The following is a 115343-nucleotide window of genomic DNA, read 5'->3' on the forward strand; positions in this document are numbered from 1 at the left end:
GGAAGAGAGGCCGCAGGCATTGTACGTCCGTTTAATGTCACCATATTATAATCTGGACCAAAACCACGCACCGTCACTTTAGAACCTTCACCATTGCTGCGGTCAATTGAAACACCGGTAATGCGTTGCAGCGATTCAGCTAAATTAGTGTCTGGAAATTTACCAATGTCTTCTGCAGAAATGGCATCAACAACCCCAGAAGAGTAACGCTTAAGCTGAGTTGATTCTTTGATACTGCCTTTAAAACCGGTGACTTGAATCACTTCTAATTCACTTTGTTGTTCAACCTCGGCGGCAAACGTAGACATAGTGGTTGCGGCACCTAAAATCAAAGATAAGCTGGTGGCTAACTTTGTTTTCATTAAAATATGCTTGGACATTAGACTTCCCTCGTACTGTTATCATTATTATTTACTCGCCACAAAAATGCGGCGGTATCACTGTGTGTGGAAGCGCTTCCATAGCGGCTTGTATTAATTTCTGTGGAAGCGCTTCCAGAAAGGCTAGTGTAATTTTTATGTTGCGTCAACAACTGTGTTTAATTTATTGCAGCTAAAATGTATTAAATTTGTTTATTTGGATGTGGTGTTTATTGTTTTATATATAATTATCGGTCAATTATTTTTTATTTTCATCTTTGTAACTTTATTAGGTAAATGAGTGTTCGCATGGTTTTTATGCCCATAAATATGAAAACAACTGAACTTAAACGGGAGGCTAATTGAATGATGGAGTAGCAATTAGCATAAGTAAAAAGTACCTTATTGTTATTATCTAATTGCGGTTGGTATATTTATAACGTATTGTTTGTTATCAATTAACATGGAATATATCGTACTTCCCGAGATTAAGTAAGAGTCGTTATGTTGTTAACTCACGTCAGAAATACCCACATAAAAGAAATCATGTCATGGTTTTTAAATGAAGAAGAAGTTCATGCATGGGCTGGGCCTAATTTTAGATACCCGTACGATTTTAATTCTTTCAAAAAGGGTTTGAAACTTGATGAAATAAACTCATTTGTATTGCTTGCTGATGATAATACGCTAATGGCTTTTGGTCAGTTTTATTTACGTATTGGTCGTTGTCATCTAGGTAGGTTAGTGGTTAACCCTGAGTATCGTGGTGGTGGCATTGTAGCAACACTAATTACGCAGCTCAGTGAACTAGGTCAATTAACTTTAGCTACGCAAACATGTTCTTTATTTGTATTAGCTCATAACAAAAGTGCGATTAAAGCGTATAAAAAACTTGGCTTTGTGCTTGCTGATTACCCAGAGCCAATACCACTTGCTAATTGTTTGTATATGACAAAGACACCAGGCTAAGTTTAATCAGTGGTTATACTCAGTGGACTCAGTGCTTAAAAAATTACAATTCAGTTCGGTTACATAACACCGTTGGCAACATGGTCGGTTTGTTGATCACTAATAACCACTTGGTCTCGGCCTTTTGCTTTAGCGATATATAAGCGTTTATCGGCTTGATCTAACAGTGTTTTAATTGAAGCATTGGCATCATAACTACTGCTAATTCCCACACTTACTGATAAATTAATAGTGTTTCCTTTAAAACGTAAGCTATGCCCTCTAATTGCATCACAGAGTTTTTGAGCAGTTACCTGAGCTTGATTAAGAGATTGATCAGGGAGTAATAAAGCAAACTCTTCACCACCAATTCGCGCAGCAATATCGTTATCATTTAGCTGTGCCATGATATGTTGCGCGATCCATTTAATAGCGGTATCACCTGTGCTGTGACCATATTTATCATTAACACTTTTGAAGTAATCAATATCGATCATAACTATCGAAAATGATTGCTGATATGCAACGCCTTGTTTGAGGAGTTTTTCACCTTGCATAAAAAAACCACGTCGATTTAAGAGGCGGGTGAGCACATCGTGATTGACTAGTCGCTGAAGGTTTTCTTCAATATTTACAAATAATAAAAACGGCAATACCAAAGCTGTAGCAGTCGCTAGAATGACATGGCTTACTAAAATTATTTGTAGCCAAAGACTATAATCAGTTGCAGAATTACTATCCAAAGGAGCTAATAACATAAATGCTTGTATATACATGATCAAACAATGGCTAATAAAACAGCCGGACAAGATTTTTTGTTGCATTGGTGCTACGCATTTCATCTTATGAACTAAACATGCGCCGTAAATAAAGAGTGTTGCAATAACAATACTTGTCACCAATTGGCCTGCTGTAATAGCATAGATTGGTAGTAACACAATTGCACTGACAATCACTAAGGTTAAAAAGTGCCGGTTAGTATTTTTAGTGAGGTTAGTTACTTTCTGCAAACCAATAAGAGCGAGTATAGGACTAATTATGATGCACATATCAGCCAGATAGTGCGTAATAAAAGGGTTATCGAGCACTATTCGCAGGCATGCTAAAATTTGCGCGGCCACAAATACCATACACGACCCGCCTAAGTATAAATAACAGGGTTGTTTTTTATAATTATAAACGGTAAAAAAAAGCCGCCGATCAGGACATTCAAAAGTAATGATGTGCTCATCACAGTAGGTAAATGTAGCATTATGAATCTGCCTTGTTTAATCGAGCTGCTTTAGCCACTGTTGTTATAATTATTATGTATTAGTATTTAAATAGCAAGGTAGTATTAAATTGCTGCATTTATTGTAATAGGTTTGTAAGTGCACTGTCTAATTTTTTATAACGAAAGCAATAGTTGCTATCAAGTGCTTTAGTTGGTTGTACATATTGTCCGTAAAGCAGCAAATCTGCCATTTCACCCATTACTAATTTTAGTACCCATGCAGGCATAGTTATTTTTGCTGGTCGTTTTAATACCTTACCTAAACTTTGACTAAATTCGCTATTTGATACAGGTGTTGGAGCGGTCATATTAATTGCGCCGCTGAGTTGCACGTTATTGATAATATGTATAATTAAATTAATCATATCCTCGATATGTATCCATGACATGCCTTGCTGGCCATCAGCAATAGGACCACCTAGTGCTAATTTAAATGGTGGTAACATTTTGGCTAATGCACCACCATTGTTAGCTAAAACGATACCGGTACGTAATAAACATACTCGAGTATTGACTGATTCTGCTTGCAGGGCGGCTTGTTCCCAATCATGGCATAGTTGATGACTAAATTCAGGGGTCACATCAACAAAGCTTTCGTCAATTACGGTGGTTGATTGGCGACCGTAAAATCCGACCGCACTGCCTGATATAAAAGTATGCGGCGGTGTATCGCATTGGTTAATTGCAGCGCTAATTTGTTGAGTGAGCGAAATACGGCTGTCTCGCAGTATTTGTTTTTGTTTGTCGCTCCAGCGTTTATTTACGATGGGTTCACCGGCTAAATTAATAATGCAATCGAGATTATTAAAATCAACCTCTTCAAGGGAGTCAGTCGCATGAATATTCTCACCTAACAGTTTTGTCGCATTTGCAGGATTGCGGGTGAGTACTGTCAATTGATGTTCTTTGTTCAGCTCAGGGCACAAATGACGACCGATCAGGCCTGTTGCGCCAGTTATTAAGATATGCATAGCAGTATAAAACTCTTTTAGTAATTATTTATTGGTTATACGTAGGGTAGGCTGCTTTGATCACTTTGCAAATATTTCATTCTACAGACTTTTCACATACACTAGCTGCAGTTTATATTTTAAAGGATTGTAGTTTGGCTAGTTTAACTGGGGTAAACAAAAGTTTAGTTATCTTTGCAGCGTTGGTGGTTGCTTTAGCCGGTATTAAAGCGGCAAGTGTAATTGTCATTCCGTTTGTACTTGCAGCATTTATTGCCATTATTTGTAGTCCTTTATTAAGTTTTTTTGGTCGTTACAAAATACCTAAAGGCATCGCGATTATGTTAGTGATGTTGATGGTGGTTGGCTTAGGGGTTAGCCTTGCCAGCTTAGTCGGGCAATCATTGACTGACTTTTCACAGCATTTACCTGAATATAAAAGTAAGTTACAGGATGAGTTTATTTGGTTGGTTGATGTTGCTGCCAAGTACAATATTTTGCTCAATAAAGAGCAAGTCATATCAATGTTCGACCCGGGAAAAATGATTGATGTTGCCACCGGTATGCTGACTGGCTTAGGTGGTGTGATGGCAAATTTGTTCTTAATTATTTTAACTGTGGTATTTATGCTTTTTGAAGGGCCTATGCTTAGTCATAAAATTCATATGGCATTAGACGATCCTGATATGAAAATGCAGCAAATAGACCGTTTTTTAAATTCTATTAATTCTTATTTAGCGATCAAAACAGTGGTGAGTGTTGGTACTGGTGTATTAGCCGGGCTACTACTGTGGATCTTAAATGTTGACTACTTCGTGTTATGGGGAGTAATGGCATTTATGTTTAATTACATCCCTAATATTGGCTCTATTATTGCCGCTATCCCAGCTGTTTTATTAGCTTTGATCACACAAGGCCCATTGGTCGCAGGGATCGTAGGTGCAGGTTATTTAACTATTAATACCGTGATGGGTAATATAGTCGAACCAAAGTACATGGGCAAAGGTTTAGGGTTGTCGACCTTAGTGGTATTTTTATCATTGATCTTTTGGGGCTGGCTGATTGGCACTGTAGGTATGTTGTTATCGGTGCCACTGACGATGATTGTTAAAATTGCCCTAGAAACCAGTGATGAAGGACGTTGGTTAGCGACTCTTTTGGGTAATGGTGAAGAAATCGAGTCACCGTCTAAATAGCCACAGTAGTGGTTAGATAGGTTGTTTTAATAAAGTGATGTGCTGCTCTAACATACGCAATTCACAGCGTTTATATACAATAGCAGCTTGGGTGGCGTTAGGTACTTTGTGTAAATAACGCCATTTACAGCTGTCTTCCACGTATTTATCATGACTAATAATGCTACGTTTAAAGATTGGTAGCAACTGAGTATTACCGCTATCTTCTTGGATCTTATTTAAATCTAAAGTGATTTTATTTATCCAGGTTTGTTGAATGCGGGTTAAGCTTTCTATTTGTTTATCTAAACATTGAATATATTTTTTAGCTTCATCAGGTGTTGCTTGCTCAACGACAGTACATTGCTCTTCTGCTGCAAACGTTGTTGTACTCAGTGCTAAAAGTAGTGCTGAGATTGTTGTTAACCGACTATTTTTTATCATTATAGTTAAACTCTAAAATAAATTTCGCGCCGCCTAAGGTATCAGCATCTAAAATAGTCAGGGTACCGTGATACGACTTTACTAAATCTGACACAATCGCCATACCGACACCATGCCCGCTTTCGTAGGTGTCCAAGCGGGTACCTCGAGTAAGTAAGGATTCGCGTTTATCAATCGGCACACCGGGCCCATCATCACTAATAGCGATGGTGAGATTGCGTTTTTGAATGACTTGGATATCGACTTGTGAACGACAAGCTTTACAGGCGTTATCAATTAAGTTACCGAGTAGTTCGAGTAAATCAGTTTTGTCACCTAAAAAGTAATCTTTGTCTTTAACCGCATGGGTAAAAATAATATCTTTATCGCGGTAAACTTTACTCATTGCATTGAGGATTGAATCGAGCACCGGCTTAATGGCTGTTTGTTTTTTCCAAGTATCAGATGCACCTGTTGCAGCACGTTTTAATTGGTGTTCGATCATCACATTTATACGGTCAAGCTGCTCTTGGGCATCGGCATCGTTGGCAAGCGGGCTCGATTTTAATACTGCCAGTGGCGTTTTAAGCGCGTGAGCTAAGTCGCTTAAAGACGCACGATAGCGCTCTTTTTGGCGTTGCTGAGTTTCGAGTAGTAAATTTAAATCGGCTTTTATAGTTTGCAGCTCAACAGGATAAAGTCCTTTAATTTCTTGAATATCACCCGACTCAATGGCTTTTATTTCTTTATCCAAGCGTTGCAATGGCCGCGCGCTCCAGACAAAGCCCACAGCCATTAATGCTGCAATGGCTACACCCATGACGTACATCCAGTTTACAAGGGTTTGTTTAAAACCATCCATTAACCGCAGTAGAGCATCGTTGCGTTTTAATAAAATAAAGCGGGCATGCTCTGACTGGTCAATGTTATTTAAAATGACGGTGAGACTAAGTTGCCAATACACGGTATTTTTATATTCCACACGACGAAAATCGGCAGCGCCTGCTTTGGTTTCTAGTTCGTCAGGCACAAAGTTAACATTTACCGCCGACTCAGAGTGCCATACAGGCTGCTCTTCACGATAGATCATCGCATAAGTATCAGAATTTAAACGATTGAAATCAAGAGCTAAAATAGTGCCGGGCATGATAATGCCGCGCTCAGTAAAATCGACTTCTGAAATTAAAGAATATAAATGGGCTTCGAGGGTTTTTTCGGTGGCTTCGACTAATGAAGCGTAGTACACCTTACCAATAGAGAAGAATAGGATAGGTAAAGCGACTAATAAAACAAAGACAAGGATAAATCCTTGCCTTATTTTTAACGGTATTTGCGATGCTACCACTGACTTTTAAGCCTGTAACCGCGTCCGCGTAGTGTTTCTACTGGATTTAAAGTACCATCAGGGTCAAGCTTTTTACGTAAGCGCAGTACGAATACTTCGATTACATTTGAATCTAAATCAAAGTCTTGATCATATATGTGCTCTGTAAGCTCAGATTTAGAAATCACTTTTTGTGGATTAACCATTAAATACTCAAGCACTTTGTATTCGTATGCGGTGAGACTTAGTTCTCGGTCATCAACCCACACTTGTTGTGAGCGGGTATGAATTTTAATAGGCCCAGCAGTCATTTCAGGATTTGCTTTACCTGCGCTACGACGAATTAACGCATTACACCGCGCTATTAACTCTTCAACATGAAATGGTTTAGTTAAATAGTCATCAGCACCAGCATCAAGTCCTTCAACTTTATCTTGCCAACGGTCACGTGCTGTTAAAATCAGGATTGGAATGGTGACCCCTTGTGCACGGGCTTTATTGATCAGTTCAATACCATCGATTTTTGGTAAGCCTAAATCAACTACCGCCATATCAAGAGGATATTCTGTGATGTGAAATAAACCAGCTTCGCCATCATGACAGAGATCGACACTATAACGTTCTTTTTCTAATGCATTACGCAGATTGTCTGCTAAGTGTAAATCATCTTCAATTACTAAAATTCGCATTTCTTAATCCTTCTTCACTTCGCCGGTCTTTTTATTGACATGAACGTCGACGACATGGCCGTCCGATTTTAATATTCTTACAGTATAAATATCGTTAAGTACGGTAATTTTAAGAGTTTTACCATCTTCGACTTTTTTAGCAAGCTCAACAGCTTGTTTTTTATTGATCTCAGCTTTATTGACTTGAGATGCAGCTTGGCTACTAGTCGAAAAAACACTCGAAAATAGCACAGTGATGGCGACGCTGAGAGCTAACACAGTACGCATGATGAGAAACTCCTAAACCAGACCTGAATAGTTTAATGAACCAAGTAGCTATAATTCAAGTGAAAAATCACTAAATCTGATGATTCAATGCAACAGAGTTTAATTAACATCCGGTGAACAAACACTGAATTGTGGTGATTTGGCTCTAAGTCTTATAGCCATTGCATTAAATTCTGGTTCATTTAAACAGTGTAATCCAGTTTGGTTGTTGGTTTTACTTAGCCAGGAAAAACTTTCTTAAACGGTTTAACTTGTGAGTTTTCATATACGCCACCGTTTACGTAAGGATCTGCTGCAGCCCATTCGCGAGCCGCTTCTAATGAGCTAAATTCTGCAATCACTAAAGAGCCAGTAAAACCAGCGTCAGCTGGCTCGGCGCTATCAATGGCAGGTAATGGACCTGCTGTCAGTAATCGGCCTTGCTCCTCTAATTCATGCAAGCGTGCTAAATGAGCAGGGCGTGCGGCTTTTCTTAATTCTAAGCTATTTTCAACATCAGTTGAGTAAATCATATACAACATGGTGTGTTCTCTGGATTTCAATATTATTGGAATTATGCTGATATTAGCACAGCAAAATTAATAGGCGAATAAATTGCGATTAGTTTAGAGTCTTACTAAAGCGCGAAAGCTTTACGCAGTTTTTAGTTAACTTTCGAGGCTATAAACTGATGCTGCGATTTAATCACTGTTAGCTTGAACAAATTTTAATCTTAAAAGAACAACAACCTCTAAGGTTTACAGTATCATTATATTTTTAAGTGGAATCTGCTTGAAAAGCCCAGCACAACACTGGTAGAGTCGCTTGAATGGTACAAAATAATAATAAGGTTTTTAAATGAGCGATACTCGTGAGCATTTTAGCTCCCGCCTCGGATTTATATTAGCAGCTGCTGGCTCTGCGGTCGGTATTGGTAACTTGGTTGGTTTTCCAGTCTCAGCAACAAAAAATGGTGGTGGTGCATTTTTGCTCGTTTACGCGCTATTTGTTGTGTTTATTTGTTTGCCGGTAATGATGGCAGAGATGGCAATGGGACGCCAAGCACAAAAAGATCCACTAGGCTCTTACAAGTTATTATCAGGTAATGATGCTAAGTGGAGTTTTGCTGGCTTTTTAGCAGTATTAACCCCGTTTATGATTGCAGTGTTTTACATGGTTATTACAGTCTGGATTTTTGGTTACTTAAGCCAAGTTGCGGTTGGGAACTTAGATGTGTTGGCTGATCCAAAAAGCTTTGGGGTGTTTATTAATAGTTCCAGCGTGTTTGCGTATATGGCAGCCGTGGCATTAATTGTTAATTTGATTTTAGTCGGTGGTGTTAAGCAAGGGATTGAAAAAGCAGCTAAGTTTTTAATGCCCGCATTGTTCGTATTGCTAATCGCATTAGTGGCGTATGTATTGACGCTAGACAATGCTATGGCTGGCGTTAAGTACTATATTATCCCTGATTTTTCTAAGATGAATGCCAGTGTCTTGAATGGTGCATTAGCGCAAGCGTTTTTCTCATTGTCGTTGGGTATGGGTATATTGATGACTTACGCTTCATATATCTCGAAAAAGGATGACATTGTTGGCAGTGCTAAAATGGTTGCACTGACTGATTCACTGGTGGCGTTTATTGCCGGTCTTATGGTGCTACCAGCTATCTTTAGTTTTAACCCAGATACTGATCCTACTAAATTGTCTGACTCATCTGTGTCGATGATTTTTGAGTTTTTACCAAAGATTTTACTCGCGCTACAAACTGATATTGGCTATGTTGGTGCATCAATTGTTGCGTTTGTGTTTTTCTTGCTGGTATTTTTTGCTGCAATTACCTCGTTGGTATCCATCGTTGAGGTGCCAACAGCTACGCTAAGTGACCGTAAAGGCATAAGTCGTAAAATGGCGTTACTGATATTAACTGGTAGCATCGGTGTACTGACAGTGTTATGTACTATGTCGTTTGGTATGGTTGAAGGGTTAACTTCATTTACTAACTATGGTGGAGCGTCTAAAAGCTTATTTGATATTGTGTATGATGTATTTTACGACACTATCTTGCCATTGAATGGTTTAATGGTATGTTTATTCGTGATGTATCGCTGGAAAAAAGTACGTTTAAGTGAAGAGCTAAGCCAAGGTTGTCCAGGCTATGCAGGTAGCTTTACTGAAAAATACGTTAATTTTTCGCTATCAACCTTTATTCCGGTAATTTTAGTAGTTATATTTATTAATACCGTAGCGACTAAGTTTTTTGCTATGAGCATTTTCGGTTTTTAATTAATACAACTAATTGAGCTTCCCATAATTAAGCCGTGTTAAGTATCATTAGCACGGCTTTTTCAGTTAAGAGATTGTTGCCGAATCTAAGTACTGACCTATTCCTAATGTAAACATCCACAGTCCCCATAAGCTGTGTTCGATAACGCAGACAAACGTGGAGCGGCTTTGAGCATAGGTAAATGCAAATAATAACCCGCCTATAAATGCCAGTAGTACTGCCACCCAATTAGCATAAACAATATGCGCTAAAGCAAATACTGTGGCGCTAACAATTATGCGCACCGTTTTTTTTGGCATGATGCGTTTATAACGATGAAAAAAATAAGTTCGAAATATCAACTCTTGCGGCATGACTGACAATAATGGATAGAACGCGAGTAACATTAACCAGTCATTAAATGAGTTTCGAGGCAGCATAAACCAATTACCTTGATTAATGATCCCGTAAAAAACCCCTGAAAACAGTGCGCCGATAAAAAAGAAACTAAACAGTCGGCGTTTCACTGCGGAAAATTGACCAAGGCTGGTAAGTCTAAAGCGTTTAAAGTGGGGATCGCCTAGCAGCAGCATACCGCAGACACTCATTAACACGATTAACGCGGGGATCAGCCAATTAGCAAGGTAGGCACGAAGGTAAAAACCCAGCAAAGGAAGGCATACAAATATAAGGGTAAATTCAAACCAGCGGTATTGATTGGCGTTCAAGGTCGTCTCAGCGTGATTTTGTATATTAGGCTAACAAGCTAAGACGACATATTTATGACATTAAGAGCGCTTTTTATCGTCTACTTTTGGCTCATCTTCATCGGGTAAATATTTATACAACATGATGATAGTGGCAAAAAGACTGACAAACGTGATCCCCATTAAGCCAAACACTTTAAAGTTAACCCAAAAATCGAGAGAAAAGTTATAAGCGATATAAATATTTAACGCTGATATTCCCGCTGTGATCGCTATCCACAATATGTTGAGTTTATCCCAAAGCGACTCAGGTACGGTAATTTCTTGCTCAGAGTCTGATGCATTATTTAAAATGGCACTGAGTGCTTGTTTAACTAAATTTTTACCAAGAAAGTAGCGACTGCTCAATAAGCTTAATGAGAGCACAGCGTAGATGATAGTGGCTTTCCACTTTACAAATTGTTCATCATGAAACACCAGTGTAAGAGTGCCTAAAATCACGGCAATGGCAAAAAACAACCACTGGCGTGTAGGTACTTTGCCTATTTTAAAATAAGAATAAGCGACCTGCAGAAAAGTGGTGCCCATTAATAATGCCGTTGCCCAGTAAATATCAACTAACTTGAATACCGCAAAAAATAAAATTAGCGGAATAAACTCGATTATTGCATGCATAGAATGCCCAAAAAAATAAAACCAAAGAATAGTTGCAGAGGTTGTATCAACTTATTGTGTTGTTTACAAGGTTGACTTAGTAGTTACTAACCCTTAGCCTGCGTGCCTTTGTATTCAATCATTACCAAAATCTGCTGAACAGTGACTGAGTAAGCGGTATTTTTAGGAGCATTTTATGAATAAAGCACAACTGATTAGTGCAATGTCTGCACACAGTGAATTAACTAAAAAAGATTCTCAAGCGGCTTTATCAAGCATGCTTGCAGCCATCACTAAATCATTATCAGAAGGTGATCAAGTGCAAGTAAATGGCTTTGGCACGTTTGCGTTAAGTTATTATCCCGCACGTACAGGACGCAACCCACAAACGGGAGAGGCAATAGACATTGAAGGCGCTAACAAGCCTGTATTTAAAGCAGCAAAAGCGTTGAAAGAGAGTCTTTAACGCGTTTGATTACCAGAAAAGGGCCGCAACAGGCCCTTTTCTTATTTTCGAAGTATGAATTTACAGCGCAGTTGCAGCTTTCATGCTCGCTACGAACTCTTGTAAACCACTGAGCATAGCTTGAGGGGTATCGAGATTCGCTTCAATAATTTTCACTACCGCCGAGCCAGATATAGCACCCGCTGCACCGGCATTAAGTGCTGCTTTTACATCATCAGGGGTTGAAATCCCAAAACCTAATAACGCAGGGGCGCTGTGGTATTCTTTTAGTTTAGTGACAATTGATGTCGCCGGCATTTGTGCTTTAGTTTCTGTGCCTGTTACACCCGCACGAGATAGTAAATAAGTATAACCACGGCCATAAGAGGCACATTCGCGTAAAGTGTCATCAGGTGCGTTAGGCGTGGCTATAAAAATGGGGTCAATGCCATTACTCATTGCCGCTTTGCGAAACATTTTAGATTCATGAAGCGGCACATCTGCAACTAGAATTGAGTCAACGCCAACTGCTTTGGCATCTTGGTAAAAAGCCTCTAAACCGCGTTTAAACACTAAGTTCGAATACAACAATAAACCAATTGGGATATCAGCATTGTACTGGCGTACTTGCTTGATGATATCAAAGCAATCTTGGGTATTTATATTTACTTTAAGAGCGCGAATATTGGCAGCTTGAATAACTGGGCCATCTGCTATTGGGTCTGAAAATGGAATACCCAGCTCTAAGCCATCAGCGCCGCCATCAATTAAGCTTTTGATTATTTCAACACTCAGTTCTTTATTTGGATCGCCAATTGTAACAAACGGCACAAATGCACCTTGATTTAGCTCGCTTAAACGGGCGAACATTTTACCGTAGCGGTCTGTTTTTTGAATTGCTGTCTGGCTCATAACTGATCCCCTTTAGAAAGTACATCCATAACGTGTGATAAGTCTTTGTCGCCGCGACCACTTAGATTCACTACTAAAATTGACTCTTCAGTTTGCTGCTCTGCATACTTCAGTGCGTAAGCTAGTGCATGACTTGATTCGAGCGCAGGAATAATCCCTTCGTTTTTAGCCAGTAATTGGAATGCTTCTAATGCTTCGGTATCTGTAATACCCACATATTGCGCACGGCCAGTTTCATGTAAAAACGCATGTTGTGGGCCAACAGCTGGGTAATCAAGACCCGCTGAGACAGAATATGATTCCTCAATCTGGCCATCATCATTTTGCATTATATAGGTATAAGTACCGTGCAAAATACCTTTGGTTCCTTTACAGATTGTTGCACCGTGCTCGTGGGTATCAAGCCCTTTGCCAGCGGGCTCTACGCCAATGAGTTTTACACTTGGCTCGTCAATAAAATCTGTAAACATACCAATGGCGTTAGAGCCACCGCCTACACAAGCAAGCACCGCATCAGGGAGGCGACCTTCAGCTTTTAATACTTGTTGTTTCGCTTCTTCACCAATCACTTTTTGGAACTCACGAACGATGGTAGGGAATGGGTGAGGACCTGCAGCAGTACCAAGTAAGTAATGCGCTTCTTTATAATTTGCTGACCAATCACGAAGCGCTTCGTTTACGGCATCTTTTAATGTGCCAGAGCCTGCAGTAACCGGGATCACTTCAGCGCCCATTAGTTTCATTCTAAATACGTTTGGTTGTTGGCGTGCCACGTCTTTAGCGCCCATATAAATACGGCATTTTAAACCAAGTAATGCACACGCAAGCGCCGTTGCAACGCCGTGTTGGCCTGCGCCTGTTTCAGCAATAACTTGTTTTTTACCCATGCGTTGAGTTAATAGTGCTTGGCCTAACACCTGATTCGTTTTGTGCGCGCCACCGTGCAGTAAATCTTCACGCTTTAAGTATAATTTTACTTTTGGGTTTTTAATTAAGTTACGCGTTAATGTCAGCGGCGTAGGACGGCCAGCATATTCATTAAGTAACTTTTCCAGTTCAGCTTGAAAAGCCGGATCTGTTTGCGATTTATTAAATTCGTTTTCGAGTTGTTTAAGTGCTGGTACTAGCAATTCTGGGACAAACATGCCGCCAAATTCGCCGAAATAAGCTGGATTATTCATATTGACCTCAATATTTACGGATGCTAATAAATGCATCATTTAATTTGTTTGGGCATTTTTTACCGGCGCTTTGCTCAACCCCTGAATTTAGGTCGAGTCCATGCGCACCTTGATATAATGCACCTTGAATATTTTCTGGGTTTAAGCCACCAGCAAGCATAAATGGCTGCTTAGTCTCTTTGAGTATTGCCCAATCAAAGGTCTTACCGGTACCGCCAGCTTGTGTATCGCTGTGAGTATCGTATAAGTGGCGATCAACGCCATTGACAGGTGCTGGCAAGCTATCCTTCACAGCTTGCGCCTTCCAAATCTGGCAATTACTTGGTAGCAAAGGACGCAGTTCGTTTATATAGACTGCGTCTTCTTGGCCATGTAATTGCACTGCTGCAAGCTTTAAGCTCTGAGCATGATTGACAACGTCTGCGATTGTTGCGTTTACAAATACGCCTACATAGGCAAGCGGGGCACTTTGCATAACTTGTTTTGCACAATCTAAATCAACAAATCGAGGGGATTTAGGTGCAAAAATTAGCCCCCCATAAACGGCACCACTTTCATAAGCGGCAATGGCATCTTGGCTACGGGTTAAGCCACAAACTTTGTTTTCACCTAAAATTACGCTTCGACAAGCGCGCTCTAAATCACGCTCAGCCATCAGTGAACTACCGATTAAAAAGCCATTACACAACGGGGCCAAGCGTTTTACATCTTGGTGTGTGTAAATACCTGATTCTGAAATAACCACTTTGTTATCAGGAATAAGCTTTCTTAGTGCCTCTGTGGTAGCTAAGTTTGTGCTCAAATCACGTAAATCACGGTTATTAATACCAATAATTTGCGCATTGAGTGCAAGAGCTCTATGTACTTCAGCTTCGTTACTCACTTCGGTGAGGATTGCCATGTTTAGGCTTTTTGCAACTTTTTCAAGCGATTGATATTGCGTATCATCGAGTACTGACAACATTAATAAAATAGCATCGCCGCCATAAATACGGGCCAAATAAATTTGGTATTCATCAATAAAGAAATCTTTACAGATCAATGGTTGCTCTACTTGACTGCGCACAAATTCGAGATAATCAAAACTACCCTGAAAATATTTTTCATCGGTTAACACACTGATGCAGCTAGCGTAGTTTTTATAAACACGGGTGATCTCGGCTAAATCAAACGGCTCTCGAATAAGGCCTTTTGATGGCGAGGCCTTTTTGCATTCCAAAATAAACTGAGTGCCAGGCGCTGAAAGGGCTTTATAAAAATCACGATTTGTGGGTATTGCTTGATGCTTAAAGCTCTCAAGAGGGCGCTTGGATTTGCGTTCGATGAGCTCTATTTTTTTATCTGTAACTATTTTGTCTAATACATTAGCCATTACTAACCTCGGAGTTTGCGTATTCTTTATTACTGCTTATGACAATGGCATTTAAGGTATTCAATGCACGGCCGCTTTGTAAAATCTCTTTAACTTGCATCGCGGCACTTTTAAAATCGTCGGCTTTATTGGTTAAATAAAGCAACGCAGCAACGTTAACAATAATGGCCGCATTGTGCGCGTCGGTGCCGTTACCAGCTAAAATAGCCATGCTAGCCTTGGCGTTATATTCTGGCCCTTCACCGGCAAGTTGTTCAAGTGAATAGTTTGCAAGACCAAAATCAGCAGGGGTAAGTGTGTACTGGCTGATTTTTCCGTTGTTAAGCTCTGCGACGGTCGTTTCACCGTGCAAGGCTATTTCATCGGTACCCGAGCCATGAACGACCATTGCGCGCGGTGTACCTAACGTTTTTAAGGTGTGTGCCATCGCTAAGCATAAACTTTCATCATATACCCCCAATAATTGCACATCCGGTGCTGCTGGATTTGCCAATGGCCCTAAAATATTAAAAATAGTACGGGTTTTTAAGGTCGTTCGCACACCCATAGCATGGCGTACGCCGCTGTGATAATGCGGAGCAAACAAAAACGTAAAGCCGGTTTGCTCTAAACACTGCGCCGCGTGTGCTGGTTTCATGTCTATATTGATGCCCAATGCTTTGAGTAAATCAGCGGAGCCGGAGTTGCTCGAAACACTGCGATTACCGTGTTTGACCATATTTATACCGCAAGCTGCAGCAACGATGGCGGCGGTGGTGCTAATATTAATAGTGTTTGAGCCATCGCCGCCAGTGCCACAACTATCGACAAGGTTTGTTAAGTGAGTAATAAAAGGTATCGCATTAGCACGCATCGATGCGGCAGCTCCTGCGATTTCGTCGCTTACTTCACCTTTTATTTTCAGTGCCACTAAGATGGCTGCTAGTTCGATGTCATTTACTTTGCCTTGCATAATGGCATCAAATAACTGTTGGCTTTGACTAAAGCTTAATGATGTTTGCGTTAATAACACATCAATCATTGAGCCAATGCTCGCCTCACTGGCTGATTGTTGGTTTACTGACATACTATCCTCTACTGCTGTGCACTGGCTAAAAATTGCATACTTTGTTGAAGTAGCGCGGCGCCATTGGGCGTCAAAATAGACTCAGGATGAAATTGATAGCCAAGGGCTTTATCGTCACGATGATAAATTGCCATCGGTATTGACTCATAGTGGGCTATCACTGCAACACTGTCGGGTACTTTCGTGGCCATCAGTGAATGATAACGTGCCACAGGCATACGTTCACCCATACCTGCAAATACTGGGTGCTCACCAAGCTCTATGATTGATGATTTACCATGTACGGTTTCTCCAGCATGGCCAATAATACCGCCATAACTTTGTGTTAGTGCTTGTTGACCAAGGCAAATCCCCAACATTGGAAAACGGCCTTTGCATAGTTCAATCAATGCCATTAAACAGCCCGCCGCAGTGGGGGTGCCTGGGCCCGGCGACAGTACTAAAATCACTGGTTTAGTTTCCGCACACATTTTGTCATAAATCACCTGCGCGTCTATGTTGTTACGATATACCACTAAATCGCTGCCTAACATAGAAAGTTCATCGACTAAGTTATAACTAAATGAATCAAAATTATCTAAAAAGTAGATTTTTAAGTCCGTTAAGTTGTTGATGTTTTCACTCATTTTAGTGTCCTTGGTACGTCGATTGAATGGCTGTAATAACCGCTTGTGCTTTAGCACGAGTCTCATTAGCTTCAGATTGAGGGTCTGAGTCAAACACAACTCCGGCACCGGCTTGTACATACGCGGTATTATTTTTAACAAAAGCCGAGCGAATAACAATGCAACTGTCCATGGCGCCGTCACCGGTTAAATAACCTACCGCACCACCGTAACTACCACGGCGCTTACCTTCAGTTTGCCTTACCAACTCTGCCGCGCTGACTTTAGGCGCACCAACTAAAGTGCCCATGTTCATACAGGCTTGGTAAGCGTGTAGGGCATCCAGCTGAGGTTTTAATGTGCCAACAACGCGTGACACTAAATGCATTACTTGCGAATAACGGTCGACCTTTAATAGCTCTTTTGCGTGGCGAGTTCCCGGGACACTGATACGAGCTACGTCATTTCGTGCTAAATCAACCAACATTAAATGCTCAGCACGCTCTTTTTGGTCGTTGCGCAGTTCCAGTTCAATACGACTGTCTAAATCTGGATTAATTTGGCCATTAGCAAACTTTCCTCGCGGGCGAGTTCCTGCAATTGGATATACTTCAACTTGTTGTGATGTAGCGCAAAACTTTAAAGCTGACTCAGGAGAGGCACCAAATAACGCAAATTCACTGTCGCGCATATAAAACATGTACGGGCTTGGATTTTGTTTTTTTAGTTGGCTGTAGGCATGTAGTGGGTTGGCGCAAGCTAACGAGAAGGTACGCGATGGCACAACTTGAAAAATATCGCCATCGACAATGTGTTTTTTCAAACTATTGACCTGTTGGCAATAGAGCTCGTCACTAATATCAACACTGACGTCACTGATGCCAGCACTTTGCTGCGCACTATAGCTATCGGCTTGGTCGCATAAGGTATTTAAACGTTCGAGCTTTTTACCCACTTCAAAACAGTTTGCATGCACATCAGGGCCATTAAAAACGTTACCAATCAGCTCAGTGGTTTTAGCTTGGTGATCAATTACCACTAAGGTTTCAGCTAAATAAAATACGTAATCAGGACAGCTATTTTCTCCATCTGGTACATCACTCAGTTGTTCAAAGTTGGCTACCATGTCGTAAGCAAACACACCGCCTAAAAATAACGAAAATGGATTGTTTGTGGTGCTGCTGATACTATTTATACAACAGCGCAAGGCACTAAAAGCATTATCGGCAATCAGCTTTGAGGCTTCATCAATATTATGATCGATACCTTGATATTCGATGCTGAGAGTTTGCTTGTTTAATTGAGTATGGCAGTTTTCTAATTTAGTTTGTAAATAAGGCAGTAATTGCTGACCATTATTAGATTGCGCCGTTACTGTGACTGTTTTACCTGTGCAGATTATTTTTAGTGCACAATCTACCAAAATTAAACTTTTGACACTGTCTTTAGAATCAATTTCTGCTGACTCTAACAGTAATGAATTATCTTTATCAAGCAATCCATATAGTGCCAATGGGCTATGTATATATTCTCGCACTTCGGTGATGCTAGTAACTTCACCTGGCGTTGTTGTTATATGACTAAAAATCAAACCTCATTCCCTCAAAAAAATAAAACCCCGCAAGCTAAGCTATGCGGGGTTTGAATAACGATACCTATGTTTCAGATAGACCATTACCGTCCCGCTATACCAGGCGCCACCACCAATGATGTGTAAGAGTTGCTACGTTATTCATGTTTGTTACCCTAAAATTTAAATATAAAAAAACCCGCAATAAGCGGGTTTAGAATGTGTTAGACACGACAATTCGTCACCCGATAATTTACGAGTGCCACCACCAGATAGTGTTTTGGATTGAATTGATCATTGTTGTAGTTCTATTTGTGTCTCAAGTGACTACAGTAAACCGTATCAACGGCGTTAGTGTCAAGTATTTATTTAAAACAATTTATTAAAAAATTTTGTTATACTTAATAACAACTTTCGCACATTTAATAAGAGCAGTCTTCTCTTTTGATAAAATACGATTTACACAGTCATACCACACATTCTGACGGGCAATTAACTGTTGAGCAATTATTATTGCGTGCAGTTGAAAAAAAGATAGATGTGTTTGCGATCACTGATCACGACACCACTGCTGCGGTTAAACCTGCACAAGCATATATAGAAAGCGAATCTCTACCATTAACCTTGATATCAGGGGTTGAAATTTCCACTAAGTGGGAAAGTTTTGAGATCCACATCGTGGCATTAAACGTAGATATCAACGAGTCAACACTGACCAGCTTATTGACTATCCAACAGCAAAAACGTGCTGATAGAGCTGTCGAGATTGGTCGCCGTTTAGAGAAAAATGGCTTTGATGGCATTTATCAACAAGCGCAAGAGCTTGCCGCAGATGCACAAATTACCCGTGCACATTATGCAAGAGCACTTATTGCTCGTGGCGTTGCAACCACAATTCCTGGGGTGTTTAAAAAATACCTTGGCCGCGCTAAAACGGGTTACGTACCAAGCGATTGGTGTGATATGCAAACCGCCATTGCCGCCATTCATGCCGCAGGTGGCGTTGCTGTGATTGCCCACCCTGGGCGTTATCAAATGTCAAATAAATGGCTGCGCAAATTATTGAGTCAGTTTAAAGATGCCGGTGGCGATGCAATGGAAGTTGCACAACCACAACAAGCACCAACTGAGCGACAGTTTTTAGGCGAATTGAGCCGTGAATACGATTTACTGTGTTCGCAAGGATCTGATTTTCATTTTCCTACTAGTTGGCTAGAATTAGGAAAAAACTTATATTTGCCAAAAGATTGCCAAGGCGTTTGGCAAACTTGGGAAGGGCAAACAGGAGAACTAAATGAGTGATTTTTTTCATATTCATCCAGATAATCCACAACCACGCTTAATTAATCAAGCGGTCGACATTATCAAACAAGGTGGTGTGGTGGTATACCCAACCGATTCAGGCTATGCAATAGGCTGTAATTTAGGTAACAAACAAGCAAAAGAGCGTATTGAGCGCATCCGTGGTATTGAAAAACACCATAACTTTACCTTAGTATGTCGTGATCTATCTGAGCTTTCTACTTATGCACGAGTAGATAACCAACTGTTTAGATTAATTAAAAACAATACACCCGGGCCTTATACGTTTATCTTTAAAGGCACTAAAGAAGTACCAAAACGTTTGTTAAACGACAAGAAAAAAACCATTGGTATTCGTGTAATAGAACATCCAATTACCTGCGCATTGTTAGCCGAGTTAGGTGAGCCATTGATGTCGTGTTCATTAATTTTACCCGGTGAGCAGTTTACTGAGTCTGATCCGGACGAGATACGTGATCGCATAGGTAATCAAGTTGATTTAATTATTCATGGCGGCTATTTAGCTGAGCAAGCAACCACAGTGATCGACCTGTCAGAAGATACTGTTGAGGTGCTGCGTGTAGGCTGTGGCGATACAGCTCCATTTGAATAACTACGCCGATAAACCATGAACGAACTACATACTGATGATGTAGCTCAAATACGAGAGCCGGCGCAACAAAAGTTGCCGCTGGCTTTTTTGCATGGCAAAGAAGTAATGAATACCCCGGAAGATTTGTATATTCCGCCAGACGCTCTAGAAGTAATTTTAGAAACCTTTGAAGGGCCACTTGATTTATTACTATATTTAATAAAAAAACATAAGTTAGATATTCTGGAATTGTCGATTTTTAGCATTACTGAACAATACGTCCGTTATGTTGAAATGATGACCGAGTTTCAATTGGAGCTTGCTGGTGAATATTTGGTGATGGCGGCATTACTTGCACAAATAAAATCACGACTATTACTGCCAAAACATGAAGAGCTTGAGGAAGAAGAAGATCCACGGGCTGAATTAGTTCGTCGTTTACAAGAGTATGAACAATTTAAGCTAGCTGCGCAGAACCTTGATGATATTCCACGTGTTGGCCGTGATATTTTTATTGCCCACGCATTAGTGCCTGAGCAGAGCGAGCATGCTCAATTGTTACCGGATGTTGATTTAAAAGATTTACTATTTGCGCTCAGTGATGTGATGGCGCGAGCTAAAACTTTTGAGCATCATCAAATAACCGCTGAAGCTTTATCAACTCGCGAAAGAATGAGTTTAATTTTGCAAAAGTTATCGACAGTCGGCACGCAACTTCCTTTCACTGACTTATTCACTCTTGACGAAGGCCGCAGTGGTGTAGTGGTTAGCTTTATTGCTATGCTAGAGCTCATCAAAGAAAACCTTATCACTTGCTTGCAAGTCGATCCTACAACACAAATTTATATCGGTTTGGTTGAAAATAATTAAACAATTATTAGGGTGATGATGTTTATCATTGATTAACTTGCTAACTTGCTAACTTGCTAACTTTCTAACTTGCTAAATTTAATCTTACTTGTGCATATACGCACATAACTTGTTTGTTATTAGCTATTTTCTTCTATCTAGGTACGCGCTATTCTGATGTCATTCGATAATGGAATTAATAACACATGCTTAAAAATACAAAATCTTCGTACGGTGTGGTTGCCATTTTATTACATTGGTTAATGGCGGTAATGGTGATTGGCTTATTTGGCCTTGGCTTGTACATGGTTGAACTTACTTATTACGATAGTTGGTATAAAGGTTCTTTGGATTTACATAAAAGCGTAGGGATCACCTTAGTTGCTTTATTAATTTTTAGATTTGCTTGGCGTGCATTGGGCACGCAGCCTGAGCCAGTAGCGGGCAGCAGTAAAGCGTTAAATAATGTAGCGCATACAGTACATATATTTTTATATCTACTGCTTAGCGTCATTGTGATTTCAGGGTATTTGATTTCTACTGCGGATGGTCGTGCAATTGAGGTGTTTACCTTATTTAGTATTCCCGCAATTGATTTTTCAGTAGCTAATCAAGCAGATATTGCAGGTAAAGTTCACTACTATGTGGCGTGTAGCCTCATAGGATTAGTGGTTTTACATGCTCTTGGGGCGTTAAAACATCACTTTATCGATAAAGATAAAACCTTAGTTAGAATGATAAAACCACAAAAGGATGATTAATAAATGAAAAAAATATTACTTTCAGCTGCAGTAGCAGCAACATTGTTTGGTGCTAATACTGCACACGCTGCAGATTATGTTATTGACACTCAAGGTGCCCATGCATTTGTAAACTTTAAAATTAAGCATTTAGGTTATAGCTGGTTACACGGTCGTTTTAATACTTTTGACGGCGGCTTTAGCTACGATGCAGCTAACCCAGACGCATCACAGATCATGGTTAATATTGATACTAAAAGTATCGATTCGAACCATGCTGAACGTGATAAGCATTTACGTGGTAAAGAGTTTTTAAATGTTGATAAGTTTCCAACAGCGACCTTCAAAAGTACGTCAATTAAGTTTGATGAAGAGGGTGATGAAGCTGATGTAACAGGTGAGTTTACCCTTCATGGTGTAACAAAAACGATTACCTTTGAAATCGATAAAATTGGTGAAGGTAAAGATCCATGGGGTGGTTACCGAGTTGGCTTTGAAGGTGAAACCAGTTTAAAGCTTGCTGATTTTGGTATTGATTACAACCTAGGTCCTGCATCTACACATGTTGATATTGGTTTGTATATTGAAGGTGTGCGTAAGTAAAACCTAACCTGAATTCAGGTTAAATAAATATGCTAATATTGATAAACGCCTCACTCAGTTGGGGCGTTTTTGTTTGCTTGTAACGTTGCTCTAGTAACGGTTTTAAATTATCTGGTAACCAACGTAATAACACTTCGTGGTAGGCTGGTTGTTGTTTTATTTCTTTCAGTGCTGCATTAAGCACTTCAACTTGCGCGATACCTTGCTCGGTATTAGTACAGCCAATATAGCCATAACTCAGATCGGGAGCTTCAGTCAGAGGCAATTGCATTAACTGATCTTCAAACCCCATCGATTTTGCTAAATAGTAATGCTCGCTTGGGTAGCCCAATAAAATATCAATGCGCTTTTTCTTTAACATGTAAGTCAAACTGGCAAGGGTATCGCGACCAGGTCGAATAATTATGGATGCGTCGGCACTATTATTAATTACTGCATCAATAGCATTACCGTATGATCGGCTCATAGAAATCCCCAGTGCAAGTTGGTATTGATTGAGTAGGTTTTTCAATGATACAGGTGTACTTGTTTCAAGCTTGAGATGTTGCACAAGCTCTTGGTGAATGGCAATAGAAGGCGATAAGCCAACCGTCGAAGTCTGTTCACTAAAGCTGATGTGTTGTTTGCGGTGCGGGCTTTGGTATAGCGAGAGCATGCAGTAAGTATGATTTGGGTTAGACAGCTCCTGTATTGTGCGACTTGATGGAAAAATAGTACGGTTGAATGTATAGCTAGGAAGCTGTTGTTCTAATAAGGCGATAACACCTTCATCGCGGCCTGTTCCTGCGTATTGATCGTTAAAAATATAATAAGGGGCAAAGTCAGTGACTATCCAATCAATTGTTTTAGCATGCAAAGGAGTGCTAATTAACAATGATAAAAAAGCATAACGAAAGGCATAATGCATTAATTCAACCACAGATAAATTATTAATATACTAAGTGTAGCAGCTGTTAAATAGTTAGCTTAAAAAAAGCAAAACGCCAGCATTAGCTGGCGTCATTTAAATTGCGAGGAAGCAAATCAGTATCGATTAATTGGCTTTTAACCATTTAACAAATTGACGTGCGTCACTTGCTTTTGTAAATAAGGTATTTTTTAAACCTTGTGTATCAGAAAAAATAACACGTTGTTTATTTACTGAAATTGATTGCACTGGATGTGCGATTTGGATCATAGATCCGTTGTAACTATAAGACATAATAAAACTCACTTTTTTCTTGTTATCTTTAATGTGCGCTAATTTCTTTATTAGCTTTCAAAGCACAATTAGATAGACCGTGTTGTGTTTAGCTTCATTACAGTGTTGACGATCTTTATGACATTTATGCGACTATTTAAAAATATGCCGTAGTCTGAATTGGGGTTCTCGCCGTACAATAACTTAGCTCTATAATATACGTTTTGCGGGGATTACTGGATCAGGGTAAAGAGGTTAACCGCGAGGCTTTTTTAGGACCAAGAGGACAATTTACCCCAGTAATTTTATTTACGCAAGCATTATTTTAACTTTATTCTAGCCATTGTATTTTAACTGCTGTATTTTAATTAGCTAATCTGAAAAAGGCGTTTAGCGGTATTTTAACTGTTGTGCGGTAATTTAACTGTAAATAATAAGATTTGGCTATGGAATACATTATCGTTAGTGATATTTTTGGTAAAACCGCTCATTTGAGTCACTTTGCACGGCAATTTAACGCTAAAAGCATAATTGTCGATCCGTTCGATGGGCAATTGCAGCCAGTGATTGATGAGCAATTACAGTATGATTTATTTATCACTGAGTGTGGTCACGATAACTATTTCAACAAGCTTAATACCATTCTTAGTAGAGTAACTAAACCAACTACGGTAATCGGTTTTAGTGCTGGTGGAACCGCTGCGTGGCGAAGCCTAGCAACTGTGAAAAATTCACAGATAAAAAGATTAGTGGCATTTTATCCAAATCAAGTTCGTCATTATTTAGATTTGTCTGCCAGCGTGGCCTGCGAGTTTATTTTTGCGAAGCAAGAAGTGCACTTTGATATTCTTCCTGTGCTCGCTTGTTTAGAGCAGCAAATCAAAGTGCAATGCCAGCGTGCAGACTACGGTCATGGGTTTATGAATCCCTTGTCAAAAGGCTTCGATAGCTTTGGTTATCAACAATATAGCCAATACTTGCTCACTGAAAATAATTAACTGAAATTACTACCTTGTAAAAAATCTTGGCTATACTTATTTTTTTATCCAATAAAATAATTATAAATCATGACCGTACAACTACCTCCTTATAGTCACTTTTTATCAAACCCTGTTGCAAAGCCACCATGTCGAATGACTAATGCAAATATGTATGGTTTTTTTGCAAAAATAGATCAGGATAAAGTTCAACAGTATATCGATACAACGCTTAATATTGTTGCAACGGATGAGTTATATTTTAAAGGCATAGGCGAATATGCATTATTAACTTTTACCGACATAGAAAAAATTGCCTCATTAACGCCGCCTTTTAGTGAGCACGGTTGGATGCAAGAGACTGATATTATTATTTGGTTACCAGTTGCAAAGGTAGAAAAGCAAGGCAATGATGAAGATATTACTCATCTTTATTGGTATCCGGCGTTTATTTGCGTAAATAATGTTTATGCATTAATAAACGGCAGAGAAACATGGGGTTACAATAAATATTTATGTGATTACCAGATGCCCAGTTCGGTAAGTGATATAACCGACTTTTCAGTTTCATTGGATTGTTTTAAGCATTTTTCGCCAACGTCAAAATTACAATCACAGCATTTATTTTCAGTCACCAAAAACGTCAAGACGCAAAGCGATGGCTTATTATCTGTATTAGAGGACTTTGGCGAGCATGTCGCCAATTTGTTTGATGGGGATCATATTGGTATTGATTTTTCGCTATTAAAGCAGCTGTTACAGGGTTTTGTGAATCCACAGATGGATCAAATACTATTTAAGCAATTACCTGACGGGCAAGGCGATAAGGCTGTTTTTCAAGCGGTTATGCACTCTCCTTCAGAAATAAAGAAAATCCATCAATTTAAGCTACTCAGTGGTGCTTATCAGCTACATTTACAGCAACTAGATAGTTTTCCTTTAGCGCAAATGTTTGGTTTACAGCTAGGAGCGCAAGCTGTGTATTTGCCGTTTTATATCAAGATGGATTTTGACCAACTTCAAGCTACACAAATACTCCCTAAGTAAGGATCCATTATGGAGCAAGAAAAAATAGTTATTATAGGGGGTGGTGTTGCCGCAATGACGGCTGCTTTATACCTGACTGAACAACCTAATTGGCAGCAAAAAAGACATATTACAGTGTACCAACAAGGTTGGCGTTTAGGAGGAAAAGGAGCCAGTGGCCGTAATGCTGTTATGGGGCAGCGCATAGAAGAGCATGGTTTACATGTCTGGTTTGGTGCCTATGTTAATAGTTTTAAAACCATTGAAACTGTATACGACAAGCTACAGCGTCCGCCAACGAGTGCACTGAGTACCTGGCAACAAGCACTTAAACCGCATAGTTTTATTGCCCTTGAGGAGCACATTGATGAACAGTGGCAAACGTGGCCTATAGAGTTTCCTGTTTTACCTGGCAATCCAGCGAATGGGAGTTTAGATATTACCGTGTGGGACTTTGTAAAAATGACCCTTGCATGGCTAAAAAAATGGATACCACAATTTGAACTGGCCGCCAGAGTCCAAGCTAAGAGCACACAATTAACGACAAAAAAACCACGAGATAGATACCTACTACGCCATTTTCATCAACAAATTCAGACCTTGGTTTCTGATGGCAGTGATGCATGGCAAACCTTTACCAACGATATACAAAATCTCAATCAAGAAATCACTTCAACACCTAGCTTACTTGTTGATAAATTAAATAGCTTTGTGCAAAGTAACAACACACTGCAGCCACAAATTTCTGAGAAGAAAGATAGTTTAGTGATTTGGTATATTGTCAGAAAACTAAAACGCTGGATTAACCAAGAGTTAACCGAGTTACTGGATGACAATGCAGAGTTGAGGCGTATTTATATTTGTGCCGATTTAGCGATAGCGATGCTGGTTGGATTGATTAAAGATAAAGTTTATCGCGATGGTTTTGGGGTCATTAACAAGTATGATTTTCGTCAATGGTTATTAAAAAATGGTGCGAATAAACAATACAGTGTCGATTCTGCGCCCGTGCGTGGTTTTTATGATTTAGTGTTTGCCTACCCACAAGGTGATTTTAAAAAACCAAATGTAGAAGCTGGAGTTGCTGCAATTGCCATGCTTAGAATCGCATTGTGTTATCGCGGTGGGGTAATGTGGAAAATGCAGGCGGGAATGGGCGATGTTATTTTTGCGCCATTGTATGAACTATTAAAACAAAGAGGCGTTAACTTTGAATTCTTCCATCAACTACAGCAACTTACACCTGGGATTGATGAAAGTGGCCAAAACTGTGTTGCTTCTGTGTTATTACAACAGCAAGTGAGTTTAAATAACTCATCAGAGTATCAGCCATTAATTGATGTGAAAAACTTAGCTTGCTGGCCAAGTGAGCCTCTTTATCAGCAGATAAACCACGAGCAGGCCCTGTTACTAAAGCAGAATAATATTAATTTAGAATCATTTTGGAGTGATTGGCCCAGCTGTTACCAAGCACATTTTGGCGCACAACTACCAACTAAAACACTGCAGTTTAAAGATGATTTTGACCGGCTGATCCTTGGGGTCTCAGTTGCTTCATTAGAGCATGTTTGCCCACAATTATTAGCAATAGACGACAACTTTGCTGCTCAGGCTAAAAATGTTCTTTCGGTAGCTACACAAGCCAGTCAGATTTGGTTAAATAAAACAGATCAACAGTTAGGTTGGCAGTATATGCCGCCAAGTGAAGAAGGGCCTATTTTGAGTGGTTTTAGCGAACCGTTTGATACTTGGGCTGCAATGCAAAACTTAATTGATAAAGAGCAGTGGCCTGCAAGCAATAGTCCGCAGAATATTGCCTATTTTTGTAGTGCATTTCCTTGTCAAGAGTATCCACCACAGAGTGATCATGGTTTCCCTGCACGGGCAAAAGCACAAGTAAAAACTAACTTAACACAACTATTAACAACTAATATGCAGCCATTATGGCCGTTAGCTTATAACGATAATGACTTTGATTGGTCCATTTTATATACACAGCATGACGTGCCAGAATCAGCGCGCTTAGATCAACAGTACTGGCGAGTGAATGTTGATCCAAGTGAGCGTTATGTGCTGTCGGTTTCAGGTTCCAGTCAATATCGTTTAGCAACTGATGGCACGCAATTTAGTAATTTATTTATTACCGGCGATTGGATCAAAACAGGTGTTAATGCAGGTTGTGTTGAAGCTGCGGTTATGGCTGGAATGCAAACAGCACGAGCACTGTGTGGGTATCCGCAGCAGATCAGTGGTGAAAATGCCTTTGAAGCGCAGTAAAACTAGCTAATTAATGGATAACTTGGCGACTTTAATCAATAAATTAGTCTATAATCGTAAATAATTACAATATCTTTACATTGTCGGTATTAAGGTTCACCATCTAATGAAAAGCCAACGTTATCCTTTTTCAAATCATATATTGCTGCTGTGCTCGTCGAGCCTCGTTTTTGCTGTGGCTGCACAGGCAAAAAATGACGATTCGAGTGGCTCTAGCCAAAGCCTCGAAGTCATTGAGGTGTTCGCCCAAAAACGCGCGCAGGCAATTGAAGATGTTAGTATTGCCATTAGTCAGGTCAAAGGTGATAGCCTTAAAAATCAACATTATAAAGATTCAACAGAGTTATCGGTATTCGCGCCTAATTTAAAAATCAGCCAAAATGCGGCTGAAGGTACGCCACCGGCGGTAAATATCCGGGGGGTTGGTTTAGTTGACTACAATACGGCGAACACCTCGCCTGTGGCTATTTATGTAGACGACATTGCCGTAGGATCTGCAAGTAATCAGATCGTTAACTTCTTTGATATTGAGCAAGTGGATATTTTGCGTGGTCCGCAGGGGACTTTATTTGGCCGCAATTCAACTGGCGGAGCAATTTTAATTCGCACTAAACGCCCTGAATTTAACGAGTCGGGGTATTTAACAGCGGGTATAGCAAATAATAACGCGTTTAGTATTGATGCTATGTATAACAATCAATTAAGTGATAACAGCGCGTTTCGTGTTGCTTTAAATCATCAAGACTATGACTATTCAACCAGCAATACTTTTGCACAATCACCTACCGCTGGAATGCAACAAACCAATGCACGGCTATCACTATTAAGTGAGTTTGATACTGTACAGGTATTGTTACAAGCGCACCTCGAAGATTGGCAGGGTATTGTGCAGCCTGTCGGTAATATCGGTGTAGTGGCGGATCCATTAACAGGTCAGTTATGTAGTCCTAGCGAAGCTGGTTCGACAAATTGCTATGATAACTTTGGCTTCAATGATGCCAGTGATGACTTTTACACGGTTAAAGTTAATAACGATTCTCCGCATAAAACGGATGGTAAAGGGTTTAGTGCACATATTAATTGGCAATTAAATGAGTTTAACGAAATTATTTCGATTAGTAGTTATAACCAATTAGAGCGCGATCATGCATTTAATTGTGATGGCTCACCAGCGCGATTATGCGAAGGAAATCTAGGTTTAGATACTCACTTATTTAGCCAAGAGTTACGCTTGCAAACGCAATGGAACAAACATACTTTAACCAGTGGTTTATATTACGCAGATGAATCAATCAAACAAGATAATATTAACGATATTTTAAGAGATTATCGCGGTATATTAGCCACCGACTTAACCGCAACCTTCTTCTATGATAACCAAATTGACACGCAAAATATTGCCGCTTTCAGCCAGTTAGACTATCAACTTAATTCAGATTGGTTGCTAAGTGTTGGACTACGTTATTCCTATGAGTCACTTGATTATGACTCAGTGGCACAATTAAATATGGTAGTTGATCCGAGTGATTTAGCAGGGGTTTTAGTGCCATTTTATCATGTGCAAGGCGAGCAATCCGATAATGGTTTTTCTGGCCAGTTTGCTGTGAACTACCTTATTAACGATACAACCCATGGCTATTACCGTTTTGCAAATGGGATTAAAAGTGGGGGTTATAATGGCGGGTTTTTATCTTCCCCAGAGCAAGCCGAATTAGCTGACTATGGCAAAGAGCGTCTCAATGCGCATGAAATTGGTACTAAATCATGGTGGCCTGAGCAAGGTGTGCGGTTTAATTGGGCTGCTTTTTATTATGATTACAATGATCAGCAAGTGTTTATGAACCAACCATCAGACTCACCACAAAAGCCACCCGTGCAATTATTAGAAAACGTTGGTGATTCAGTGATCTATGGCCTTGAAGCTGAACTCGATTATCAAGCGACTAAAGCACTTTCAATGCGTTTTGCGATGGGTTACATTCCCCATGCGGAATTTGAAGAATTTGTTGATCCTTTGGGTAACAGTTTGACTCATAATCGGCTGCCATTTACATCAAAGTGGAATGTGAGTGCAGGCGTAGAATATCGTTTAGAGCTTGCTGGTAATCCCTTAACAACACAATTACTAGTGGATTATCAATCAGACTATTATTTTGATCAAAACCAAAATCCGTATGCTATGCAAGATGGTTACAGTTTAGTCAATGGTAATATTCGTTATCAATTAGATAACCTAGGTTTTGTACTGTGGGGGAAAAATTTATTTGCCAGTGAGTACAGTAATTTGAAGTTTGATTTGAGCTCTTTCCTTGGCATGTTGGAAGATTTTAAAGGGGAAGGTCGCCGCTATGGTTTGGATATCAGTTATCAGTTCTAATCTTTTTGTCATTAAACTGAGGCGTATTGTATGCTGTTAAAAGCAATACAAGGTTTTTGCTATGTAGTCTTTTTAGGCTTGCTAACAATATATGTCTGCGAAGTGCGAGCAACACAGTCAGCGGATGTGTTTGTTTATACAGAGCAACAACAAGATATAAATTTGTTTCAAGTTGGTACCTTATTAGCGGCAAGTTATGAAGGGTTTCCTGATAACAGCACTCAGGTTGCGACGTGGCTTGACAATAAAAAACCACAAACAAGTACCACATATTATGGCGGAAGTTATTGGTTAGTTGTCGAACTTGAAAATCAGACTCAGCTAGCTGAATTAGTGTTGTTCCCTTACAACACCTTAGTATCGCGTATTGAAACACGTGTATATGATATGGCCGATCCCACATCTGAGGCCGCGCGTTACGTAACAGGGGGGATTGAAAAAAACGAATTTGCTTTTCATTACGGCAATAAAATAGCCCTTACACCAGGCAAGCGTTACTTTTTGATCACCAAGTATGAAAGTGACTACTTTTACACTCCTCCTAAACTGGTATTAAAACCCTATGCAGACTTCTTTACCCAGGTCACCATCGAAAATATGGTGATGATGTTGTGCTTCGGAGTAGGCATTGCGCTGGGTTTGTATAACTTATTAATATATTTTGGCGCACGGGATGTAACCCACCTTTATTACGCCTTATTTACAGCATGCTGGGTATTTGCCTGGAGCCAGTTTTTCCATATTCCAGATCAACTATTTGGTTTTTATAATGCCCATTTTCATTGGCTAGGGTTTGTTTTAATACCATTAACTAACATATTATTTTTCAATAATTTGCTTAAGCTAAAAGACAGTTTTCCACAATTAGCCAAAGCATCAATTATATTAGCTGTGGTGGCAACCGCAGGTTTGCCTTTCGCTGCTATGTGGCCAGGTTTTGGGTTTATTTGGGCAACAATAGTAACGGGGTGCACCTTATGCTTAGGCATGTACATAGGGGTTCGCAGTTGGATGAGTGGTTTTAAACCCGCGCGATACTTTGTCTTTGCTTACCTAGCGATGGCAATTCCTAATATGGTGGGAAATTTAACTAATTTAGGTGTACTGACGCCGATTGCAATCGATTTGTACCTATTAGGTTTGATTGGCACCGCCTTAGATGCGATGTTACTCGCGTTTGCAGTGGCAAATAAATTTAGTATTTTACATGATGAGAATGTTGAGCTTACTAAAAACCTCGAGCAAAAAGTGCAATTGCGTACGCAGGAGTTACAACAATTGGCGTCAGAACTCACTGATGCCAGTGAAGCTAAGAGCCGTTTTTTAGCAAATATGAGTCATGAAATACGTACGCCAATGACCTCTATTATAGGCTACGCAGATGGTATTATTTTAGGCGATATTAAGCCTCACGAACGAAATCATGGTATTCGGGTTATTTTACAAAACAGCCGCCATGTTTTAGGACTCATAAACGACATACTTGATATGTCAAAAATAGAGGCCAATCGCCTTGAAATTGATTTAGTCGAGACTGACTTATTTGCAACCATTGCGCATATAGAATCGCTATTAGGCAAACAAATTCGTGATAAAGGTCTTAAATTTAAAGTTGATTACCAATTCCCACTGCCTGATTGGATTATTTCTGATCCAACCCGATTACGACAAATATTGTTAAACTTAACAGCTAATGCATTAAAATTTACCACGGTAGGGCATATTCAATTAGTGGTGAGTTGCACTAAAGAGCAGCTTATCATTAAAGTTAAAGACACCGGCATTGGGATGACAGAGGCTGAGCAACAAGACTTGTTCACGCCGTTTTATCAGGCTGACTCATCGATCTCACGTAAATATGGCGGTACAGGACTCGGTTTAAATATTTCAAAAAGTTTAGCCGAAAAGTTAGATGGTAATATCACCGCTCATTCCCATGTTGGCAGTGGCAGTGAGTTTAGCCTCAATATCGCGCTATATATGCCTGAACGAGTGCGTTGGATCAATAGTTTTGATGAGATCTCTATAAGCAAAGAAAAAGAGCTGCCAAGTCAAGATCAGCGAAATCTCGTGGGTGAAGTGCTGGTAGCGGAAGATCATCCTGAAAACCGTGAACTGATCAAACGTATTTTAGAGCGAATGGGGTTAACGGTTACTGCGGTAGAAAATGGCAAAGATGCAGTGCAAGCTACGCTAGATCATCAATTTGATTTGATTTTATTAGATATTCAAATGCCAGTAATGGATGGTGAACAAGCGATTCATATTATGCAGGCAACAGGATTAACGACACCCATTGTTGCCCTTACAGCAAATACTATGAAGCATGAAGTTGATCGCTATCTAAAACAAGGGTTTATTGATCATATAGGCAAACCAATTGACCGCAGTGAATTTAGTCATAAAATTGCTAGTTATTTAGATATCGAAATGCTTGAAGATGTAAAATTGCCAGAGCATGAATTTGAGGTGCTTAAACAGGTGTACATAGAAGGGCTTAAAAAGCAGCGAGAAACAATAACCAAGCAATATACAGATGGCGATATGACAGGGTTTGCACAAAGTGTTCATATGCTAAAAGGAACTGCTGGAATGTTTGAGTGCGAAACATTGTACCAACATGCAATCAAGTTAGACAAAGCCCTTAAAGCCGATAGCGTGATGTTAGATAGCCATTTAGTTTATCAAGTGTTTGATGAAATTGATGATATTTTATGTCACTCACCTCAGTAAAATAAGCTGCTCACGGGTAATGTCCGGAAAATCAGTACGCTGTGTATAACGGGCATATAAGGTTGAAAAAATGGCGCTGCGTGAAAGCTGATCAAATGTTGTGATCAGTTTTTTTGCTGTTGTTTTTGAGCTATAACAACACTCGCGATAGCGTTTTATTAATTGTGTCAAGCTTTGTCCTTGTTGCTGTAAAGCCAGCTCTGCTTCAATAAAAAATGCGCTACCACTCCAATAAACTCTTTGTTGTGCACCTTGTTGCCACATATCGTCGGCAAGTTCACTTAATGGCTGTTGCTTTGTTCGAGTTTGCTGACGTCCGCGTTCAAGCCCTGCAGATAGTCGTTGTATAAATTGCTTCCTAGTGATCACTTTACTATCACGCATTATTATATTTTGCATATAGGTTGCAAATCCTTCACTTAACCAGAAGCCCGAATAGGGTAGTAACGGTAAGTAAAGGTGTGCCATTTCATGGTAGAGGGTCCAGTCATCGCGTAATTGTGTAAAACTGGCAAAGCGATCAAAATGTAACTCTATGCCATCTGGATCACCACGGCGCACACTTCCCCAAGGCACGGGTTCAAATGCAATATACCGAGGGTGTAAATAAATGGGTAAATTAGAGTATGGCAGTGGGCCTAAAGTTGCCTGAGTTTGCTCAAGACTAAAATTCAGCCATTGCAGTATTATCTGCTGCTTGCTTTTTGACAGCTCGGTTAATCCTTGAGGATCAAGCTGGGCTGCGAAAACAGATGTACTCGCTAAACAAGTAACGAATAAAATTCGATTAAACAGTTTCATATCTGGTACTTAATGGTTTTTAATTGCTCACAAAAGACCGAGTAAAGGATAAAATCCGTTCACTATTTTATTGTTGAATGATAAGTATAGATGCTAAAACCACGACACTCACTGCCAACCATGGTTTAATGTTTATATGATATTTTATAATAAAAATATGGCAGGTTATGGGTTATCAACACATTGAAATCCCACCTCAGGGTGAACAAATTAGCATTGATAATAAAGGCGTGTGGCATATTCCGTCGCAGCCGATCATTGCTTATATTGATGGTGATGGAGTAGGGCAGGATATCTCCCCTTGTATGCGTGACATTGTGAACCATGCTGTGCAGTTATGTTATCAAGGAGTGCGAAAAATTCACTGGATGGAAGTCTTTAACGGTGAAAAAGCTGCGCAGCTATATGATGGGGATTGGTTTCCGCAAGAGACGATTCATGCGGTTCGGCAATTTAAAATAGCGATTAAAGGGCCTTTAACCACGCCGATTGGCGGAGGTTTTCGTTCACTCAATGTTGCTCTTCGTCATGAAATGGATTTATTTGTAAATATGCGGCCGATTAAAGGCTATTGCGCATTACCGTCACCGTTAAAAAAACCTGAAAATACCAATATTGTTGTGATCCGCGATAGCTCTGAAGATGTGTACTCTGGAATTGAATGGCAAGCTGGCAGTGTCGAAGCCGAAAAAATGCTGGATTTTTTATGCCAAGAAATGGGCGTAACCCGTCTGCGCTTTGATCAACAATGTGGTATTGGCATTAAAAATATTTCTAAAGAAGGGTCAGAGCGGCTAGTGCGCTATGCAATAGCGTATGCGCTTGAACAAAATAGTGACTCGGTAACGGTTGTGCATAAAGGCAATGTACTTAAATTTACTGATGGTGCGTTTAAGCGTTGGGGGTTTGCCGTAGCGCAAACTGAGTTCTCAGCAATACCACACAGTAATGGCCGTTGGCTAGAAATACCGCGTGAGGGCTTGGCACCGTTAGTTATTAAAGAAGTGATTGCAGATAACATGCTCCAGCAAGCGTTAATGAATCCTGAGCAATTTGATGTAGTGGTAACAACCAACCAAAATGGCGATTATCTAGCAGATATGTTGACTGCACAAGTGGGTGGTATTGGTATTATGCCCGCAGCAAATTTAAATAATGAAGTGGCTTTTTTTGAACCAACTCATGGTACGTTTGAGCGTATTGCTGGACAAAATAGTGCAAATCCTACCAGTAGTATTTTAAGTGCGGTGATGATGCTACAGTTTATGAATTGGCACGAAGCGGCCAACAGTATAGAGCTGGCTTTGCAACAGACATTTATAGCCGGTGAAGTGACCTTTGATTTACAGGCAGAGCAGCAAAACTCGACCATCCTCAGTTGCAGTGATTTTACACAAAGGATAATCGAGCGTTTAAAAGTTTCATGAACTACGCTGCATTGGCGTTGTAGAGCTTTGCACGATACATGCAAGGGCGATTAGTCAGTGTTGCAGCACGTTGATAAATTGCTTTTGCATTGTGTTCATCGCTTGGTGTACCGCTTAATGTATCCATTAAAGCAACAACAATAATAGCTGGCACCTGACAGCAATATTCATCTAATACCGCAGTTGTTGTTTGTGCATCAACATGACAATGCGGGTGATTATGCTCAACTTGATACGCATGCAATAACGTTTGTACATCTAAACTGTCATTGTCAAAATGTTTGTTTTTACGACATTGACAGCCAAATTCATCAACCAGAGTCGCCAATGCTTGGTAAACATCATTACACTCAAGGGTGGTTTGCTTACAAAGTTGTTGTTCGATGAACGCATGTAAATGGCCGTCGATAAATAATCCGTCTTGTTGGGTGAAGCTTGCTGTAGTTTGCATCATAATGTTGTCTCTCAGTGTTAGTGGTTAACTCATTTGGTATGACTTCACTGTAGCCCTAAGCACACTATTTATGAAATTGTTGTTTTCAATAACTGATATTGATTTAATCAATAATAACGAGAGAGCTCCATTTTAATTAGAGCTTTCTAGCGATCAGCAATCGTATTAGCAAACGCTTGCAGTTCGCGGCGTAACCATTGGTGTGGGCTGGCATGATGCAGTAATGGGCTCCACAGCATTTTTACTTCAATTGGGACAATTTGAAACGGCACAGGACTAATCACTAACTCGGTATGTTTAGTTAGCAGCATTGCTTGTCGTCTTGGTAGAGTGGCGATCAGTTGTGGCGATTGGCATAGCAAACTTGCCACCATGTAATGACGAGTAAACACCCGAATATGACGGGTTTGTTCAAGCTGCCAAAGAGCTTCGTCTACCCATCCCAGCTTTTGGCTACCTGATTTATTCGTGACGGCAGCTTCAGCCCCCCAGCCTGCACGATTTACCCAAATATGCTCTGACGCTAAGTATTGCTCTAGATCAGGCTGTTTTAAGTATGGGTTAGCTGGATGCATTAAACAGCAATAGTTATCGCGCCAGACACTGGCCTGATGAAAAGACCGTGGTAGGCCGTTGAAGCGATTGATGGCTAAGTCAATGCTGCCCTTTTCCATATCTTGCAGGCTAACATCGCTGGGGCTAAGCACATCAAAATTAAGTCCTGGATGTTTATTTAGTTGCTGGGTAATAAAAGGCGCGACTAGCGTTGATTCTAAATAATCATTCGCCATAATTCTAAAGGTGAGTTCGCCAGTGGTTGGATCAAACATATCACTGGGTTGGGTTATTGCCTCAGCCATTTTTAACAGCGCTTCTATTTCAGGTTTTAAACTCAGCGCTTTTGCAGTAGGAGTCATAGAGCCTGCGGCTCGTACTAGGAGCGGATCGTCAAATAAATCACGTAAACGTTTTAGTGCATTACTCATTGCTGGTTGGGTTAATGCTAATTTATTTGCCGCTTTCGAGACATTTCGCTCATCTATCAGTACATTTAAGTACACAAGCAAGTTGAGATCGATATTTCTTATATTCATTTGATCAATCTTATTCATTCGCTGTATTAATTATCTAAATTAAAGCGTGCTTGCTAAGGTGTGTAAACCACTAAATAGACATAGTCATCATAAGTGATAGAAATATGCTAGAGCTAAAAACAGCAAATACGTTATCGACTCAAACTAGCAACGCAATTGAGCAAGTCATTGCGACCAAATTAGCGCGTGCCGTATTCGCAGGCTTTGAAGCGATGTTTGCTGAGTTTTTAAATATTACCTTAGGTGCACAAAGTCGTTTTGAGCAACGGCAATGGCAAAATGTACAATCGGCAATGCGTGAGCGTTTACAAGTATATGAAAGGCAAGTTAAAAATGTTAGTGAAGCGGTGCGAGTCATTGCATTTAAAGAGCTCAACGATCCGCGACTGTGGCAGCAGGCAAAGCATATTTATGGCCAAATGGTGCAAGATCATGAAAACCAACCGATTGCGCATACATTTTTTAATTCAACTTTTGGCTCGATTTGGGATGATAAAAAAATACGCACCGTGCATTTATTTGTTTTAAAAGCCAAATACCGCGCTAAATCTCGGCCATTTGATAATTTAGTAAGTCGTATTTCATTGCAAAATGGCTTTAGCCAGGCGGTGGAGCAACTTATTTATCGACAAGCTTTTCGGGTTGGATTTACAGATTTAGCTCATGATGTTGATATTTTGCAGCGTACTTTGGCGTTAGGTGCGCAGCAGCAATGTCGTCAAGTGTATGAGCTGATGAATTTAAACGATGGCTATATTGAATACGCTAATTCACTGTTTTTTAGAAATAAAGCCTGCTACTTAATAGGTCGTTGCATTGCTAAAAATGGCGATAACATGCCCTTTGCTGTCGCTATTTTACATACCCAAAGCGGTTTAAAGCTTGATGCGGTGATGATGGGCGCAGATCAACTGAGTTTATTATTCGGCTTTGCTCGCACCTACTTTATGGTTGATACCGACCAACCCGCGCGCTATGTAGATTACTTATCAGTGCTAATGCCACATAAGCAACGATTTGAATTATTCAATGCCATTGGCTTTATTAAACATGCCAAAACAGAGTTTTATCGCTATAAGGTCGACACCACCAACAATAGTCCCATAGATGATAAGTACATTATTGCCCCCGGCACGCCAGGCATGGTGATGCTAGTATTTACCACTGCTGGCTCAGATTATGTTTATAAGGTAATAAAAGATAAATTTAGCGCGCCTAAAACATCAACCAAAGCACAGGTGATGGCAAAATACGACTTTGTAAAACAAGCGGATAGAGTCGGCCGTTTAGTCGACACCCATGAATTTCGCTATTTAGCATTTGATTTAAATCGTTTTAGCGATGAATTGCTTACCCATATGCGAGCGAGTATCGGCTCAAGTATGGCTATTGCAAATAAAGCCTTAGTGCTTAAGCATGTATACGTTGAGCGCAAAATGACACCACTTAATTTATACATCAATCAATGTGACGATAAACAATTGAATAATGTAATGCTTGATTACGGCAAGGCGATTAAAGAGTTAGCTGGGGCTAATATTTTCCCCGGTGATATGTTGATGAAAAACTTTGGTGTGACCCGTTGGGGGCGCGTGGTATTTTATGATTATGATGAAATTTGCCCATTAACGGATTGTAACTTTAGAAACTTACCGAGCAGTGAAAATAGTTTTGATGAACTAAGCAGCGAAAGCTATTTTGATGTTGCCGAAAATGATGTATTCCCGAGTCAGTTTAAAGTGTTTTTTAGTGCTGATCAGCAAGCATTTAGTCATTTTTGCCAGCAACATCAAGACTTATTTAGTCCTGATTTTTGGCTGCAGTGCCAAGCTGATATCAATGCTGGGCAATTGGCTGATGTGTATCCATACAAACAAAGTTGGCGATTTTAGCCGGGGGTTATTACCCATAAGTCTGATTAATTTTGGGCGTGTAAAAAGGTAAAGTTTCATAAAACAAAATCCAAGGAAAATCATGAAATCTCTATTATTAGCAAGTTTACTCATCACCTCACCACTGGTTTTAGCTAACCCGCTATTAGGTAGTTGGGAGTTTGTGGAAGGGAAATATGCAGTTGAACAAGGTTATGTGACTGCCAAAGCACCAGAGTTAACCTCAGTTAAACTAATAACCGCCACTCATTTTAATTACATCACCCAAAAAAATGGCCAGTTTCATTATGCAGGTGGCGGGCAGTACACCTTAAAAAACCAACAATTTGTAGAGACTTTTGTTTACGGTAACATTGAATCGTTGCTTGGCAAAACCATGGCTTTTGATTACAAAATTGAAGGAGATTTGTGGCATCATTCTTTAATAGAAAATGGTAAGTTAGTTGAAGCCGAAGTGTGGCGTAAAATCGATTAACTCATCAATTCAGGAGCTGCAATGCAATTTATTTCTCATCAAGATCAGCATTTAACATTAAGCGACACCGCTAAACCGCAATTAAAAACTAATGAAGTGTTAATTAAAGTTGCTGCTATCGGCGTGAACCGCGCTGATTGTATGCAACGTCAAGGTAAGTATCCAGCGCCACAGGGCGATAGCCCCATTCTAGGGCTTGAATGCGCAGGCACTGTGATTGAGCTTGGCACCGAGGTTGATCAAAGCTGGCTTAATAAAGCGGTATTTACTTTGTGTGCAGGCGGCGCATATAGCGAATATGTAGCGGTCGATGCAGCACAATTAATGGCTTTACCAAGTGATTTAACTATGGCGCAAGGTGCAGCGATCAGCGAAGTATACTTAACCGCGTTTGGTGCGTTATTTCAACTTGGTAAGTTACAAGCAGGGCAAACAGCACTGATCCATGCAGGCGCAAGTGGCGTGGGTGGGGCAGCTATACAAATGGCTAAACGTATTGGGGCAACGGTTGTTATTACCGCAGGTAGCGATGAAAAGTGCGAACATGCCAAAGCGCTTGGTGCCGATCATGTAATCAACTACAAAACCGACGATTTTGTTGCTTACATGCAAAACCATGGTTTAACGGCGAACGTGATTGTTGATCCGGTATCTGGGCGCTATTTAAGTAAAAATGCAGCAATCGCTGCAATGGATTGCCAAATAATTATGCTGGCATTTTTAGATGGTCGCTTCGCAGAAGTAGATTTTGCACTCTTGTTACAAAAGCGTATTTCGTTTCATGGCTCAACACTGCGCAATCGCAGTCAAGCGTTTAAACGCCAACTACGCGATGAGTTTGTAGCAAAATTTTATGACGATATAGCAAATCAACAGTTTGATTTTAATATTTATAAAACGTTGCCTTGGCAAGACGCTGGTGAGGCACACGCGATTCTTGAACGAAACGAAAATGCCGGAAAAGTTGTATTATTAGTTCAGTAGTTTAAAAACCAATATTTGCCCATATAACTATGGGCAACTATAAAGCGATTTAAGGCAAAAACATGAACCCAATTATAGCAACATTAAAAGAGCACAATGTTAGCGATGAAAAAGTACACGAACTTTTTCAAGCATTTACTCAAAACCCAATGATGGCAATGGCACTTGTGCAGCAACTCGGTATTCCACCAGAGAAGTTACAAGCACTAATGGGCTTGGTAATGACTCAGCCTCATTTAATCAAAGAAGCCGCTGATTCACTTGGTATTGGTGAAGGTGAGCTTGAAAAAGCTAAGCAGCAGTTGAAAAACCAATAACGAGCTATCAATGAGAGTACATTTAGTTACTCTCATTTGTTAAGCATGCAATTATTAAGCAATGTCTATCGTGTAAGCGGCCAATAAGTTTTGCATTTTTTGTTGTTCATGTGCGGCAAACTCGATGCCCACACTTAAACGATCTCCCTGCATTTGATTGTTGCGCACATGCGCACTGATCACCACGGCACTGTTGTCGATAGGCGATAGAACATGCACAAACACGGGGCGTTTTTTAAGCGCTAAAAACCCTGAATTAACATGCACAGTAAAGCGACAACCAGTCGGTGAAATATCGATGATCAAACCTTGCAATAGATTTTCACTGTCATAAGTATGCGATTTATTAATGCTAATCTTTGCTGGTATATGGGTTTGTAAACGGCTGACTTCACGCAGTTGCCTACTCTCAATATTCTTAGGGTAAGCAAGGTAAAGTAATTTTTCTGGTCGAAAAGAAATAGCTAATATAGTGGTCGAAAAAGCGACGCACTCCCCACGTTCACCTTCGACTATATAGCGTACAATTGCGCCATTGCCTTCTTTTAACACATCAGCATATTGGCTTTTTTTTGCTTGGACAGGGTACTTTAAAATTAAATACTTACCAGCTTCATAGCCAACTAAAGAGAGTTTAAATCTGACACTTAATGGGTTGGTGAACTGAATGTCGATTAATTTACCTGGCAGTAAGTCTAAGCAAAACTTAGCTTTGCTAGCTTGCGCTGGTCTGTCTTGTGTAATTTCCATATATACGTAGTTATTATTATTTGTTTCCAAATAGTATCCATCAAAAGAACTAAAAAATCACTACGAAAAACGACTGGTATTAGTTTATAAGCCTTAATTAATAAAAGTAATACACGCCTTGTTACAAAGTTGATTGAACTGATAAATATCTGCTTTGTCTATTAAATAACATACTAACTTATGGAACAAAACTGTGAAATACCTTTATAAAATATGGAAAAATAACCGCTCGTTAATCGTATTTATCTCGCTGATGTGTGTTTTTAGAAGTGCAGTGGCTGACTGGTACGAAGTACCCACAGGTTCAATGCAGCCAACCATTGTTGAGGGCGACCGTATATTGACAGATAAAATGGCGTATGACCTACGAGTGCCTTTTACTAAAATTTCGCTGGTTAAACTAGCCGAGCCACAGGCCGGTGATATTATTGTATTTGATTCTGTTGCGGCACAAAATCGCCTAATAAAAAGAGTAATAGGTGTACCGGGCGACACTGTTGCTTTAGTTAATAATCAACTTGTTATTAATGGTGAAAAGCTTAATTACGAAACTGTAGCTGAAACCGCCATAAACCGAGTGGAAATAGAGAATTTGCATGGCATAAAACATACCGTAAAACTCGCTAAGCAGCGCTCTTATATGCAAAATTTTGATCCTCTTATCATCCCTACAGATATGTATTTAGCAATGGGGGATAACCGTGATAACAGTGCTGATTCACGAGTAATAGGCTTAGTACCAAGAGCTGAATTGCTCGGAAGGGCAAAGCGGGTGATAGTTTCACTGGATTACGATGACTATTATTTACCACGTAAAAACAGGCTTCTAAAAGAATTACAGTAATAGTAAGCGCTGTTATAGTCTGGTAAAGGATAGCACTGATAAAAGATAGTAGTGCAAAAAATAACAGCGCTAAAACTTAAAATAGCTTAGCGATTAAATTTAGCGTTGTTGACTCTCACCTAACAATAAACTGTATATAAAAATAGTGTTTATGATTTTGTCAGATATTACTGATCTCTAGCATTTTTGTATATTGCTGCATTTGTAAAAAATGAGGTGAAGTTAACTAGTTGTTTACAGGTATCTGTTTGATAGCTAAGATAAATGCATTATAATATATGGATATTTTTCTGTTTGTAAAAAGATAAATGTCGTAGATAAAATTGTTATACCTTCAAGGAAGCTCAGTGAAACTTTTAGTTTTGTTATTTTTATTTACTTCAATATCAACTTTTTCTTGTGATAAAAAAAGCGAAATAAAGAAAGTAGCGGCGTTTATAACTCAAGATAATTTCGCTGATTTATCAGAAATAACGGTTTATTACCCTGTTAATTATGGTGTTGCTGAGGCTGTAAGAGCTGTAATCTCTCTAGGTGAAATTGATAGGGTAACCTTGTATGTTCCTACAATTATTTCTGAACCACATGCTTTTGAAAGCAATCATGAGCTAGCTGATTATAAAGTATCAACCTTTACAATTAAGACTGATACGATAAATGAGGCTTATATTACTGTGAATTACCGAGCTCCGAAGAAAAATGATGGCTTAATCACTTTTTGTATGGGACCTTTTCGAGTCTATAAAATAAGTGAATTACCGATAAAGAAGGTATAATAAACGCATCAGAAATGACTTCAAACGCTTGGCTGGCGCTCATTCTTCGCTAATTATAGCCAAGCATTTTCCGCAATTTATGCGCGTGTTAACTTAACTAAACATGGTGCCCATATTGAGAGTTTCTGAAAGGCTGAAATATGCAGTCATCTTATCTTTCGCCAGTTGGCCACTATTCATTTGGCTGGGCACAGATCTCGTCGGTAGCTTTTGCGCACTTTCAGGGTTTATAGTTGGCTATTACTTTGCTCCAATAACTCACAGACAAACCAAAAAGTACCAAGTACAGCTTTTAGGTTTGGGCATGGGCTTTCTAGCTCTGTATTTATCGAGCTTTTTAAGAAGTATATTTGAGTTAATTTCAGGTGAGCCTTTTAAAGGTGTAGGTTACTACTTAATATCAGCACTAACAGGGCCTTATTTTGGTCTAATGTTTTTCGGTATGCCACTTATAATTTTTTCTTTTACCAATTATATGATTTGGCTATGGTCATCCAAACTTTAAGTTAACCGGGTAGCCGCAGGTCGCTAACTTCAGCACCTACAATTTTATGTGCTGGAAAAACAATTTGTTGTGGCAATTAAAAAAGCCGTTGTTTAAAACAACGGCTTTTTAGTGTTAACTAGTTAAAGTCGAATTACATTACACGCATACCTGGCTCTGAGCCGTCGTCTGGGTTTAAAATATAGATTTCTTTACCGCCAGGGCCTGCTGCTAGTACCATGCCTTCTGACATGCCAAAGCGCATCTTACGTGGCTTCAGGTTGGCAACCATAACCGTTAGTTTGCCTTCAATATCTTCTGGCGCATAAGCTGATTTAATACCAGCAAATACTTGGCGTGTTTCGCCGCCTAAGTCGAGCGTTAGTTTAAGTAGCTTATCAGCGCCTTCAACGTGCTCTGCTTTGGCTATTTTAGCTACACGTAAATCTACTTTGGCAAAATCGTCAAATTCGATTTCAGCTGCAATAGGCTCTTTTGCCAAAGGGCTGTTTGGATCGATTTTGTCTTTTGCAGCGAGTAAGCTTTCTTTTGATTCTTCGACCATTTTATTTACTTTATCCATTTCTACACGTTGCATTAACGGTTTAAATTTATTGATCGGGTGGCTAACAAGCGCAGTTTGCGCGCCTTGCCAAGATAGATCATCATTTAAGAAGTCTTCTACGTTTGCCGCCATACCCGGTAATACTGGTTTTAAGTAAGTCATTAGCACGCGGAATAAGTTAAGCCCAAGCGAACACACTTGGTGAGCTTGTTCTTGTTTCGTTTCGTCTTTGATTAATACCCATGGTGCTGAGGTATCAATAAATTGGTTTGCTTTATCAGCAAGCGCCATTATTTCACGAATAGCACGGCTATAATCACGGTTTTCATAGTGCTGAGCAACGGTATCGGTAGCTGCTTGGAATTCAGCTAATAATTGCGGCTCCATGACAGTGTCACTTAATTTACCGTCAAACTTTTTAGTAATAAAACCGGCGCAACGGCTGGCAATGTTAACCACTTTACCAACTAAGTCTGAATTTACACGTAGTGCAAAGTCTTCTAAGTTTAAGTCAAGATCGGTGATGCCGCTGTTAAGTTTAGCAGCGTAGTAATAACGTAAAAACTCAGGGTCGAGGTTGTCTAAATATGTACGCGCTTTAATAAACGTGCCTTTCGATTTAGACATTTTAGCGCCATTAACCGTTACAAAACCATGCGCGAATACATTGGTTGGCTTTCTGAATTTTGCGCCTTCAAGCATTGCTGGCCAAAATAAGCTGTGAAAGTAGATAATATCTTTACCGATAAAGTGGTAAAGCTCAGCGTCAGAGCCTTCTTGCCAAAATGCATCAAAGTCGATGCCTTGTTTGTCGCATAAGTTTTTAAAGCTGGCCATGTAACCAATTGGCGCATCAAGCCAGACATAAAAATATTTACCAGGCGCACCAGGGATTTCAAAGCCAAAGTAGGGCGCATCGCGGCTGATATCCCACTGTTGCAGGCCATCGGCAAACCATTCGTCTAGTTTGTTAGCCATTTCTTGCTGAATAGTGCCGGAGTGAAGCCACTCTTTTAACATGCCTTCAAATGCTGGCAGGTCAAAAAAGTAATGCTCAGAGTCTTTAAGTACTGGCTCAGCACCTGACATCACAGAGCGCGGGTTGATAAGCTCTGTTGGGCTATATGTTGCGCCACATGCGTCACAGCTGTCGCCATTTTGGTCTTCAGACTTACAAGTTGGGCACGTACCAGTTACAAAGCGATCGGGTAAGAAAATGCCTTTTTCAGGGTCAAATAACTGTGAAATAGTATGCTTTTTGATATGACCGGCATCGTTTAAGCGATTATAAATAAGCTCGCTGAATTCTTTGTTTTCTTGGCTGTGGGTGCTGTGGTAGTTATCAAATTTAATATTGAAGTCTGCAAAGTCACGTTGACGTTCAATGCTGACATTTTTTACCATTTCTTCCGGCGTGATCCCTTGCTTTTGTGCATTGAGCATAATTGGCGTGCCATGGGCATCGTCGGCGCAAACATAATAAGCTTCGTGGCCTTGTAGTTTTTGAAAACGTGACCAGATATCAGTCTGAATATATTCCAATAAATGGCCTAAATGTGTTGGGCCGTTGGCATAAGGTAATGCACTGGTAATGAGGATCTTTCGCTGTGCCATAATCATTCCGAATTGACGGTTCCTGTTAAGGAACGGATGAAAATCATAATATTATCAGCAAACCTAAAGGAAACACCTTCGTGGTTGGCCGATTTTCATTAATTGACTGGTGTTAATGCCCTGAATGTTACATAATTCCGAGGCAATTTTCATCAAAGAAACACTATTTTATTGTTATGTTTGGATTGTCGAAACTATTCTCCTCTAAATCGGTGCAAAAACAACCGATTCTTACTGCCTTAGCAGGGTATCGCAGTGCCGCTTTTGCTGTCGGCATTGATGAAAAATTCATTAAAAGCATTGAATCAAAAAATGATAAATCAATATTGCTTCATTTAACGCTGCCATTTGCTGCGTTATCTGAAATGCCAAAGGTAGCAGCGTTTGTAAGCCAACAACTTAATCAAGCAGTGACAATTAACGCAAGCATTGAGCTGACTGAAGCATGTAAGTTCAAAGCGATAAAACATATTGTGTTGATTGCATCAGGCAAAGGTGGTGTGGGTAAATCAACCACCGCGGTAAATTTAGCGGGCGCACTCAAAGCTGAAGGCGCGAAAGTGGGGATTTTAGATGCGGATATTTATGGCCCGTCTATTCCAATGTTGCTAGGCCTTGAAGGAGCAACACCCACGGCTAAAAATGACAAGCAATTGCTACCATTTGACGCTAATGGCATCAAAGCACAATCAATTGGCTTTTTAGTGCCTAGTGATGATGCCACAGTTTGGCGCGGACCGATGGCGTCGGGCGCATTAACGCAACTGTTAAATGAAACTGCATGGGGTGAGCTTGATTACCTGATTGTAGATATGCCACCAGGAACTGGGGATATTCAACTTACTATGAGTCAGAAAGTACCTGCCAGTGGCACGGTGATTGTGACGACTCCGCAAGATTTAGCACTTGCTGATGCGCAAAAAGGCATTGCCATGTTTAATAAAGTGAATGTGCCAGTATTGGGCTTGATTGAAAATATGAGTCATTTTTTGTGCTCACACTGCGGCGAACCAAACCATGTATTTGGAAAGGATGGCGCAATAAAATTAGCTCAGCGTCATGGTGTGCCAGTGTTGTCGCAAATTCCTTTGGCGATTGATATTCGCGAATACTCAGAGCAAGGCAAATTAATCGCCATGGATAATCAGGCTGCGGTGAGTGAAACTTATGCTGACGCTGCGCGGCTGATTGCCAGTATGCTTTACTATCAACAACCCCATCATAATTCAGTCGAAATTGTGATTACGGATGATTAACTAATGAGATTATCAGATACCCATATTAAAGAATATATTGCCCAACAGCGTATTATTATTGAGCCAAGTCCGACCGATGAAATGATTTCTGGGGTAACGGCAGATTTACGTTTAGGTAATAAGTTTCGTGTATTTCAAGATCATACAGCAGCTTATGTTGATTTAAGTGGTCCAAAAGATCAGCTTAATAAAGCAATGGAATCAATAATGAGCGATGAAATAGTGTTAAAAGAGGGCGATGCATTCTTTTTACACCCAGGTGAATTAGCCCTTGCGATGACCTATGAAAAAGTCACGTTGCCGGCAGATATCGTTGGCTGGCTTGACGGCCGTTCATCTTTGGCACGTCTTGGCTTAATGGTGCATGTGACGGCCCATCGGATTGATCCCGGTTGGTCTGGTAATATTGTTTTAGAGTTTTATAACTCGGGTAAATTGCCGTTGGCATTACGACCTATGATGAAAATCGGCGCTATGAGCTTTGAGACCATGTCAGGTCCTGCTGAAAATCCTTACAATACACGCAAAGATGCCAAATATAAAGATCAAACCAGCGCAGTTGCAAGTCGTATTAGTGATGATAGTAACTAATTAAAATATAGTTTTAAAATAAAGGCTTATCACTTGATAGGCCTTTTTTATTGCTTGGAAATACACTCACTCGATTTTATTACCATAAACACTGCTTAAGCATTTTATTGATATATTATCCACGGTTCAGGTTATTTACTGGCTATTTCATTTAATACCTCCATACTTTAATTATCTTTTTATAATTTACTATTTGTTCAATGCACATGGAGTGACAGTGGATCAGGCAAGCATATTAGCGCGAGCATATTGTATAAAGATTTTTTTAATACTGTTAAGCATTACTGCTACAGCGTCTGTGATGGCTGATGAAGTGCCTGCCAGTGGCTGGTTAGTGCCAGCAAATACGCCCTTTCAAACTACCAAACCCTTACTAGAACAAGTTGTCACTACCGATTCAAAAACAGATTTATCACATGTTCGTATCAAGGCAGAGCAAGGTTATTGGTTTATTGTTGATTTAAATAAACGGTCGCAATCAAAAGTTGAGGTGATTTATGCAGACAATTCCCATTTAGCGCAGCTTAATTTTTATATTCTTAATGAGAGTTTCAACCCGTTAGTTGAAGTAAAAAATGATGCATACCGTTATGTTGATAAAGTACTGCCACACGCACTGTTACCTAAAGATGAGGCTCGTTGGGCTGTAATTTACGCTCGCCATAGTGAAGATGACAGGCTGAGCATTGGCCTTGCAACTGGTAATGAATTTGCCAATTTGATAAACAAGAAACTGCGAAATTTCTTTTTAATTACGGGGCTATTACTGCTGTGTCTTGCCGTTGTTGGCACTGTATACGGTTTATCTCATCAAGCAAAATCGCTTTATTTACTTGCTTACCTAGTGTGTGTATTAAGTGAGTTTTTAATAGCAAAAGGGGTGTTGAATTACTTTAATATTGAATTTGCGTCTTTATGGTACACAAAGTTACAGTTTTCATTTCAAGTTATAGCCTTAGGGGTGGTCAACTTTTACTTTATTCATTATTTACAGTCGCAAAATCATTTAAACGCTCGACAAGATAAGTTAACAGTTTATATAAGCTTATTTTGTGTTGCAGCACTATTTAGCTGTTTTATGAAGCAATCAGTGCAGTTTGCTGTAGTGACCGTGTGTTTGGGTTCTATGTTGGTGGTGCTGAGTTATTTATTTTTTTATTGGCTTAGTAATACCAAAAAAGCGATGCAATTTAAGTTTGTACTGGTCTGGTTTGCAGTGGTTTTACAAACTTTATGTTGGCAAGCAACGCTGGTGGCAGGTGCACAGATACAGCAACTTAATGATATGTTACTGGTGCTAAATGTAATTACTTTTGTGATGGTGTTACTCATTCACGAGCGTAAGTGTGTTATGCAATATAGCTACAGCCTCACTCACGACGACGATACAAAATTACCTAATAAACAGTTACTAATAGAGCGTCTTGATAGTCAGGTGAAATTATCAACAGAGCATTCTTTACTGTTATTTAGGCCTGCTGTACTGATTAATGCTCGGGCAAATTTTGGCTATGAGCATGTAAATGAGCAGATAAAATTAACCATGGGCAAATTAGCCCAGCAATTAGCGTCAATGAATGTGCTGTGTGTTGAAGCTAATCTTCAGCATAGCCGTTGTATTGCCAGGTTAGATGACAGCACCTATGGGGTTGTAATAGTCGGCAAGTTAGAATTAAGCCAAGTAGAGCAGTTTGTATGTGTGATCAATAGCGTTTTTGCTGAGGGTCTCACTCATCAACGCATTCACTTAATTGATAAAGTTGAAATTGGTGTAGCAAATTATCCCTTACATGCCAGTACCTCATTACAACTAGTCCAGCGAGGGCTGCAAGCATTGGCGGTTAAACCACTTCATGGTGAACGCTGGCATATGTTTAATATAGAGAATGTGACGTTATCGCAACGGCGCATTGCGATTGCATCAGCTTTAAAAGAAGCCATTGAATGCGATCAGCTTAGTTTATTTTTTCAACCGCAGATATATCTAAACACCGGTAAAGTGCACGGCGCGGAAGCTTTATTACGTTGGGAGCATCCACAGTTGGGTAATGTTCCCCCTGATTTATTTATCCCTATTGCTGAATCATCAGGGATAATTTCAGATTTAACCGAATGGGTTATTACGCAAGCACTGCAATATCAAAAGAAAATGATTGTATTATTGCCTGAGCATATTGTATCTATCAATATTTCGGCTAAAGATTTGCTGCGTAAAGATTTACCCGTGTTATTTATAACGTTGTTGAATGAGCATCAACTCAACCCGGCTAATGTAATGTTAGAACTAACGGAATCGGCAACACTCTTTGAGGGGGTTGATATAAAAAATGCCCTGAATGATTACCGTTTAATTGGCGTTAAAATAGCAATTGATGACTTTGGCACGGGGTATTCGTCACTCGCGTATTTGAGCAAAATGGGCTTTGATGAAATAAAAATAGATAAGCAATTTGTAATGAATATTGAATACTCTAAAAATGATCAAACAATTTGTCGTGCTACCTGTGATATTGCCAAATCACTGGGTTCATACGTAGTGGCTGAAGGGATAGAAGATAGCCAAAGTATGGCTAAATTACAAAGCTATGGCTGTGAAGTTGGTCAGGGATACTTTTTTTCACGGCCATTACCGTTTGACGATTACATGCAGTGGCTTGAAGAAAATCTTGAAACCACCACCGTATTTGTCAATGATCTTGAAAAAGTAGTTGACCTAATTGGGAAAAATAATCATTGAGCGCGTTATTACAAATTTTTAAGCTATCGCGCTTAGGGTAAATTAGCGCTGAGTTATTGAGCCCAGAGACTAAAAAGTGATTAACGATCTGCTCATTACAAGCAATACATGCTTCAAAACTACGTGCAGCTAACTCTTCAGGCATACTCATATAAAACTGCTGATGGCGTTTATCAAATTCTATACAATCTAATACATACTGATTAGCGTGTTGACCGGTTGGTTCTAGAAATACCCCTTGGTAAAACTTATTTAATGCTAAGTTTAGTGGGTGACTTTGCCCAATCGTGTGCTCCAGCCAAAGTTTAGAGGCAAAATGCTGTGGCGAATGCTGGGGAAATATGTGTTTAGTTATGTGATGATCAAACGCATGAAACCATTCATGCGCCAGCGCGCCACCGCCTGCATTTTTTGCCAGCGCAAGGGTACGAGTACGGCTATTATAATGTGCTTGGACGTGTTGTTGCCCGCCATGGCCAAAAGCAAAATTGAGTTTCCCCCTCAGACCAATGGTCTTTGGCGGCACTTGCAGTATTTGCGCTAAATCGGCTAGTGCGTCGTAAATTAAATTAGCACTAATAAAGCGTTCTTCTTTGGTGACCCATTTACCCACCACCATAGTACGAAAACCAAATGTATCGCGGATATCACTAAAGTCAACTTGGTCATCAAATCGGTAATCCGGTCCTTGGCGGTAAAACCCGCGCTTTAAGCGATTGCTGGCACTCATTTGGCTTGATAACGCGCTTTAACATGCTCAGGCATAAACTGGGTTTGTTTTCTGTTGAGCGCTTCCAGTGCCTGATATAAAGGCTCAGGGTTAATATGTTCAATCAAGGCTAAACTATGTGCAACCGCTTCTAATGTGGAGAGGCTATCTGCACGGGGAGCTTTGCGAATACGATATCGGTTTTGTGGGATCGTCGTAAAGCTGACCTTTTTAAAAGCCGCAAGGGCTGGGGTAAGTTGCATGATCTTAAATGCTTTTTTCCAGGTGCCATCGATTACAATTAGATGACTTAACCGGCTTTTAAATTGTGGTGCTGCGGTACTTTCATCATCCAGTAAGATGGCATTATCATCAGGGTAGAGTAATGCAGTTGTGGCAACGGGTAGTGTGTTTAGTTGTGCAAAATCAGCCTGCGTTTCTCCTACCATGATGTCGTATTGCGTTAGGCACAATGTGAGTAAACGGGCGGTGTTTTTAGTGATCTTTACTTCGCTAGGATGCTGCAAAATTATAACTTTGAGTTTATTTTCCAGTACCGACAAATCTTCACAAAGACACGTTTGTAGACTAAATTTACAATTAACACACAAAGAACGGGACATAAAAGAATCTTGTTTAGTAGCAATAAGTTGAAAAACCCGCTAATTATACGCTTAATGAGACAATTAGTTGGTTTTTTTTCTATAGAACGATAAAGTATAAAAATAGTATAAGTTACTGGTTTAGTGTTGCTAAATACAAAAGGATGAATAATGAATACAATAGTCATTGATGAAAGCGCATTGGAAAGTATGGAATCGTTATTAGGCGAGCAATTTAGCGATACGCTGACTTTTTGTTGTGCTGAATTTGAACGATTAGGCTCTGAAGTATTGGCTACAATACATAGTGATATCCAAGTCGCAAGTCGCCATGCTCATAGTTTAAAATCAAATGCCGCGCAGTTTGGTGCCAGCAGTCTATCTCAGGTGGCCAGAGAAATTGAACAAAGCTTAAATAATAATGATGTTTCTCAGGCGCTTGCGGCAGCTCAGCAGCTTGACAACCAAGTTGCCGGATCAGCCGCTAAGTTAACTGATTGGTTACAAAGCCGTTAGTTAGCTATACCCAGACGTGAATTTATTTCAGTTTTGAGGTATTAAATCCACTGGTATTTAGCCCCTCTACTAGGTTAATCTAGCTGTTCCACTAGTAGAGGTAAAAATGTCAGAAATTAAAAAGAGTCATAAATTACAAGGCGTTTGTTATGACATTCGTGGGCCGGTGTTAGTTCAGGCTCGCAAAATGGAAGATGAAGGCCAAAAAGTTTTAAAATTGAATATTGGTAATCCTGCGGCATTTGGGTTTGATATGCCTGAAGATATGCACCGCGATATTATTCGTAACTTGTATTCAGCCCAAGGCTACTGTGACTCCAAAGGCCTCTACTCAGCCCGTGTGGCTATTTATCAGCACTACCAACAACGTGGTTTATATAACCTAGACGTCGATAATATTTATATTGGTAATGGGGTCAGTGAATTAATTCAAATGACGACTCAAGCTTTGCTGAATAATGATGATGAAGTGTTGATCCCAGCACCTGATTATCCATTGTGGACCGCTTCAGTCAAACTTGCGGGTGGTAATCCAGTCCATTACCTATGTGATGAAGAGCAAGATTGGTTCCCTGATATTGCTGATATTCGCAGTAAAATCACGTCAAAAACTAAAGCATTAGTGCTGATCAACCCTAATAATCCGACGGGTGCAGTATACGACGACGCACTTTTACAGCAGTTAATTGATATTGCACGTGAACATAAATTATTGTTATTGAGTGATGAAATCTATGAGAAGATTTTATACGATGGGATCACGCACAGCTCCATTGGTGCACTGTGTGATGATGTGCCGATAATTACTTTTAATGGCTTAGCAAAAACCTATCGCGCAGCGGGTTTGCGTATGGGCTGGATGGTATTAAGTGGCCGTACTGCATTGATGGATGATTTACGTAAAGGTTTAGATATTTTAGCCTCTATGCGTTTATGTGCCAATGTGCCGGCACAATATGCGATCCAGCAAGCATTAGGTGGCGTACAGTCGATTGATGATTTAATAAATCCCGGTGGGCGTTTATACGAACAACGTGATATTGCATGGCGTGGTTTAAATGCGATAGAAGGTATTTCGTGTGCAAAACCAAAAGGAGCATTGTACGCATTTGCCAAAGTAGATACTGAGCGTTTTAATATCAAAAATGATGAAAAAATGATTTTAGATTTACTCAAAGCAGAAAAGATCTTACTGGTTCACGGAAGAGCATTTAACTGGCCAAATCCAGATCATTTCAGATTGGTATTTTTACCTAACAAAGATGATTTAACGACTGCTATGAGTAAGATGCAACGCTTTTTCAGCGATTACAGACAAAGCTAACGTAGTAATAAAGTTATAAATACTAAAAAGCGAGCATTAATACTGCTCGCTTTTTAGTTTAATGTAATAGCTTAATAGGCTTTATCAACGCGGACTGTATTATCTGATAAATATACTAAGCGCACGCTGTCGCCAGTTCTAAATATCATTTGATTGTCTTTGTCTTGTACCACCATAAATTGTTCACCGTTTTCAACTTTGATCATTAACTCGACTAAGTGGTATTGATTATAATGGCTGCTTTGTTGCCTGTTGTTCGCCACACTGCCACCGATGACCGAGCCTAGAATAGTCGCTGCGGTGCGACCACTGCCGCCGCCAAATTGGTTACCAATAACGCCACCAAGTAATGCACCGCCAAAGGTTTTCCAGCCACTATTTTTGTCTTGAACAAGTTCTTGCTCGGTAATATTACGTACAGATTGAACACTGCCAAATAGTACTTGCTGGACAGGAACGGCTTTATTGCGTTCGTATGCGGCAAAGCTTGGATTACTGATGAGCAGGGCTGTACACAGCCCAAGTATGAGTTTATTCATCATTTACCTCCTCAGCTGAATTACCAGCCAAAGGTTGATTTTTCGCGGGTTTTACGAATTTCTGTTTCGTCCGCCCATTCTACTAAGCCACTTTTTAAATCCATTAAGCGCATTGTAAATTTATAGTATACGTCGGCTTTATCGGCATTCGATTTTACGATGCTCGACAGGTTGCCATAAAGCATATACTGCGCGCCAACTTGTTGGCCAAATGCAATCGCTTTAGTTGGGTCTACTAGGGCATCATCATTTTGAAAGTTCAATTGTTCTCGAGCGGCTTCTACGCGGCCCATATCAACAAAACGAAATTTACCACTGCGCAATAATTGTGTTGAAATTGAATCGGTAATTGATTCAGTATCAATGTGTTCACTGGTTTTGTTTTTTATACGTTCAACAAATACGATTGGTCGAGTATTAGCTGTTAATGTGCCGACCACAGGTGATGCCAACAGTGAATCCGTCATTTGGCTGGCGACTTTTTGTAAGTCAGTTGAACCGAAGTTAATATCAGTTGTTTCTACGGCTTGTGCGTCTCCGTAGCTGACTACGGCTTTATTGGCACAGCCACTGAGGGCAAGCGCACTCAAACCTAACAACGCAAAACCCGAGAGTGTTTTTAGCGTTGGTTTTTTAGTTGTGTTTACTGTATTCATAATGGTGTCCTTTAATCTTTAAATTCTTGTGCTTGTGTCGATACTTCGCGTACCGCTAATGAAAATGTAACCGCATCAGATGTAGGTGCAAGGCCTGGCAGTTGCACGTTAGCAAAACCAAATAAAGTCAATGATTGCCAAGGGGAATGATTGCCTTTGATCACAAATCCATCGCCGTCATACCAGGTAAATTGATACTGTAAATATTGTGATTTTTTATACTGACTCGAAAGTGTGACAACAACATCAGTTAATTGATTCGTTTGGCGAGTCTTTACATCACTAATGGCCAGCTTTCTACCTAGTGCAGGATTATCGACTTTTAGCTGTTGTTGGTATTGCGCTGAAGCTTGTTCAACACTTATACCTGATGTAGTCGGTCTACTGGTACAGGCAGCAAGTAGACAGACAGTTAATAATGGCACTAAATATTTCATGATAGCTCCTAAAGTTGCACTACATGGGAATTAAAATAGTTGTTAATAGAGGTTAGATAAATCAAGGTTAACCCTTGCTTACTAACCGTAAAGTTTATGTCTTTCTGATTGGCAAGTTTTAAAACATGGTCTCCTGCTGTTAACTGGGTGCGCGCAACACTGATTTGATTAGGTAAAGTTAACCAACTGCGGGTATCTGCTTGCTCAGAGGCTAGGTTGTATAGATTAGCGAATATATTACCCACATCGCCGCCACTTCTAGCCAGCTCTGCCCGTACTTTTTCTTTAGCGACTAACCGCAGTATTTGCCTCGATACTCTTGCCGGTGTTTGCTCTTCAAGTGTTTTAGCCGCTAACGCTTCTATTCTTACCAATGGACTCAAAGGTAAAATCTGTGTTCCGATACTAATATCACTAACCGCTGGTATATAAGCTCTATCTTTATAAACGGGCATCGCTAAGCTATAAAAACGGGCATCACCACCGGATGTATAAATAGGCAGACGCAACACAAATTCGTCTTTTTCTGGCACTAAACCTTGTTCGATCAAGATCACAACGTCACCGCTGTTGGCGACTTGTTTTGGTAATTCAGCAAAGCGTTTTTTATACTCGGAAAAATCTTGATCAAACCCTTGCTGTTTTGCTAATTGCAGCACAACCTGCTGCAAATAGGTGTTTTCAGGGTTGATCTCTAGTGCCTTTTTATAATCTATATATGCATCATCGTATTGTTTATTACTTTGATAGAGCAAACCTGACAGATAAAATGTAAACGCATTTTGATAGCCATTTTTTACGTTTTTGATCACCTCATCCATACTTGGGTAATGTTTTTGTGCTGCTTTCACGCTAGCATCTATGTCGTCTTGATTAGCCGTTAACGCATCTGTTTGTACTTTATTTGCACGGCGAACTTCGACTAATGCGCCCTCAATATTATGTTGATATATATAATTAAGTGCTTGGTAACTGTGCAGCATACTCATTTCATAAGCCGCTGGCGTATAGCTAATGACTGAATCATTGGTAAAAAGGGCGTTACTTTGTTCAAGCCCTGCGCTTACTTGTATTTTTGCTGCTTGGCGTTTTATTTCCATTTGCTGATATACCGCTTCGTACTGTGGTCTTGCAGCCTCATTTTGATTATTTAAATTGCTTAAACGGGCCTGCTCTAATTGATTGAGCAAGTAGTTACTATGTGACTGCCCATTAGTCGGCAAAAGCTGTTGGGCTTGGTCGATATTGTTGGTCTTAATAGCTTGGCGTACAGGCGTCATTTGGGTAGCGTAATCTGAAAACAGATCACTAAACCCAATGGTGCTGCATCCACTTAGCATGACACAAAAGCCAAAAATAACACTGCGTTGCACATGGCACTCCTTTTATAAGCGTTAATACAGATTAGCATAATCTAATCCAGAGAAGATGTTAAACAATGTAAAAAAGCGTAGCAATCACCGTGTTTATAAGAAATAGTTACGCGATCATTGGTCACTGAGTTGTTGCACGATACATTCGAATGATCAAAACAATAGGTAAGCTTTGCGCTATTATGGCAATCCTGTATAAATAGATACTTCAGGCAAACAGGTAGCAGATTTTCTTATTATGTTGATTAATTAATGGATCGAGTGGTTGCCGACTACTAAACGATAGAATAACTCACCTCATAGGGTTTAATGCTTAGCAAGATTAAAACTAAGGATCACTTTGAAAGCAACACTGTTTACGGTACTCGCCCTAGTGGCATTTGCAGCTAATTCTCTTTTATGTCGTATGGCATTAGCACAAAATTACATTGATCCATGGAATTTTACAGCTTTGCGGCTATTCAGTGGCGCATTGTGTTTAGGATTTATTTTCCTTATACAAGCAGTACCAACAGAGTCTGTAGCTAGGGAAGATAACAATCTTAATAATACAGAGCATGAACGTGGTAGTTGGCGCAGCAGTGTTAGCTTACTGGTTTATGCGTTATGTTTTTCAATTGCCTATATAGAATTGGACACCGGAACTGGCGCGTTGATTTTATTTTCAGCTGTTCAATTGACTATGATTGGCTGGGGGATTTTCAACAAGGAGCGACTCACAACTGTACAGTGGTGTGCATTTATTATCGCAGTCATTGGTTTTGTGTATTTAATGCTGCCATCGGCAACGATGCCGTCAATGAGCCCAGCATTATTAATGACGATTAGCGGTATTGCGTGGGGGATATACAGTATTCGCGGAAAAGTGTGCCTATCCCCACTGAAAACCACAACGTTTAATTTTGTGCGTAGTTTATTTGCATTACCGATATTGTTGATCGTGGGTTTTGGTTATTTATCGGGGATCAGTTGGCAGGGGATCGCGCTTGCATGTGCATCTGGTGCTCTTGCGTCGGGTATTGGCTATAGTGTTTGGTATGTTGCCGTACCCTTATTAAAAAGCAGTCAAGCCGCAGTGGTTCAGCTGTGTGTGCCAGTGATAGCTGCACTGGCAGGGATGTTATTTTTAGCGGAAGAACTAAGCATTCAGTTTGTTATTGCCAGCGCCGTTATTCTTGGCGCTGTGCTGGTTTTTTTACTGGCTAAACAACCGCAGGGCTGACATTGAGCACGTAACGCTGATACAGTTGCGGCAAATTCGCCAAAATAGCAGCTTTGCCGGCAAGCTGACTGTTATTTATAGTATCAGCTAATACGGTTAAACTCTGATGTTGTTGTAAAATGTCAGATTGCACTATGTGGCTAATATGCCAAGGTTCAGGCGCAACGCCGCCTAAATCATGTTGATAAGGGCGATAAAAGCCATACTTTTCTAAATGACTATCAAGCCACTTTGTCAGCGCTGCAAAAGGGCCATTGTCTTGGTATTCGTGCGGCTCTAACTGCAGCTGATAGTCATCAGAAACACTGGCTTTGTCAAAAATATCCAGATCAGTACCAAAGTGATGGCGACTGCTTCCCGGTAGGGCTGAATAAAGCATAATGGCATGGCATTTTTCAATGTCTGTCATGGAGGCTAAATCAACGGGCTGTTGCTGCTTATTGAGCACAGGTCGATGACCATTAAATTTAGCATTCCAAATCAATGCTTGACGTTCAAAGTTACGAAAGCTTGATGCAATAGTCAGTGCAAAGCCTGCATCGCGAGCTGCATTTTGCAACTGCATAAAGTCATCAATAATGTCTTTATGCAGTTTATGAGCTTGATAATCAACAAGCAGTAGCTCGTCTTTACCACAGGCACACTCAGCCAACTGTTGCGATGTGAGCTTAGCAGGGATCATGTTAAAAGTTGCTCTAGAATTTGCTCGTAAATATCAGCAAGTGCAATGAGATCATCACAATTAACGCACTCATTCACTTTATGAATGGTGTCGTTACGTGGTCCAAGTTCAATAACCTTAGCGCCGGTTTGTGCTATAAAACGTCCATCTGAAGTACCGCCAGTGGTTTCAAGTGCGGTATTTAAGCCAGTTATTGATTTGATGGCTGCAACCGTCGCATCAATAAGCGGGCCGCCTTCGGTGATAAATGGCTGACCGTTAACAATCCAACTCAGCTCGTATGCAAAATCATATTCAGCCAGAATGTCGTTAACTCGTTGCTGGAGTTGCTGATGAGTTACTTCGGTACTAAAGCGAAAATTAAATTGCACTTCAAGCTCGCTTGGGATCACATTGCCAGCTCCCGTACCGCCATTAATATTTGAAATCTGAAAACTAGTAGCAGGGAAAAATTCATTGCCGTTGTCCCATACCGTTTGACTCAACTGGGCAAGCATTGGCGCTGCAATATGAATCGGGTTTAGAGCAAGTTGCGGATAAGCCACATGACCTTGTATACCTTTAACAGTTAAAAAGCCAGTCAGTGAGCCTCGGCGGCCATTTTTAACGACATCACCCAGTACATCACGCGATGAAGGCTCGCCGACCAAACACATATCTATTTTTTCACCTCGGGCCTCCAGCGTATCGATTACTCGCGTGGTGCCGTTGATAAAAGGGCCTTCTTCATCAGAGGTAATTAAAAAAGAAATTGAGCCTTTATGATCGGGGTGTTTAGTTACAAATCGCTCGGTTGCTACCACCATGGCAGCTAAAGAGCCTTTCATATCAGCCGCACCACGGCCATGCAACATGCCATCGGCTAGAAAGCCAGAGAAAGGCGGGTGCTGCCAGTTCTTTTCTGGTCCAGTTGGTACTACATCAGTGTGACCTGCAAAGCAAAAGTGCGGTGAGCTGTCGCCTTTTCGCGCCCATGTATTTTGGGTGTCAGTAAAAAACAGTGATTCAATATTAAAACCAAGCTGTGCCAATCGCTCATTCATTATAGTTTGGCAATCTGCATCTTCAGGGGTGACTGAGCGACGCTGTATTAAGGCTTGCGCAAGTTCGATGACGGGATGATTCATGATGCAAAAATCTCATCGTATTGCGCTGGTTTAAAACCTAAATGATAGCTGTTGTTGCGAATAAGCACTGGGCGCTTGATCATTGCCGGTTGTGCTACCAAAATTGCCAAGGCAGTGTCTTTATCAAGGTTCTGTTTTTGCTCATCTGATAATTGGCGATAGGTTGTGCCACGTTTATTGACCAGATCTTGCCAGTCGATGTGCGTTGCAAACTCAGTGATCATATCAAGGCTTATGCCGTCTTTACGGTAATCATGAAAATTAAAGTCAATGTTGTTATCGGTTAAATATTTTTTGGCTTTTTTTATAGTGTCGCAGTTACTAATGCCGTAAAGAGTCGTCATATTAATTACTTCTTAGTTAGTGTTAAAAGAGTATCTACCCCAGCTGTAACCTGAGATAAAGAATAATGTATTGGTTTAAGTTGATGCCCGTTAAGTAAAATAAGGCTGGCAAGTAAGGGGCTATTGAGATCTCTAAGATCAAAATAAGCGAGCCGTTGCCCTTTGGTTATTTTACTGCCGTTGAGTTGGGCTATATGAGTGTGTTTAATGTGTTGCTGTTGGTCTAAATATAAATTTAGAAGCACTTTTAAGCCATTGTTGGCTTGTAAAATAAATTCAGTACCGGCATTTTTTACTTGCATTAATGTACCATCAAAGGGCGCTAATATTTTATGATTGCTCAGGGCAACCATAATCCCTGGGCCAAGTGTGCCGTAGCTAAAGAAGGGTTCTGGGTGCTCACTTAATGGGGCAACTTTACCACTAAAAGGGCTACAAATTGCAATACTGTTAGCCGCTAACTGACGTTGTGGTAAATAACTAATATCCGTGTATTTCATTATGTTAATTTGGGCTCATTGAGAAACTGATAGCCATCTTTTTTTAACGCGCTGATGGCATCTTTAATACGCTGTTGTTTTACTAAAACGTAATCGGTGTCGTAGGTTGAAATAGCAAAAATAGAGATATTTGCTCTGGCTAAAACTCCAGAAATATTTGCCATTATTCCGGTTAATGAAAAACCAAGTGGACCGATCACTTCTAACGCGCGCCAATCGTGCTCAGCATCAAGGCTTTCAATGGCGAACTGGCTAGGGCAAACAATAGATAACTCATCGTTGGTTTTGGCGATAATAAACATTGATTGTTTGAATAAAGCAGCGGGGATCTCGCTATCAACATCAAGGCTATGAATGGTAAAGGCCGTACTATGCAGTTGTAACGTTTGCTTAGACATTGCTACCCCTTTTTTAATTGTGAGACTTCCCATCTGTGTATACTGATCAATAGTATAGATTATCTTACTTAAATAAAAGAGCAATGTTGTCCACAATTTCTGTGGATAAGGTTGGGAATAGGGAGGTATAACAACGCTAAGTTATTTATTTTATTTATAATTATTATTAGCTAAAGAAATGCTCAGGGTAAAGTGATCACCACGCAATCACTTTACCCATGGTATTAAATATTTTCGGCTTGTGCCGCTTGAATGGCAGTAAGCGCAATGGTATAGACAATATCATCAACCAAAGCACCGCGGCTTAAGTCATTGACGGGTTTGCGCATACCTTGCAACATTGGGCCGATACTTATCAAATCAGCACTTCGTTGCACCGCTTTATAAGTGGTATTCCCGGTATTTAAGTCTGGAAATATAAACACCGTCGCTTTACCAGCCACTGGACTATTTGGTGCTTTTTTAAGTGCGACATTTTCCATAATCGCTGCATCATATTGTAATGGACCATCGATGATCAGATCAGGGCGCTTTTGTTGCGCTAACTTTGTTGCTAGACGGACTTTTTCTACATCAGCCCCAGTGCCTGACGTGCCGGTGCTGTAGCTTATCATCGCTACTCGTGGCTCAATACCAAATGCGGCGGCTGAGTCTGCGGATTGAATGGCAATATCGGCTAATTGCTCAGCGGTTGGATCAGGATTAATAGCACAATCTCCGTATACCAGTACTTGATCAGGCAGCAACATAAAAAACACCGACGAGACTAATGATGACCCTGGTGCGGTTTTTATTAATTGCAGCGGCGGACGAATGGTGTTGGCAGTTGTATTTACTGCACCCGAAACCAGACCATCAACTTGACCACGCTCTAACATCATAGTGCCAAGCACAACGTTGTCTTGGAGCTGTTCAAGGGCAACCACTTCAGTCAGGCCTTTGCTTTTACGAATATCAACCATAGGCGCAACATAGTCGTTGATCACATCATGAGGTTCGATAATGGTTACATTTTCGTTTAGCTCAACACCTTGTTGTATAGCGATACGTTCAATTTCTTCTCGATCGCCCAATAGAATGGTCTTCGCAATACCACGTTGACCGCAAATAGCGGCGGCTTTTATTGTGCGAGGCTCATTGCCTTCAGGTAACACTATAGTTTTTGCCGCTTGGCGGGCTTTATCCGTGAGTAAATAACGAAATGCTGGAGGTGACATTTTACGAGTTTTGCCGACACTTTTAGCAAGCGTATCTAACCAGTCAGAATCAATATGGCTGGCATTATGATGCTTTACTTTATCAATTCGTTGTACGTCATCGCACGGTACTTCCATATTAAAGTTATGCAGTAGCAATGAAGTACGCCAGGTGTCAGCATCTGTACTGAGGATTGGCAGGCCAGTGGCCATCGCTTGTTCGCACAAGGTCATGATCCGTGGCTCAGGTTTAAAACCACCAGTTAATAAGATAGATCCTAATTTAGTGCCATTCATAGCTGATAAACAGGCCGCAACTAACACATCTGAACGATCGCCTGGGGTCACCAGCAGTGCGCCTGGGGTAAAATGATTTAAGATATTTGACACTGTTCTGGCACAAAATGTTACGCGGCGTAGACGACGATGAGCCATATCACCTTCGTTGATCACGTCAGCTTTTAAATACGCACATAAATCTTTAACGCGCGGAGCAACCAGCTCAAAATCCCATGGGATCGAGCCAAGTAACATAAACGGATGTTTTCTAAAAATAGGTAAAGATGCTAAGCGATTGAGCTCATTGTCAAGCTCGTCGGGTTTATGTGCTTCCACGAGATCGGCGCGTGCTCTGCCTTCATCATCCAGTGGTGCATTTACTTTATTAAAAATACAGCCTAATACGCGGGCATGGTCAACACTGCCATAATACCCGGCTGCAATTTCTAGGCGGTCTTCAATTTGATCGTTACTGTCATTACCAGGAGTGAGCACAAACACAATGTCAGCGCCGAGAGTTTGTGCTATTTCGCGGTTTACTCTACCTGCATAAGGTTGGCGGCGAGTAGGGACCATACCTTCGATAATTGCGACTACATCGTTGCCTATGGCATTTTCAAAGCGCTCAACAATTTCTTCAAGTAAATCATCACCTTTTCCATCCCCGATCATTTGCTCTGCATAATTTAGTGCAAAAGGAGTAGGTGGTGTAATAGGTGAGCCTTGGGTGACAATTTGTGTTGATTTTTCAGGGCCCGTTTCACCTGAGCGAGGCTGGGCTATGGGCTTGAAAAAATTAACTTTGACCGCTTTTTGTTCTAACGCACGCACTAACCCGACTGAGACCGATGTTAAACCAACCCCAGTAGAGATAGGTACTAGCATAATTCGACGTGCCATAATTATAACTCCTGTGCAATTGAGGCGGCATCAAGAGCAATGACCCACTCTTCATTTGTTGGCATTACTACTGCTTTTGTTTTTGCATTATTACTGCTGATAACCCCTTGTGTGCCAAATCGGGCTGCAAGGTTGGCTGTACTGTCGCAATCAAGGCCAAGATAGCTCAGTTGTGTTATTACTTTATCACGAATAATATCGGAGTTTTCACCAATACCACCGGTAAAAATTAACGCATCAAGGCGTTGCAATGGCACCATAAATGCGGCTATTTGTTTTGCTAAACGATAACAAAACATCTCCAATGCTAAAATGGCTTTTTCATTTCCTGCAACAGCAGCTTCTTCTATTGTACGACAGTCATTAGAAAGTTCACTGATACCCAGTAAGCCACTTTGTTGGTTTAATAAGTCATCAATTTGTTGTGCATCGTAGTTAAGTTGGGTGGTTAAAAAGTTAAATAAACCCGGATCAATATCTCCGCTGCGGGTGCCCATCATTAAGCCTTCTAGTGGAGTTAAGCCCATGCTGGTATCAACACTTTTGCCATTTTTAATTGCACACACAGAGCAGCCATTACCTAAGTGAGCGCTGATAAAATTACTTTGCTCAATAGGCTGGTTTAAAAGGACTGCTGTTTGACCTGCAACATAATAATGGCTGGTACCATGAAAGCCGTAACGTCTAACACCATAATCAGTATAAAGTTTATAAGGGAGGGCATATAAATAGGCAACATTGCCCATGGTTTGATGAAACGCGGTATCAAACACTGCTACTTGCGGTAGTCCCTTGAATGATGCTTGCGCAGCAGCAATGCCTAATAAATTAGCGTGCCCATGTAATGGCGCAAGCGTAGCGGCTTGAGTGATTCCTTTAATTACATCGTCGTCAATCAGTACCGATTTAGTAAAGTGCTCGCCGCCGTGAACCACGCGATGACCTACTGCAATAAGGTTTTCAGCTAAATGGTGTTCGTTAATAAGGTTAACTAAGGTATCGATTGCTGCACTGTGAGCTTGATTAGGCGCAAGTTCAATCAGTTGTTTTTTGCCAAGGTATTTGTATTTCACAGATGGCGACGATGAGCCTAGGCGTTCAGCAAGACCTGAAATGATTTCTTCAGATGTGGTGGCATCTAAAATAGCGAATTTTAAACTCGAACTTCCACAGTTCAGTACAAGAACATGATGAGGTGATGATTGCGAAGACATAACAGGATCCCATTTTTTGACAATTGCGCATTAAGCTTAGTTGTTATATAACCAAGTACTCGAGCATAGTGATTAAAGTAAAAGAGTCATTGGTCGATAAATTGCTATGGATATCTGTAATGACTATACTAAAGTCTAGTTGACTTAACGTGCGCTTATTTTAACTCATTAATTGTTTTAAGGTAAGTTTAAACCATGATCAAAAACACGTTTTGGACGAAAAAGGTGGAAGGGATTTTACACAGGAATGTTACCGTGAATATGATACACTCATTGCGGTAACATTAATAAATATACCAGCGACACCTAGGAGTCATGATGCAAAAAAGTGTGATGTCACAAGTCCAAACTGGTCGTGAATATGCAAAAAAATGGCCTATGCGTAAAGAATTAGCGCCTCTGTTCACGGAGTTTAGAGTGATCAAAGCCACCGAGCTGGCAATTACAGTAATGCCGATTTTGGCAATGCTCACTTTATTTATGCAAATTAATTATTTAGGCAGCAGTTTTTTACCTCAAGCAGTCGCTATCGCGTTGTTTTTTTTATCTCTACCGCTACAGGGATTGCTGTGGTTAGGCAAGCGTGCAGATACTGTACTTGAGCCTGCGATGGAGCATTGGTATAAAGAGCTTCATACAAAAATGGTAGCCAATGGCTACCAAGGGCATGTCCCTAAAGATAAACCACGTTATGCAGAGTTGGCCCATTTACTCAATGATATGTTTGATAAAATGGACCGCGCGTTTACCCGAGAGAATCTGTAACACGTTTAAATTGACTAACATAAAATGACAGGGTGACGACTTGCTCACCTTGTTGTTCTAGTTGTTGCCAATGTTCAGGACGAAACTTCCAAGCAAAGGGAGTCATAGTGATCAAGTTCTTCACATCTTTAAATGGCAAGCTTATCTGTTGTTCTAATAATGCTTGCTCTATAAGCTCAAACCCTACAGGCGCAGCAATCGGTGTGTGCGCATTGACGTCTCGGTAAATATAGTGCTTGAGTTCTTTTAAATGCCAAGGGCCAGGGCTTGCAACTACCAATGTAGCGTCTGGTTTTGCTAATCGAGCCAATTCAGCATCAAATAATGGGGCAAAAATACTCACTAATACATCTGCTGAGCCATCATTAAATGGAGCTTGGCTGATTGATGCAACGCTAAAATTACAATTACTGTATCGCTTTGCAGCATATTTAACTGCTGATTTTGATATATCGACGCCATAAACGTGTGCAGTACATGCATTGGCAATCGCATGAGTATAAAAACCTTCCCCGCACCCTAAATCAATTACCTGTTGTGGTGCTTGCAGAGCAACTCGCTGTGCAACGGCATGTTGTAAAAACTGGTAGTGCCCAGTGGTTAAAAAAGCACGCCTTGCTTGTACCATGTCAAGATTATCGCCAGGTTGCTTAGAGTTCTTTTGTTGCACAGGTAATAAATTCACATAGCCTTCTTTTGCAGTGTCAAAGCTATGGTTGTTAATACATTTTAGCACTTTGGTATGCAACTCAAGCGATTGTTGGCAGAGCGGGCATTGGTAATCGAGACTCATGGATCTAGGTAATCCTTATCATAAAATGTTTTTACCCAATGTGGGCGATAGGTGATCAATAGGGTAATGGCCATGCCGTTTAACATCGCTTCAGGAAAGCAAATAATGACACATAAATAGAGATAATTTTCACTTAATTCAAACCAATTGTAATTGCCGGTTAAATAATAAAATAAGCTAATGGTGATAATCTTAAAGCAGGCGATGAAAGCGGCGCAAATAAAAGTACATACAAAAATGTAAATGAAAAAATGCCGTGGTAATAGGTTATAACACAGTATAAATACCCCATAACTGACTAAAATGGGTAAGTAAGCGGTTAACAATAAGTGGATAGGTAATTGCGCAATGCTTATTTGATTGAAAGCCGTTAATAGCAGACTTGCTAGGGTGGCGCTCAATAATGCAAAGCGCCAGCCTAAAATAAGCGTTATGGCAGTTACACCTAAAATATGCAGTTCAAGACCGGGTAATATGCCGGCTTTAATTCGCCACAATAAGGCAAATGCTAACGCACAGACAAATAGGCCTGTTTGACGGGCTGGCGTGGTTATTAAATGTTGGTAGTGTGACTTATTGACACTCGACCAAAAAATACAGCCGATAACAAGCCAAGCAATTGCCTGAAGTTCAATGCTTATTATCGGGATTGTCGTTAGCTTATCCATTAGCGTTAACTAAAGGTTGACCATATTGGCGCATGATCTGATGGCTTTTCAATACCACGTAATTCATAGTCAATTCCCGCTTCAATACAACGAGCAGCCAAAGTTGGAGTCGCTAGGATAACGTCAATGCGTAGACCACGATTATCATCAAAGCCTCGAGAGCGATAATCAAACCAAGAGTACTGTTCGCTTGTGTCTGGGTGAAGTTCACGGAAGGTGTCTGTAAAGCCCCAATCTAGCAAGGTTGCAAGCCATTGACGTTCTTCAGGCTGGAATGAACATTTGCCAGTTTTTAACCAACGCTTGCGATTAACCTCACCAATGCCAATATCAAGATCAGTAGGAGAAATATTGATGTCGCCCATGACAATGACATCCTCGTCGTTACTGTGGTGGCTTTGTAAGTGAGTCATTAGATCACGGTAGAACTGTCGCTTATACGGAAATTTTGTTTCATGAGTAATGTTATCGCCTTGTGGAAAATAGCCATTCATTACGGTTAGATCACGGCCATTTTCTTGGCTAACAGTGACGCTGATCATGCGCTTTTGTGATTCATCAGTATCTGTTGCGAATCCTTTAACCACAGACTTAGGTTCAGTTTTGCATAACATAGCTACGCCATAATGTGCTTTTTGACCATGAAAATAAACGTGGTAACCCATATTTTGAACATCTTCAAGTGGGAAAGCTTCATCATGTACTTTTATTTCTTGTAAGCCGATAATATCAGGCTGATGTTTATCTATGATTGCTTGTAATTGGTGCAGACGAGCTCTCAGCCCGTTAATGTTAAATGAAATTACTTTCATGGCTTGACCTTTAATTAGAGTTATCTTTTTGCAGATTATGGCAAATTCTACCATCAATTGGCGTATGGTACATGCGCTTATTTATAATAATAAGCCGCTCAATTGTTGAACAAAGTATGAATTTTGATTAAACATTGTTAACGCTTTTTTAAATAAAAAATTAAATAGATAATTCGGTTGATTTGTAAACTTCGGTCTATATAATGCGCAAAAATTGCTCAAAATATAACTCCACTTAAAGGTAAATCATGAAACTACAATTATTAGCATTATTCGTCGCAGCGACTGCTTTCTCTGAGACTGCCAGTGCAGCACATTATTATAATGCTGATCATAAAATTGAATCTAAATTATGCTCAATCAGTGCTAACGAAGGATTTACTGCAGCACGCAAAGTTGCAGCCCAGCACGGGGTGTATTTATCACGTTATTCAAAAAGTATTTTGTGTAATGGTGATGATATTCGTGATATTGCAAAAAAAGTGGATGATAAAGTTCGCCAAGAAAAAGTAATTGAAGTGTTTGCTAAAAACTCACAGGCAGAAACACAGCTATGTATTACTGCCTTGAAGCAAGGTTTGGCTCCAGTGAAAGAAAAAATAGCAAACTTAAACTCATTGATCTGTAATGGTGAAGTGGTTACTGAGTTTGTGAAACGATATCAAGGTGCGACAATTTGATTAAAAATGTAACGCACTAGCTCGTTTATCTAAAATAGCAGCGCTTTAATCGCTGCTATTTTACATTTTTATAGAATAACTTTTCCAACCTTTGCATTGATCTGGCATAATAGCGCGCTGAATATACCGCAACGTCTTGGTGCCTATGGTGACAAAATCTGCTACGAAAATGGCTACGAAACGAATCAGTGATGAGCAGCTTGTTGAGATCATTGAAGCGGCGATTTTTGTTGCGGGAAAACCAGTCAGTAAACGGCATTTAAAAGACACCGTATTAACTGAGTTAAGTGTGTCTATGACACGTATTAACCTCGCGATTGAACAGATCCAAATTCATTATCAAACCCGTGGTATTCGCTTAGTTGAAGTCGGTACTGGATTTAGATTTCAGGCGTGTGCCAGCTTAGCCCCTTGGTTAAATAACCTTTTGCAAGAACGGGCGCCTAAATATTCCCGTGCACTATTAGAAACTCTTTCGCTTATTGCTTATCGTCAGCCGATAACTCGGGGCGAGATAGAGCAAGTACGTGGAGTGACCGTAGGCTCAACTATTATTAAAAGTCTGCTCGAGCGTGAGTGGATACATGTTGTTGGTCATAAAGAGGTGCCAGGTAGGCCCGCTTTATATGCCACAACCAAACAATTTTTAGATTATTTTTCGTTAACAGGTTTAGATAACTTACCGCCACTGCCAAAACAGCAGCAAAGTAAAATTGACCAGTTATTGAGTGATCCTTCTGTGAGAGAACTATCCGAATGAGTATACAAGGTGAAAAGTTACAAAAAGTCTTAGCAAGAGCGGGCGTAGGTTCGCGACGTGAGATGGAAAAATACATTGATGCAAATCGTGTCAGTGTTAATGGTAAAGTAGCAAAGCTGGGTGATCGTGTTGAAGAAACCGACCAGATCCGTGTTGATGGCCATACGGTAAAAATTGAAGAAAAAGCTGAACGTATCTGTCGCGTTGTTATGTATAACAAACCTGAAGGTGAGTTATGTACACGTAAAGATCCTGAAGGACGTAGAACAGTATTTGACCGCCTGCCGCGCGTTGATGGTGAACGTTGGATTGCTGTTGGTCGTTTAGATATAAATACCGCAGGTTTAATGTTGTTCACCAATGATGGTGAGCTTGCTAACCGCTTAATGCACCCAAGTTACGAAGTAGAGCGTGAATATTCAGCACGTGTATTTGGTGAAGTAACAGCAGAAACTATCAAAAATTTAACCAAAGGGGTTGAGCTTGAAGATGGTATGGCAAAATTTCTTACTATTAAACCACTGGGCGGCGAAGGTATTAACCGCTGGTATAATGTAACGCTGACAGAAGGGCGTAACCGTGAAGTTCGTCGTTTATGGCAGTCTCAAGACGTTGAGGTTTCTCGTCTTATTCGTATTCGTTATGGTAAGTTAGAGCTCGATAAACGTCTACCACAAGGTGGTTGGGCTGAGCTAGATTTAGAGACTGTAAATTACTTACGTAAAACAGTTAAGCTTGGCCGTGAAACGCAAACAAAATTATCTGTTATGCCTGAAAAACGCAAAGATAAACGCGCTAAAATTAATCAAATTCGTAAAGCAGTCAAAAAACATAATAATCGCGTTAAACAAACTAAACGCCGTTAATATCTGCCTTGCATTAAAAAAGCCGCTAATTAGCGGCTTTTTTATGTTTAGTACTTGGTTTATACCAATCGACTTAAATATTTAACCATTCTAGCAGGCTAAATAAAGTGCTAATTGCGTTAGGGATTTTTTATGTAGAGCAATACATGTCAAAATTCCTGCCTTGTTATCACTGTATTTATCTGTCGCTATAAATGGTCAGTAACTTAACACGACTGGTATTATTTTTTTGTTTGCGCGTCTAATGATTGACCATTGACGTCTTTTGAATCATCACTCATTAAGTATAAATAAGTTGGCATTAAGTCTTCAGGGCAGGCTAGTTTATCGCGATCTTCGCCTGGATAGACACTGGCACGCATAGCTGTGTGGGTGGCGCCGGGATTAATACAATTTATCCGGATATTCGTTTTACCTACTTCACATGCCCATGTTTGCATCATTCCTTCAACTGCAAATTTTGAAATGGCATACGCGCCCCAAAACTCACGGCCTTGGCGACCAACCCCAGAAGAGGTGAAAATAATTGAAGCACTTGGAGATTTACGTAAAACTGGAAACATATATTTTGTGATCATCGCTTGAGCGGTAACATTCACTTTCATGATGTTATCAAACGTTGATGAACAAAAATGCTCAAGTGGACCCAGTGAGCCAATTATTCCTGCATTATTGAGCAAGCCATCTAGTTTACCAAATTGCTGTTCAATGGTAGCGCCTAAATCACGAAAGTTTTGTTTGCTTGCACCTTTTAAATCCATCGGTACAATCGCAGGTTTTGGCCCGCCAACGGCAATGATTTCATCGTATACCGCTTCCAGTTTGCTGGTGGTTTTACCCAATAATATAACCGTTGCGCCATGTTTGGCATAAGTTATTGCAGCCACTCGGCCAATGCCGTCACCTGCACCAGTTACTAAGATCACTTTGTCTTGTAGGGCATTATCAGCCGCTTTATAGGTTTGCATAATAAAGGTCCAAAAAATCAATTTGATTGATTTTAACATAGCAAAACACCAAGTTATCGAATTTATTGCAAAATAAGGTGGCGAAATTTGAAACTTTACGTTAACTTTAACTGGTCTAATGTCTTATTAATAACCTAATTACATTATTTTAACTAAATATTACGCGAAAACTTAAAAGAATTAGTAACAAAATTAGCTACACTTATTTATCAACACACATAAAAAAAAGATTACGTGCGGAGCAAACAATATGAAAAAAATGCTACTCTCACTTGCAATTACAGCTGCTCTAGCTGGTTGCGGCGGCGGTGAAACGTTAGAAGATGTTAAAAATGATACACCACCAGTTATTCCATCAGCTACAGTGAAGTTTGATCCCGCAAATGGGGTTATTTCAGTACCAAATGATTTATTAATGAGTGGTACAAAAGATGGCACTATAAATATTCCCGGTGAGTTGAGTGCTAATGGTGCATCAGTGCCAAGAAGCGCCTATGCTAACCCGTCACTGGCACTAGGTGCACTTGATGGCTGGTCTAGCCAAGTTCCCTATAAAGTAGATCTTACCTTTCCTGCGAATGTGAGCCTTGATGAAAGTTCGGCTGGTGCGCCGGGAGCTGTGCGTATTTTTGAAGTTGTTATGGGCGCTAGTTTAACAGATGCAGATTGCGCAGCGGTACCCGCTGGAGCAGGATGTAAATTATTAGGTGAATTAACCTTTGGCGTTGATTTCATCACTAAAGCAAGTGGCAATGCGGTTGCTATTATTCCATTAAAACCGTTTAAAGCTGGCAGCTCGTATATTAATGTGCTGACGACTGAGCTTAAAGACTCATTAGGGCGTTCAATCCAGCCATCTTCAACCTACGGATTAGTAAAACAGGAAGCCCCATTAGTAACTGAATCGCAACTCGCGCTGCAGGGCGTGGTAAATAGCTATGAAAATGTACTTATTTCAGGCGGCACGATCACTAAAGATGAGATTATATATTCAGCAGCGATGACCATTCAATCTGTAGGTCCAGTGCTTGGTACTATTAAAAAATTGCTAGCAGCGAGCTTACAAAATCCAGCTTTGCCAAAACCACAGGTACAAATACCAGAGCAGGATATGCTGACAGTAGCTGAAGTGCTTCTTAGTGATCCTGACATAACTAATGTGTCACCAGCATTTAATGGGGTGCAGTACCAAAGAGGCAGTGTGACACTGGCTATGTATTTATCTCAACCAGAAGGGAAAGAAATTTCAAAGTTGGCTGATACATACTGGCAAGGCATGTGTTCAAGCCCTGTTGCCGTACTTAATCAGCAAGCAGCGGATCAAGCACTGCGCGACGCAGGAAAAGAAGATGAAATTGATCCAACAATGTTTGGTATTGGTCCATATGAGCAGCTCTGCCAAGGTTTAAGTGAAGGAAAGCTACACGATTACCCAAAAATTGACATTACTCGTCACTTAACGAAATATAACCCGCTCCCTAAAATGCAAAGCCTGCAAGAAGTGCCTGTACAGATAACAAAACCTATTCTGCCTGTGATAAACGCTATCAGGACACAAACTGGTATGCCGGCACTTGAAATGCCAGCGGGTGGTTGGCCTGTTGTTATTATGCAACATGGCATTACTTCAAAAAAAGAGCACATGCTGGCGTTAACGGCTAGTTTAGCGATTCAAGGTTTTGCAACGGTTGCCATAGATCACCCTGTGCATGGTGAGCGTGGCATTGACGTGGATGACGATGGTAAAGACGACTTTAATGCGACTAAAGGGGAGGGATCTGTACTTGCGTACATGAACTTGCAATCATTACTCGTTGCGCGTGACAATTTAAGGCAGTCTGCGGCTGATTTACTAGCATTGCGTCTAGGCCTCAATTTTGTTGATGATACATCACTCAACACCTCTGACGTAGTGTTTATCGGCCATTCACTTGGCTCAGTAGTTGCTCCTGCTTTTGTTGCTCAAGCAAATGCACCTTTTGATAGCCAAGTTGATGGCTTGTTTAAAATCAATAGTGTCGCACTCGCTAGCGGTGGTGGTGGGATAGCTAGCTTTTTATTAGAATCGGCGAGTTTTGGCCCATTTGTGCAAGGCTCTGTATTGCTATCAGCTGGGACGTCTGAATCAGCTGAGTTTCAAACTTATAGAGAGGGTCCTGCTGTATCAAACTGTGGTGAAGCAGCGCCAACGAACGAGAGTATTTCATGTGGTTATGGCGAATATTACACTTCGTTAAATGCAGCTGGTGAAATGACTAAGCTTGCTAAGATTCAAGGTATTTTGAGTCAGTTCTCATTTGCAGCACAGACGGCTCTTGATAGCGGCGATCCAACAAACTATGCATCAGCTATAAAAGCGCTTGGCACACCTGTTTATATGAATGTGGTTGTAGGTGATGGTGAAGCTAATGGCAATAAACCAGATCAAGTGATCCCACCAATGACTGCAAATAACCCAATTGCAGGCTCACTGCCTCTTGCTAACTTAATGGGCTTAACGACAGTAACCCAGACGCAAACGCCTACTGAGGATGGTATGAGCTATTTAGTTAAATTTACCAAAGGGCATCACAGCTCAGTGCTTAGCCCAGATCCTGATGCAGGTGCAACGGCTGAAGAAAGCGCAGCCACGACAACTGAAATGCAATTACAGATTGCGACTTATTTGGTCACCCGAGGGAGAGCGTTATCTATTCAAAATACTGAGATTGTCACTGACTAACTTTCTAGAGTATTAAAATAAATGAAAAGCCACTGAAAAGTGGCTTTTTTTTGTTTCAATGGTAAATTAGACGAAATTTTTGTTTGGAGAATACGATTGGAATTTCTATATGAGTACGGGCTGTTTCTAGCTAAAACGGCGACGTTTGTGATTGCCGTTGCAGCAGTAATATTAATTAGTGTCGCTGCAGCGATAAAGCCTAAAAGTAAAAAAGGTGAGATTGAGATTGATGATATTTCTGAGCAGTTAGATGATTTGAAAAATGATTTTATTGCAAGCACCTTATCTAAAAAAGCATTAAAAGCGCACCATAAAGCCCAAAAGAATGATGCTAAAAAAAGCACTGATGAACAGTCGAAACCACGATTATATGTACTTGATTTTAATGGTAGTATGGATGCCCATGAAGTCGATAGTTTACGTGAAGAAATTACCGCAATTGTTGCAATTGCCGATCCTAAGCAAGACAAAGTGTTGGTTAGGCTAGAAAGTGGTGGCGGGGTGGTTCATGGCTATGGACTTGCTGCTTCCCAGCTACAACGCATTAAAAATAGAGGTATTCACCTTACGGTTGCGATTGATAAAGTTGCTGCCAGTGGTGGTTACATGATGGCCTGTGTCGCTGATGAAATTGTTGCCGCACCGTTTGCTATCGTTGGCTCTATTGGTGTGATAGCACAAATTCCAAATTTTAATAAAATTCTGAAGAAAAACGATGTTGATTTTGAACAAATCACTGCGGGTGAGTTTAAACGTACCTTAACTTTATTTGGTGAAAATACAGATAAAGCACGGGAGAAGTTTAAAGAAGAAATAGAGCAAACTCATGACTTATTCAAACAGTTTGTTAGCAGTCAACGGCCAAGTTTAGATATTAACTTAGTGGCAACAGGTGAGCACTGGTTTGCGACTCAAGCGCTTGAAAAAGGTCTAGTCGATACTATAGAAACCAGTGATGACACATTACTTAAGTATCAAGATGAGCGACAAATATATAAAATTAAATATAAAGTTAAAAAGAGCTTAAGCGACAAGCTTGCTATCGGGTTGAGTAACACTGTTAACAAAACCGGTATATCATTATTGTCTCGTTTAAAAGGGCTAAACCCATAAAGGTTTCCGTTATTAAATGATAAAAAAACCCGCAAATTTGCGGGTTTTTTCATTTATACACGGACAACTTTAGTCAGTTGATTTGTGATAATCCTCTAAGTCTTTGGCTGCATTTGGGTCGTTAAATACTGCCTCATCTAGTTCACCTTCAGATTTAGCAACCACACATGTCACCATACAATCGCCTGTGACATTGACCGCCGTACGAGTCATATCAAGTAACCTATCAACGCCAATAATGATGGCAATGCCCTCAACAGGTAAACCAACTTGATTCAGGACCATGGCAAGCATGATCAAGCCTACGCCAGGAACACCAGCGGTGCCTACAGACGCTAAAGTGGCGGTTAAAATTACCATTAAGTAATCTGAAATTGTTAGATCAACACTGAAGACTTGTGCAATAAATACCGTAGCCACACCTTGCATGATTGCTGTACCGTCCATGTTAATAGTGGCACCGAGTGGAATTGTAAATGACGCAACTGAATTTTTTGCCCCTAATTTTTTAGTGGCTGTTTCAAGTGTAATAGGCATTGTTGCACTTGAACTTGAAGTGCTAAATGCAAATAAACAGGCATGCTTCATTTTTTTCAAAAAGATAATCGGGTTTAATCCAGTTAAAAATTTCAGTAATAAACTGTAATTAATAAATGCATGGAAAAATAATGCAGCCACCACAACACCAAAATATTTAGCTAAGCTGACTATCAAGTTCAACTCGATAGTAGTGAATAGCTTCGCCATTAAGCAGAACACCCCATAAGGAGCCACATTCATTAATAAGGTAACTAACTTTAAGATCACGGTGTTTAAATCTTCAAAAACAACCGCTACTCGTTTACCAGCACTGCCGCCAAGAGCCATTGCAATACCAAATAGCAATGCGAATACAATTACTTGTAACATATTGCCGCTTGCCATGGCATCAATTGGATTGGTTGGGAACATGCCAATGATTACTTGTGCAAGAGTTGGTGCTTCTTTTGCGCTATAAGTCGCTTCAGAAGGTAAGTTAATCCCTTCCCCTGGATTAACTAATAATGCCAAGGTAATCGCAACCGTAATTGCAATTGCGGTAGTAATAAGATAAAGAGCGATTGATTTACCGCCTAAACGGCCTAATTTTTTCGGGTCACTTAAGCTACATGTACCACAAACAAGTGATACAAATACCAGCGGTACAACTAACATTTTCAAACTGGCGATAAATATTTGTCCACCAATATGAAATAAACCATCAACAAAAAAGCTCTTAATTGGCAAAGAGAATAATCCAAGTGGGATTAGAAAATCGTCTTCGCCAGCTAATATTGCTTGGAAAATGAAGCCTACAGCAACCCCCAGAAACATACCTATCATGATACGGGTGGTTAAACTCATTGAACGGATTTTTGACATAGTAACAATCTATTTTTTATAAATTTGCCATAGCCTACCAGCATGCAGATTTTTATACAGAAAAAATCGCTAAATATGAAAAAAAATATTGTTGAAAAAAACCATAAAAAAGTAATAAAAGTTGTGATTTTAAAGCTTGATATAGGTTAATATTGGGTAAATTTTATATTTAAATAATTAATTACAAACGCTAGGGAGAGGGCAATGCCTTTAATGCGATGGCTCAGTGTCATACTGTTGAGTTTTTTTATCACCGCGTGTGGTGGCGGTGGAACACTTGAAAAGGACGGTGGAACAATTGATGATGGTACTACTGCTGATCCCATTTATACCTTATCTGTTCAGGGTTACGTAAAAGCAAGCGATGAAACTATTAATGCAGTAACCGAAGCTGATCCGATAGATATAAAGATAACTCTATTAAAAAATAATGAGCCGGCAAGTGGGCAAAGAATCACTTTTACCTTGGCTGATAATATAGGTGCTGTAAATTTAAATTCTGCACTTACCAATAGCGAAGGGATAGCCACTGTTGAGCTTTCAGCTGGACTACAAGCAGGCGCTGGTGAGATAACGGCGACTTACACCGGCAATGACATCAATGTTAATAGCAGTTTTGCTTTTACATCTACGGGTGGGCAAGGAGAAAGTAACCAAGGTGCATTTACACTTAGTTTGAAAGGACTATCTCAATTAACTGCAGAGCCTACTAATACAGTTACTACTTTGAATAGTCTGGATTTACAAGCAACATTAAAGCAACAAGGAGAGCCTTTATCGAATGTTAGAATCACTTTTAATCTAGCTGACAATATAGGTGAAATAACGCCTTCTTCTGGAACGGCTTTAACTAACAACCTTGGTATAGCAACGGTTGAATTATCCGCTGGTGATGTCATCGGAGCTGGAGAAGCAACAGCAACGTATACTCATAATGGGGAAACAATAACTTCACAACCATTTAGCTTTGAGACCCTCATAGACGCAAGTGCCTCAGCAGATTTGGTTGTTACTTTACTTTCATCAGATAACACCGCAACACGAAACGTTACTTTTTCAGAACCATCAGTAGCTCAAGCTAAATTGCTATTAAATCAACAGCCGGCGGCCTTTAAGCTAATACAGTTTAATGTGTCAGGTTTTGGTATTCTAAACCCTTCAAATGGTACCGCTATGACCAACAGCGAAGGTATTGCTAAACTTGATTTACTTACAGGTTCTGAAGCGGGAGCAGGTAACATTTCTGCTAGTTATCTTTCTGAGTCGCAGCAAGTTATTAATTCGAATGCTTATACTTATACTGCTGCGGGTGATGCTCCAGTTCAAGGCGTGTCAGAAGACTTTAATGTCAATTTAAGCCTTACTTCATCTGTAAACTTATCTGACACGAATGAAATTAATGCACAGCAGAGCGGTATTATCAAAGCAAGAGTTACAGACTCAAATGGTGACCCCGTAGTCAATAGAGTGGTGAGTTTTACCTCGACGCTTGGTAGTTTACTGCCAAGCTCGGGCACTGCACTTACAAATCAAGATGGTGTCGCTACGCTCAATATCACGACAGGAACTATTGAAGGGGCGGGGCTTATAACAGCCCAATATGAAGCTGTAGAGTCTTCCATTGGCTTTTATACTCGGGGGGATGCGATAGACCCAAATCAAAATAATGCTGATATCGCTTTTAAAATTTTGATTAATTGCCAATCTGATTTTAGAACGACGCGAGACCCTAACTTATGCGAGGAAACAACGAGCATATCGGGCGAAGATGCAGCAATCGTGTTTATTGAATTAACAAAGCAAGGATCAACAACGCCATTAGCACAAACTCTTGTAACTGCAACGACGACTATTGGCGCTATTTCACCAAGCACTGGTACTGCTATATCAAATGAGAATGGTATCGCACTATTGGACCTTGTGCCTGGAAGGGATGTAGGTGCAGGCGAGATAACAGTTACTGTTCTTCAAAGCTCTATAAAAAAAGCATTTCAAATATCAGCAGTAGATGTTGATGTTAGTATCAATAGTTCTTTGGCAGAATCAGAAGTTTTATCAGCAGGTTCAACCGCTTTAATCTCAGTAAACCTGAGCAAAAATGGAGAAACCTTCGTTTCTCCATTATCTGTTGAGTTTACATCAGGTTGTGTTGATGCAGGCCTAGCTGTTATAGATGCCAGTGTGACTAGTATCGGTGGTGTTGCGCGTTCAACATATAGAGCACAAGGTTGTGTTGGCGCTGACTTAATAACAGCAACAGTTATTACTGGTGGTAATACTGTTTCTGCTTCTACGGTAGTGAACGTCTCTGCTGCAAATGTTGGCTCTTTAGAGTTTTTAGATGTATCTGAACCAGTTATTGCGCTTAAAGGTACCGGCGGCGCAAACAGAAAAGAAACCTCTGTTGTTCGCTTTAGGTTAATTGACGAAAATGGCAATGTACTCCCAGCTCGAACTGTAAACTTTAAGTTAGCAACGGAAGTCGGTGGATTGAAGTTAGGTCAGTTATCAGGTTTCACTGATGCTGATGGTGTAGTACAAACTGTTGTGCAGTCAGGAGTAGTGCCAACGCCAGTCAAAGTGATAGCTTCCAGTGAGCAAAACGTTGATGGTGAGAATGTAATTGTAACAGCACCATCTGATGTTTTGGTGGTCAGCACTGGTATTGCTGACCAAAATAGTTTTTCACTATCTCGTTCGCAATTTAATGTGCATGGTTTAAATGTTGATGGCACTGAAGTCGATGTTAATGTTCGCTTAGCTGACCATTTTAACAATCCAGTGCCCGATGGAACTGCGGTTAGTTTTATTACCGAAGGTGGGGTTATTGAGCCCAGTTGTACTACATCTAACGGGGGATGTTCAGTTAAGTGGCGTAGTAGCAACCCACGGCCGTTTGCTGAGTTTATAGTTGAGGGCGGAATTACTCGCAGCTTTTACGGAAATACTATCGCAGATAAATGCGATAGTGGACTACCATGTCCGCTTGGTATTAAAAATAATGATAATACAGCGTTTGACTTACCTTTAGGCGGGAGAGCAACGGTACTCGCTTATGCTATAGGTGAAGAAACATTTTCTGATTTAAATGGCAATGGTTATTTTGATGAAGAAGACTTCTTTGATGATCTTTTTGATAAGCCAGAAGCCTTTATTGATAATAATGAAGATGGAACATTTGGTGGGAAAAATTGTGAAACCGCAGCTGAACTGTGCTCTGCGGCTAATTCTGCAGGGGATGAATTTGAGGAATTTATAGATTTTGATGGCAATGCCCAGTGGACTCAACAAAATGGTTTATACAATGGCTTATTGTGTCGCCCAGAAGATGATGCAGCAGGTATATGTACACGAGAAATGATAAATGTATTTCAAAATCAAGAGATCGTAATGTCGAGTGATAACGCTCACTTTAGATTGGTAACATATGCCGACGAATGTACTGATATACAAGGCGTAACTGCTACAGAAGTACATGTTAATAGTGACATAAATAGTAACTTAGTACGTAAGGTACAAAATGATTTAACTAGCCAAAAAATGTGTCAAATAACTGAAGTGGATTTAACGTCAGCTACCGGCCAAGAGAGTATTAATTTGACCGTGTTTATTGCTGATATATTTAATAATCCATTGCCTGTAGGTACAGGAGTAACGATATTAACAGATAATGGTGTACTCAGTGGCGAGCCAGAAAATTATGCCTTCCCGAATACAACGAGTCGAGTTCCGGTTAGCTTATCATTTGCGCTTGGTCGTGAGCCTGCAGATAATCGCAATGATATCACAAGTGGCTTTTTAGAAATTAAAACAACAGCACCATCAGGATTAGTTTCATCTTTATCAGTATCAGTTAGAGATGATCCAAAAGTACCTTAAGATTGTTTAGTTTTAAAAAATGCCAACCATAAGGTTGGCATTTTTGTTGCTATTCTATATATTCCACTGCAAATACCTTAAAACACCGTTTTGTCTAAATTAACGACAATAATTGTTTAATTATTCATTAAAAGCAGAAAAGTTTGTATTAAAAGCTTGTAACAATTGGTGTTTGTAGATATACCTATAAATATTCGCGCCCGTAAATGGGCAAAACACATTTAAAATACTTGGTTAGAAATAGGCAACTATGGGCAAATCGCTAGTAATTGTAGAGTCTCCTGCTAAGGCTAAAACAATTAATAAATATTTAGGAAACGATTTTATCGTCAAGTCCTCTATTGGACATGTACGAGATCTTCCTACCTCCGGTTCAGGCAAAACCAAAACGGCTGCTGTAAAAACACCTGCAGAAGTACGTAAAATGGCACCAGAAGAAAAGGCCGCGTACAAAAAACAGCGTGATTATACAAATTTAGTAGCTCGAATGGGGATTGATCCAGATAAAGGCTGGGAGCCACATTACGAAGTATTACCAGGTAAAGAAAAAGTTGTTCAAGAATTACAAAAGCTCGCTGAAAACGCTGACCAAATCTATCTCGCAACGGATTTGGATAGGGAAGGAGAAGCGATTGCTTGGCACCTGCAAGAAATTATCGGTGGAGAGCCAGAAAAGTATAAGCGTGTCGTATTCAATGAGATAACTAAAAATGCCATTCAGGCCGCCTTTGAGGCCCCTGGTGAGCTAAATACCGACATGGTCTATGCCCAGCAGACTCGTCGCTTTTTAGATCGTGTTGTAGGCTTTATGGTATCGCCATTATTGTGGCAAAAAGTTGCCCGTGGTTTATCCGCTGGACGAGTACAGTCTGTCGCAGTACGTTTGTTAGTTGAGCGCGAGCGTGAAATTAAAGCGTTTATTCCTGAAGAGTTCTGGGATATTCATGCCGATGTGAAAAATACCGAGTCGGCACTTCGTTTAGAGGTGTTCAAACATGGTGATAAAGCCTTTAAGCCAGTCAATGAAGCGCAAGCTATGGCAGCTACTGCATCTTTAGAGCAAGCTGAATATAAAGTTGTTAGTGTTGAGGAAAAGCCAAGTAAAAGTCGTCCTAGTGCGCCACTAATTACTTCAACAATGCAACAAGCTGCGAGTACGCGTTTAGGCTATGGCGTTAAAAAGACCATGATGTTAGCGCAACGTTTGTATGAAGCAGGTTATATCACCTATATGCGAACTGACTCAACCAACTTGTCGAAAGATGCAGTTGCAATGTGTCGCGAGTATGTTTCGCAGCAGTTTGGTGATAAGTATTTACCAAAAGAAGCTATTAGTTATAGTTCAAAAGGCAATGCACAAGAGGCGCATGAGGCGATCCGTCCTTCAAGTGTTACTGTATTATCTGGTCACCTAGATGGCGTAGACCCGGATGCTAAAAAGCTTTATGAATTAATTTGGCGTCAATTTGTTGCGTGTCAAATGGTCCCTGCTGAATATGACTTAACAACATTAACTGTTACTGCCGCCGATTTCCAATTAAGAGCCAAAGGACGGGTGTTACGTTTTGATGGTTGGACTAAAGTACAACCAGCAGTTCGAAAAAAGAACGAAGAAGATCAATCACTACCAGCTATTAAAGAAGGCGAGATATTAAGCCTTGTTGAACTTGATCCAAAACAGCATTTTACTAAGCCGCCAGCACGCTTTAGTGAAGCGAGTTTAGTAAAAGAACTTGAAAAACGTGGTATTGGTCGTCCATCTACCTATGCATCAATTATTTCAACGATACAAGATCGTGGATATGTCCGTGTTGAAAACCGTCGTTTCTTTGCAGAAAAAATGGGTGAAATTGTCACCGATCGTTTAGTTGAGAACTTTACTGATCTGATGAACTTTGACTTTACTGCAAAAATGGAAGGCCGGTTAGATGATATCGCTGAAGGTGAGCGTGTCTGGACACAGGTACTTGACAAGTTTTACGCTGATTTTTCTACACAACTGACTTTAGCCAGTGGTGAAGAAGATGAAGGTGGGATGCGTAAAAATGAAATGGTCGAAACTGATATTGACTGTCCAACATGTGGCAGAAAAATGGGTATTCGAACAGCTTCTACTGGCGTTTTCTTAGGCTGTACAGGCTATAATTTACCGCCAAAAGAACGTTGTACTACCACTATGAACTTAGTGTCAGGTGATGAAGCGGTTGCCGCTGACGTTGAAGATGTCGAAACCGAAACATTGATGCAAATGAAGCGTTGCCCAATTTGTGAAACGGCAATGGATTCATACCTGATAGATGAAACTCGTAAATTACATGTTTGTGGTAATAACCCTGCTTGTAAGGGTTATGTCGTTGAGCAGGGCACGTTTAAAATTAAAGGCTATGATGGCCCTATCATTGAATGTGATAAATGCTCATCAGATATGCAGCTTAAATCAGGGCGCTTTGGTAAATACTTTGGCTGTAGTAATGATGAGTGTAAAAACACCCGTAAATTACTGCGTAACGGCGAAGCAGCGCCACCAAAAGAAGACCCTGTTCAGTTACCAGAGTTAGAGTGTGAAAAATCTGATGCATACTTTGTGCTACGTGACGGCGCTGCAGGTATTTTCTTAGCAGCGAATACCTTCCCTAAATCACGTGAAACTCGTGCCCCTAAAGTGGAAGAGTTACAGCGTTTTAGAGATCGTATTTCACCTAAGTTTTATTATCTAGCTGATGCACCAGTAAAAGATCCTGATGGTAACTTAGCAATTGTTCGTTATAGCCGTAAGAATAAAGAACAATATGTAATGACTGAGGTTGACGGTAAAGCAACAGGCTGGACTGCACATTTCAATGCAGGAAAGTGGGTTGAAGAGGCAAAGAAGAAAGCCGCACCTAAGAAAAAACCAGCCGCTAAAAAGGCAACAGTCAAGAAAGCCGCACCTAAAAAAGCCGCTGCAAAAACAAAAAAGGACGCTGAGTAGAATACTAAGCTCTGAAAACAAAAAAACCGGAATGCACACCCTTGTGTCAATTCCGGTTTTTTTAGATCAAAAATTATGCCTTTAGAGGCATTTTTGACGTTAGATTTTTACGTCAGTGACTTTTTTATAGCCTTCTGATTCAAGTTCATCATTTACGCACTTTAGTACGTATGGTTTAAGCTCTTCATTGCTGATGTCGTCGTCTTTAGCCCAGTTTAAACACATCTCAGTGTATTCTTTAATTGTTTCGGCGGAAGCTTCAACAGCATCGTCAGCAACAGCAAAAGTTGCATAAACTGCAAATAATGGCGCTACGATAAGCGCTAGCAATGCTTTTTTCATTCGTGTATTCCTAAAAAATGTAGTGACTGCTGTTTTATATTCAAAAACAACAGTGATCCAATCAAGCAACATGCTGTTGGTAAGTGATTCTTAAACGAAATGACAATAAAAGATAACGAAATATTTTTATCGTAAAGACAAATATAATGTAATAAGAGACGGTAAAATAATGAGAAACTTATGTTAATCAATGCTATCTTACGCCAGCTATCAATTTAGGAATAATTATGTCTCAAAGCCAACTACCTGACACCACACCTCGTGTTGCATCTAAACTAGAACAGTTTGTTGAAAGCTTTATTTTTCGAGCCCGCTGGCTACTAGCTCCCTTTTTTATAGGCTTACTCGTTGCAATTGTACTGTTACTTTTGAAGTTTTTTAAATACCTGTATCAAATGGCGATAAATACATTTAGCGCTACTAATGAGCAACTACTGGTGGGTATTTTGACCTTGGTTGATACCGCATTACTGGCAGGATTATTATTAATAATTATTTTTAGTGGCTATGAAAATTTTGTTTCTAAATTAAATATTGGTAATCATGAAGATCGCCCTGCATGGATGGGTAAAGTAGGTTTTTCTGGTCTTAAAATGAAATTGATCAGCGCAATTGTTGCCATTTCTGCAGTCGAACTGTTAAAGGTGTTTATAAGCTCTACTAGTCACTCAAGTGATGAATTGATGTGGAAAGTAATAATTCATGTTACTTTTGTGATATCAGGTGTGCTATTTGCTCTCACTGATTTTATAAATAGCAAAACTCACAATCATTAAATAGCAGATAACGCAACGCTATCTGCCTATATGTTTTGTTATTTAAAGATACTCAACCACATAGCCTTTAAACTCGGTTCTTTTGCGTACATATTCATACCCATTTTAAAAATACGAGCGGCAAATATACGTAAGTAATAAAAACAGCCAATACTGAGAAGCAGGGATAAGAGTGCTTGCCAAATTGGTATTTCAACTAATGACATGCGCACCGGCATAACCGCAAATGCCGTGATCGGCAAGTAACTAAGCACGATTGTTAAAACACTGTTTGGTGCATCGATAACAAAAAATGCAATCACGATAGGTGCCAATGGCAGCATCATTAAGGCACTTTTACTACTGTGATTAGGATCATCAATACCCGCTGCGATCGCAGCCATAAATGCAGCGCAGATGCCAAGACCTACAATCGCATAGGCTAACAACCAAGGCAGTAATGACCAATTAATAAAGTCTAAATTGAGGGCTTGTTGTTTAATGATAACGGTAAAAAATAGCATCGATAAAATAATCGATAGCAAGGTGCCAATCATGGTTTTTACTGCAAGTAATATTTGCCCAAGTAGCTTACCATCTATCCATGTTTGTGGTGTCATGGTGGCTAGCAATTGCTCCGTTACGCGGTTTTGCTTTTCACCGGTAATACTGACAAAGAGTTGGCTAAAGATCCCAAACATCGCAACAAATAATAATATCAGTACCCCAAATGCTGTGTATGTTTGACTACGATCAGCTTGATTTTTCAAAAGCTCGTCAAGTACCCTATGTTCAATTGAAATATTTTTCGTCAATCCTAGTCGTTGTTGCTCGCTTAAGCCTAAGCTATCAAATTGAGCTTGTTGCAATTGCGCTCTAAGGAGCGATTGCAATGTTGTTTGCCATGCTGATTTTACAGCCGTTATTAACGTATATGAGTGAGTCGCTTGGTCAAACTTAAGTACGCCATCATAGCCAGTATCCTCAGCTAAATTTGCAATGATGGCAGTTAAATCATCATGTTTGGTAAACTTAAATTGTGTCGATGTAGGCTCTGTTTTGACGCTAAACTCGAGGTTGCTTGCTAAATGATAACCTTGTTCAAGTTGACTGTTTGCAGTGGCAAAAAAATAAATAACTCCAGCAATAGCGAGCATGATCAACTTCGAAATAATTTCTTGTTTTAATTTAAAAAAATGCAAGAACTCCCATTTTGCAACAATCCAGAGCTGTTGCTGTGTAAGCGATGATTTATTCATAGCGTCGTTCCTTGATCCAGTTTAGCGTTATGCTCAGCTACTGCGTGTAAATAAATTGCATGCAGTGACTGAGCTTTATTTTTGAGTTCACATATTTCCCCGATGCTGATTAACTGAGGAAGTAACTGGTTAAGTGATTGGTGTTGCTTTAGGGTGATAGTTAGTTGCTGTGCTTTTATTTGCTCAACACAATAATGTTCACATAGTTGCTCAAAGTAAGTTTGATTAATTGGATCGTTGAATACGACTTGAATACTATTATTTTGCGCGCTTTGAAGTATATTACTGAGTTTGCCGTATAAAACACTTTCACCTTGATTTAATAGCAATACCCGATCAGCAAGTTTTTCTACCATCGCCATTTGATGTGCACTTAAAATAACGGTCATGCCTTGCTGTTTTAATTGCGCTAAAAATTCAACAACTAATTCCTGATTAATAGGATCTAAGCCAGAAAATGGCTCATCTAAAATTACCCATTTGGGCTTATGTAAAATTGCAGTGATCAATTGGATTTTTTGTTGGTTCCCTTTAGAAAGTGATTTTAAGGGGTCATTCAAGCGTGCGGTTAAATTAAATTTAGCTAACCAATAGTCACAGCGCTGCGTAAATTCGCTATCTTTTACGCCGTGTAATGCTGCAAAAAATTGTAGATTTTGTTTTATTGTTTTTTCAGGATAGAGGCCTCGGTCTTCTGGTAGATAGCCCAGTAAATGTGCCGGAATAGATGAATACGCTTGTCCTGCATCATTGAGTTGAATAGAGCCACTATCTGGAGAGGAAAAACCAACGATCATTTTTACTAATGATGATTTCCCCGCACCATTGGGGCCAAGTAAAGCAAAAATCTCTCCTGGTTGCACATCAAATGACAGCTTATTAACCGCAGTAACCGTTTTATAGTGTTTTTCAAGGTTGTTAATAATTAACGACATGTGATCCCTACAATATTGTTTTTTTTGAGTTTAATCGGTTACAACCAAGAATGTAACTACTACCAGAGATGAAATTGTAAGCAAAGATTATGCAATAATTAAATAAGAAGTGTGCAGACACTGCAGTTAATACATATTTGCAAAGCTAATGCAGTACAATCACAAGCTGATTAACTTTGTCTTGATGATAGTTAGGTATTTATTAATTTATTTTTCAAATACTTAACGATGAGCGCTGTAGTCTTACAGTTACTTTAGATGCGGTTCATGATGAAGCAAAACGACGGATAGTTTCGCTTTAATGAGCTGTATGAGTTAGTCACTTAGGGTGCAAATCTTCGCCATTATAGGCATAATGAACGCGATATTTCACGAGATTGGTGTAAGCAATGATAAAACAGTTTTTAGACGATCCAACTTTATTACTCAACGCCGTTGGTGAGGGAATATATGGCTTTGATTTAAGTGGTAATGGGGTATTTGTAAATCCCGCTGCTGAACGCATGACTGGATGGCATGCAGATGAGTTGCTGGGTAAAAAAATTCATCAGTACCATCATCATAGTCACGCTGACGGACGGCCATATCCAGCAGATGAATGCCAGATTTATTGCACTATGTTTGACGGCAAGCATCGCCATGTTAAAGATGAGGTATTTTGGCGTAAAGACGGCAGCTGTTTCGCGGTAGAATATACATCTACACCCGTTTATAAAAATAATCAGTTGATCGGCGCTGTCGCGATATTTCGCGATGTATCAAAACAACACCAGACAGAGCACGCACTGCGTGATGCTTTAGCGCAAGTGAATCACTTAAGTGAGCAATTAAAAGAGCAAAATAGCTATTTGATAGCAGAACTTAATGAAGATTGGCAAGAGTCTGGTTTGGTAGGCAAAAGCCACGTATTTCAAACCATGCTTGAGCAAATAAAACTTGTTAGCCCGACCGATAGCACGGTATTGATTTTAGGTGAAAACGGCACAGGAAAAGAATTAGTCGCTCGTAACTTACATCGCTTAAGTGGGCGCAGTGGGCAATCCTTTATTAAGGTTAATTGCGCCGCATTTACGCCAAGCTTACTTGAATCTGAGTTATTTGGCCATGAAAAGGGGGCTTTTACGGGGGCTAAGGAGCATCGTAAAGGACGTTTTGAGTTGGCTAATAATGGCACCATTTTTTTAGACGAAATTGGAGAGCTTGCTCTTGAAGCGCAAAGTAAGTTGTTACGGGTATTGCAAGAGCATGAATTTGAACGTGTTGGCAGTAGCCAAACACGTAAAGTTAATATTCGTGTAATTGCTGCGACTAATCGTGACCTATGGGCCATGGTGCAGTCAGGATGCTTTAGAATAGATTTATATTATCGACTAAATGTATTTCCAATCACAGTTCCACCACTGAAAGCGCGTAAAGAAGATATTCCATATTTGTGTAGTAATTTAATTGCGCAATTAAATAAACGTCTTGGTAAACAGCTCAAAGGACTCAGTGAAAAAGCCATAACACAGCTACAAGCTTATGATTGGCCGGGTAATATTCGTGAATTACAGAATGTACTAGAGCGAGAGGCTATTTTATCAAAGCAGTCTGTATTGCAGTTATCGCAACCACTTGATGCCAATGCTAGCGCTAACCTAAACACGGATCTGAGCCTTGACGAAGCGCAGAGACAGCATATCATCGCAGTATTAGAACTATCAAATTGGCAAATTTCTGGCAGTCAAGGCGCGGCAGTTAAATTAGGCATGCCGGAGAGTACGTTACGATCAAAAATGCGCAAGTTGATGATCCGTAAAAATCGTTAAATATCACGATACTCGCTAAATGTCGCGATTTTAGCGAGTTTATTAAATAAAAATTCATTAATATTCAACTACTTAATTTAATTTCTGTTTGGTCTGAAACTTGCAAACTTACGGGCCAAACCGTCACAGTAAGTAGTTATTATGAAATTTGATATTAAAGAAGAAGATATGATCATCAAGCCCTATAAGCATGAAGGGCCTATTTATATCCGTGAGCAAAAAGGATTTTTCCAGCGTATTCGCCGTAACCTTGGTTGGTTACTCATGCTTACATTCATTCTTATTCCTTGGATCCCATACAAAGGCCAGCAAGCGGTATTGCTAGATGTTGCGAGTCAAAAGTTTGCTATTTTTGGGCTGACCTTACTGCCCCAAGATTTTATGATCTTGGCGTTGTTATTTATGTTAGGTGCTTTTGCGTTGTTTTTTGTTACCAATTGGCTTGGCCGGGTATGGTGTGGATATACATGCCCACAAACAATTTGGATGCTGATGTTTTCATGGGTGGAGCAACGTATAGAGGGAACACGTAATCAACGTATAAAGTTAGATAAATCCGCGTGGACGTTATCAAAATGGCAGAAAAAAACAATCAAGCATAGCGCTTGGTTAATCATATCATTGTTTACAGCAACGTCATTTATGGCTTACTTTATTCCGGCTAAAAGCTTGTATGGGGATATGTTTACTCTGCAATGGTCGGGCATCACTAGTTTTTGGGTATTTTTGTTTGCCTTTTGTACTTATGGAAATGCCGGTTTCTTAAGAGAAAAAATGTGCACTATTGCTTGTCCATACTCACGGTTTCAGGCTGTAATGTTTGATAAAGATACATTACTTGTCACTTACGATAGTGCGCGTGGGGAAAGTCGTGGTCCACGTAAACGTAAGGCCGATCCTAAAGCGTTAGATTTAGGTGATTGCGTAGATTGCAATTTATGTGTGGAAGTGTGCCCGGCAGGGATTGATATTCGTAACGGCTTACAATATGAATGTATTAACTGTGGTTTATGTATCGATGCATGTGACGATACAATGGATAAGTTTGGCTATCAAAAAGGCTTGATCAAGTACGCAAGCGAAAAACAGATGGCTGGCGAGCAAACTAATCCATACCGGTTGAAACTGGTTGGTTATGGCGCACTCACGGTTTTATTAATGGTCAGTATGTTAGCGTGGTTAGTTCAACGCACGCCAATCGAAGTGTCAGTACTGCGTGATCGTAATGCATTATATCGAGTAAATTATGAGGGCTTAGTTGAAAACCCTTACACCTTGACAATAATTAATAAAACACAACAGTTACTGCATTACCGAGTAGCGATTACCGGTCTTGATGTGGCTAAGTTACAGAGCCCTCAACTTACAGCTGTCGAGCCTGGTCAAATGAAGCGCATCCCGGTCACTGTGGTTGCCGATGGCTATGATTTACCAAGTAAGCTCAATGAACTTGATTTTGTGATCACAGCCGAAGAAGATAGCAGTATTAATACATCAATAAGCAGTGTGTTTTATCGTAACTAAGTTATGCAGAGTGAAATTGAGCTGCATTATCGTTCATTGTTTGGTGAACAAAGGTTTTAGCTTGCACTAAACATTTAAACAGACGATGGCGAACATCCACGCTAAGGCCTGCATTTTGAATAATGCGTTGCATTTGATTGATTACGATAGCTGAATCAAAAATATAAGCGCTAGCAATACATCCATTACGAACCATGGCAGAGGCCAACACTGTAAGTTGTTGCTCTGCCTGAGGAGTTGCAGCCAACAAATTTTGAGAATCACTGATATATCCCCATGGTTTATTGGCAAGCTGACTAACCTGCTCAAATAAGCCATTGCTAAATGAGGTTACTAAACTGGCGTTAAGATTCCCGCAAAAATTAGCAATGATTATATTTTGCTCGCGGTGTAAACTAACCTGTCCATGTTTATTGCTAAATTTCAACGTGCTTCCTTGTAAGAAAATTTAAGAGCGCGAATTTTATACAATTAAAACGCGGAGTCTAGGTATTTTTTAATTTTTTATAAATTTGCATTAATTAATCAGTGAATAATATATAACCAGATTAAAAATGTCAGAATAGGGCCTAAATATAATTACCAATAGACCCTCGCAATAATTATTTTGTAAGCAGGTGATCTAATGCACCTTTAATTGCAGCCACCTGTGCTGTAATACATAGCTCATCTGTTGCCGTCGGACTATCTGGGTACACTTCTGTTGTGGTGACATACTGTGCATCTGTAAAGCCCATGCATAAACCGAGTTCTCGTGCTGCATAATTGATCACACCATGTTGTTCTAATGGCACTCCAATGAGTTGATTGTTTTCATCACTGGGGGCAATTTGAGTCACATTAGCAACAGTGTCAATAATCGCTTTTTGGAATTGCGGTTCAGGTTTATTGCTATCAGCGACAAGATAAAAACCATCAGGAATATTCCAATTAGTGTTCACTTTGCCATCACGAGCCGCAAGTGCAGGGCGAAACTCACTGTTGTCAGTGTCAGTTGTTTCATGCAGATCAATATGCGCTAATAAAGGTATATTTTGTGCTTTAATATAATTTATTAGTGCTGCTGACTCTGGTGCTGGGCTTGATGAATAAAACGAACGGTTTGGATCTATGGCTGCTGGGTTCCAGCGATTAATGGTTTCATATCCCCACGGGCTAATACAAGGAGCAACCAGTAAGTTAAACTCTTTAGCGTATTTCATACCTAGCGTTTTCATAAAATGTAATGCGCCATGAACACCGCTTGTTTCATAGCCATGTACGCCACCGGTGATCAATATGCTCGGTTTATTCGATGCCCACTGTTTTGATTTAATAATAAAAAGAGGGTAGCGAGTAGGATCAAAACTGAGCGCACCATATTGCTCAACCTCGAAATCATTATCCAGTTCGTTGATTAAAGTTACAACTTCAGATTGATAGCTACGTTTAATCGTTTGTAGGTTAAACCAGCACTGTTTATCTTTATCATTCCAAGGCGTGCCTTGAGTACCTATTGGATAGTTATTTTCGCTCATAGAACCTTCATTTATTACAATAAAGGTTTAGCTTATCGCTGTACTAACCTCACTGCAACTAGCTGCGACTAATACACAACTGTGAATTATATTTATAAGCTGTTTGAGGACTCATATAAATTGGCATTTTGGCGCTTATGGGCTTCAAATAAATAAGCCCTTAGATGTTCTTTCCCTTGATGAATATGAGTGATCTTGGCAGCCATGCCTCGCTTACTAAAGCGTACCGGTTTGATGTCGATAGTAATATTTTTTTTGTTTGGAAGGGTTAATTTTATCTGTTGCTCAATCGCTAAAGGAGCTTTTTGAGTCGTTGATTTTAGAAAAAGTCCAGTACTTGAGATTGATTCAACTTCAAAGTCTTGGCTCTGAATATTGAGGTTCCCGCCACGCCAACAGCGCTTTATTCCTTGTGTGTCGATGACCTCTGGTGCGCTTAATACAGGGGTTACAACGCCTGTTTTATCAATTCTTATTTCAAGTGGAAACCATAATTGATAATCGCCAACTTCAGCCAGTAGTGTTAATTTTGTATTATTTAGTAATTCAGCAATATTGGCAGGGATAGAGCTTTGTAATGTCAGTGTATGATTGTCCCTCAATTTTGAAGGAACCGTCACTTGGAAAAGATCTGATATAAAATTTAGTTCTTCATTGGTCATATCCATTTAGCATCTAATCCCATGCGGGCGATAATGTAGTTAATACCGTATTTTAAGTCGAGAGTTTATTCATACAATAATGTATAACGGCAGTGTAATAACATACTTGAGTTATTTAAGAAAATAAGCATATTGTGCGCCACAAAGTCGTCTTTTTGGATTGTTAAAATATATAAGAGCTAGCACTTTTATACACTGTCAGATGATAAATCTACCCCTATTTATTCTTACATGATAGTTTTTTGTTTGTTTAATAAACAGTGGCTAAGTTTTATTGCTAAAATAACGTAAATTACTGGACCTGATAAAGTTATTAAGGGTATTTTTAAATTGCGATTTCACTTTTATATTGTTTACATTAATCAACTACTCTTTACGAATTTTCTCACGCCGAATATTTGCATCTGCTTACATTCCTTTAAATTATTCTGGTGTACTTCCAAGTGCATGTTTTTATGCACACGTAATTAATGGGCAATGTATATGGACTATATTTTCTATCAACAATCAATAATTAACTTCATTGCACAATATGCTGGTAATTCTAAATCACAATTAACAGCGATGGTTGATGACACGCGCAGTATTTTAAGAGTTGATGCGTATAGGCTTTTTGAAAATATTCTTTTAAATTATCAACAATTGGGAGTAATTGAATATATTAAAGTAGATTGCCTACTTAAAAGTGTTGCCGTGAATTTGAAAACTTCAAGTGAGTCTGAGTATTTTCTCGTTTCACAGTTAGCAACCTGGTGGCAAGAATGGCATTTCGCGCTATCGATGCGCGTAAAAACGAGTCAAAATAATGCTGTTATCGTGCAAAATAGTGATTACTCAACGCAAGATAATAAACCACTAACCCGCCAGCATGATTTGAGTGAGTACGTTAATTTATTTACGCAAGTGCCAATACCGTTGTGTAATGTATGTATGCTCACCGAGAATATAATCCGTATAAACCAACGTTTTGTAGATGTGTTCGGTTACACTATTGAGGATATTCCAACACTTAATGATTGGTGGCTTAATGCTTACCCAGATCCACATTATCTGATGTGGGTGCGACAAACGTGGCAACAAGCTCTTAGCTTTGCGTTAGAAAATGATACTGATATTGAACCACAAGTTTATTGTGTTACTTGTAAAGATGGCTCCCATATAATGATGGAAATTTCGGGAAGATATTTTAGGCACGAATTTTTAGCTATATTTAAGGATGTAACACAGCATTTAGCTGCTGAAGATACACTTCGAGACATGGCATTTTTAGACTCATTAACACAAATTGCCAATCGACGTTGTTTTGATGAGAAGTTGGCCAATGAACTTGAATTAATGAATAAAAAAATAAAGCCGTTATCAATGATCTTAATCGATATTGATTATTTTAAGCAATACAACGATAACTACGGTCATATTAAAGGCGATGAATGCTTGTATCAAATTGCACAATGTATTGCAGTGGCCACGATGAATCACGAAAAGGACTTTGTTGCCCGTTTTGGCGGTGAGGAATTTGTGGTGTTACTGCCAGAGGCTGATCCGAAAAAGGCTTTACATAGTGCATTACAAATCCAGCAAGCAGTTAATCAATTAGCTATTAAGCATGAATATACAGATATTGGCTATATAACACTAAGCATGGGCATTAAAACTTTGCATAATCCCCAAACTGGCGATTATATCTATTTTGCTGATGCGGCAGATAAAGCTTTGTACCAAGCAAAAAGACAAGGGCGTAATTGTATCGTTGTTAGTGAAGATTGATACAAAAAATCAGCTGAGCGCTACTAGGCATATTTGAAATAGCTGCGCTCAAGCACAGCTATAGTTCATCTGCGATTATTTTAAAATGGCCATTATCAATTCCTTTTAACGTATAGTCACCAATACGATAGCGGATTAAACGTAAAGTAGGGTGGCCAATATGTGCTGTCATTCTTCTTACTTGGCGATTACGTCCTTCGGTAAGGGTAATACTGAGCCAACTGGTTGGAATGTTTTTTCGCTCTCTAACGGGAGGATTACGTGGCCATAAAGTTGGCTCATCTATGCGTTTAACAACGGCTGGTAATGTTAATCCGTCTTTGAGCTCGACGCCTTGGCACAGTTGTTTAATTGCTGCATCAGTTGGTTCACCTTCAACTTGTGCCCAGTAAGTTTTACTGGTTTTTTTGTTTGGCGCTGTTAAAGTGTTTTGTAATTTCCCACAATTAGTGAGCAATAGCAGGCCCTCACTGTCTCTATCTAATCGTCCTGCAGCATATACATCTTTAATGGTAATAAAGTCAGCTAAGGTTTGTCTGTTTGCTTCATCAGTAAACTGGCACAGCACATCAAATGGTTTATTAAATAAGACAATTTTTCGCTCACTGGCGGCAATGGCTGGTTTTATCTCGCGCTTTATTGAGTTATTCACTTTTTTGGTTGTAATTGCACCGCGATTATAGCTACGGCCGCTATTTCGGCGTTTTGCTGTATTATTTGGTTTAGCTATTGTCATTGCTAGATGCACCGTGCGGGTTTTGGTAAGCCAGCAATTTTAGTTGCTTGCTTAGCTGGGCCTTTAGGAAAAAGAGTATACAGATAAATACTATTGCCTTTATCTTCACCCAGTGCTTTTGCCATTGCTTTAACTAACATTCTTATTGCTGGGCTGGTGTTGTACTCCAAATAAAAATTACGCACAAAATGAATCACTTCCCAGTGTTGGGAGGTTAATTCAATGTTTTCTTGCTCGGCAATAACGCAGGCTAATTGTTCACTCCATAACGAGTGATCAAGTAAGTAACCTTGTTTATCCGTGTCGATAATTTGATTATTAAATTCAAGCATGTATTACCACGTAATAGAGTGAGATGTTGCTAATGTTAGTGCGACAAAGTCGTCATAACTAAGCGAGTGATCGGGCTGATTGATTGTGATATCTCGTACCTTGGCGTCATCAGCAAGTATTAATAAGTGCGTTGCAAGCTGTCTAAATTGGGCAATCGCAAAGCATGCGTCACTTAATAATAATACTTTGTCTGCTGACTGGATCAGGTTAACTAATTGATCCGTGTTGTAATAGCCAAGTGGCTTGGAAAATATGTGTAAAGTGCTCATAAGTTCACTATGTGTTGTTGCTGGGCTATAAGTTGAGTTTGCTGCTGATAATTAAGCGCTTTTACTTCTACTAACAAGTTATGTTTATCAAGGCCATACTCGAGCAGAGACTTTTCACATACATAAATGTTTTCAACATCGTAAATTTCTAGCGTTCTGATGGTCTTAAAGTAGTTCTTTAAACCTATATGCTCAGGTTGTTGATGTTTTTTTAGGGCTAGTACCGCAGGGCCGCTAAATAACCAACTAATATTTTGCTCAACAGCAGCGAATATTAATGTCATATCTAATGCATCACGAATATGTAAATCATCGAAAGGACTATGGTGGCTTAAAACTAATACATTGATCATTTAAATTGCACCCATTTATCCGCATCACTGGCAAGCATTGCAAACTCAGCTAACCCTGCGACTGCAAAAACACCGGTATTATTTATATCAAGGCCACGCTTTTCGGCAGCAGTAACACACAACATAAGATGAATCCCTTGCTCATGTAATTGTTGCCATAAAGCATTAATCGCTAATTCATCAGCTGCCAAATCTAGTTGCTCGCTGGCATGAAAAACGCCGTTTTGATACAAAAAAATGGCATCAATGTTATGCCCTTGTGTTAAACATGCTTGTGCAAATTTAACCAAACGTTGCGTGGTATCATGATCCGATGGTGCGCTGTGCAGAGAAAGTACAAATCGTGCCAAAACTATTCCAATAAAAAAGCCCCTAAAGAGGGGCTATTTTAACAGAACTATTTAATTAGTCATTATTTGCGCCAAGCAGTGCAAGCAATGAAGTAAACAAGTTATATACACTTAAATATAAAGAGACTGTAGCGCGAATATAGTTTGTTTCGCCACCGTTGATGATGCGGCTTGTATCAAACAAGATTAAGCCAGACATGATCAATACAACCGCTGCATTTAATACCATAAACATTAGCGAGCTGCCGATGAAGATATTAACAATGCTGGCCACAATCACAACAATAAGGCCTACCGTTAAAAAACCGCCCATAAAAGAGAAGTCTTTTTTAGTATTTAGTGCATACGCAGACAAACCAAAGAAAATCAGTGCAGTTGAACCTAACGCTTGCATGATAAGCATTGGGCCATTTGGCATCGCTGCATAATGGTTAAGTAACGGACCAAGTCCCGCACCCATTAAACCCGTAAAAGCGAATACCCATGCAACGCCTGACGCGCTTTCGGCTTTTTTATTTACAACAAATAAAAGGCCAAATGAAATAAGAGTAAAAACTAACCCCATAAAATAAGGTAGTTGTAATGCCATTGAGATACCAGCCGTCACAGCACTAAATGCTAATGTCATGGCCAATAAGAAATAGGTGTTTTTAAGTACCTTGTTTGTTTCAATGGTCGACATAACCGGTCTAGCGGTATTGTACGAATGATTAAATGCCATTTTAGAGCTCCTTTAGAAACCTATTGTAAGTTCCGATAATTAAACTGAAGTTAGATTACCAAGACTTCTATATTTGGGCAAACCTTTGTAGTTCAATAGACCGATAATTAAAAAGAAAAGTTCAATTTAGTGTGAATTTTACTCAGTGGTGAGTTAAGAATATACAAATCAATGGTTTTTTAAGCACTTGAACACTTTTTTGAAAAAAAAGCTTCACAAAGAGCACTGCCTTCTCTATTATGCAGGCCGTGCGGAGAGATGGCAGAGTGGTCGAATGCACCGGTCTTGAAAACCGGCAGGGGTTTATAGCCCCTCTAGGGTTCAAATCCCTATCTCTCCACCACCTAATTAAAATAATTGCGAGTACACTCTTATTCGTGATTTATAAATGTTTCGGAGAGATGGCAGAGTGGTCGAATGCACCGGTCTTGAAAACCGGCAGGGGTTTATAGCCCCTCTAGGGTTCAAATCCCTATCTCTCCACCATATAAAATAGCCCGCTAAATTAGCGGGCTTTTTTGTGCCTAAGTTTTATGTAGTTATTTAATTACGACCATAGTCTCTATTTCGATGTTGTAAAACATCATGCATTCTTAGTATTTATTCAGGTATGATTTTAAGGACGCATTATGAAACATCGGCTTGCAAAAAGTGTTGGGTTATCATTACTTTCACCTGTGATCATTGGTAGTGTGTTAGGAGTTTATTATGCATTAACGCTCAATACCGATCCGCTGACTACCTTTTTCCAGTTACTTATGAGTGCGATAGCTAACGCGCATATTGTCGGTTTAACCATGGCTGCTTTTGTAGTACCCGGATATTTATTGATGTACAAGTACGCGAAAGTTAATTATTCGGGAGTACTGACATTAGGTTTACTCGGTGGTGCAATTTTTAGTTACTTACTCAGTGCAACAGGTGGTATGGTCTTTTTAATTAATACCGCGATGTCAGCTTTAGCGGCGGGACTGTTTTTATATGGATTAAGGTTAGGTGCGATAAAACAACAGCCTCCTCAATAGCAGAATTATTAACCAAGCTTGCTGAAAATTAGGGCAAATTGCTTTTTTTTGCCCTGAAAAGGTTTCAATTATTGGCGACAAAGAGTACCTTTAGCTACTGTATGTTTGATAAGAAGTAGTTTGGTATGCAAAAGCAAGAATTTTACCAGTCATTAGTTAAACAAACTGAATCGCTAATTACTGGTGAACCTAACATTATTGCCAATATGGCGAATATTAGCGCGCTGTTATTTACGTCACTCGATGATGTAAATTGGGCTGGTTTTTATTTGATGGATTCACCAACTGAATTAGTACTTGGTCCGTTTCAAGGTAATCCTGCATGTATCCGAATTCCTGTCGGAAAGGGGGTCTGTGGAACTGCCGCTGCAACTGCGCAAACTCAACTTGTTGAAGATGTACATGCATTTGCAGGCCACATTGCCTGTGATGCGGCGTCAAACTCTGAAATAGTAATACCTATCCACAAAAATGGTGAGGTATTTGCTGTATTAGATATCGACAGCCCAAGTATTGCTAGGTTTGATGCTGATGATAAGCAAGGTTTAGAAGCACTCATCGCGTGCTTTGAGGCAACTATTGCATGAAAGACTTAGTAAATGTACAGGATTATCTGTTTGCCATCACTGATGTAGGTGATTGGGAAGGGGATGAAGAGCATGTAGCGGAAACGCTCAACGATTTAATCCACATTGCATGGGATCGTCTTCCTGATGATACTGAATGTGAATTAATTGATGAAATTATAAATGGTATTTGGGAACACCTTCGAGGTGATATGGCTGTAATTGAAGCCGACTTTGAAGAGCTGGTCGACTGGGTAACACACTACGTCGATTCGTCCCTTGATGAAAAGATGTGAAAAATAGGTTCTAAAATGGAAACCACAAACAAGCTAAAAGATATTAATGAAGTGTTGGAATTTTTATATCAAGAATTTCCGCAATGTTTTAAACAAAAAGACGGCATCAAGCCGCTGAAAGTAGGTATCTTTAAAGATATCGCTGAGCGAATTGAAGGTTCTGAAAAAGTTAGTAAGACGCAAGTACGTCAAGCACTGAGAAAATATACGTCTAACTGGCGTTATTTAGAAGCCGTGACTAAGTCTGAATTTCGTATTGATCTTGATGGAAATCAAGATGCTAAAGTGGAACAAGAGCACATTGATCATGCTCAAAAAGCACTTGAAGAAAGTCGTGCGAAAATGGCTAAACGTAAAAAGTCACAACGTCCACGTAATGATTCAGACACAAAATCTTACAAAAAGAAACCAGGCCAATTCGCTAAACCAGGCGATAAAAACGCTAAAGTTAATGCCACACCAGCAAAAGCTGCGCCGGTTAAACGTTCAGGTAAAATTGAACCTTTACCAGCAAGTGAGGTCAAGGTTAATAACAAAGTTAAAGTTAAACTTGGCCAAGCCCTTGTTAATGCAGTAATCACTGAAGTGAACAAAGAAGACGTTCATGTAGAGTTGGTAACTGGCATGCAAGTTAAAACTAAAGCAGACAGCCTGTACATTATTTAAGCTGCATATAAATTAAGGAGTTGTGTATGAGTCAGAAGTTTAAGCTCATTCCGTTAGTTGCCGCCCTGTATTCAGGTTTATTATTTGCATCAGATATTGCTGATGTTAATGATGTAGTTACAGCAAAAGACTTGCCAGTACTTACGCAAGAGAGTCAGCATAGTACGGCTAGCAAACGGGTGACAAACTTATTTACTCGTGCACATTATAAACCAATTCGTTTTGATGACGCACTTTCAAGTAAAGTGTTTGACCGTTATATCGAATCCCTTGATTTTAATAAAAGCGTCTTTTTGGCTGCGGATATTGCCTCATTTGAGCAATACCGCAACCAATTTGATAATGCATTAACGACCGGTAAACTTGATTTTACCTTTGATATTTTCAACCTAAGCATGCAGCGTCGTTTTGAGCGTTATGAGTATTCTTTAAAGTTACTTGAAACACCAATGACCTTTGATAAGGCTGATGAATATTACTTTGATCGTGAAGATGCTGATTGGGCAAAAACGCAAGCTGAGTTAGACGAGCTTTGGCGTGAACGTGTAAAATATGATGCACTACGATTAAAAATGACCGGCAAAGATTGGCCTGGTATCAAAGAATTATTAACTAAGCGTTATCACAATGCACAAAAACGTTTAGTGCAAACCAATAGTGAAGATGTATTTCAGATCGTAATGAACTCTTTTGCGCGAAGTATTGAAGCACATACCTCCTATTTATCGCCACGCAGAGCTGAGCAGTTCAAAATGGACATGGATCTTGAACTAGAAGGTATTGGTGCAGTACTTAGCTACGACGAAGACTACACGGTTATTCGCAGCTTAGTTCCAGGCGGACCTGCTGATAAATCGGAGCAAATTAAAGCTGACGACCGTATTATCGGCGTTGCTCAAGACAAAGAAGAATTTGTTGATGTCATTGGCTGGCGTTTAGATGACGTTGTTGATTTAATCAAAGGACCAAAAGGCACTAAGGTGCGGTTACAATACTTAAAAGGTGCTGATGATCATGGCGCGCCTAAAGTAGTTGAAATTATTCGCGATAAAATTCGCCTCGAAGATAGAGCGGCAAAATCAGAAGTATTCAAAGCAAAATATTCTGATTTAACCAGCAAAATAGGTGTTATTGAGATCCCTGGTTTCTATAACAACTTGTCTAAAGACGTTAAAGTAGAATTGGCGAAATTAAAAGAAGCCAAAGTAGATGGCATTATAATTGACCTACGCCAAAATGGTGGTGGTTCATTATATGAAGCAACACAACTATCTGGTTTGTTTTTTGACCAAGGTCCAGTGGTACAAATTCATACTCTAAATAATCGCATTGAAGAGCAAAAAGACCGCGATGGTGTTACGTTTTACGACGGCCCCCTAACAGTACTTGTTGATCGGTACAGCGCATCTGCCTCTGAGATTTTTGCTGCAGCGATGCAAGACTATGGTCGAGCAGTAATAATTGGTGAGCAAACGTTTGGTAAAGGCACTGTGCAACAGCATAAGGGCTTAGGCCGTGCTTACGATTTATACGATAATCCACTTGGCAGTGTGCAATATACGATTGCAAAGTTCTATCGTATCAATGGTGGTAGTACACAGCATAAAGGTGTGATCCCAGATATTTCATTCCCATCAGCAATTGATCCAGCGGAATGGGGTGAAAGCCAAGAGGATAATGCATTACCGTGGGACAGTATCGTACGCGCCAAATATAACTCGGTTGATGACTTACACCCAGCTATTGCTTACTTAAGCAAAGCGCATGCTGAACGCATTAAATCAGAACCTGAGTTTAACTATGTTTTTCAAGATATTACGCGTTATAAAGAAGAGAAAGACCGGAAAACTATTTCTCTTGTAGAAGCGCAGCGTATTAAAGAAAAAGACGATGGTGAAGCGCGTGCATTAGCTCGTACTAATGAAAGGCTTACTCGTTTAGGTGAAAAACCAATCGAGAGCTTGGATGATGCGCCTGATGTCTTAGACGACTTAGATCCATTCTTAGAAGAAGCTGCATTAATTACCCAAGATTATATCAAGTTTGGTCGTGTAGCTAAGAAATAACTTGTTTTACAGGTTAATAAAAAAGGCGCTTTGGCGCCTTTTTTGCTGCCTAAAACTCTTGATATTGCTATAATTACTGATTAAACGCTGACAAAAGTAAGTAACTTAGTTAGGCTAAGCGTCGCGTCTGTGCTAAAAAATAATAATTAAACGCGCATAAAAATGCGCGTAGGAGTCTTAATTTTGAATTCACAAAAAGAAAAACCCATCCTACAGGCCAGCTTTTTCGATGCCTTGATCCCAATTTCTGTACTGATTTGTTTATTAGGTGCTGCGGTCTATTTATTTGGCGATAGTTCGTCATCAGGGCCGAATCAAATTGCGCTACTGTTTGCTACATTTACAGCTGCACTTATTGGCCTTAAAAATGGCTATACTTGGAAAAAACTTGAACAAGCGATGATAGAGGGGATCACTCTATCTTTGGGCGCTATATTAATTTTGTTAATGGTTGGCGCGCTGATCGGCACTTGGCTGCTGTCAGGCACTGTACCGACGCTTATTTATTATGGTTTACAGGTAATTAATCCTAGTTGGTTTTACGCAGCAAGCTGTTTAATTTGTGGCATTGTAGCAATGAGTATTGGTAGCTCTTGGACCACGGCGGCGACAATAGGTGTAGCGCTACTCGGTGTTGCTACTGGCCTTGGATTAGAGCAAACAGTAACGGCCGGTGCCGTAATATCTGGGGCTTACTTTGGCGATAAACTCAGTCCACTGTCTGAAACAACAAATTTAGCTCCTGCGGTTGTGGGAGCTGATTTATTCGAGCATATTCATCATATGCTATGGACGACTGTACCAAGTTTTGTGATTGCACTAATCATCTTTATTTTTATGGGCTTTAATGCCACAGCGTCAAGTGAGGCTGGGCGTATTGATGAAATAACCGCTATTCTACAACAAAATTTTAATATAGGTTTAGAGATGCTGGTGCCACTGATTGTTTTGCTGGTGTTAGCAATTAAAAAAATGCCTGCATTTCCGGCAATTTCAATCGGTGCGGTACTTGGTGCAGTATGGGCAATGATTTTTCAATCAGACCTAATTGCAACACAAATTGATGGCTCTCAGGGGCAAATTGTCGGTTATTTTAAATTGGTTTGGAGTACATTTTTTGATGGCTTTAGTATCCTGACAGGCGATGAAAAAATGGACTCTTTACTCAGTGGTGGTGGGATGTCTGGCATGTTAACCACAACGTGGCTGATCATGACGGCATTGATGTTTGGCGCCATTATGGAAAAAACAGGTTTATTAGATATTTTTGTAAAAAGTATTCTTAAAATTGCGAAAAGCACTGGCTCTTTAATTACTGCTACTATTGCGACCTGTATTGGTACCAATGTAATTGCTGCAGATCAGTATATCGCTATTGTGGTCCCTGGTCGGATGTTTAAAGAAGAATATGCAAAACGTGGTTTGAAACCTGTTAATTTATCAAGAACATTAGAAGATGGCGGGACGATAACCAGTCCTCTGATCCCTTGGAATACCTGTGGTGCATATATGCAAAGTGTATTACTGATCAACCCATTTGATTATGCGCTATATGCATTTTTTAATCTTATTAATCCATTACTAGCTGTTATTTATGCTTACCTAGGCATTAAAATTTTACGTATTAAGCCAAAACAATAGCCATAAATTATACGCTCCTCTGTCAAGAGGAGCCACTTTGGAGTTTCACATGACTGCATTAAAAAAACCTCAAGCACAGTATCTTAAAGATTACCAAGCTCCACCATTTTTAATTGATCACATTGATTTGACCTTTGATTTATTGCCGTTAAACACCCGTGTTACGAGTGTTATGACGATCACGAAAAAAATAGCTGGTGTGGCAGATTTAGTGCTTGATGGCATTGATTTGACGCTGATCTCAATTACTGTAGATAACAACGCATATACAGATTATGACCTACGTGATGAGCAGCTTGTGATCCATAATTTACCAGCGCAATGTCAGCTTACAATCGTTAATGAAATAGCGCCAAAAACTAACACATCTTTAGAAGGTTTATATCTATCTGGCGGTGCGTATTGTACACAATGTGAAGCGCAAGGTTTTAGAAAAATAACCTATTATCTTGACCGCCCAGACGTACTTGCAAGCTTTGACGTGACGATTATTGCTGACGAGCAGTTTACTCATTTATTATCAAATGGTAATAAATTAGCGGAAGGTAAATTAGACAATGGCCGTCACTTTGCAAAATGGCAAGACCCATTCAAAAAGCCAAGTTACTTGTTCGCACTTGTTGCAGGGGACTTTGATGTACTTGAAGATACCTTTGTTACGCAAAGTGGTCGTACAATAGATTTAGCCTTGTTTGTTGATAAAGGGAATTTACCGAAAACCCCTCATGCGATGGCATCACTTAAAAAATCAATGCGGTGGGATGAGCAGCGTTTTAATCTTGAGTATGATTTAGATATTTACATGATCGTTGCTGTGGATTTTTTCAATATGGGCGCGATGGAAAATAAAGGTCTTAATATTTTCAACTCTAAATGTGTGTTGGCGAATCAAGAAACCGCCACTGATAAAGATTATCACACCATAGAGTCAATCGTTGGCCATGAGTATTTTCATAATTGGACAGGAAACAGAGTGACTTGTCGTGATTGGTTTCAACTGTCGTTAAAAGAAGGCTTAACAGTTTTTCGTGATCAAGAGTTTAGCAGTGATTTAGGCTCGCGGGCACTGAATCGTATTGATGCGGTTAAAGTAATGCGTACTCATCAATTCAGTGAAGATGCCGGTCCTATGGCACATCCGATCCGTCCTGAACAAGTGATTGAGATGAATAACTTCTATACAGTAACTGTGTATGACAAAGGCGCTGAAGTTATCCGTATGATGCACACGTTATTGGGAGAAGAAAAGTTCCAGCAGGGCATGGCACTTTATTTTCAGCGTCATGATGGGCAAGCCGTCACCTGTGATGATTTTGTTGCGGCTATGAGTGATGCCTCAGGTATCGATTTAACTCAGTTTAAACGTTGGTATAGCCAAGCTGGCACACCTCGGCTAATCGTAAAACAAGAGTTTGATAAGCTCAATGGTACTTTTTCACTGCATATAGAGCAGCTGGCACCGCTTAATCAGCCAGAAAATGCGCCATTACATATCCCATTTGCTATCGAGCTACTTGATCAACAGGGCGAGTCTGTCCCTTTACAGTTTGAAGGACAGCCACTTGATCATGTCTTAGATGTCACAACAGCGCAGCAAACGTTTAGCTTTGATGGTTTAACCGCGAAGCCTGTAGCGGTGCTACTAGAGGATTTCTCTGCGCCGTGTATTGTTGAGCAACAAAATACAGCCACTGAATTATTACACATTATGCGCTTTGCGCGCAGTGACTTTTCGCGTTGGGATGCTCAACAACAATTATTCATTGGGGCAGTTAAAGGGGCCATTACAACACCTGAAAATAATCAATTGGATCCAGCAATTATTTCTGCATTACGTAGTTTATTAGTTGAGCAGGAGGGAGATTTAGCTTTAATTGCGGAATTATTAAAGCTGCCTAGTTTTGATACCCTCGCAGCTGAGTTTAATGTGATCCCTGTGGATCAATTGGTTGCAGTGACAAATCAGTTTGAGTTACAAATTGCTCAGCAATTGCGTAGTGAGCTCTTAGACTGTTATCAAAGTTTAATTGATGACGGCTCTGTAAGTGCAACAGCTGTCGCTATACGTGCATTAAAAGGTATGTGCTTACATTATTTGGCAAAAATTAATGAGCTTGATATTAATCAACTCCTTGTTAGTACTGCTAATTCACACAATATGACCAATGTACTCGCCGCGCTCAGTGCAGTGGTAAAAGCTGACAATCCCTTAGCAAAAGAGTTGTTAAACCAATTTGACAGTCAGTGGCGCCATGATGTGTTAGTGATGGATAAGTGGTTTGCATTGCAAGCAATGCAAGGTGGCGATGACGCCATTACTAATATCAAAAAATTATATGATCATCCTTGTTTTGATTTTTCAAACCCAAACCGCGTCAGGGCGTTAGTGGGCAGTTTTAGCCATTTTAATACCGAACAGTTTCACCGTGAAGACGGCACAGGTTATCAATTGCTAGGTGACTTATTAGTTAAGCTTAATGCAATCAACCCTCAAAATGCATCACGTATGTTAACGCCATTTATGTCATGGCGTAGATACGATGAAGTACGTTCGGTTGCTATCAAAGCTCAGCTGCAACGTCTTGCTTTGCTTGATAATTTAAGTGACGACTTGTATGAAAAAGTTGATAAAGCACTACAATAAATTATGGTCGAATATTATTTTTTACTGAACTTAACTTACAAACAGTGCATGGATTACTATGAAGGTAAGTATACATCAGTTCAAGTAATTGAAGATGGTGGCAAAAAAGTACGTTTTGCGGCCAGCCATTTGCGTCCTTTTATTTCTTCTTTAGGAGTAAGAGGGCGCTTTCGACTTTTGCTTACCCCAGAGCATAAATTTTTACGTTTGGAACGTGTTGCCTAAAACAATATTTTAAAATAATCACTTATAATATTATTTTTTTGTTAATTCGATTTGTCCTATTGTTAATTTACGTGTATAAATTATCTGGTAGGACGTCTTACCATTAGGTGAACGTCAACTAAACAGAAAAATTATGACCGATTGAACGCGTTCTATTTGTAATTTCTTTATTTCGCTTCTATCGTTACGACTACACTAAAAACAATAACTTGATCACAAAATTACCCGCGACAGGGGGACACACAATGATAAGAAGATCGCTTTTTGTTAAAAATAAACTAGTACTAGGCATCGCAGCCGCTACTTTAGGGTTATCAGCAGCACCAACACAGGCTGCAACATTTGAGGCCGGAGGGTTTGATATAACCTTCGACTCGACTTTCTCTTATGGGCAAAGTATTCGTGTTGAAGACCGAAACTTTAACTTAATAGGGAAAAGTAATAACCCGTCTTTTGATTGGACAGGCTACAACTCCGTTTTAAATCCTATTTATTCAGCGCAAGATGTCTGGGCCCAACCTGGCTCTTACTCTAATAACGGTGACGCTGGGGATTTGAACTTTGATAGTGGTGAGTCTTTTTCAAAGCTGTTGAAAGGGACACACGATTTATCGATCAACAAAGATAACTACGGCCTTTTCACCCGTTTTATGTATTTTTATGATTTTGAATTGATGGATGGCGATCGCGCCTATGTTAATCCAACTTCAGGCCAAGGAGTTGATCCTTGTGATGATAAAGACACTAAAAAACAAAGCTGCGCAGATATTCGTCTATTAGATGCTTACGTATGGGCCAACTTTGATTTGAATGAGGGTAATAATCCACTTTCTATTCGCCTTGGCCAACAAGTTATAAACTGGGGTGAAAGCACATTAATTTCTCACGGTATTAACGTAAATCCGGTCGATATTGACCGATTAAAAGCGCCTGGTGCCGAGTTAAAAGAAGCCTTTATTCCAGTTGGTATGTTATGGGCATCTTTAGGGATCACTGAAAATGTGACTTTGGAAGGCTTTTACCAGTACCAATGGCATGAAACACGCTTACCTGCAGCTGGTACGTATTTTTCAACCAATGACTTTGCCGCAGAAAATGGTTATCAGCAAAATGTACAGCTTGGTTTTACCTCTAACCCTGATATCGATTTAGCGTTTTTAACTGATAGCTTAAATAACTTGATGACCACCTTTGGTCAAGCTGCTGCCGCTAAAGGGATCGATCCTGCAAGCCCTGAAGGTAAAGCGTTATTAGCACAAACTTATCTAGCGTACCCTACTAAAGTCGCGCTTAAAGGCAAAGGAGGGGATGGTAAAACTGAGCCTGATGATGGTGGCCAATATGGTTTACGTTTAGGTATGTTTTTACCAGAGTTTAATGACACTGAGGTTGCACTTTATCATGTAAACTACCATAGTCGTCGCCCGCTTATCTCTGGTCGCGTATCTAACTTTACACAAGCCTCAATGGCTCAAGATTTAGCCATGTTAGCAACGACTAAAATCACTTCTGACAATGTCTCTGATTTAAAAGCATTTGCTAAAGCAACCAATGAGTATCCAGAAGATATTAAACTGTATGGGTTAAGCTTTAATACATCAATTGGTGAAACAGCGTTTGCTGGTGAGTTCACCTTCCGTGAAGACGAACCATTACAAATCGATGACGTAGAATTGCTTTATGCTGCTATGCCTGAGCAGTTAGCGGTAGCGGGGCTTCGTCCTGAGTTTGCAGGTATTTCACAAATGAGCCCGGGTGACGCAATTAGCGTTGTAGGACCTGGCGAATTAGCAAAAGGTTATATTGAGCGTAATACTAGCCAATTGCAGTTTACAGCAACACATTTATTTGGCCCATCACTTTGGGCTGATAGCTGGGCTGTTGTGGGTGAAATTGGTGGTGTGCACATTAATAACATGCCTGAATATGATGAAATGCGTTTAAATGTATCAGGCACTGGTCGAAGCGGTATTATGACTGGACCAGGTACCGATGATTACTCAACACTTCATATGGCTTTATCAAATGGGCCAGAGCAAAAAGAGTTTGCATCAGCATCATCGTGGGGATATCGCTTAATTGCCAAAGGCGATTACTATAACTTCTTCAAAGGAGTTAACTTTTCACCTCGTATTGTATTTTCGCACGATGTAAATGGTAACACACCCGATCCGATGTTCTTATTTATAGAAGATCGTAAGTCACTTGGTGTTACAGCGAACTTTAATTATCAAAATGCATGGTCATTTGACTTTAGCTACAACTCTTTCTGGGGTGGCGGTGATATAAATACTTTCTCAGACCGTGATTTTGTTTCTTTCAATATTAAATATTCAATTTAGGGGTATCATGATGATAAAAAAACCTACCCTCATTGCACTAACGCTATGTAGTTTGTTTTCTACAACAGCGGTCGTTGCCAAAATGACCAGTGAAGAAGTAGCACGTTTAGGTGCAGATCTAACTCCTTTAGGTGCAGAAAAAGCAGGTAATGCTGATGGTTCGATTCCTGCGTGGACAGGTGGTATTACTAAAGCACCGGCAGGTTATACGCCGGGAATGCATCATCCAGATCCGTACGCTGACGACAAAGTACTTTTCACCATTGATAAATCGAATGTTGATAAATACAAAGCAAATTTAAGTCCTGGTCAAGTAGCTCTTTTTGAAGCGTATCCAGATACGTTTAAAATGAATATCTATACTACTCATCGCAGTGCTTCAAACCCACAGTTTGTCTATGATGCGACAAAAAAATACGCACCAACTGCAGAGTTGATAGAAGAAGGTAATGGGATAAAAAATACCGCAATTGGTATTCCTTTTCCTATTCCAAAAACTGGCTTAGAGGCAATTTGGAACCATTTATTACGCTACCGTGGTCTGTCAATTGAGCGTTTTGGCGGTCAAGCAGCTCCTATAGCCTCAGGTTCATATAATTTAGTTGGCTTTGATGAGCAACTGTTAGTTAAGTACTCAGATCCAAAAGCAACACCAGCAGAGTTACAAGAATCTAATATTTTGTTTAAATTTAAACAAAAAGTCACCGAGCCTGCGCGTTTAGCTGGCACGGCGCTATTAGTTCATGAAACCATGGACCAAATTTTAACTCCGCGACAAGCGTGGACTTACAATTCTGGCCAGCGTCGGGTACGCCGCGCCCCTAATGTTGCTTATGATGCACCAGGAACAGCAGCTGATAGCTTGCGTACAACCGATGATTTCGATATGTTTAACGGTTCGCCAAACCGCTACACATGGACGCTCAAAGGTAAGCAAGAGCTTTATGTACCATACAATAGTTATAAGCTACACAGTGATAAGCTACAGTATGACGATATTCTGATGGCCGGTCACATCAACCCGGAACATGTACGTTATGAAAAACACCGTGTTTGGGTTGTAGAAGCAGATCTGAAAGGCGACACTCGTCATATTTATAAGAAGCGCGTATTTTATATTGATGAAGATAGCTGGCAAGTTCAAGTGACGGATATCTATGATAACCGTGACCAAATGTACCGTGTAGCGATGGCTCATACAATTAACTATTACGATGCGCTCACTAACTGGAGTACGTTAGACGTTTACTACGATTTGAATTCACGCCGTTACCTAGCGATTGGTTTAGATAACCAAGAGAAAATGTATGATTTCTCACAATCGTTTAATGATAATGAATTTACCTCAAGTGCACTGCGCCGCGAAGGTCGTTAATACACTCTAAGCACCTGGAATTATCTAGGTGCTTTTTTATTATTTCAAATCGCGTTTGTCACTCTGACACGCACTGGGTCATGACACTAACCGAGTCCCCCGACTGCACGTTATATACCGACAAACACATTCTTTTCAAGGCGATTTTAATTTATGAAGTACATGCTTTATGCAGGTCTTGCCGCTGTGGCGAGCCTTTCAACTCTTTCTATTGCAGCTGAACCACTTGCTGCAATTGTCGCAACTAAAGCAGATAAAACCCTGTTGACTGATATTGAATACACAGGAAAGCAACTGGTCGCTGTTGGAAAACATGGCACTATAATTACCAGCAGTAATGCAAAAAATTGGCAACAAGCGAGCGTTCCAACGCAAGTGTTATTAACGGCGGTTGCTTTTAGTGGCAGTGAACTTGGTTGGGCTTGCGGGCATGATGCGACTATTATTCATACCAATGATGGTGGTGCAAACTGGCAGTTGCAACAAGTGAACACGCAATTAGATAAACCTTGCTTAGATATTTTATTTACCAGTGAACTTCACGGCTTTGCTGTGGGTGCCTATGGTATGTTTTATGAAACCAGTGATGGTGGCAAACATTGGCAAAAGCGTTTTCTGGATTCTTTATTATTTGCAGATGATAGAGATTACTTAAATGATTTAAAAGAATCCGATCCTCAAGGCTATGAAGCCGAAACTGCATCAATATTGCCGCACTTTAATCGTATTGTCGCAACAAAAGATAAACTTATGTTAGTGGGCGAAATGGGTTTGTTAGCGCACAGTACAGACAACGGAAAAACATGGCAACGCGATGAAGAAATCTACCGGGGTTCTTTTTTTGCTTATGCCAGCGATGAACAAGGGCAAGAAATAGTTGCGGGTTTAAGAGGCAATATTTTTAGCCGGCAGGTAGGTGAGCAATGGCAACCAATAAGTAATAATAAAACCGCCACAATCAATAGTATTATCGCTAGCGGTGATAATCAATGGTTGTTACTTGCCAACAGCGGTGTGATTTTCCACTATAAAAATAATCAACTTACTATTGAGCAGTTAGCGGATGGTAAAGCAATTCTTGATGCCGTTATTTTTGAAAATCAATTGGTTATGGCATCAGAAAATGGCATTAAAGTGAAGGGGATGGCTCCATAATGCACACAATCGTCAATTTTTTAGAGAAAGCAGTTTTTCGTCATCGATTAATGATGGTGATAAGTTTTATTTTAATAACATGTTTTTTAGGTTTTAAAGCCACACAAATCCAACTTGATGCTTCATTTAATAAAAATATTCCACTTAATCATGATTATATGAAAGTGTATTTAAAGCATGAAAAGCAATTTGGTGGCGCAAATAGTATTTTGATCTCAGTGTGTGATGATAGCGGTGATATTTTTAATCCTGAGTTTTTCACCCAATTAAAAGCTGTTCATGATCAGTTGTATTTCATTCCTGGGGTGAATCGTCCGTTAGTGAATTCAATTTTTTCACCCAGTGCACGTTTTGTTGAAGTTGTTGAAGACGGCTTTGCGGGGGGGCCAATTATTCCCGCTAATTTTACTGCCGATCAACGAGGTTTAGCCGTTGTTAAAGAGAATATCGAAAAAGCGAAAGTCGTAGGTAGGATGATTGCCTCTGACTATTCGTGTGCGATGGTGACCGCGCAGTTGATGGAAACTGATCCGCAAACGCAAGAAAAATTAGATACGTTAGCGTTTGCACAAAAGCTAGAAAGCGAAATTCGAGAGCCATTGAGCACTGATAAAGTAAGTATCCACATTATTGGTTTTGCCAAAATGGCCGGTGATATTGCTGAAGGTGCGAAAGGGGTTGTGTTATTTTTTGCTATTGCTATCGCGTTTACTTTCATCATGGTGTGGTTATTTTGCGGCAGCATCAAGCTCACTATTTTACCTATAGCCTGTTCAATTATTGCCGTGGTTTGGCAGTTAGGGATATTGTCGAGCCTAGGCTTTGGTCTAGATCCAATGTCGATTCTAGTACCATTCTTAGTGTTCGCAATCGGCGTAAGTCATGGCGTACAGATGATCAATGCAATAGGTAAAAAAGTCGCCGAAGGAAGCAGTAATACGCGTCTTTGCTGTCAGGCTAGTTTTAGATCGCTGTTAATACCCGGTGGTATTGCATTGCTGTCAGACACGGTCGGCTTTTTGACGTTACTAACCATAGATATAGGTATAATTCGTGAACTGGCTATCACAGCAAGTTTAGGTGTGGCTGTTATTATTTTTACTAATTTGATTTTATTGCCAGTATGGGCATCGTATATGCGCTTTGAAAACACAGTTCATATTCAATCAGGCAACAGCGAAAAACCAAACTTACTTGATTCAATTCGTGATCTGTTAGTCAAAGCCACGGATCCAAAATGCGCGAAAATCATTATTGGCTGCACCTTAGTATTGTTTGCTGTAGGTTATTGGCAAGCAGGGAAAATGCATATCGGCGATTTACATGCAGGTGCACCGTCATTGCATCAAGATGCCCGTTATAACCAAGATACCTTTTTAATATCGGACAAATATACAATTTCATCCGATATTCTAAAAGTGATTGTCGAAGCTTACCCTGCAGCATGTACAGAGCACGACGTAATGGATCGCATTAGTCGTTTTCAATATAAAGTTGAAAACTTAGCAGGTGTTCAATCAGCAGTATCCCTAAGCTCAGTAGCGCAGTCGGTTAATGCCGGGTATAACGAAGGTAATTTAAAATGGCAAAGTTTGCCTCGTAATACGGCAAGTTTGGTGCAATCTACCTCACGAGTCGAAACCAGTACCGGTTTACTCAATGGTGATTGTTCAGTTATGCCAGTGATTATCTTTTTAGATGATCATAAAGCGCAGACCATTGAACATATCATTGCCAGTGTTAAGCAATTTGCCATTGAAGAACAAACCGATATGCTGCAGTTTAAGTTGGCCTCAGGGCCTGTCGGCGTCATGGCTGCGACGAATGAATCAGTTTCTGCTGCACAATTACCTATGATGTTATACGTTTATGGTGCAGTTATTATTTTATGCTTGATTAGCTTTAAGAGTGTAAAAGCGACCATAGCGGTAGTGTTACCCTTGTATATTGTATCGACTCTTGCGCAAGCTTTAATGGTACAACTTGAAATCGGTCTGACGGTTTCAACGTTGCCAGTGATTGCACTAGGTGTAGGTATTGGGGTGGATTATGGGATTTATATTTTGTCATCGATGATGGGGCAATTAAAGCAAGGTGTTGCCTTACCAGTGGCGTATCGTAATGCACTCGTTGAGCGTGGTAGTGCGGTGTTATTTACCGGTATCACGTTAGCTATTGGTGTGAGCACCTGGATTTTCTCTGATCTTAAGTTCCAAGTGGACATGGGAATATTGTTAACCTTCATGTTTTTAGTCAATATGCTTGGCGCAGTATTACTTTTACCAGCAATTGGTAGTTTGATCTGGACTGACCAGAAAAAATAATGTGAATAATTTTGCTCCTAAATGGCCTGTAAAGGCCATTTATATCTATAATTTGTGAATAGATGACCAAATAACTGAAATGCTTAAAATGTTTTCATCGAAAGGGCTGTTTATTAATTTTAAAAGGGTTAGAATTTGCCTGACTCCACACAATAAATTGCTGTACAAATTTTCCATCTAAGTAGGTGGTATAGATTTAAGGAACATGTAATGACACGAAATGAAGGGCAAGCCTCGGTTATCTTAGATAATGTCTGTAAGCTGATCCAGAAAAAAGTTCACGCTGATAATGTGTTACTCGTTGAGAAATTCGCCAAATCCTTGTACAGCAATATGTCTAAAGAAGATTTGGCACATCGCAATGATAGTGACTTATATGGCGCTGCACTTAGCCTATGGAACTCGCTAGAAAAAAATACCTCTGATGATGCGGTGATCCGCGTTTTCAATCCTGAAGTAGCAAAAGATGGCTGGCAGTCATCACACACAATCGTCGAAATTATCGCTAAAGATATGCCATTTTTAGTTGATTCTGTTCGTATGGCGATGACCCGCGAAAATATCGCATCTCATTTGCTATTACACAGCCCACTTAAGATTCAACGCGATAAAAACGCTAAAATTTCGGCTTTATCAAATTTAAAAGCCGAACAAGAGTCTAGCTCTACAAAAACAGTGTTTTTTATCGAAATTGATCGCCAAACAGATTCTTCAGTGATTGACTCGTTCAAAAAAGAGCTTGAGTCAGTGTTGAACGATGTGTCTACTGCGGTAGAAGATTGGCAACCGATCCGCAAAAAGTTAATTGCGGTCAGTAAAGAATTACCAAAACGTAACCATAACAACAATGCAAGTGAAGTCGCAGAGACTGTTGAATTCTTAGATTGGTTAGTAAAAGATAATTTCACATTAATGGGCTATCGCCAATACGATTTGTCGCCAGTACAAGGCGATTACCAGCTCAAAGGTAAAATCGAGAGCAGCTTAGGTTTAATGAAGAATTCAACCGAAGAGCATTCTCGCCTGTTATCTGAATTACCAGAAGTTGCCCGTCAAGAAGCCCGTAGCAATAACCTGTTGATCCTTACAAAAACCAATTCGTTATCACGCGTACACCGCCCAGCATACATAGATTATGTAGGGATTAAACGTTTTGATGATGAGGGGAATGTGATTGGCGAAGACCGTTTCATCGGGTTGTTTTCATCAAGTTTTTATAACAACAGCGCCGCTGATGTGCCAGTTTTAAAAAGTAAAATAAATCGCATCATGGAAATGTGTGATTTTGCCAAAGGCACTCATGCTTATAAAGCGGTATTAAATATTCTTGAAACCTATCCGCGTGATGAACTTGTTCAGGCCCGTGAAAGCGAGTTACTTGAAGTTGCAATGGGTGTTTTACAAGTACAAGAGCGCGATATGTGTCGCTTATTTGTGCGTAAAGATGCCTATGGTCGTTTTTTCTCTTGCATGGTCTATGTACCACGTGAGCGTTATAACACAGCGCTGCGCCGTGAAACACAAGATATTTTAGGCAATGCATTTAATTCAGACGATAAAGTCGAATTTACTACCTTCTTCTCTGAGTCTACACTGGCGCGTACTCATTATACCGTGCGTGTGACTGACAACAATATAGAATATAACGTGAAAGACATCGAAAATAATTTAGTAGAAGCCGCTCGTACTTGGGAAGATAAATTACAATCAGCACTGTTAGAGTCTGCGGGTGAAGCACGTGGTAACGAATTAAACCGCAAATATTGTAATGCGTTTGCTCGTTCATACAAAGATGAAGTACTGCCAAGTGCCGCTGTTGTTGATATTGAAAAGCTTGAACTATTGAATGACGATAACAAGCTTGAAATGTTGTTTTACCGTCCGCAAGAAGAAGCGAACAGCAACATTGTACGTCTGAGCTTATTCCACAAAGATGAGCCAATCCATTTATCAGACGTTATGCCAATGCTTGAAAACTTTGGCTTGCGCGTCATTGGTGAAACGCCTTATTCAGTTAAAACCAGCGATGGCCGTATCAACTGGATCATGGATTTCTCAATGCTACTTGATAGCAAAGGCATTGCAGATTTCGATAAAGTATCAGCACGTTTTCGTGCCGCACTTACTAGTGTGTGGAGTAACCGTTTAGAAAATGACGGCTTTAACCGTTTAGTGTTAATGGGTGGCTTAACTGGTCGCGAAGCGTCAATATTACGCGCTTATGCAAAATACATGCGCCAAGTTGGGGTTACTTTCTCGCAAACCTACATCGAGAGCACATTAGCTAATTACCCGCACATTGGTTCGCAAATTGTTAATTTATTTGCTAAAAAGTTCTCTGTTAAAAGCCCTGCTAGTGTTAAAACGCTTGATAAGCTAATTACACAAATTTATGTAGAACTTGAAAACGTTGCTAACTTAGATGATGACCGTATTATTCGTTTATACGTCGATATGATCATTGCTACGCTGCGTACTAACTACTTCCAAAAAGATGGCATAGGTCAGTTTAAGTCTTATGTGTCGTTCAAAGTAAATCCAAGCTTAATTCCAGATATGCCATTGCCATTACCGGCATTTGAAATATTTGTTTATTCTCCACGTGTAGAAGGTGTGCATTTACGTGGTGGTAAAGTTGCGCGTGGTGGCCTGCGTTGGTCAGATCGTCGTGAAGATTTCCGAACTGAAGTACTTGGTCTAGTTAAAGCACAACAAGTAAAGAATACAGTTATTGTACCTGTAGGCTCAAAAGGCGGCTTTGTTTGTAAACAACTGCCAACGGATCGTGACGCATTCTTCAAAGAAGGCCAAGAGTGTTACAAAATCTTCATTCGTGGTTTATTAGATATCACAGATAACATTATCCAAGGCGAAATTGTGCCGCCGGTTGATGTAACTCGTCATGATGAAGATGATGCATATTTGGTTGTAGCAGCTGATAAAGGTACAGCTACTTTCTCTGATATTGCCAATGGCATTGCCAATGAATATAACTTCTGGCTAGGTGATGCATTCGCATCAGGTGGTTCAGTAGGTTATGACCATAAGAAAATGGGTATTACAGCCAAAGGTGCATGGGAATCGGTTAAACGTCATTTCCGCGAAATGGACATTGATACACAAACAACTGATTTTACGGTAGTTGCAATTGGTGATATGGCTGGGGATGTATTTGGTAATGGTATGTTGTTATCCAAGCATATCCGTTTACAAGTGGCATTTAACCACATGCATATCTTTGTTGATCCAAACCCAGATTCAGCGACGTCTTACCCAGAACGCGAGCGCCTGTTTAATTTACCTCGTTCATCGTGGGAAGACTACAACAAAGACTTGATTTCAGCGGGCGGCGGAGTGTTCTCACGTGCGGCTAAATCAATTACTTTAACGCC

The 115343-nt window shown here is 40.0% G+C and carries 106 protein-coding genes and 2 tRNA genes (1 of these 108 running past the window's edge); 55 read left to right on the plus strand and 53 right to left on the minus strand.

Annotation, left to right across the window (positions count from 1 at the left end):
• On the minus strand, positions 1-380 hold a 380-nt coding region (locus tag H5232_RS00005; protein WP_182830420.1), incomplete at its 3' end, for a TonB-dependent receptor plug domain-containing protein.
• Between the two features lie 483 nt (positions 381-863).
• On the opposite strand from H5232_RS00005, the gene H5232_RS00010 reads away from it, so the two are divergent.
• Entirely contained in the window at positions 864-1328 is a 465-nt protein-coding gene (locus tag H5232_RS00010) for an N-acetyltransferase (protein ID WP_259398525.1), read from the plus strand.
• Between the two features lie 59 nt (positions 1329-1387).
• Here H5232_RS00010 and H5232_RS00015 read toward each other — a convergent pair whose 3' ends face one another.
• Positions 1388-2437: a GGDEF domain-containing protein gene (locus H5232_RS00015; protein ID WP_182830421.1), complete on the minus strand. Its 1050-nt coding sequence runs from the start codon at positions 2435-2437 to the stop codon at positions 1388-1390.
• A gap of 220 nt (positions 2438-2657) precedes the next feature.
• Entirely contained in the window at positions 2658-3551 is an 894-nt protein-coding gene (locus H5232_RS00020) for a TIGR01777 family oxidoreductase (protein ID WP_182830422.1), read from the minus strand.
• Between the two features lie 134 nt (positions 3552-3685).
• Here H5232_RS00020 and H5232_RS00025 point away from each other — a divergent pair, with 134 nt between their 5' ends.
• Positions 3686-4726: an AI-2E family transporter gene (locus tag H5232_RS00025; RefSeq protein WP_149980992.1), complete on the plus strand. Its 1041-nt coding sequence runs from the start codon at positions 3686-3688 to the stop codon at positions 4724-4726.
• Between the two features lie 12 nt (positions 4727-4738).
• Here H5232_RS00025 and H5232_RS00030 read toward each other — a convergent pair whose 3' ends face one another.
• From H5232_RS00030 to H5232_RS00050, 5 genes are all read right to left on the minus strand, one after another.
• Positions 4739-5149, minus strand: coding sequence for a hypothetical protein (locus H5232_RS00030; protein WP_182718900.1), 411 nt, complete (start codon positions 5147-5149; stop codon positions 4739-4741).
• A complete protein-coding gene (locus H5232_RS00035; protein ID WP_182830423.1) occupies positions 5136-6473 on the minus strand; it encodes an ATP-binding protein in 1338 nt (445 codons plus the stop codon). Before H5232_RS00035 ends, H5232_RS00030 begins: the two co-directional genes overlap by 14 nt.
• Positions 6467-7141, minus strand: a complete 675-nt coding sequence (locus H5232_RS00040; RefSeq protein ID WP_058558569.1) for a response regulator transcription factor — start codon at positions 7139-7141, stop codon at positions 6467-6469. The genes H5232_RS00035 and H5232_RS00040 overlap by 7 nt, the downstream gene beginning before the upstream one ends.
• A gap of 3 nt (positions 7142-7144) precedes the next feature.
• Positions 7145-7408 (minus strand): PepSY domain-containing protein, encoded by a 264-nt coding sequence (locus H5232_RS00045; RefSeq protein ID WP_145233630.1) that lies wholly within the window; start codon positions 7406-7408, stop codon positions 7145-7147.
• A gap of 218 nt (positions 7409-7626) precedes the next feature.
• Positions 7627-7929, minus strand: coding sequence for a YciI family protein (locus H5232_RS00050; protein ID WP_182830424.1), 303 nt, complete (start codon positions 7927-7929; stop codon positions 7627-7629).
• A gap of 316 nt (positions 7930-8245) precedes the next feature.
• On the opposite strand from H5232_RS00050, the gene H5232_RS00055 reads away from it, so the two are divergent.
• Entirely contained in the window at positions 8246-9670 is a 1425-nt protein-coding gene (locus H5232_RS00055; RefSeq protein WP_182718902.1) for a sodium-dependent transporter, read from the plus strand.
• A gap of 66 nt (positions 9671-9736) precedes the next feature.
• Here H5232_RS00055 and H5232_RS00060 read toward each other — a convergent pair whose 3' ends face one another.
• On the minus strand, positions 9737-10378 hold the full coding sequence (locus tag H5232_RS00060) for a CPBP family intramembrane glutamic endopeptidase (protein ID WP_182785062.1): 642 nt from the start codon (positions 10376-10378) through the stop codon (positions 9737-9739).
• Positions 10379-10438: 60 nt separating this feature from the next.
• Positions 10439-11032 carry an inner membrane-spanning protein YciB gene (locus H5232_RS00065; RefSeq protein WP_182785061.1) on the minus strand — a complete coding sequence of 198 codons (594 nt, stop codon included), beginning with the start codon at positions 11030-11032 and terminating at the stop codon, positions 10439-10441.
• A 175-nt stretch (positions 11033-11207) separates the two neighbouring features.
• Between H5232_RS00065 and H5232_RS00070 the strand changes: the two genes are divergently transcribed.
• Positions 11208-11477: an HU family DNA-binding protein gene (locus H5232_RS00070; RefSeq protein ID WP_145233641.1), complete on the plus strand. Its 270-nt coding sequence runs from the start codon at positions 11208-11210 to the stop codon at positions 11475-11477.
• A gap of 60 nt (positions 11478-11537) precedes the next feature.
• On the opposite strand, the gene trpA is transcribed toward H5232_RS00070, so the two are convergent.
• From trpA to H5232_RS00100, 6 genes are read right to left on the minus strand one after another with little or no spacing between them, the layout of a single operon-like run.
• The gene (trpA, locus tag H5232_RS00075; RefSeq protein ID WP_182731444.1) at positions 11538-12368 is read right to left on the minus strand and encodes a tryptophan synthase subunit alpha; all 831 of its coding nucleotides are present in this window, start codon (positions 12366-12368) and stop codon (positions 11538-11540) included.
• Positions 12365-13549 carry a tryptophan synthase subunit beta gene (trpB, locus tag H5232_RS00080; protein ID WP_145233645.1) on the minus strand — a complete coding sequence of 395 codons (1185 nt, stop codon included), beginning with the start codon at positions 13547-13549 and terminating at the stop codon, positions 12365-12367. Before trpB ends, trpA begins: the two co-directional genes overlap by 4 nt.
• Positions 13550-13556: 7 nt before the next feature.
• Positions 13557-14921, minus strand: a complete 1365-nt coding sequence (gene trpCF, locus H5232_RS00085; protein WP_182718903.1) for a bifunctional indole-3-glycerol-phosphate synthase TrpC/phosphoribosylanthranilate isomerase TrpF — start codon at positions 14919-14921, stop codon at positions 13557-13559.
• Positions 14914-15942, minus strand: coding sequence for an anthranilate phosphoribosyltransferase (gene trpD / locus H5232_RS00090; protein ID WP_259398526.1), 1029 nt, complete (start codon positions 15940-15942; stop codon positions 14914-14916). Before trpD ends, trpCF begins: the two co-directional genes overlap by 8 nt.
• A 53-nt stretch (positions 15943-15995) precedes the next feature.
• A complete protein-coding gene (locus tag H5232_RS00095; protein WP_182718905.1) occupies positions 15996-16613 on the minus strand; it encodes an aminodeoxychorismate/anthranilate synthase component II in 618 nt (205 codons plus the stop codon).
• A gap of 1 nt (position 16614) precedes the next feature.
• Positions 16615-18183, minus strand: a complete 1569-nt coding sequence (locus tag H5232_RS00100; protein WP_145233651.1) for an anthranilate synthase component 1 — start codon at positions 18181-18183, stop codon at positions 16615-16617.
• Between the two features lie 423 nt (positions 18184-18606).
• Between H5232_RS00100 and H5232_RS00105 the strand changes: the two genes are divergently transcribed.
• The 5 genes from H5232_RS00105 to H5232_RS00125 all read left to right on the plus strand — a co-directional run bounded on the left by H5232_RS00105 (position 18607) and on the right by H5232_RS00125 (position 22248).
• Positions 18607-19464: an RNase RNM gene (locus tag H5232_RS00105; protein ID WP_182718907.1), complete on the plus strand. Its 858-nt coding sequence runs from the start codon at positions 18607-18609 to the stop codon at positions 19462-19464.
• Positions 19457-20077 carry an L-threonylcarbamoyladenylate synthase gene (locus H5232_RS00110; RefSeq protein ID WP_145233655.1) on the plus strand — a complete coding sequence of 207 codons (621 nt, stop codon included), beginning with the start codon at positions 19457-19459 and terminating at the stop codon, positions 20075-20077. Before H5232_RS00105 ends, H5232_RS00110 begins: the two co-directional genes overlap by 8 nt.
• A gap of 15 nt (positions 20078-20092) precedes the next feature.
• The gene (locus H5232_RS00115; RefSeq protein WP_182718908.1) at positions 20093-20926 is read left to right on the plus strand and encodes a ScpA family protein; all 834 of its coding nucleotides are present in this window, start codon (positions 20093-20095) and stop codon (positions 20924-20926) included.
• Positions 20927-21111: 185 nt separating this feature from the next.
• Positions 21112-21666 (plus strand): cytochrome b, encoded by a 555-nt coding sequence (locus tag H5232_RS00120; protein WP_149981004.1) that lies wholly within the window; start codon positions 21112-21114, stop codon positions 21664-21666.
• Positions 21667-21669: 3 nt separating this feature from the next.
• The gene (locus tag H5232_RS00125) at positions 21670-22248 is read left to right on the plus strand and encodes a YceI family protein (RefSeq protein ID WP_145233661.1); all 579 of its coding nucleotides are present in this window, start codon (positions 21670-21672) and stop codon (positions 22246-22248) included.
• Between the two features lie 19 nt (positions 22249-22267).
• On the opposite strand, the gene H5232_RS00130 is transcribed toward H5232_RS00125, so the two are convergent.
• On the minus strand, positions 22268-23155 hold the full coding sequence (locus tag H5232_RS00130; protein WP_182830425.1) for a TIGR02285 family protein: 888 nt from the start codon (positions 23153-23155) through the stop codon (positions 22268-22270).
• 126 nt (positions 23156-23281) lie between these two features.
• Positions 23282-23425, minus strand: a complete 144-nt coding sequence (locus tag H5232_RS00135; protein WP_182717921.1) for a hypothetical protein — start codon at positions 23423-23425, stop codon at positions 23282-23284.
• A 449-nt stretch (positions 23426-23874) separates the two neighbouring features.
• On the opposite strand from H5232_RS00135, the gene H5232_RS00140 reads away from it, so the two are divergent.
• The 5 genes from H5232_RS00140 to H5232_RS00160 all read left to right on the plus strand — a co-directional run bounded on the left by H5232_RS00140 (position 23875) and on the right by H5232_RS00160 (position 32818).
• The gene (locus H5232_RS00140) at positions 23875-24426 is read left to right on the plus strand and encodes a dienelactone hydrolase family protein (RefSeq protein ID WP_182830426.1); all 552 of its coding nucleotides are present in this window, start codon (positions 23875-23877) and stop codon (positions 24424-24426) included.
• Positions 24427-24495: 69 nt separating this feature from the next.
• A complete protein-coding gene (locus H5232_RS00145; protein ID WP_182717918.1) occupies positions 24496-25452 on the plus strand; it encodes an acetoacetate decarboxylase family protein in 957 nt (318 codons plus the stop codon).
• A gap of 9 nt (positions 25453-25461) precedes the next feature.
• Positions 25462-27708 carry an NAD(P)-binding protein gene (locus H5232_RS00150; RefSeq protein WP_182830427.1) on the plus strand — a complete coding sequence of 749 codons (2247 nt, stop codon included), beginning with the start codon at positions 25462-25464 and terminating at the stop codon, positions 27706-27708.
• Between the two features lie 106 nt (positions 27709-27814).
• Complete coding sequence (locus H5232_RS00155) at positions 27815-30085, plus strand: TonB-dependent receptor (RefSeq protein WP_182830428.1); 2271 nt, start codon at positions 27815-27817, stop codon at positions 30083-30085.
• Between the two features lie 30 nt (positions 30086-30115).
• On the plus strand, positions 30116-32818 hold the full coding sequence (locus tag H5232_RS00160; protein ID WP_182739227.1) for a 7TM diverse intracellular signaling domain-containing protein: 2703 nt from the start codon (positions 30116-30118) through the stop codon (positions 32816-32818).
• Here H5232_RS00160 and H5232_RS00165 read toward each other — a convergent pair.
• Positions 32807-33619: a hypothetical protein gene (locus H5232_RS00165; RefSeq protein ID WP_149981011.1), complete on the minus strand. Its 813-nt coding sequence runs from the start codon at positions 33617-33619 to the stop codon at positions 32807-32809. The two genes, H5232_RS00160 and H5232_RS00165, sit on opposite strands and share 12 nt — an antisense overlap.
• A 167-nt stretch (positions 33620-33786) precedes the next feature.
• On the opposite strand from H5232_RS00165, the gene icd reads away from it, so the two are divergent.
• The gene (gene icd, locus H5232_RS00170) at positions 33787-35046 is read left to right on the plus strand and encodes an NADP-dependent isocitrate dehydrogenase (RefSeq protein WP_182739228.1); all 1260 of its coding nucleotides are present in this window, start codon (positions 33787-33789) and stop codon (positions 35044-35046) included.
• Between the two features lies 1 nt (position 35047).
• On the opposite strand, the gene H5232_RS00175 is transcribed toward icd, so the two are convergent.
• Both H5232_RS00175 and H5232_RS00180 read right to left on the minus strand, forming a co-directional pair.
• Positions 35048-35497 (minus strand): hypothetical protein, encoded by a 450-nt coding sequence (locus H5232_RS00175; protein WP_149981184.1) that lies wholly within the window; start codon positions 35495-35497, stop codon positions 35048-35050.
• 149 nt (positions 35498-35646) lie between these two features.
• Positions 35647-36594 carry a LysR family transcriptional regulator gene (locus tag H5232_RS00180; RefSeq protein WP_182830429.1) on the minus strand — a complete coding sequence of 316 codons (948 nt, stop codon included), beginning with the start codon at positions 36592-36594 and terminating at the stop codon, positions 35647-35649.
• 104 nt (positions 36595-36698) lie between these two features.
• Here H5232_RS00180 and aceK point away from each other — a divergent pair, with 104 nt between their 5' ends.
• From aceK to H5232_RS00200, 4 genes are all read left to right on the plus strand, one after another.
• Positions 36699-38486, plus strand: coding sequence for a bifunctional isocitrate dehydrogenase kinase/phosphatase (aceK, locus tag H5232_RS00185; RefSeq protein WP_182830430.1), 1788 nt, complete (start codon positions 36699-36701; stop codon positions 38484-38486).
• Positions 38487-38568: 82 nt separating this feature from the next.
• Positions 38569-38961, plus strand: a complete 393-nt coding sequence (locus H5232_RS00190; protein ID WP_182830431.1) for a hypothetical protein — start codon at positions 38569-38571, stop codon at positions 38959-38961.
• Positions 38962-38982: 21 nt separating this feature from the next.
• Positions 38983-39945, plus strand: coding sequence for a zinc-binding dehydrogenase (locus H5232_RS00195; RefSeq protein ID WP_182717911.1), 963 nt, complete (start codon positions 38983-38985; stop codon positions 39943-39945).
• A 62-nt stretch (positions 39946-40007) separates the two neighbouring features.
• The gene (locus tag H5232_RS00200; protein ID WP_149981015.1) at positions 40008-40262 is read left to right on the plus strand and encodes a DUF2999 family protein; all 255 of its coding nucleotides are present in this window, start codon (positions 40008-40010) and stop codon (positions 40260-40262) included.
• 54 nt (positions 40263-40316) lie between these two features.
• Here H5232_RS00200 and H5232_RS00205 read toward each other — a convergent pair whose 3' ends face one another.
• Positions 40317-41042, minus strand: coding sequence for a flagellar brake protein (locus tag H5232_RS00205; protein ID WP_257325865.1), 726 nt, complete (start codon positions 41040-41042; stop codon positions 40317-40319).
• 163 nt (positions 41043-41205) lie between these two features.
• Here H5232_RS00205 and lepB point away from each other — a divergent pair, with 163 nt between their 5' ends.
• The 3 genes from lepB (at position 41206) to H5232_RS00220 (ending at position 43137) form a co-directional block, all read left to right on the plus strand.
• A complete protein-coding gene (lepB, locus tag H5232_RS00210; RefSeq protein ID WP_182717909.1) occupies positions 41206-41856 on the plus strand; it encodes a signal peptidase I in 651 nt (216 codons plus the stop codon).
• 347 nt (positions 41857-42203) lie between these two features.
• A complete protein-coding gene (locus tag H5232_RS00215) occupies positions 42204-42632 on the plus strand; it encodes a hypothetical protein (RefSeq protein ID WP_182717908.1) in 429 nt (142 codons plus the stop codon).
• A gap of 115 nt (positions 42633-42747) precedes the next feature.
• Complete coding sequence (locus H5232_RS00220; protein ID WP_182739230.1) at positions 42748-43137, plus strand: hypothetical protein; 390 nt, start codon at positions 42748-42750, stop codon at positions 43135-43137.
• A gap of 133 nt (positions 43138-43270) precedes the next feature.
• On the opposite strand, the gene metG is transcribed toward H5232_RS00220, so the two are convergent.
• Positions 43271-45295, minus strand: coding sequence for a methionine--tRNA ligase (metG, locus tag H5232_RS00225; RefSeq protein ID WP_149981018.1), 2025 nt, complete (start codon positions 45293-45295; stop codon positions 43271-43273).
• Positions 45296-45471: 176 nt separating this feature from the next.
• On the opposite strand from metG, the gene apbC reads away from it, so the two are divergent.
• From apbC to H5232_RS24585, 3 genes are all read left to right on the plus strand, one after another.
• Positions 45472-46551 carry an iron-sulfur cluster carrier protein ApbC gene (gene apbC, locus H5232_RS00230; RefSeq protein WP_182717906.1) on the plus strand — a complete coding sequence of 360 codons (1080 nt, stop codon included), beginning with the start codon at positions 45472-45474 and terminating at the stop codon, positions 46549-46551.
• Positions 46552-46554: 3 nt separating this feature from the next.
• On the plus strand, positions 46555-47142 hold the full coding sequence (dcd, locus tag H5232_RS00235) for a dCTP deaminase (RefSeq protein ID WP_145233702.1): 588 nt from the start codon (positions 46555-46557) through the stop codon (positions 47140-47142).
• 217 nt (positions 47143-47359) lie between these two features.
• Positions 47360-49879, plus strand: a complete 2520-nt coding sequence (locus tag H5232_RS24585; protein ID WP_182830432.1) for a bifunctional diguanylate cyclase/phosphodiesterase — start codon at positions 47360-47362, stop codon at positions 49877-49879.
• Here H5232_RS24585 and H5232_RS00245 read toward each other — a convergent pair.
• Both H5232_RS00245 and H5232_RS00250 read right to left on the minus strand, forming a co-directional pair.
• Positions 49830-50609, minus strand: a complete 780-nt coding sequence (locus H5232_RS00245; RefSeq protein WP_182717904.1) for a CLCA_X family protein — start codon at positions 50607-50609, stop codon at positions 49830-49832. The two genes, H5232_RS24585 and H5232_RS00245, sit on opposite strands and share 50 nt — an antisense overlap.
• On the minus strand, positions 50606-51211 hold the full coding sequence (locus H5232_RS00250) for a tRNA-uridine aminocarboxypropyltransferase (RefSeq protein WP_182717903.1): 606 nt from the start codon (positions 51209-51211) through the stop codon (positions 50606-50608). The genes H5232_RS00245 and H5232_RS00250 overlap by 4 nt, the downstream gene beginning before the upstream one ends.
• A gap of 150 nt (positions 51212-51361) precedes the next feature.
• Between H5232_RS00250 and H5232_RS00255 the strand changes: the two genes are divergently transcribed.
• Complete coding sequence (locus H5232_RS00255; protein ID WP_145233710.1) at positions 51362-51706, plus strand: Hpt domain-containing protein; 345 nt, start codon at positions 51362-51364, stop codon at positions 51704-51706.
• 106 nt (positions 51707-51812) lie between these two features.
• Positions 51813-53030 (plus strand): pyridoxal phosphate-dependent aminotransferase, encoded by a 1218-nt coding sequence (locus H5232_RS00260; RefSeq protein ID WP_145233714.1) that lies wholly within the window; start codon positions 51813-51815, stop codon positions 53028-53030.
• A 71-nt stretch (positions 53031-53101) separates the two neighbouring features.
• On the opposite strand, the gene H5232_RS00265 is transcribed toward H5232_RS00260, so the two are convergent.
• The 4 genes from H5232_RS00265 to H5232_RS00280 are packed head-to-tail and all read right to left on the minus strand — an operon-like array spanning position 53102 to position 56035.
• Positions 53102-53569 carry a glycine zipper 2TM domain-containing protein gene (locus H5232_RS00265; RefSeq protein ID WP_149981188.1) on the minus strand — a complete coding sequence of 156 codons (468 nt, stop codon included), beginning with the start codon at positions 53567-53569 and terminating at the stop codon, positions 53102-53104.
• A 20-nt stretch (positions 53570-53589) separates the two neighbouring features.
• On the minus strand, positions 53590-54225 hold the full coding sequence (lpoB, locus tag H5232_RS00270) for a penicillin-binding protein activator LpoB (protein ID WP_145233716.1): 636 nt from the start codon (positions 54223-54225) through the stop codon (positions 53590-53592).
• An 11-nt stretch (positions 54226-54236) separates the two neighbouring features.
• Complete coding sequence (locus H5232_RS00275; RefSeq protein WP_182717901.1) at positions 54237-54662, minus strand: YcfL family protein; 426 nt, start codon at positions 54660-54662, stop codon at positions 54237-54239.
• Between the two features lie 8 nt (positions 54663-54670).
• Positions 54671-56035, minus strand: a complete 1365-nt coding sequence (locus tag H5232_RS00280; protein ID WP_182830433.1) for a tetratricopeptide repeat protein — start codon at positions 56033-56035, stop codon at positions 54671-54673.
• 340 nt (positions 56036-56375) lie between these two features.
• Here H5232_RS00280 and H5232_RS00285 point away from each other — a divergent pair, with 340 nt between their 5' ends.
• On the plus strand, positions 56376-57257 hold the full coding sequence (locus H5232_RS00285; protein WP_182830434.1) for a DMT family transporter: 882 nt from the start codon (positions 56376-56378) through the stop codon (positions 57255-57257).
• Here the strand turns inward: H5232_RS00285 and H5232_RS00290 are convergent.
• The 7 genes from H5232_RS00290 to H5232_RS00320 form a co-directional block, all read right to left on the minus strand.
• A complete protein-coding gene (locus H5232_RS00290; protein WP_182830435.1) occupies positions 57238-57939 on the minus strand; it encodes a M15 family metallopeptidase in 702 nt (233 codons plus the stop codon). The two genes, H5232_RS00285 and H5232_RS00290, sit on opposite strands and share 20 nt — an antisense overlap.
• Positions 57936-59066: a succinyl-diaminopimelate desuccinylase gene (gene dapE / locus H5232_RS00295; RefSeq protein ID WP_182830436.1), complete on the minus strand. Its 1131-nt coding sequence runs from the start codon at positions 59064-59066 to the stop codon at positions 57936-57938. Before dapE ends, H5232_RS00290 begins: the two co-directional genes overlap by 4 nt.
• Positions 59063-59410: an ArsC family reductase gene (locus tag H5232_RS00300; RefSeq protein ID WP_182717896.1), complete on the minus strand. Its 348-nt coding sequence runs from the start codon at positions 59408-59410 to the stop codon at positions 59063-59065. Before H5232_RS00300 ends, dapE begins: the two co-directional genes overlap by 4 nt.
• Positions 59411-59415: 5 nt before the next feature.
• A complete protein-coding gene (locus tag H5232_RS00305) occupies positions 59416-59910 on the minus strand; it encodes a PTS glucose transporter subunit IIA (protein WP_145233732.1) in 495 nt (164 codons plus the stop codon).
• Positions 59910-60308, minus strand: a complete 399-nt coding sequence (locus H5232_RS00310; RefSeq protein WP_145233734.1) for an ACT domain-containing protein — start codon at positions 60306-60308, stop codon at positions 59910-59912. Before H5232_RS00310 ends, H5232_RS00305 begins: the two co-directional genes overlap by 1 nt.
• A gap of 224 nt (positions 60309-60532) precedes the next feature.
• On the minus strand, positions 60533-62683 hold the full coding sequence (gene pta, locus H5232_RS00315) for a phosphate acetyltransferase (protein ID WP_182830437.1): 2151 nt from the start codon (positions 62681-62683) through the stop codon (positions 60533-60535).
• Positions 62684-62685: 2 nt separating this feature from the next.
• Entirely contained in the window at positions 62686-63897 is a 1212-nt protein-coding gene (locus H5232_RS00320) for an acetate kinase (protein ID WP_182830438.1), read from the minus strand.
• 318 nt (positions 63898-64215) lie between these two features.
• On the opposite strand from H5232_RS00320, the gene yfbV reads away from it, so the two are divergent.
• A complete protein-coding gene (gene yfbV / locus H5232_RS00325) occupies positions 64216-64662 on the plus strand; it encodes a terminus macrodomain insulation protein YfbV (protein ID WP_145234096.1) in 447 nt (148 codons plus the stop codon).
• Here the strand turns inward: yfbV and rlmA are convergent.
• Genes rlmA through xthA form a run of 3 tightly spaced genes read right to left on the minus strand, consistent with a single transcriptional unit; the run spans position 64643 to position 66935 of the window.
• The gene (gene rlmA, locus H5232_RS00330) at positions 64643-65455 is read right to left on the minus strand and encodes a 23S rRNA (guanine(745)-N(1))-methyltransferase (RefSeq protein WP_182794440.1); all 813 of its coding nucleotides are present in this window, start codon (positions 65453-65455) and stop codon (positions 64643-64645) included. The two genes, yfbV and rlmA, sit on opposite strands and share 20 nt — an antisense overlap.
• Positions 65452-66099: an energy-coupling factor ABC transporter permease gene (locus H5232_RS00335; RefSeq protein WP_182730992.1), complete on the minus strand. Its 648-nt coding sequence runs from the start codon at positions 66097-66099 to the stop codon at positions 65452-65454. Before H5232_RS00335 ends, rlmA begins: the two co-directional genes overlap by 4 nt.
• A 29-nt stretch (positions 66100-66128) precedes the next feature.
• Positions 66129-66935: an exodeoxyribonuclease III gene (xthA, locus tag H5232_RS00340; protein WP_182734793.1), complete on the minus strand. Its 807-nt coding sequence runs from the start codon at positions 66933-66935 to the stop codon at positions 66129-66131.
• A 248-nt stretch (positions 66936-67183) separates the two neighbouring features.
• On the opposite strand from xthA, the gene H5232_RS00345 reads away from it, so the two are divergent.
• The 3 genes from H5232_RS00345 (at position 67184) to rluB (ending at position 69241) form a co-directional block, all read left to right on the plus strand.
• Positions 67184-67615, plus strand: a complete 432-nt coding sequence (locus H5232_RS00345) for an exonuclease III (protein ID WP_145233745.1) — start codon at positions 67184-67186, stop codon at positions 67613-67615.
• Between the two features lie 169 nt (positions 67616-67784).
• Positions 67785-68375 carry an SMC-Scp complex subunit ScpB gene (gene scpB / locus H5232_RS00350; protein WP_182830439.1) on the plus strand — a complete coding sequence of 197 codons (591 nt, stop codon included), beginning with the start codon at positions 67785-67787 and terminating at the stop codon, positions 68373-68375.
• Positions 68372-69241, plus strand: coding sequence for a 23S rRNA pseudouridine(2605) synthase RluB (gene rluB / locus H5232_RS00355; RefSeq protein ID WP_145233749.1), 870 nt, complete (start codon positions 68372-68374; stop codon positions 69239-69241). The genes scpB and rluB overlap by 4 nt, the downstream gene beginning before the upstream one ends.
• Before the next feature lie 221 nt (positions 69242-69462).
• Here rluB and H5232_RS00360 read toward each other — a convergent pair whose 3' ends face one another.
• Entirely contained in the window at positions 69463-70209 is a 747-nt protein-coding gene (locus tag H5232_RS00360; RefSeq protein WP_182734863.1) for a YciK family oxidoreductase, read from the minus strand.
• Between the two features lie 250 nt (positions 70210-70459).
• Between H5232_RS00360 and H5232_RS00365 the strand changes: the two genes are divergently transcribed.
• Entirely contained in the window at positions 70460-72931 is a 2472-nt protein-coding gene (locus H5232_RS00365; RefSeq protein ID WP_182794441.1) for a VolA/Pla-1 family phospholipase, read from the plus strand.
• 96 nt (positions 72932-73027) lie between these two features.
• Positions 73028-74044 carry a protease SohB gene (gene sohB / locus H5232_RS00370; RefSeq protein ID WP_182761305.1) on the plus strand — a complete coding sequence of 339 codons (1017 nt, stop codon included), beginning with the start codon at positions 73028-73030 and terminating at the stop codon, positions 74042-74044.
• A 69-nt stretch (positions 74045-74113) separates the two neighbouring features.
• On the opposite strand, the gene H5232_RS00375 is transcribed toward sohB, so the two are convergent.
• Positions 74114-75445: a dicarboxylate/amino acid:cation symporter gene (locus tag H5232_RS00375; RefSeq protein WP_182739241.1), complete on the minus strand. Its 1332-nt coding sequence runs from the start codon at positions 75443-75445 to the stop codon at positions 74114-74116.
• Between the two features lie 204 nt (positions 75446-75649).
• Here H5232_RS00375 and H5232_RS00380 point away from each other — a divergent pair, with 204 nt between their 5' ends.
• Together H5232_RS00380 and topA are read left to right on the plus strand one after the other, a co-directional pair.
• Positions 75650-79324: an Ig-like domain-containing protein gene (locus tag H5232_RS00380; RefSeq protein WP_182767452.1), complete on the plus strand. Its 3675-nt coding sequence runs from the start codon at positions 75650-75652 to the stop codon at positions 79322-79324.
• 250 nt (positions 79325-79574) lie between these two features.
• Positions 79575-82295 carry a type I DNA topoisomerase gene (gene topA / locus H5232_RS00385; RefSeq protein WP_182830440.1) on the plus strand — a complete coding sequence of 907 codons (2721 nt, stop codon included), beginning with the start codon at positions 79575-79577 and terminating at the stop codon, positions 82293-82295.
• A 99-nt stretch (positions 82296-82394) separates the two neighbouring features.
• On the opposite strand, the gene H5232_RS00390 is transcribed toward topA, so the two are convergent.
• The gene (locus H5232_RS00390) at positions 82395-82637 is read right to left on the minus strand and encodes a hypothetical protein (protein ID WP_149981038.1); all 243 of its coding nucleotides are present in this window, start codon (positions 82635-82637) and stop codon (positions 82395-82397) included.
• 227 nt (positions 82638-82864) lie between these two features.
• On the opposite strand from H5232_RS00390, the gene H5232_RS00395 reads away from it, so the two are divergent.
• Positions 82865-83413: a TIGR00645 family protein gene (locus H5232_RS00395; RefSeq protein ID WP_145233766.1), complete on the plus strand. Its 549-nt coding sequence runs from the start codon at positions 82865-82867 to the stop codon at positions 83411-83413.
• Positions 83414-83451: 38 nt separating this feature from the next.
• Here the strand turns inward: H5232_RS00395 and H5232_RS00400 are convergent, their stop codons facing one another.
• Positions 83452-84651, minus strand: coding sequence for an ABC transporter permease (locus tag H5232_RS00400; protein ID WP_182761307.1), 1200 nt, complete (start codon positions 84649-84651; stop codon positions 83452-83454).
• Positions 84648-85586: an ABC transporter ATP-binding protein gene (locus tag H5232_RS00405; protein WP_149981041.1), complete on the minus strand. Its 939-nt coding sequence runs from the start codon at positions 85584-85586 to the stop codon at positions 84648-84650. The genes H5232_RS00400 and H5232_RS00405 overlap by 4 nt, the downstream gene beginning before the upstream one ends.
• Before the next feature lie 389 nt (positions 85587-85975).
• On the opposite strand from H5232_RS00405, the gene H5232_RS00410 reads away from it, so the two are divergent.
• The gene (locus tag H5232_RS00410; RefSeq protein WP_182830441.1) at positions 85976-87394 is read left to right on the plus strand and encodes a sigma-54-dependent Fis family transcriptional regulator; all 1419 of its coding nucleotides are present in this window, start codon (positions 85976-85978) and stop codon (positions 87392-87394) included.
• Positions 87395-87535: 141 nt separating this feature from the next.
• Entirely contained in the window at positions 87536-88918 is a 1383-nt protein-coding gene (gene ccoG / locus H5232_RS00415; RefSeq protein ID WP_182739245.1) for a cytochrome c oxidase accessory protein CcoG, read from the plus strand.
• Position 88919: 1 nt separating this feature from the next.
• Here ccoG and H5232_RS00420 read toward each other — a convergent pair whose 3' ends face one another.
• From H5232_RS00420 to H5232_RS00430, 3 genes are all read right to left on the minus strand, one after another.
• Positions 88920-89345, minus strand: a complete 426-nt coding sequence (locus tag H5232_RS00420; RefSeq protein ID WP_182739246.1) for a hypothetical protein — start codon at positions 89343-89345, stop codon at positions 88920-88922.
• 175 nt (positions 89346-89520) lie between these two features.
• Positions 89521-90435: a M14 family metallocarboxypeptidase gene (locus H5232_RS00425; RefSeq protein WP_182739247.1), complete on the minus strand. Its 915-nt coding sequence runs from the start codon at positions 90433-90435 to the stop codon at positions 89521-89523.
• 92 nt (positions 90436-90527) lie between these two features.
• A complete protein-coding gene (locus tag H5232_RS00430) occupies positions 90528-91103 on the minus strand; it encodes a hypothetical protein (RefSeq protein ID WP_182717882.1) in 576 nt (191 codons plus the stop codon).
• Positions 91104-91580: 477 nt separating this feature from the next.
• On the opposite strand from H5232_RS00430, the gene H5232_RS00435 reads away from it, so the two are divergent.
• Positions 91581-92864, plus strand: a complete 1284-nt coding sequence (locus H5232_RS00435) for a sensor domain-containing diguanylate cyclase (RefSeq protein ID WP_182830442.1) — start codon at positions 91581-91583, stop codon at positions 92862-92864.
• Between the two features lie 58 nt (positions 92865-92922).
• On the opposite strand, the gene H5232_RS00440 is transcribed toward H5232_RS00435, so the two are convergent.
• The 6 genes from H5232_RS00440 to H5232_RS00465 are packed head-to-tail and all read right to left on the minus strand — an operon-like array spanning position 92923 to position 95626.
• A complete protein-coding gene (locus tag H5232_RS00440; RefSeq protein ID WP_182717880.1) occupies positions 92923-93600 on the minus strand; it encodes a pseudouridine synthase in 678 nt (225 codons plus the stop codon).
• 2 nt (positions 93601-93602) lie between these two features.
• Complete coding sequence (locus H5232_RS00445) at positions 93603-93932, minus strand: TusE/DsrC/DsvC family sulfur relay protein (protein WP_145233784.1); 330 nt, start codon at positions 93930-93932, stop codon at positions 93603-93605.
• A 3-nt stretch (positions 93933-93935) separates the two neighbouring features.
• Positions 93936-94202, minus strand: coding sequence for a DsrH/TusB family sulfur metabolism protein (locus H5232_RS00450; protein WP_149981049.1), 267 nt, complete (start codon positions 94200-94202; stop codon positions 93936-93938).
• Positions 94199-94555, minus strand: a complete 357-nt coding sequence (gene tusC / locus H5232_RS00455) for a sulfurtransferase complex subunit TusC (RefSeq protein WP_145233789.1) — start codon at positions 94553-94555, stop codon at positions 94199-94201. Before tusC ends, H5232_RS00450 begins: the two co-directional genes overlap by 4 nt.
• Complete coding sequence (gene tusD / locus H5232_RS00460; protein ID WP_149981050.1) at positions 94552-94905, minus strand: sulfurtransferase complex subunit TusD; 354 nt, start codon at positions 94903-94905, stop codon at positions 94552-94554. The genes tusC and tusD overlap by 4 nt, the downstream gene beginning before the upstream one ends.
• Before the next feature lie 55 nt (positions 94906-94960).
• Positions 94961-95626 (minus strand): Bax inhibitor-1/YccA family protein, encoded by a 666-nt coding sequence (locus H5232_RS00465; protein WP_145233793.1) that lies wholly within the window; start codon positions 95624-95626, stop codon positions 94961-94963.
• A gap of 252 nt (positions 95627-95878) precedes the next feature.
• On the opposite strand from H5232_RS00465, the gene H5232_RS00470 reads away from it, so the two are divergent.
• The 15 genes from H5232_RS00470 to H5232_RS00540 form a co-directional block, all read left to right on the plus strand.
• Positions 95879-95969: transfer RNA gene (locus tag H5232_RS00470), tRNA-Ser, on the plus strand.
• Between the two features lie 52 nt (positions 95970-96021).
• A tRNA-Ser gene (locus H5232_RS00475) sits at positions 96022-96112 on the plus strand.
• Between the two features lie 143 nt (positions 96113-96255).
• Positions 96256-96651, plus strand: coding sequence for a hypothetical protein (locus tag H5232_RS00480; RefSeq protein WP_145233799.1), 396 nt, complete (start codon positions 96256-96258; stop codon positions 96649-96651).
• A 125-nt stretch (positions 96652-96776) separates the two neighbouring features.
• Entirely contained in the window at positions 96777-97238 is a 462-nt protein-coding gene (locus H5232_RS00485; RefSeq protein ID WP_149981051.1) for a GAF domain-containing protein, read from the plus strand.
• Positions 97235-97513 (plus strand): hypothetical protein, encoded by a 279-nt coding sequence (locus H5232_RS00490; protein ID WP_064666123.1) that lies wholly within the window; start codon positions 97235-97237, stop codon positions 97511-97513. Before H5232_RS00485 ends, H5232_RS00490 begins: the two co-directional genes overlap by 4 nt.
• A gap of 15 nt (positions 97514-97528) precedes the next feature.
• On the plus strand, positions 97529-98179 hold the full coding sequence (gene proQ, locus H5232_RS00495) for an RNA chaperone ProQ (protein ID WP_149981052.1): 651 nt from the start codon (positions 97529-97531) through the stop codon (positions 98177-98179).
• A gap of 26 nt (positions 98180-98205) precedes the next feature.
• Positions 98206-100245 (plus strand): carboxy terminal-processing peptidase, encoded by a 2040-nt coding sequence (gene prc, locus H5232_RS00500; RefSeq protein WP_149981053.1) that lies wholly within the window; start codon positions 98206-98208, stop codon positions 100243-100245.
• A gap of 162 nt (positions 100246-100407) precedes the next feature.
• On the plus strand, positions 100408-101886 hold the full coding sequence (gene nhaC / locus H5232_RS00505) for a Na+/H+ antiporter NhaC (protein ID WP_182717879.1): 1479 nt from the start codon (positions 100408-100410) through the stop codon (positions 101884-101886).
• A gap of 49 nt (positions 101887-101935) precedes the next feature.
• A complete protein-coding gene (gene pepN, locus H5232_RS00510) occupies positions 101936-104530 on the plus strand; it encodes an aminopeptidase N (RefSeq protein WP_182830443.1) in 2595 nt (864 codons plus the stop codon).
• 3 nt (positions 104531-104533) lie between these two features.
• Positions 104534-104755 (plus strand): DUF2835 domain-containing protein, encoded by a 222-nt coding sequence (locus H5232_RS00515; protein ID WP_149981056.1) that lies wholly within the window; start codon positions 104534-104536, stop codon positions 104753-104755.
• A gap of 245 nt (positions 104756-105000) precedes the next feature.
• Positions 105001-107097, plus strand: coding sequence for a DUF1302 domain-containing protein (locus tag H5232_RS00520; protein ID WP_149981057.1), 2097 nt, complete (start codon positions 105001-105003; stop codon positions 107095-107097).
• Positions 107098-107107: 10 nt separating this feature from the next.
• The gene (locus tag H5232_RS00525; RefSeq protein WP_149981191.1) at positions 107108-108472 is read left to right on the plus strand and encodes a DUF1329 domain-containing protein; all 1365 of its coding nucleotides are present in this window, start codon (positions 107108-107110) and stop codon (positions 108470-108472) included.
• 153 nt (positions 108473-108625) lie between these two features.
• On the plus strand, positions 108626-109627 hold the full coding sequence (locus H5232_RS00530; RefSeq protein ID WP_182830444.1) for a YCF48-related protein: 1002 nt from the start codon (positions 108626-108628) through the stop codon (positions 109625-109627).
• Entirely contained in the window at positions 109627-111951 is a 2325-nt protein-coding gene (locus H5232_RS00535) for an RND family transporter (RefSeq protein WP_182757716.1), read from the plus strand. Before H5232_RS00530 ends, H5232_RS00535 begins: the two co-directional genes overlap by 1 nt.
• A gap of 210 nt (positions 111952-112161) precedes the next feature.
• Positions 112162-115343 carry the 5' portion of an NAD-glutamate dehydrogenase gene (locus H5232_RS00540; RefSeq protein ID WP_182830445.1) on the plus strand. The gene runs 1660 nt beyond the window's last position, so the window shows 3182 of its 4842 coding nt (coding positions 1-3182); the start codon lies at positions 112162-112164; the stop codon falls past the right edge of the window.

This window comes from Pseudoalteromonas sp. SG41-5, from assembly GCF_014164495.1.
Taxonomy (GTDB): Bacteria; Pseudomonadota; Gammaproteobacteria; order Enterobacterales; family Alteromonadaceae; genus Pseudoalteromonas; species Pseudoalteromonas rhizosphaerae.

Bases quoted from the DNA above. Each gene is read 5' to 3' on its own strand.
- H5232_RS00010 (WP_259398525.1), top strand. From the start codon at position 864: ATGTTGTTAACTCACGTCAGAAATACCCACATAAAAGAAATCATGTCA.
- H5232_RS00015 (WP_182830421.1), bottom strand. From the start codon at position 2,437: ATGGTATTTGTGGCCGCGCAAATTTTAGCATGCCTGCGAATAGTGCTC.
- H5232_RS00020 (WP_182830422.1), bottom strand. From the start codon at position 3,551: ATGCATATCTTAATAACTGGCGCAACAGGCCTGATCGGTCGTCATTTG.
- H5232_RS00030 (WP_182718900.1), bottom strand. From the start codon at position 5,149: ATGATAAAAAATAGTCGGTTAACAACAATCTCAGCACTACTTTTAGCA.
- H5232_RS00040 (WP_058558569.1), bottom strand. From the start codon at position 7,141: ATGCGAATTTTAGTAATTGAAGATGATTTACACTTAGCAGACAATCTG.
- H5232_RS00045 (WP_145233630.1), bottom strand. From the start codon at position 7,408: ATGCGTACTGTGTTAGCTCTCAGCGTCGCCATCACTGTGCTATTTTCG.
- H5232_RS00050 (WP_182830424.1), bottom strand. From the start codon at position 7,929: ATGTTGTATATGATTTACTCAACTGATGTTGAAAATAGCTTAGAATTA.
- H5232_RS00055 (WP_182718902.1), top strand. From the start codon at position 8,246: ATGAGCGATACTCGTGAGCATTTTAGCTCCCGCCTCGGATTTATATTA.
- H5232_RS00065 (WP_182785061.1), bottom strand. From the start codon at position 11,032: ATGCATGCAATAATCGAGTTTATTCCGCTAATTTTATTTTTTGCGGTA.
- H5232_RS00070 (WP_145233641.1), top strand. From the start codon at position 11,208: ATGAATAAAGCACAACTGATTAGTGCAATGTCTGCACACAGTGAATTA.
- trpA (WP_182731444.1), bottom strand. From the start codon at position 12,368: ATGAGCCAGACAGCAATTCAAAAAACAGACCGCTACGGTAAAATGTTC.
- trpB (WP_145233645.1), bottom strand. From the start codon at position 13,549: ATGAATAATCCAGCTTATTTCGGCGAATTTGGCGGCATGTTTGTCCCA.
- trpCF (WP_182718903.1), bottom strand. From the start codon at position 14,921: ATGGCTAATGTATTAGACAAAATAGTTACAGATAAAAAAATAGAGCTC.
- trpD (WP_259398526.1), bottom strand. From the start codon at position 15,942: ATGATTGATGTGTTATTAACGCAAACATCATTAAGCTTTAGTCAAAGC.
- H5232_RS00095 (WP_182718905.1), bottom strand. From the start codon at position 16,613: ATGAGTGAAAACATCAACAACTTAACGGACTTAAAAATCTACTTTTTA.
- H5232_RS00110 (WP_145233655.1), top strand. From the start codon at position 19,457: ATGAGTGATTTTTTTCATATTCATCCAGATAATCCACAACCACGCTTA.
- H5232_RS00115 (WP_182718908.1), top strand. From the start codon at position 20,093: ATGAACGAACTACATACTGATGATGTAGCTCAAATACGAGAGCCGGCG.
- H5232_RS00120 (WP_149981004.1), top strand. From the start codon at position 21,112: ATGCTTAAAAATACAAAATCTTCGTACGGTGTGGTTGCCATTTTATTA.
- H5232_RS00125 (WP_145233661.1), top strand. From the start codon at position 21,670: ATGAAAAAAATATTACTTTCAGCTGCAGTAGCAGCAACATTGTTTGGT.
- H5232_RS00130 (WP_182830425.1), bottom strand. From the start codon at position 23,155: ATGCATTATGCCTTTCGTTATGCTTTTTTATCATTGTTAATTAGCACT.
- H5232_RS00135 (WP_182717921.1), bottom strand. From the start codon at position 23,425: ATGATCCAAATCGCACATCCAGTGCAATCAATTTCAGTAAATAAACAA.
- H5232_RS00140 (WP_182830426.1), top strand. From the start codon at position 23,875: ATGGAATACATTATCGTTAGTGATATTTTTGGTAAAACCGCTCATTTG.
- H5232_RS00145 (WP_182717918.1), top strand. From the start codon at position 24,496: ATGACCGTACAACTACCTCCTTATAGTCACTTTTTATCAAACCCTGTT.
- H5232_RS00150 (WP_182830427.1), top strand. From the start codon at position 25,462: ATGGAGCAAGAAAAAATAGTTATTATAGGGGGTGGTGTTGCCGCAATG.
- H5232_RS00155 (WP_182830428.1), top strand. From the start codon at position 27,815: ATGAAAAGCCAACGTTATCCTTTTTCAAATCATATATTGCTGCTGTGC.
- H5232_RS00160 (WP_182739227.1), top strand. From the start codon at position 30,116: ATGCTGTTAAAAGCAATACAAGGTTTTTGCTATGTAGTCTTTTTAGGC.
- H5232_RS00165 (WP_149981011.1), bottom strand. From the start codon at position 33,619: ATGAAACTGTTTAATCGAATTTTATTCGTTACTTGTTTAGCGAGTACA.
- icd (WP_182739228.1), top strand. From the start codon at position 33,787: ATGGGTTATCAACACATTGAAATCCCACCTCAGGGTGAACAAATTAGC.
- H5232_RS00175 (WP_149981184.1), bottom strand. From the start codon at position 35,497: ATGCAAACTACAGCAAGCTTCACCCAACAAGACGGATTATTTATCGAC.
- H5232_RS00180 (WP_182830429.1), bottom strand. From the start codon at position 36,594: ATGAATATAAGAAATATCGATCTCAACTTGCTTGTGTACTTAAATGTA.
- aceK (WP_182830430.1), top strand. From the start codon at position 36,699: ATGCTAGAGCTAAAAACAGCAAATACGTTATCGACTCAAACTAGCAAC.
- H5232_RS00190 (WP_182830431.1), top strand. From the start codon at position 38,569: ATGAAATCTCTATTATTAGCAAGTTTACTCATCACCTCACCACTGGTT.
- H5232_RS00195 (WP_182717911.1), top strand. From the start codon at position 38,983: ATGCAATTTATTTCTCATCAAGATCAGCATTTAACATTAAGCGACACC.
- H5232_RS00200 (WP_149981015.1), top strand. From the start codon at position 40,008: ATGAACCCAATTATAGCAACATTAAAAGAGCACAATGTTAGCGATGAA.
- metG (WP_149981018.1), bottom strand. From the start codon at position 45,295: ATGGCACAGCGAAAGATCCTCATTACCAGTGCATTACCTTATGCCAAC.
- apbC (WP_182717906.1), top strand. From the start codon at position 45,472: ATGTTTGGATTGTCGAAACTATTCTCCTCTAAATCGGTGCAAAAACAA.
- dcd (WP_145233702.1), top strand. From the start codon at position 46,555: ATGAGATTATCAGATACCCATATTAAAGAATATATTGCCCAACAGCGT.
- H5232_RS00245 (WP_182717904.1), bottom strand. From the start codon at position 50,609: ATGAGTGCCAGCAATCGCTTAAAGCGCGGGTTTTACCGCCAAGGACCG.
- H5232_RS00250 (WP_182717903.1), bottom strand. From the start codon at position 51,211: ATGTCCCGTTCTTTGTGTGTTAATTGTAAATTTAGTCTACAAACGTGT.
- H5232_RS00255 (WP_145233710.1), top strand. From the start codon at position 51,362: ATGAATACAATAGTCATTGATGAAAGCGCATTGGAAAGTATGGAATCG.
- H5232_RS00260 (WP_145233714.1), top strand. From the start codon at position 51,813: ATGTCAGAAATTAAAAAGAGTCATAAATTACAAGGCGTTTGTTATGAC.
- H5232_RS00265 (WP_149981188.1), bottom strand. From the start codon at position 53,569: ATGAATAAACTCATACTTGGGCTGTGTACAGCCCTGCTCATCAGTAAT.
- lpoB (WP_145233716.1), bottom strand. From the start codon at position 54,225: ATGAATACAGTAAACACAACTAAAAAACCAACGCTAAAAACACTCTCG.
- H5232_RS00275 (WP_182717901.1), bottom strand. From the start codon at position 54,662: ATGAAATATTTAGTGCCATTATTAACTGTCTGTCTACTTGCTGCCTGT.
- H5232_RS00290 (WP_182830435.1), bottom strand. From the start codon at position 57,939: ATGATCCCTGCTAAGCTCACATCGCAACAGTTGGCTGAGTGTGCCTGT.
- dapE (WP_182830436.1), bottom strand. From the start codon at position 59,066: ATGAATCATCCCGTCATCGAACTTGCGCAAGCCTTAATACAGCGTCGC.
- H5232_RS00300 (WP_182717896.1), bottom strand. From the start codon at position 59,410: ATGACGACTCTTTACGGCATTAGTAACTGCGACACTATAAAAAAAGCC.
- H5232_RS00305 (WP_145233732.1), bottom strand. From the start codon at position 59,910: ATGAAATACACGGATATTAGTTATTTACCACAACGTCAGTTAGCGGCT.
- H5232_RS00310 (WP_145233734.1), bottom strand. From the start codon at position 60,308: ATGTCTAAGCAAACGTTACAACTGCATAGTACGGCCTTTACCATTCAT.
- pta (WP_182830437.1), bottom strand. From the start codon at position 62,683: ATGGCACGTCGAATTATGCTAGTACCTATCTCTACTGGGGTTGGTTTA.
- H5232_RS00320 (WP_182830438.1), bottom strand. From the start codon at position 63,897: ATGTCTTCGCAATCATCACCTCATCATGTTCTTGTACTGAACTGTGGA.
- yfbV (WP_145234096.1), top strand. From the start codon at position 64,216: ATGCAAAAAAGTGTGATGTCACAAGTCCAAACTGGTCGTGAATATGCA.
- rlmA (WP_182794440.1), bottom strand. From the start codon at position 65,455: ATGAGTCTCGATTACCAATGCCCGCTCTGCCAACAATCGCTTGAGTTG.
- xthA (WP_182734793.1), bottom strand. From the start codon at position 66,935: ATGAAAGTAATTTCATTTAACATTAACGGGCTGAGAGCTCGTCTGCAC.
- H5232_RS00345 (WP_145233745.1), top strand. From the start codon at position 67,184: ATGAAACTACAATTATTAGCATTATTCGTCGCAGCGACTGCTTTCTCT.
- scpB (WP_182830439.1), top strand. From the start codon at position 67,785: ATGGCTACGAAACGAATCAGTGATGAGCAGCTTGTTGAGATCATTGAA.
- rluB (WP_145233749.1), top strand. From the start codon at position 68,372: ATGAGTATACAAGGTGAAAAGTTACAAAAAGTCTTAGCAAGAGCGGGC.
- H5232_RS00360 (WP_182734863.1), bottom strand. From the start codon at position 70,209: ATGCAAACCTATAAAGCGGCTGATAATGCCCTACAAGACAAAGTGATC.
- H5232_RS00365 (WP_182794441.1), top strand. From the start codon at position 70,460: ATGAAAAAAATGCTACTCTCACTTGCAATTACAGCTGCTCTAGCTGGT.
- H5232_RS00375 (WP_182739241.1), bottom strand. From the start codon at position 75,445: ATGTCAAAAATCCGTTCAATGAGTTTAACCACCCGTATCATGATAGGT.
- H5232_RS00380 (WP_182767452.1), top strand. From the start codon at position 75,650: ATGCCTTTAATGCGATGGCTCAGTGTCATACTGTTGAGTTTTTTTATC.
- topA (WP_182830440.1), top strand. From the start codon at position 79,575: ATGGGCAAATCGCTAGTAATTGTAGAGTCTCCTGCTAAGGCTAAAACA.
- H5232_RS00390 (WP_149981038.1), bottom strand. From the start codon at position 82,637: ATGAAAAAAGCATTGCTAGCGCTTATCGTAGCGCCATTATTTGCAGTT.
- H5232_RS00395 (WP_145233766.1), top strand. From the start codon at position 82,865: ATGTCTCAAAGCCAACTACCTGACACCACACCTCGTGTTGCATCTAAA.
- H5232_RS00400 (WP_182761307.1), bottom strand. From the start codon at position 84,651: ATGAATAAATCATCGCTTACACAGCAACAGCTCTGGATTGTTGCAAAA.
- H5232_RS00405 (WP_149981041.1), bottom strand. From the start codon at position 85,586: ATGTCGTTAATTATTAACAACCTTGAAAAACACTATAAAACGGTTACT.
- H5232_RS00410 (WP_182830441.1), top strand. From the start codon at position 85,976: ATGATAAAACAGTTTTTAGACGATCCAACTTTATTACTCAACGCCGTT.
- ccoG (WP_182739245.1), top strand. From the start codon at position 87,536: ATGAAATTTGATATTAAAGAAGAAGATATGATCATCAAGCCCTATAAG.
- H5232_RS00425 (WP_182739247.1), bottom strand. From the start codon at position 90,435: ATGAGCGAAAATAACTATCCAATAGGTACTCAAGGCACGCCTTGGAAT.
- H5232_RS00430 (WP_182717882.1), bottom strand. From the start codon at position 91,103: ATGGATATGACCAATGAAGAACTAAATTTTATATCAGATCTTTTCCAA.
- H5232_RS00435 (WP_182830442.1), top strand. From the start codon at position 91,581: ATGGACTATATTTTCTATCAACAATCAATAATTAACTTCATTGCACAA.
- H5232_RS00440 (WP_182717880.1), bottom strand. From the start codon at position 93,600: ATGACAATAGCTAAACCAAATAATACAGCAAAACGCCGAAATAGCGGC.
- H5232_RS00445 (WP_145233784.1), bottom strand. From the start codon at position 93,932: ATGCTTGAATTTAATAATCAAATTATCGACACGGATAAACAAGGTTAC.
- H5232_RS00450 (WP_149981049.1), bottom strand. From the start codon at position 94,202: ATGAGCACTTTACACATATTTTCCAAGCCACTTGGCTATTACAACACG.
- tusC (WP_145233789.1), bottom strand. From the start codon at position 94,555: ATGATCAATGTATTAGTTTTAAGCCACCATAGTCCTTTCGATGATTTA.
- H5232_RS00465 (WP_145233793.1), bottom strand. From the start codon at position 95,626: ATGGCATTTAATCATTCGTACAATACCGCTAGACCGGTTATGTCGACC.
- H5232_RS00480 (WP_145233799.1), top strand. From the start codon at position 96,256: ATGAAACATCGGCTTGCAAAAAGTGTTGGGTTATCATTACTTTCACCT.
- H5232_RS00485 (WP_149981051.1), top strand. From the start codon at position 96,777: ATGCAAAAGCAAGAATTTTACCAGTCATTAGTTAAACAAACTGAATCG.
- H5232_RS00490 (WP_064666123.1), top strand. From the start codon at position 97,235: ATGAAAGACTTAGTAAATGTACAGGATTATCTGTTTGCCATCACTGAT.
- proQ (WP_149981052.1), top strand. From the start codon at position 97,529: ATGGAAACCACAAACAAGCTAAAAGATATTAATGAAGTGTTGGAATTT.
- prc (WP_149981053.1), top strand. From the start codon at position 98,206: ATGAGTCAGAAGTTTAAGCTCATTCCGTTAGTTGCCGCCCTGTATTCA.
- nhaC (WP_182717879.1), top strand. From the start codon at position 100,408: ATGCGCGTAGGAGTCTTAATTTTGAATTCACAAAAAGAAAAACCCATC.
- pepN (WP_182830443.1), top strand. From the start codon at position 101,936: ATGACTGCATTAAAAAAACCTCAAGCACAGTATCTTAAAGATTACCAA.
- H5232_RS00515 (WP_149981056.1), top strand. From the start codon at position 104,534: ATGGTCGAATATTATTTTTTACTGAACTTAACTTACAAACAGTGCATG.
- H5232_RS00520 (WP_149981057.1), top strand. From the start codon at position 105,001: ATGATAAGAAGATCGCTTTTTGTTAAAAATAAACTAGTACTAGGCATC.
- H5232_RS00525 (WP_149981191.1), top strand. From the start codon at position 107,108: ATGATAAAAAAACCTACCCTCATTGCACTAACGCTATGTAGTTTGTTT.
- H5232_RS00530 (WP_182830444.1), top strand. From the start codon at position 108,626: ATGAAGTACATGCTTTATGCAGGTCTTGCCGCTGTGGCGAGCCTTTCA.
- H5232_RS00535 (WP_182757716.1), top strand. From the start codon at position 109,627: ATGCACACAATCGTCAATTTTTTAGAGAAAGCAGTTTTTCGTCATCGA.